At 64.6% G+C, this 96,084-nt stretch carries 60 protein-coding genes, 2 tRNA genes and 2 pseudogenes; 29 read left to right on the top strand and 35 right to left on the bottom strand.

Annotated features, from left to right (window positions below; all coding sequences use genetic code 11):
* The 8 genes from AC0IZJ_RS25645 to AC0IZJ_RS25610 all read left to right on the top strand — a co-directional run.
* A partial coding sequence (locus tag AC0IZJ_RS25645) for a dockerin (protein WP_471854636.1) occupies positions 1–2,244 on the top strand: 2,244 nt, incomplete at its 5' end.
* Between the two features lie 36 nt (positions 2,245–2,280).
* The gene (locus tag AC0IZJ_RS25640) at positions 2,281–3,726 is read left to right on the top strand and encodes a hypothetical protein (RefSeq protein WP_471854634.1); all 1,446 of its coding nucleotides are present in this window, start codon (positions 2,281–2,283) and stop codon (positions 3,724–3,726) included.
* A gap of 3 nt (positions 3,727–3,729) precedes the next feature.
* A complete protein-coding gene (locus AC0IZJ_RS25635; protein ID WP_471854633.1) occupies positions 3,730–5,208 on the top strand; it encodes a DUF1593 domain-containing protein in 1,479 nt (492 codons plus the stop codon).
* 92 nt (positions 5,209–5,300) lie between these two features.
* Positions 5,301–6,509, top strand: a complete 1,209-nt coding sequence (locus tag AC0IZJ_RS25630; protein WP_471854631.1) for a glycoside hydrolase family 27 protein — start codon at positions 5,301–5,303, stop codon at positions 6,507–6,509.
* A gap of 58 nt (positions 6,510–6,567) precedes the next feature.
* Complete coding sequence (locus AC0IZJ_RS25625; RefSeq protein ID WP_471854629.1) at positions 6,568–8,880, top strand: PDZ domain-containing protein; 2,313 nt, start codon at positions 6,568–6,570, stop codon at positions 8,878–8,880.
* A gap of 446 nt (positions 8,881–9,326) precedes the next feature.
* The gene (galA, locus tag AC0IZJ_RS25620; protein WP_471854627.1) at positions 9,327–12,200 is read left to right on the top strand and encodes a beta-galactosidase GalA; all 2,874 of its coding nucleotides are present in this window, start codon (positions 9,327–9,329) and stop codon (positions 12,198–12,200) included.
* Positions 12,201–12,255: 55 nt separating this feature from the next.
* Positions 12,256–16,590, top strand: coding sequence for an Ig-like domain-containing protein (locus tag AC0IZJ_RS25615; protein ID WP_471854625.1), 4,335 nt, complete (start codon positions 12,256–12,258; stop codon positions 16,588–16,590).
* A 190-nt stretch (positions 16,591–16,780) separates the two neighbouring features.
* A complete protein-coding gene (locus tag AC0IZJ_RS25610; RefSeq protein ID WP_471854623.1) occupies positions 16,781–17,623 on the top strand; it encodes a PA14 domain-containing protein in 843 nt (280 codons plus the stop codon).
* A 210-nt stretch (positions 17,624–17,833) separates the two neighbouring features.
* Here AC0IZJ_RS25610 and AC0IZJ_RS25605 read toward each other — a convergent pair whose 3' ends face one another.
* The 3 genes from AC0IZJ_RS25605 to AC0IZJ_RS25595 form a co-directional block, all read right to left on the bottom strand.
* The gene (locus tag AC0IZJ_RS25605) at positions 17,834–19,315 is read right to left on the bottom strand and encodes a tryptophan halogenase family protein (protein WP_471854622.1); all 1,482 of its coding nucleotides are present in this window, start codon (positions 19,313–19,315) and stop codon (positions 17,834–17,836) included.
* 182 nt (positions 19,316–19,497) lie between these two features.
* The gene (locus AC0IZJ_RS25600) at positions 19,498–22,584 is read right to left on the bottom strand and encodes a TonB-dependent receptor (RefSeq protein WP_471854620.1); all 3,087 of its coding nucleotides are present in this window, start codon (positions 22,582–22,584) and stop codon (positions 19,498–19,500) included.
* 43 nt (positions 22,585–22,627) lie between these two features.
* Entirely contained in the window at positions 22,628–24,244 is a 1,617-nt protein-coding gene (locus AC0IZJ_RS25595; protein WP_471854618.1) for a hypothetical protein, read from the bottom strand.
* A 319-nt stretch (positions 24,245–24,563) separates the two neighbouring features.
* Between AC0IZJ_RS25595 and AC0IZJ_RS25590 the strand changes: the two genes are divergently transcribed.
* The 11 genes from AC0IZJ_RS25590 (at position 24,564) to AC0IZJ_RS25540 (ending at position 38,696) form a co-directional block, all read left to right on the top strand.
* Positions 24,564–26,093 carry a tryptophan halogenase family protein gene (locus AC0IZJ_RS25590; RefSeq protein ID WP_471854617.1) on the top strand — a complete coding sequence of 510 codons (1,530 nt, stop codon included), beginning with the start codon at positions 24,564–24,566 and terminating at the stop codon, positions 26,091–26,093.
* 169 nt (positions 26,094–26,262) lie between these two features.
* Positions 26,263–26,937 carry a hypothetical protein gene (locus tag AC0IZJ_RS25585; protein WP_471854616.1) on the top strand — a complete coding sequence of 225 codons (675 nt, stop codon included), beginning with the start codon at positions 26,263–26,265 and terminating at the stop codon, positions 26,935–26,937.
* A gap of 2 nt (positions 26,938–26,939) precedes the next feature.
* Positions 26,940–27,656, top strand: coding sequence for a hypothetical protein (locus tag AC0IZJ_RS25580; protein ID WP_471854614.1), 717 nt, complete (start codon positions 26,940–26,942; stop codon positions 27,654–27,656).
* Complete coding sequence (locus AC0IZJ_RS25575) at positions 27,640–28,662, top strand: sensor histidine kinase (protein ID WP_471854612.1); 1,023 nt, start codon at positions 27,640–27,642, stop codon at positions 28,660–28,662. The genes AC0IZJ_RS25580 and AC0IZJ_RS25575 overlap by 17 nt, the downstream gene beginning before the upstream one ends.
* On the top strand, positions 28,659–29,426 hold the full coding sequence (locus AC0IZJ_RS25570; protein ID WP_471854610.1) for a LytR/AlgR family response regulator transcription factor: 768 nt from the start codon (positions 28,659–28,661) through the stop codon (positions 29,424–29,426). The genes AC0IZJ_RS25575 and AC0IZJ_RS25570 overlap by 4 nt, the downstream gene beginning before the upstream one ends.
* A 40-nt stretch (positions 29,427–29,466) precedes the next feature.
* Complete coding sequence (locus AC0IZJ_RS25565) at positions 29,467–29,616, top strand: hypothetical protein (RefSeq protein WP_471854608.1); 150 nt, start codon at positions 29,467–29,469, stop codon at positions 29,614–29,616.
* Positions 29,617–29,836: 220 nt separating this feature from the next.
* Positions 29,837–30,457 (top strand): guanylate kinase, encoded by a 621-nt coding sequence (gene gmk, locus AC0IZJ_RS25560; RefSeq protein WP_471854607.1) that lies wholly within the window; start codon positions 29,837–29,839, stop codon positions 30,455–30,457.
* Positions 30,458–30,480: 23 nt separating this feature from the next.
* Entirely contained in the window at positions 30,481–30,684 is a 204-nt protein-coding gene (gene rpoZ, locus AC0IZJ_RS25555; protein ID WP_025563690.1) for a DNA-directed RNA polymerase subunit omega, read from the top strand.
* Positions 30,685–30,759: 75 nt separating this feature from the next.
* A complete protein-coding gene (locus tag AC0IZJ_RS25550) occupies positions 30,760–33,018 on the top strand; it encodes a RelA/SpoT family protein (RefSeq protein WP_471854604.1) in 2,259 nt (752 codons plus the stop codon).
* Positions 33,019–33,288: 270 nt separating this feature from the next.
* The gene (locus tag AC0IZJ_RS25545; protein WP_471854602.1) at positions 33,289–37,131 is read left to right on the top strand and encodes a TonB-dependent receptor; all 3,843 of its coding nucleotides are present in this window, start codon (positions 33,289–33,291) and stop codon (positions 37,129–37,131) included.
* A gap of 20 nt (positions 37,132–37,151) precedes the next feature.
* Positions 37,152–38,696, top strand: coding sequence for a tetratricopeptide repeat protein (locus AC0IZJ_RS25540; RefSeq protein ID WP_471854600.1), 1,545 nt, complete (start codon positions 37,152–37,154; stop codon positions 38,694–38,696).
* Here the strand turns inward: AC0IZJ_RS25540 and greB are convergent, their stop codons facing one another.
* The gene (gene greB / locus AC0IZJ_RS25535) at positions 38,697–39,266 is read right to left on the bottom strand and encodes a transcription elongation factor GreB (RefSeq protein ID WP_471854598.1); all 570 of its coding nucleotides are present in this window, start codon (positions 39,264–39,266) and stop codon (positions 38,697–38,699) included.
* Between the two features lie 15 nt (positions 39,267–39,281).
* On the opposite strand from greB, the gene AC0IZJ_RS25530 reads away from it, so the two are divergent.
* A complete protein-coding gene (locus tag AC0IZJ_RS25530) occupies positions 39,282–40,316 on the top strand; it encodes a CaiB/BaiF CoA transferase family protein (protein ID WP_471854596.1) in 1,035 nt (344 codons plus the stop codon).
* 636 nt (positions 40,317–40,952) lie between these two features.
* Here AC0IZJ_RS25530 and AC0IZJ_RS25525 read toward each other — a convergent pair.
* Both AC0IZJ_RS25525 and AC0IZJ_RS25520 read right to left on the bottom strand, forming a co-directional pair.
* Entirely contained in the window at positions 40,953–41,327 is a 375-nt protein-coding gene (locus tag AC0IZJ_RS25525; protein ID WP_471854594.1) for a hypothetical protein, read from the bottom strand.
* Positions 41,328–41,336: 9 nt separating this feature from the next.
* Positions 41,337–41,681, bottom strand: a complete 345-nt coding sequence (locus AC0IZJ_RS25520; protein ID WP_471854592.1) for a hypothetical protein — start codon at positions 41,679–41,681, stop codon at positions 41,337–41,339.
* Between the two features lie 463 nt (positions 41,682–42,144).
* On the opposite strand from AC0IZJ_RS25520, the gene AC0IZJ_RS25515 reads away from it, so the two are divergent.
* Complete coding sequence (locus AC0IZJ_RS25515) at positions 42,145–44,574, top strand: caspase family protein (protein WP_471854591.1); 2,430 nt, start codon at positions 42,145–42,147, stop codon at positions 44,572–44,574.
* 1,195 nt (positions 44,575–45,769) lie between these two features.
* Here AC0IZJ_RS25515 and AC0IZJ_RS25510 read toward each other — a convergent pair.
* The 23 genes and pseudogenes from AC0IZJ_RS25510 to AC0IZJ_RS25400 form a co-directional block, all read right to left on the bottom strand.
* Positions 45,770–46,555 (bottom strand): formylglycine-generating enzyme family protein, encoded by a 786-nt coding sequence (locus AC0IZJ_RS25510; protein WP_471854588.1) that lies wholly within the window; start codon positions 46,553–46,555, stop codon positions 45,770–45,772.
* 309 nt (positions 46,556–46,864) lie between these two features.
* The gene (locus AC0IZJ_RS25505; RefSeq protein ID WP_471854587.1) at positions 46,865–47,674 is read right to left on the bottom strand and encodes a hypothetical protein; all 810 of its coding nucleotides are present in this window, start codon (positions 47,672–47,674) and stop codon (positions 46,865–46,867) included.
* 80 nt (positions 47,675–47,754) lie between these two features.
* Positions 47,755–48,144, bottom strand: coding sequence for a DUF4280 domain-containing protein (locus tag AC0IZJ_RS25500; RefSeq protein WP_471854584.1), 390 nt, complete (start codon positions 48,142–48,144; stop codon positions 47,755–47,757).
* A 29-nt stretch (positions 48,145–48,173) separates the two neighbouring features.
* On the bottom strand, positions 48,174–48,674 hold the full coding sequence (locus AC0IZJ_RS25495; protein WP_471854583.1) for a hypothetical protein: 501 nt from the start codon (positions 48,672–48,674) through the stop codon (positions 48,174–48,176).
* A gap of 351 nt (positions 48,675–49,025) precedes the next feature.
* The gene (locus tag AC0IZJ_RS25490; protein ID WP_471854581.1) at positions 49,026–49,574 is read right to left on the bottom strand and encodes a DUF4123 domain-containing protein; all 549 of its coding nucleotides are present in this window, start codon (positions 49,572–49,574) and stop codon (positions 49,026–49,028) included.
* A gap of 56 nt (positions 49,575–49,630) precedes the next feature.
* Positions 49,631–51,610, bottom strand: a complete 1,980-nt coding sequence (locus AC0IZJ_RS25485; RefSeq protein ID WP_471854579.1) for a type VI secretion system Vgr family protein — start codon at positions 51,608–51,610, stop codon at positions 49,631–49,633.
* Positions 51,611–51,660: 50 nt separating this feature from the next.
* Entirely contained in the window at positions 51,661–52,143 is a 483-nt protein-coding gene (locus AC0IZJ_RS25480; protein WP_471854577.1) for a hypothetical protein, read from the bottom strand.
* Positions 52,144–52,232: 89 nt separating this feature from the next.
* On the bottom strand, positions 52,233–54,863 hold the full coding sequence (gene tssH / locus AC0IZJ_RS25475) for a type VI secretion system ATPase TssH (RefSeq protein ID WP_471854576.1): 2,631 nt from the start codon (positions 54,861–54,863) through the stop codon (positions 52,233–52,235).
* Positions 54,847–55,923, bottom strand: a complete 1,077-nt coding sequence (gene tssG / locus AC0IZJ_RS25470; RefSeq protein WP_471854574.1) for a type VI secretion system baseplate subunit TssG — start codon at positions 55,921–55,923, stop codon at positions 54,847–54,849. Before tssG ends, tssH begins: the two co-directional genes overlap by 17 nt.
* Positions 55,924–55,951: 28 nt before the next feature.
* The gene (tssF, locus tag AC0IZJ_RS25465; RefSeq protein ID WP_471854571.1) at positions 55,952–57,829 is read right to left on the bottom strand and encodes a type VI secretion system baseplate subunit TssF; all 1,878 of its coding nucleotides are present in this window, start codon (positions 57,827–57,829) and stop codon (positions 55,952–55,954) included.
* Positions 57,830–57,835: 6 nt separating this feature from the next.
* Positions 57,836–58,348, bottom strand: coding sequence for a type VI secretion system baseplate subunit TssE (locus AC0IZJ_RS25460; protein ID WP_471854569.1), 513 nt, complete (start codon positions 58,346–58,348; stop codon positions 57,836–57,838).
* 55 nt (positions 58,349–58,403) lie between these two features.
* On the bottom strand, positions 58,404–58,898 hold the full coding sequence (locus AC0IZJ_RS25455) for an Hcp family type VI secretion system effector (RefSeq protein WP_471854567.1): 495 nt from the start codon (positions 58,896–58,898) through the stop codon (positions 58,404–58,406).
* A 33-nt stretch (positions 58,899–58,931) separates the two neighbouring features.
* Entirely contained in the window at positions 58,932–60,410 is a 1,479-nt protein-coding gene (gene tssC / locus AC0IZJ_RS25450) for a type VI secretion system contractile sheath large subunit (RefSeq protein WP_471854565.1), read from the bottom strand.
* 10 nt (positions 60,411–60,420) lie between these two features.
* Positions 60,421–60,930 carry a type VI secretion system contractile sheath small subunit gene (gene tssB, locus AC0IZJ_RS25445; protein WP_471854564.1) on the bottom strand — a complete coding sequence of 170 codons (510 nt, stop codon included), beginning with the start codon at positions 60,928–60,930 and terminating at the stop codon, positions 60,421–60,423.
* A 153-nt stretch (positions 60,931–61,083) separates the two neighbouring features.
* Positions 61,084–62,046: a type VI secretion system protein TssA gene (locus AC0IZJ_RS25440; protein ID WP_471854563.1), complete on the bottom strand. Its 963-nt coding sequence runs from the start codon at positions 62,044–62,046 to the stop codon at positions 61,084–61,086.
* 17 nt (positions 62,047–62,063) lie between these two features.
* Positions 62,064–65,516 (bottom strand): type VI secretion protein IcmF/TssM N-terminal domain-containing protein, encoded by a 3,453-nt coding sequence (locus AC0IZJ_RS25435; RefSeq protein WP_471854560.1) that lies wholly within the window; start codon positions 65,514–65,516, stop codon positions 62,064–62,066.
* Between the two features lie 11 nt (positions 65,517–65,527).
* Positions 65,528–66,895, bottom strand: a complete 1,368-nt coding sequence (locus AC0IZJ_RS25430; RefSeq protein ID WP_471854558.1) for a DotU family type IV/VI secretion system protein — start codon at positions 66,893–66,895, stop codon at positions 65,528–65,530.
* A complete protein-coding gene (tssK, locus tag AC0IZJ_RS25425) occupies positions 66,892–68,343 on the bottom strand; it encodes a type VI secretion system baseplate subunit TssK (protein WP_471854556.1) in 1,452 nt (483 codons plus the stop codon). The genes AC0IZJ_RS25430 and tssK overlap by 4 nt, the downstream gene beginning before the upstream one ends.
* Before the next feature lie 100 nt (positions 68,344–68,443).
* Positions 68,444–71,395, bottom strand: a complete 2,952-nt coding sequence (locus AC0IZJ_RS25420; protein WP_471854554.1) for a hypothetical protein — start codon at positions 71,393–71,395, stop codon at positions 68,444–68,446.
* A 2-nt stretch (positions 71,396–71,397) separates the two neighbouring features.
* Positions 71,398–78,048: a two-partner secretion domain-containing protein gene (locus AC0IZJ_RS25415; protein WP_471854553.1), complete on the bottom strand. Its 6,651-nt coding sequence runs from the start codon at positions 78,046–78,048 to the stop codon at positions 71,398–71,400.
* 35 nt (positions 78,049–78,083) lie between these two features.
* Entirely contained in the window at positions 78,084–79,682 is a 1,599-nt protein-coding gene (locus AC0IZJ_RS25410) for a ShlB/FhaC/HecB family hemolysin secretion/activation protein (protein WP_471854551.1), read from the bottom strand.
* Between the two features lie 238 nt (positions 79,683–79,920).
* Positions 79,921–80,247 (bottom strand): OmpA family protein, encoded by a 327-nt coding sequence (locus tag AC0IZJ_RS25405; protein ID WP_471854550.1) that lies wholly within the window; start codon positions 80,245–80,247, stop codon positions 79,921–79,923.
* Between the two features lie 506 nt (positions 80,248–80,753).
* Positions 80,754–81,039: pseudogene (locus AC0IZJ_RS25400) on the bottom strand (IS5/IS1182 family transposase); the annotation flags it as partial.
* A 120-nt stretch (positions 81,040–81,159) separates the two neighbouring features.
* On the opposite strand from AC0IZJ_RS25400, the gene mltA reads away from it, so the two are divergent.
* Complete coding sequence (mltA, locus tag AC0IZJ_RS25395; RefSeq protein ID WP_471854549.1) at positions 81,160–82,839, top strand: murein transglycosylase A; 1,680 nt, start codon at positions 81,160–81,162, stop codon at positions 82,837–82,839.
* Between the two features lie 65 nt (positions 82,840–82,904).
* Here the strand turns inward: mltA and AC0IZJ_RS25390 are convergent, their stop codons facing one another.
* From AC0IZJ_RS25390 to AC0IZJ_RS25380, 3 genes are all read right to left on the bottom strand, one after another.
* The gene (locus AC0IZJ_RS25390) at positions 82,905–83,606 is read right to left on the bottom strand and encodes a LuxR C-terminal-related transcriptional regulator (protein WP_471854547.1); all 702 of its coding nucleotides are present in this window, start codon (positions 83,604–83,606) and stop codon (positions 82,905–82,907) included.
* 27 nt (positions 83,607–83,633) lie between these two features.
* A tRNA-Val gene (locus AC0IZJ_RS25385) sits at positions 83,634–83,710 on the bottom strand.
* 530 nt (positions 83,711–84,240) lie between these two features.
* A complete protein-coding gene (locus AC0IZJ_RS25380; RefSeq protein WP_471854546.1) occupies positions 84,241–85,074 on the bottom strand; it encodes a BPSL0761 family protein in 834 nt (277 codons plus the stop codon).
* A 174-nt stretch (positions 85,075–85,248) separates the two neighbouring features.
* Here AC0IZJ_RS25380 and AC0IZJ_RS25375 point away from each other — a divergent pair.
* The 7 genes and pseudogenes from AC0IZJ_RS25375 to AC0IZJ_RS25345 form a co-directional block, all read left to right on the top strand.
* A pseudogene (locus AC0IZJ_RS25375) lies at positions 85,249–88,050 on the top strand (type I restriction endonuclease subunit R); the annotation flags it as partial.
* A gap of 204 nt (positions 88,051–88,254) precedes the next feature.
* Positions 88,255–88,782 carry a 7-cyano-7-deazaguanine synthase gene (locus tag AC0IZJ_RS25370; RefSeq protein ID WP_471854544.1) on the top strand — a complete coding sequence of 176 codons (528 nt, stop codon included), beginning with the start codon at positions 88,255–88,257 and terminating at the stop codon, positions 88,780–88,782.
* A complete protein-coding gene (locus AC0IZJ_RS25365) occupies positions 88,776–89,747 on the top strand; it encodes a hypothetical protein (RefSeq protein ID WP_471854542.1) in 972 nt (323 codons plus the stop codon). The genes AC0IZJ_RS25370 and AC0IZJ_RS25365 overlap by 7 nt, the downstream gene beginning before the upstream one ends.
* 2 nt (positions 89,748–89,749) lie before the next feature.
* Positions 89,750–90,691: a CBASS oligonucleotide cyclase gene (locus tag AC0IZJ_RS25360; RefSeq protein ID WP_471854540.1), complete on the top strand. Its 942-nt coding sequence runs from the start codon at positions 89,750–89,752 to the stop codon at positions 90,689–90,691.
* A 14-nt stretch (positions 90,692–90,705) separates the two neighbouring features.
* Complete coding sequence (locus AC0IZJ_RS25355; protein WP_471854538.1) at positions 90,706–91,269, top strand: hypothetical protein; 564 nt, start codon at positions 90,706–90,708, stop codon at positions 91,267–91,269.
* Between the two features lie 31 nt (positions 91,270–91,300).
* The gene (locus tag AC0IZJ_RS25350; protein ID WP_471854536.1) at positions 91,301–91,915 is read left to right on the top strand and encodes a hypothetical protein; all 615 of its coding nucleotides are present in this window, start codon (positions 91,301–91,303) and stop codon (positions 91,913–91,915) included.
* A gap of 448 nt (positions 91,916–92,363) precedes the next feature.
* Complete coding sequence (locus AC0IZJ_RS25345) at positions 92,364–93,485, top strand: tyrosine-type recombinase/integrase (protein ID WP_471854535.1); 1,122 nt, start codon at positions 92,364–92,366, stop codon at positions 93,483–93,485.
* An 88-nt stretch (positions 93,486–93,573) separates the two neighbouring features.
* On the opposite strand, the gene AC0IZJ_RS25340 is transcribed toward AC0IZJ_RS25345, so the two are convergent.
* The 3 genes from AC0IZJ_RS25340 to AC0IZJ_RS25330 all read right to left on the bottom strand — a co-directional run.
* A tRNA-Arg gene (locus tag AC0IZJ_RS25340) sits at positions 93,574–93,650 on the bottom strand.
* Between the two features lie 90 nt (positions 93,651–93,740).
* Positions 93,741–94,988: a heme biosynthesis HemY N-terminal domain-containing protein gene (locus AC0IZJ_RS25335; protein WP_471854533.1), complete on the bottom strand. Its 1,248-nt coding sequence runs from the start codon at positions 94,986–94,988 to the stop codon at positions 93,741–93,743.
* A 2-nt stretch (positions 94,989–94,990) separates the two neighbouring features.
* Positions 94,991–96,084: uroporphyrinogen-III C-methyltransferase (locus AC0IZJ_RS25330; protein WP_471854530.1), on the bottom strand; the 1,094-nt coding region annotated here is incomplete at its 5' end.

The following is a 96,084-nucleotide window of genomic DNA, read 5'->3' as shown; positions in this document are numbered from 1 at the left end:
GCGCCACCGCCACCGCCACCACCGCCGGCGCCGCCTCCTCCCCCGACGACGGGCGGCAGTGGCGCAACGACGTGGACGAGCGTGAAGTGGGGCGGTGGCGGCTACGTCACCGGCCTCGTCTTCCACCCGACCATCGCCAACCTGCTGTACGCGCGCACCGACATCGGTGGCGCCTACCGCTGGCACCACGCCACGTCGTCCTGGACGCCCATCACCGACGGCCTGGGCTTCGGTGCCGCCGAGGCCCGACACCACGGCGTGGAGAGCCTCGCCGTGGATCCCAACAACGACCAGCTCGTCTACATGGCCACCGGCATGTACGTGGCCGATGGCAACGGCCGCCTGTACATCTCCGGCGACCGTGGCGACCACTGGACCCACGTCGCCCTGCCCTTCCCGCTGGGTGGCAACAACCCCGGCCGGGCTATCGGCGAGCGCCTGATGGTCGATCCCAACAAGCCGTCGACGCTGTTCTACGGCTCGCGCACGGCCGGCCTGTGGAAGACCATCGACTCCGGCCTCACCTGGGCCCAGGTCACGTCGCTGTCGACGCTCAGGATGACCCAGGACCAGATCAACGCCAACGGCGGCACGGCGATGGGCGTCGAGATGGTGGTCTACGACACCGGCACCCAGGGCAGCGGCACGGCCACGCAGACGATCTACGCGCCCGTGGCGCCGGACTACGTCAACCTGGCAGGCTTGAGCTCGAACCTGTACAGGTCGACGGACGCCGGCGCGTCCTGGGCCGCGGTGCCGACCCCGGTCTCGGGCCATCACATCCCGCACATGGTTCGCGCTGCGGACGGCCTGTTCTATGTCGTGTTCACCAAGGACCCCGGGCCAGGCGCCGGCGGCCCGGCGCGGCTCTACAAGTTCGACGGCAGCAACTGGACCCTGCTCAACAGCAACGACTCCGCGGGCTACGGCGGCTTGTCGGTCTCCGGCACGGGTGCTGCCACGCGCATTGCGCTGGGTGTGACCAACACCTGGGGCGACTTCAACGGCCAGCAGATCATCCGGCTCTCGGACGACGCCGGTCGCAACTGGCGCGAGATCGCCGCCACCATGCCGCACACGCCGGCCGATGTCGGTTTCTGGGGCTGGCCTGACGATGTCGAGATCGATCCGTTCAACCGGGATCGCGTGCTGTACGTCACCGGCGGCGGCATCTGGGAAACGCGGAACGCCTCCTCGTCCACGCCGAGCTGGACCGAGGCGGTCGACGGCCTGGAGGAGACCGCAGTGCTTGGCTTGGCCACGCCACCGGCCGGCGCAACGTACACCTTGATCAACAGCTCGGGCGACGTCGGCCCCTGGGTCCACACCAATCTCGCGACCAAGCCGACGCTGACGCCGCGCACCGAATGGAGCAATGGCTTCGCCGCCGACATGGCGTGGGCCGACCCGCAGTACATCGTCAGCATCGGCGTCGTCCTCGGCACCAGCACCGGCTTCGGCTACTCGTCCGGCGACGGCGGCAAGACCTGGGCGAAATTCGCCACCTACCCGACGGGCGTCGCGGACAACAAGGGCGGGGAAGCGAGCATCGCCGTCACCGCGCGCAACAAGGCGGTCTGGGCGCCGGGCAACTCGGTGCCGTCGTACACGACCGACAACGGCGCCACCTGGGTCGCGACCAACCTGCCGGCCATCAACAGTGTCTTCCCCCGCGCTTACCGCCTGGTCGCGGATCGCCAGAACCCGAACAAGGTCTATGCCTACGATTCCGGCGGCCACTGGTGGGGCACGCCGGGCAAGGTCTACGTCTCCACGGACGGTGGCCGCACATTCACGCTCAGCGCGGGCTCGGTGGCGGCTGGGCTGGCACCGAACTACTTCGGCAACACCTCGCTGGCGGTCAACCCCAATGTCGAGGGCGACCTCTGGCTGGCCGACGGCAACGCGGTGTACCACTCGACCGATTCCGGCGCGACCTGGGCCAAGCTCAGCAGCTTCGCCTCGATCGTCACCGGCAACCCATGGGCCGAGGTGCAGGGCGCCTCGGTGCTGGCGCTGGGCAAGGCCAAGCCGGGCGCCGCGTACCCGGCAGCGGTCTATGTCGTGGGCGTGGTGGCCGGGGTTTGGGGCGTCTACCGCTCCGACGACGCCGGCGCCACCTGGACGCGCTTCAACGACGACGCCCACCAGTTTGGCGGCATCGGCGTGATCGCGGCGGACCAGAACAGCTATGGCCGGATCTACATCAGCGGCACCGGCCGAGGCCTGCTGTACAGCAACTGAACCGCGTTTCCTTCATCTCTCATTCCCGCATCGCTCATGAACAAGACAACATCGACGGACACCCTGCCCGATGAACCCGCCCGCCGCAGCTTCGTGCGCACCGTGGCAGGCGCCGGGCTGGCCGCCATGACCGGCGGGTCTGCCGCCGCGGCCGCTGCCCCTGCCGCCAACACCTCCGCCACCAGCGCCGCCGAGCCCGGCCTGCCCTTCCACGCCTGGGCACCGACGCCACCCATGGGCTGGAACAGCTGGGACGCCTTTGGCGCCAGCGTCACCGAAGCGGAGTACCTGGACAACGCGCGCATCCTGGCCGAACGCTTCCTGCCCTTCGGCTACGACACCGCCACCGTCGACATCCAGTGGTACGAGCCGGGCGCGACGTCGGGCTGGTACCGGAACTTCGCGCCGCTGGTGCTGGATGGCAACGGCCGCCCGCAGCCGGCGCCCAACCGCTTTCCCAGCGCCGCCGGCGGCCGCGGTTTTGCGCCGCTCGCCGCCCAGGTGCACGCCATGGGCCTGCGCTTCGGCGTGCACATCATGCGCGGCATCCCGCGCCAGGCGGTCGGGCTGGAACTGCCCATCGCCGGCAGCAAATACCGCTGCCACGAGGTGGCCAACGCCGGCTCGACCTGCGCCTGGAACACCGACATGTGCGGCGTGAACCCGGAGCATGCCGGCGCCTTCGACTGGTACCGCGCCTGGTTCGCGCAGCTGGCCGAATGGGGCGTGGACTTCGTCAAGGTCGACGACATCGCCGCCCCCAACTACCAGGCCAAGGAAGTGGAGCTGATCCGCCGCGCCATCGACGCCACCGGCCGCCCCATGGTGCTGAGCCTCTCGCCCGGCCCGTCGCACCTGGATCAGTCCGCCCACCTGCAGGCGCACGCCAACCAATGGCGCGTCTGCAACGACTTCTGGGACACCTGGCCGCAACTGCGCGACAACCTCGTGAACCTCGTGAAGTGGGCACCGCACGCCCGCGCGGGTGCCTGGCCCGATGCCGACATGCTGCCCGTCGGCAAGATCGGCCTGCGCAACTACGACGAGAAAGGCCGCGGCGATCGCGATACCGGCTTCACGCGTGACGAGCAGCTGATGATGCTCACGGCCTGGACCTGCGCGCGCAGCCCCCTCATCCTCGGCAACGACCTGCGCAAGCTGGACGACTGGACGCTGCGCCTGGTGACCAACCCCGAGGTGCTGGCGCTGCTGCGCGTGCCCGGGGCACGCGAGTGGCACTCGGTCGCCCAGGGTCACCGCTTCGTCTGCACCGGCCCGCAAGGCACCTGGGCGGCATGGCTGAACACCGGCGACGCGCCATGGCAGGTGCCGTTGCCGGCATGGCTGCCCGACGCCACCCGCGACTGCTGGGCGCGCGCCGACCTGCCCACGGGCACCCGCATGCTGACCGTGCCGCCTCACGGCGCGCGCCTCGTCCGCTGCGGCGTGGCTGCGGCAGACACCAGGAAAAAGGCAAGCTGACCGGTGTCTCTCACCTCACGCAGACTCGCAGTCATCGCGCTGCTCGGCGCGCTGATGCTGTCGGCCGGCGCTGCGCCCGCTTCTTCCGCTTCTGCCCGGCCCGAAGCGCCGGCCCTCAAGCCACGCCTCGTCGTTCTCACCGACATCGAGAACGAGCCCGACGACACCCAGTCCCTCGTGCGGCTGCTGCTCTACGCCAACGACATCGAGCTGCGCGGCCTGGTGGCCACGACCTCGGTGCACATGAAGCAGGGCGTGCATCCCGAGTCGATCAAGAGTTTGATCCAGCGCTACGCCCAGGTGCTGCCCCGGCTGCGCCAGCATGACCGCACCTACCCCGACGCTGCGCAACTGCTGGCCCGCGTGGCGCCAGGGCAGCCTGGCTATGGCTTGCAGGCCATCGGCGACGGGCGTGACAGCCCTGGCTCACAACTGCTGCTGCGTGAGCTGGAACGCCCCGACCCGCGCCCGCTGTGGGTCAGCGTCTGGGGCGGGGCCAACACACTGGCCCAGGCCCTGCACGACCTGCGCCGCACGCGCCCGAAAGCAGCCGTTGATGCGGCCGTCAGCCGGCTGCGCGTCTACACCATCTCCGACCAGGACGACAGCGGTGCGTGGCTGCGCCGCGAGTTCCCCGGCCTCTTCTACATCGTCAGCCCCGGCAGCTATGCGCGCCCCACCTGGACCGCAATCCACCGCGAGGTCGAGGGCATCGACAACCAGCACGTCAGCAATGCCTGGATAGCCCGAAACATCCAGCAGGGCCACGGCCCGCTGGGCGCCGCCTACCCCGACACCGCCTACGGCATGGAAGGCGACACGCCCTCCTTCCTCGGCCTCATTCCCAACGGCCTGAACGCGCCCGAGCACCCGAACTGGGGCGGCTGGGGCGGGCGCTACGAGCTCTACACGCCGCGCCGTGAGGACACCGACCCGGACGGCTTCACCGGTGGCGTGCCCGTCGAGCAGGAGACGCGCCCGATCTGGACGAATGCCGTGGATCGCTACCGGCCCGCGGTTGCTTCAGCCTACGGCCGCCCGCTCAAGGCCGGGGAGCGCGAGTACAACGACAACGCCGTGACGCTGTGGCGCTGGCGCGAGGCCATCCAGAACGACTTCGCCGCCCGCATGCTGTGGACGACGCACGCGCCCGCCGAGGCCAACCACGCGCCGGTCGTGCGCCTGGCCCATGCCGCCGAGCTGCATGTACGCGGCGGCGACTGGGTCACCCTCGACGCCAGCACCAGCAGCGACCCCGATGGCGACAGCCTGAGCTTCCTGTGGCTTGCGTACCCCGAGGCCGGCACGCTGAAAACGCCGCTGCCGCTGAGCACCGAGGTCCAGTCCCGCATCGCCCTACGGCTACCCGAGGTGGATGCGGCCGCCACCGCCCACGTCATCGTGCAGGTCAGCGACAAGGGCACGCCCGCCCTCACGCGCTATCAGCGCGTGATCCTGCACCTCGAGCCGCGCGCGCGATGAAGTCGAGCCACGGCATGCAAACACCCGCACTTCTTGACGGCGTCCCCAGGTCATCCAACCTTCCACCTCAGTCCATCTTCGAAAGAGCCCTGATGCACCCCCTGATCCAACGCGCGGCGCACGTGCTGGCCCTGCTCGGCGCCCTTGTGGCCCTGCCGGTCCACGCCCACGACACCCTCAAGCTCGACGCGCCCAAGCCCAACCTCGCACCCACGCCGCCCATGGGCTGGAACTCCTGGAACAAGTTCGCCTGCAACGTCAGCGAGCAACTGATCCGCCAGCAGGCCGACGCCATGGTGGCGTCCGGCATGAAGGACGCCGGCTACCAGTACATCGTCATCGACGACTGCTGGCAGAAAAGCCGGGACGCCGACGGCAACATCCAGGCCGACCCCGAGCGCTTCCCGTCCGGCATCAAGGCACTGGCCGACTACGTGCATGGCAAGGGCCTGAAGTTCGGTCTCTACTCCGACGCCGGCTCCCTGACCTGCGGCGGCCGCCCAGGCAGCGCCGGCCATGAGTTCCAGGACGCGCGCCAGTACGCCAAGTGGGGCGTCGACTACCTGAAATACGACTGGTGCTACACCGGCACCCGCAACGCCGAGGCGGCCTACACCATCATGGCCAAGGCCCTGCGCGAGTCGGGCCGCGACATCGTGTTCTCGCTCTGCGATTGGGGCGGCAGCAAGCCTGGCCGCTGGGCCCACCCGGTCGGTCATCTGTGGCGCACCACGGGCGACATCTACGACGCCTGGGAAGGCAAGAGGGAATGGTCACACGGCATGCTCAACATCCTCGACATGAACGCCGAGCTGGCGGGCGAGTCCGCCCCGAACGGCTGGAACGACCCTGACATGCTGGAAGTGGGCAACGGCGGCATGACGACCACCGAGTACGAGTCGCACTTCTCGCTGTGGGCCATGCTGGCCGCGCCGCTGATCGCCGGCAACGACCTGTCGAAGATGGACGCCGACACGCTGCGCATCCTCACCAACAAGGACGTCATCGCCGTCGACCAGGACCCGCTGGGCAAGCAGGGCCGCCGCATGCTGAAGGAAGGCGACCTCGAGGTCTGGGTGCGCCCGCTGGCGGGCGGTGAGCATGCGGTGGTGCTGTTGAACCGCGGCAAGACCCCCGCCGACATCAAGGTCACCTGGGATCAGCTCCAGTTGGGCGCCGACCAGAAGGCCGACGTGAAGGACCTGTGGAGCAAGAAGGTCACGAATGGCGTGCGCGGCCGCTACGTCGGCAAGGTGGCACCGCACGGCGTGAACATGGTTCGCATCAAGGCCGCGCCGTGATGGGCCTGGTGAACGCCTGCCGTCCAATGCGGATGACCGAGCCGCAGCCAGGCCCGCCATGAGGATGAAGTCACTGCTGCTCGCTCTGGCGGTGATGGCCTGCGGCGCGCAGGCCGATTCGCTGATCGTGAAGGACGCGCAGTCTCTGGAGGCGGCCCTGCAGCGGGCGCGTGCCGACAAGCGCATCACGCGCGTTGAACTGGCCACCGGCCGCTACGAACTGGCCGCACCCATCTTCATCGACGAGCGCCTGTCCGGCACGGTCGACAAGCCCTTTGTGCTCGCGGCGGCGCCCGGTGCACAGCCCGTGCTGAGCGGCGCGATGTCGCTGCCAGCGCTGCGTTGGGAGGCCTGGAAGGACGGCCTCTGGCGCGCCCGGTTTGCTGGCGGGTCGTTCCAGCGCCTGTGGTTGGGGCAGCGCATGCTGGTGCGCGCCCGCTACCCCAATGTCGACCCGGCGGGGCCGGGCTTCGGCGGTGCGGCCGATGCCACCTCGCCCGAGCGCGTGGCACGTTGGCGTGACCCGCAAGGCGCCGTGCTGCACGCGCTGCACGGTTACGGCTGGGGCGGCCTTCAGATCGCCATCCTGGGCAAGAAGCCCGACGGCAGCCTGGACTACGGCCCGCAGCTGGCCAACAACCGCGCCATGCCACCGAGCGACAAGGACCGCTATGTCGAGAACGTGCTGGAAGAGCTGGACGCGCCGGGCGAGTGGTTCCACGACCGCCGCGACGGCTGGCTCTACTTCAAGCCGCTCTCCGGCGAGCGGCCGCCGGCACGCGGCTTTCGCGGCAGCACACAGGAAGCCCTGATCCGCATCGAGGGCAGCAAGGCTCCGGTGCAGCACTTGCGGGTCCGCGATCTGGTGTTCCGCGAGACGGAACCCACCTTTCTGAAAGCCACCGAGCCCCTGCTGCGCTCGGACTGGAAGTTCCATCGCTCGGGCGCCGTGACCATCGAGAACGCCGCCGACGTTCGCGTCGAGGGCTCCGAGTTCGTCGACCTCGGCGGCCATGCCGTCGTGGTGAGCGGCCGCGCGCAGCGTGTAGCAATTGCGGGCAACCACATCCACGACATCGGTGGCACGGCCATCGCCTTCGTCGGCCGGCCCGAAGCGGTGCGCTCACCATTGTTCGAGTACCAGGAGCAGCTGGACGTCGCGGCCATCGACCGCACGCCCGGCCCCAAGTCGGACGCCTACCCGAAGGACTCCGAGGCCAGCGACAACCTCATCCACGACATCGGCCAGATCGACCGCCAGGCCACCGGCGTGCAGATCGCGATGGCGGCGCGCATCACGGTTGACCACAACAGCATCTACCGCATGCCGCGCGCCGGCATCAACATCGGCGACGGCAACTGGGGCGGGCATCGCATCACCCACAACGACGTCTTTGACACCGTTCGCCTGACCGGCGACCACGGCAGCTTCAACAGCTGGGGCCGCGACCGCTTCTGGCACCCCGACCGCGCCGAGATGGACCGCCGCGCCGCCGTTCACCCGGAGCTGGCGTTGCTGGATGCCGTCGAGCCCATCGTCATGCATCGCAACCGCTGGCGCTGCGACCACGGCTGGGATGTCGACCTGGACGACGGCGCCTCCAACTACGTCATCGAGCAGAACCTGATGCTGGCCGGCGGGCTGAAGCTGCGCGAGGGCTTCCAGCGCATCGTGCGCAACAACATCCTCGTGGGCGGCAGCTTCCATCCGCATGTGTGGTTCGACAACGGCGGTGATGTCTTCGAGTCCAACGTCGTCATGGGCGCGCACCAGCCGGTCGAGATCAAGCGCTGGGGCCGCAGCGTCAACCGCAACCTCTTCGCGGCCGAGGCCGACCTGAAGGATGCGCAGGCGCGGGGCACCGATGCCGACTCCGTCGCGGGCGATCCGCGTTTCGCCTCGCCGGCCAAGGGCGACTACACCGTCACCAACGCCGCGCTCGCAGCGCGGGTCGGCTTCGTCAACTTCCCGATGGACGACTTCGGCGTGCGACCGGCGCGGCTGAAGGCGCTCGCGCTGCGGCCGGCTTTCCCGGTGCCGGCGTTGCGCGCCCAGGCAGCGCCGAAGGAAGCCGCAGTGACGTTGCAAGGGCTGAAGCTCAAGTCCGTCGAGACGTTGGGGGAGCAGTCCGCCGCCGGCTTGCCTTCCATCGCGGGCGTGCTGGTTCTTGCCGTCGAACCGGCGGGTCCCGGCGAGGCGGCAGGCCTCAGGCCGCGCGACGTGGTCGTGGGCGTTGACAAGGCAGGCGGCATTGCCGACCTGGCACATCTGCGCCAGTTGCTGGCCACAGGGCAGCCGCTCGCCCTTGTCGTCGTGCGCAACCAGACGCGAGTCGTCCTGAGTTGGCCTGGGAGCCAGAACGCGCCGTGAACCCGTCGCCGTCGCGGGCCGTCGCGCCCGGCCGCATGCAGCTCGTCGTCGCCGTCGCGGCGCTGGCGCAGCAGGTTCTCGACGCCTGGCGTCGAACGCGCAAAGGCGGGTGATCGGCTCCTGATTGCAGAGCGGGGCCTCAGCGGGGCGCGTTCTCTACGTTGCCGCCCGCTGTCCGCGGATCAGCGCTGATGCCTCCGCGCTCCGTATCGCTCACCCCAACCCGGTGACAGGGTCTTCGCCAGTTGTATTGGTCTGACCTCTTGCCGCAAAATTCAAAGAAATCCAGGGTATCAGCCCAAATTGGTCATACCGACACAAGAAGGCCACTCTCTTAGGTGCAACTGCGCCCCTCCGCAGTTCATCGGCCGACTGTCCCAAACCTCACAGCGAAGCGTGCGTGATCGCGACGCCGGCGAACAGACAACCTTTCTCGAAAAATCCAGATGAGACGCGATTGCTTCTTCTTCCGAACCGTTTGGCTCTGCTGGGCCTTCGCGCTCGCCCTCGCCGCCGGCAGCGCCAGTGCAGCAGACAGCCCGCGCCAGCGCACCCGCATCGACAACGGCTGGCGTTTCGCGCTGGGCCATGCGCATGACCCGGCGCAGGATTTCAACCACGGCACGGGCTCCTTCTTCTTCGCCAAGGCCGGCTTTGGCGATGGCCCTGCGGCGGCCGACTTCGACGACCGCGCCTGGCGCCGCCTGGACCTGCCGCACGACTGGGCGGTGGAGCTGCCGTTCTCCCAACGCGGCAGTTCGCTGCATGGCTCCAAGGCCATCGGCCGGGCCTTCCCCGAGAACAGCGTCGGCTGGTACCGGCGCGAACTCACCATTCCAGCGTCTGCCCAGGGCAAGCGCATCGCGCTGGAATTCGACGGCGTCTTCCGCGACAGCGTGGTCTGGGTCAATGGCCACTACCTGCATCGCGAGGCCAGCGGCTATTCGAGCTTTCGCGTCGACATCAGCAACTACCTGAACTACGGCGGCCGCAATGTCGTCGCCGTGCGGGTGGACGCCACCACGCAGGAAGGCTGGTGGTACGAAGGCGCCGGCATCTACCGCCATGTCTGGCTGACGCAGATCGAGCCGCTGCGCGTGGACCACTGGGGCACGTTCGTGCGCAGCACGGTCACCGGCGGCCGCGCCGAGGTGGCCGTCGACACGACGGTGCGCAACGACGGCAAGGCAACCGCGGCCTTCAGCCTGGAACACGAGCTGCGCGACCCCGAAGGCCGCGTCGTCGCGCGCGCCAGCGTGCCTGCCAGGCGCGTGGGTGTGGACACCAGCACCGATGTGGCCGCCACGCTGCGCGTGACGGCGCCGCAGCTGTGGTCGCTGGAAACGCCGCAGCGCTACACGCTGACGACGCATGTGAAGAGCGGCGACAAAGCGGTCGACAGCTACGACACGCCCTTCGGCATCCGCACGATCCGCTTCGACGCCAACGCGGGCTTCTTCCTCAACGGCCGCCACGTCAAGCTGCATGGCGTCAACAACCACCAGGACCATGCCGGCATCGGCATCGCCCTGCCCGACGCCATGCATGAGGCGCGGCTGAAGATGCTCAAGGGCATGGGCGTCAACGCCATCCGCTCGGCGCACCATCCGGCCACGCCCGAGCTGCTGGACGCCTGCGACCGGCTGGGCATCCTCGTCATCGACGAGCACCGCATGATGGGCACCGCGCCGCAGATCCGCGACGAGATGGAACGCATGGTGCGGCGCGACCGCAACCACCCGTCCATCATCCTGTGGTCGGTCGGCAACGAGGAATGGGCCATCGAGAACAGCGCCGTCGGTACGCTTTTGGCGCGTGAGATGCAGGCGATCATCAAGCGCATGGACCCGACGCGTCCGGGCACGCTGGCGGCGTCCGGCTCAGGTGGGCCTGAAGGCACCGCAGTCGGCTCGGAGGTGCTCGGCTTCAACTACAAGGCCCAGCACAACATCGATGCGATGCACAAACGCTTCCCCGAGCGCGCAACGGTCGTCACCGAGGAAGGCCTGACCTACGCCACGCGCGGCATCTACGCCGACGATCCGGCCCGCGTGCAGGTCGCTGCCTACGACAAGCGCTCCGGCGGCGCGTCGACCGCGTCCGTCGAAGAGGCCTGGCGCTTCAATGCCGAGCGCAAGTTCATTGCCGGCGTGTTCTTCTGGACCGGCTTCGACTACCGCGGTGAGACCACGCCCTTCGGCTGGCCCGCCGTCTCCTCGCAGTTCGGCATGATGGACACGACCGGCCTGCTGAAGGACAGCGGCCACTATCTCCGCACGGCCTGGACCACCGAGCCCACCGTGCATGTGCTGCCGCACTGGAACTGGCCCGGCCGCGAAGGCCAGCCCATCGATGTGCGCGTCTACGCCAACACCGACGAGGTCGAGCTGCTGCTGAACGGCACGTCGCTGGGCCGCAAGCCGCTGGCGCGCTACGCCCATCTGCCATGGAGCGTGCCCTACGCGCCGGGCAGCCTGGTGGCACGAGGCTATCAAGCCGGCAAGCTGGTCGTCACCGAAACCGTGGCCACCACGGGCAATGGCAGCGCGGTGCGGCTGACGGCCGACCGCGCACGCATCCGCGCCGATGGCGACGACGTGGCGGTGGTGCGGGTCAGCGTGGTCGACCGTGAGGGCCGCGTCGTGCCCACGGCCGGCCAGCGCATCAACTTCGAGGTGTCGGGGCCTGCGCGGCTCATCGGCATGGGCAATGGAGACCCGGGCTCGCACGAGGCCGACAAGCCGGCCGAGTTCCATCGCTACGCGGCGCTCGACCGCTGGCGCCTGCAGGGCGTGGCGCGGCAGGAGGACGCGGCGGCATTGCTGGCCGATGCCGATGCCGCAAAGGCGCGCGACCCATTCGCCTGGCTGCCGCCGGAGAAGCAGCCGGCGGACAGCGCCTGGAACGTCGTGCACGCAAGCTTTGCCCGCCCGGCCGCCGGGGTTGGCCGCGCGGCGCTGTTTGTGGGCGACATCACGCCCGGCCAGCAGGTCTACCTGAACGGCAGGGCCCAGACGCCGCGCCGCGAGGACGGCATCGGCGTGATCGACCTGGACCTTGCCCAGCTGGCCGACGTCAACACGCTGACCCTCGTCTTCGCCACACCGACCGAAGGCATGCGCAAGCTGATCGAGGGCGCCCAGGGCGGCCGGCGCTGGTTGACGCTGCGCACGACCACGGCCACCGCGCCCTGGCAACGCAGCGTGTTCAACGGCCATGCGCAGGTCATCCTGCAGTCCACCGACAGCCCCGGCCGCATCACGCTGCGCGCCACCAGCGACGGTCTGGACCTCGGCACGCTGAGCCTCGAAACCTACTGAACAGAGCGCCGGGCGCCGGGCGCCGGCGAGAAGTATGAGAACAATGAGACAAGCGATGAAGTTCCGAACAGCAGCCGTTGCGCTGCTGAGCCTGGGCGCGGCTTTCCTGGCGCACGCCGCCATCACCGGCGGCAGCGCGCTGACGTTGCTGGCCTCGCTGGCCGCCCTGGTCACTGCCGAGCCCAGACAAGGCCCCGGCCTGGGCAACCTCAGCTACACCGAGGCCGAGCTGTTCAACCCCGTCTCGGTGATCAAGACCGAGACAGCGCCGGGCGCGGGCAACGGCGACATCCCGTTTCGCTACCCGGGGCGGCAGGAGTACGGCACCAACGTCACGCTGATGCTCAACGGCTACCTCGTCGTGATGTTCGCACCGGACAGCGGCCAGTCCACCGGCGGCTTCCTCGTCTACGACGTCTCCAACCCGCGCAGCCTGCGGCTGGTCAAGAAGATCTACGAGCCCGAGGGGCGCACCGCGCAATTCCGCGAGCCGCACGCCATCGGCCACTCGACGATCAACGGCCGGCAATACCTGGTCGTGCCCAGCACCAAGGGCATCGAGTTCTGGGACTTCAGCGACGTCAACGACATCCGCCAGGTCAGCAAGCTATCGCTGCCAACGGTCGACGGCGGCGACTACTCCAAGGTCACCTGGCAGCTGTGGTGGCAGGCGCCGTACGTGTACGTGGCATCGGCCGAGGACGGCATGTACATCGTCGACGCGCGCGACCCGGCCCACCCGGTGCTGGCCAACCGTGGCGGCGGGCGGCCCAACCCGGTGCCCACCGGCGAGCTGGGCAGCTTTCGCATCGGGCCGATCTTCACGATGGGCAACCACCTCGTGCTGAGTTCGATGGACACCTACGCCGGGCTGGCCAGCCTGGACATCTCCGACCCGCTGAACCCCCGCCTGCTGGACAGCGTCGGCAATGTGCCCTTCTTCTATTCGATCTGCTTCGACGGCCGCAACGTCTACGGCTCGGCCCGTGGCCGTGGACCCGACGGGCGCATGTTCTCCTTCGACCTGGAGGACCCGGCCCGCTTCGTGCCCAAGGACGACCGGCTGCTGATGGACGAGCAGCTCTATTGCAGTACGCAGGACCAGTTCGTCTTTCAGGGCGCGCAGGTGCGGATGCACAAGGTCGACGTCAGCGACCCGCTCAACCACCGGCGCGTCGCCAGGGCCGGCCTCTACCCCGAAGGCTCCGACGAGGCCAGCCACTCGGACCACGGCCAGGTCACGCCGATGGGCAACCTGGTCTACGTCGGCAACGACCACGGCCAGGGCAGCGGCTTCATCGTGCACGACCGCAACCCGGACACAACGCCACCCAAGGTGCGCCAGGTCTCGCCCCGGCCCGGGGCCATCAAGCAGGCGACGACCTCGCGCATCGGCATCGCGCTGACCGACAACATCCTGCCGGAGAGCCTCAACGCCACCAGTTTCATCGTGCGCCCGCGCGGCGGCGCGCCGCTGGCCGGCACCTACAGCGTGCAGCTCGGCATCGTCAACTTCGCGCCGGCGCAAGACCTGGCCCCGAACACGACCTATGAAGTGCTGCTTCCGGCCGGTGGCCTGAGGGACTACGCCGGCAACGCCGTCGCCACGGCGTTCAGTGCGCAGTTCACCACCGGCGACCGCAGCCAGCGCGCCGTCGCCGACACGGCAGCGACCACCGGCCTGGCCCACCACTGGCCGCTGGCGCAGAGCCTGGGGGACATCGTTGCCGGCAACGACGGCCAGACGACGCCCAGCGACAGCTTCCGCGACGGCGGCCTGAACTTCGCGAGCCGCAGCGCCGGCGTGGTGCTGGGCAAGCCGGACAGCACCAATCTGGCCGGCGGCACCGCCACGCTGAGCCTGCATATGAAGACCACCCAGCGCGGCCACGCCAACGCGGCGCAGGCGCCCGGCATCTTCGGGCAAGGCCCGGCGGGCATGCTGTGGGGCTGGCTGGACGAGCGGGGCCGGCTGCGGCTGTCCGTCGGCGAGCCCTCCCCTACCAACCCCGGCCTCGCATCGGCCCAGCCGGTCAACGACGGCCGCTGGCATGCCGTCATGCTGACGCGCGACGCGGTCAGCGGCGCGCTGACCCTGCGCGTGGACGGCGTCAAGCGCAGTGGCAAGGGCCCGGCGGGTCAACGGGGTTCACCCGCCCAGCCGCTGCTGCTCGGCCAGATCCAGGGCAGTGCCGACTTCTTCCGCGGCCGCCTGGCGGACGTGCGCCTCTACAACCGTGTGCTGGGCGACGGCGAGGCCGCCACGCTGGACCGCCAGGCCGCCGTGCGCGTTGCCGGCGCGGTGGGCGATGCGACGCTGGTGGTTGGCAGCCGGGCGGACTTCAACCCCACCGTGCTGGCGCGCGCCGGCGCGCAGTACCGCTGGAACTTCGGCGACGGCTCACAGCGCACCGCGTACTCGCGCACGCTGGCGGCATCGCACAAGTTCACGGTCGCCGGCCACTACAACGTGGTGTTGACGGTGCGCACGGCCGATGGCGCGGAGCAGACCCACGCGCTGCACCGCACCGTCATCAACCCGCGCACCGCCAAGGCGCCCGCACAAAGCAGCAACATCGTCGGCAACGCCGCGCAGGTGTTCAGCGTCAACCCCGACAGCGGCACCGTCACGGCGATTGCTGCGGACACGCTGGCCAAGGCCTGGGAGGCCCGCGTCGGCGATGAGCCGCGCACGTTGGCCATCGGGCCGGACGGGCGCGTGTGGGTCACCGTGCAGGGCGAGGACAAGCTCGTCGCGTTGAACCCGCAGGACGGCAGCGTCTCGGCCACCGTGCAGCTGCCCTACGGCAGCGCGCCGCATGGCGTCGTCTTCACGCCGGACCAGCGCATGGGCCTGGTCACGCTGGAGGGCAGCGCCACACTGATGAGCTTCGACCCGGCCAGCGGCGCCGCGCGTACATCGCTCAAGCTGACGGGTGACGTGCGCGGCATCGCCGTCAACGCGGATTCCTCCCAGGCGCTGGTGACACGCTTCCGCTCGCGCATGGACCGCGGCGAGGTGTACCGCGTCGGCCTGGACAAGAAGCTGACCCTGTACCAGACCGTGCCCCTGCGCGTCGACACGACGACGATCGACGCCGAGAACCGCGCGCGCGGCGTGCCCAACTACCTGCACCAGGTGGTCATCTCGCCGGACGGCCTGCGTGCCGCGCTGCCGTCCAAGAAGGACAACATCGTCGGCGGCACCTTCCGCGACGGCCGGCCGCTGGCGCACGAGACGACGGTGCGCTCCATCCTGTCGCAGCTCGCGCTGGTGCCCGACGCAGCCGAGGTGTTCTCCGAGCAGCTCGACTTCAACGACCGCGCGCCGGCCCGTGCCGCGGCCTATTCGCCCAACGGCGACTACCTGTTCGTCGCGCAGATGGAGGGCAACCGCATCGCCGTCGTCGATGCCTACAACCGCTCGGTGCGCGGCGAGATCGAGACCGACCGCGCGCCGCATGGCCTGTACGTCGACGAGCGGCGCCAGCGCCTGTACGTCAACAACTTCCTGGGCCGCTCGGTCGGCGTTTACGACATCGCGCCGGTGCTGTCGGCGGAGTCTTTCTCCGCCCGGCCGCTCGCGACCGTGGCGGCAGTGGCTGTCGAGCCGCTGCCGCAGGCCGTGCTGCGCGGCAAGCGGCTGTTCTACAACGCCGCCGACCGGCGCATGAGCCGCGACAACTACATGTCCTGCGCGAGTTGCCACGCCGATGGCGGCGACGACGGCATGGTCTGGGACTTCACGCAGCGCGGCGAAGGCCTGCGCCGCACCATCAGCCTGAACGGGCGCGCGGGCCTGGGCCAGGGCCGCGTGCACTGGACCGCCAACTTCGACGAGCTGCAGGACTTCGAGAACGACATCCGCGGCGCCTTCGGCGGCACGGGCTTCCTGAGTGACCGCGACTTCTGGGCCACGTCCGACCCGCTCGGCGCACCCAAGAGCGGGCGCAGCCGCGACCTCGACGACCTTGCCGCCTACATGAGCTCGCTGTCGCGGCACGGCCGCAGCCCGGAGCGCCAGGCCGATGGCAGCCTGACCGTGGAGGCGCTGCGCGGCCAGCAGCTGTTCGGCACCATGCAATGCGCGACCTGCCACGCCGGCGCGACACGCAAGGACGGCCTGCGCCACGATGTCGGCACCGTCCAGGCCTCGTCCGGCAAAGGCTCCCGGCAGGCTCTTGCCGGGGTCGGCTTCCACACGCCGCCGCTGCAAGGCCTGTGGGCCGCACCGTCCTTCTTCCACAACGGCCAGGCCGCGACGTTGCAGGACGTGTTGGCGTCCGGGCACGGCGGCACGCAGGCGCTGTCTACCGCCGACCGCGGCGCGTTGGCCAGCTTCCTGCGTTCGCTGGACGCGCGCGGCGCCGGTGAAAGGACGCCTCCGTGAGCCAAACACGCATGCTGCGGCTGCTCCTGCGGCGCACGCCTGGAACCCGTGCGCGTCACTAGAAAACAGACTCACGTCACGAGAAGAACTCATGTCCTCGCTACCGAAAGACCCGGCCCCGGCCACCGCCGAACCTGCACAGCGGCCGCAATGGGGCCGCCGATTCAACGTCTACGCGCTGACGATTGCCGTGGTCTTCCACCTCGTGCTTCTGGTGCTGGTGCTGTCGTGGCGTTCGCGGGTGCCGCCACCAAACAAGCCGCGCATATCGCAGATCAGCATCGTCGAGGTCAAGCAGCCACCCAAGCCCTCCGAACCGCCGCCGCCCCCGCCCAAGCTGCCAGACCCGCCGCCGCCGAACATGCCAGCCATTCCCGAAATTCCGCCCATCGAGGTGCCCAAGGTCGCACCGGTGCCGCCGCCGGTCCAACCTCCGCCGCCGCCGCCACCGCCCGCGCCCACACCCCCGCCGCCTACGGTGACCGCTGCCGCAGCCAGCAGCCCGGTGCCGCCGAAGCTGTTTGAAGAATGCGCGGACGCGCCGGATCGCAAGATGATTGCCGAGGTGTTCCGCCTGCGGCCGGGCTTCACCCAAGTGAAGGACATTCGCCGGCTCAAACCCGTCAAGACCGTCTGCCTGGCCCAACTCGACGTCTCGCCGCGCAAATTCAATGACGGGTTCCCGGGGCTGGACATGAACGAATGGTTCGGGCTGGACATCCGCTTCACCGTCAACATCCCGCAGGACATCACCATGGATCTCATGGTGCTGTCTGACGACGGGGCCATCCTCACCGTGGATGACGTGGAAGTGATCAACAACGACGGCATCCATGCGCCGTCTCCGCTGATGGAGACGGTGAAGCTGGCCAAGGGCCTGCGCAACTTCCGCGTGCGCTATTTCCAGGGGCCAGGCCCGGACCTGGCTCTGGCGCTGGTCTGGAAGAAGCCAGGAGCGCCCGACGCCGACTACCGGTTCATCCCACAACGGCTGCTCGGGCGACCGGCGGCCGCTGCTTCAGCCCCGCAGTAGGCTGGACGACATCGGGGGGACTCGATCGCACGGAGCGCCAAGATGGACAAGACGCCGATGGACCGCAACCGCTGCCGCACGCGGCATCGGCGACGCCCACCGGCCTGTTCCATCCATGCCTCAGAAGGGTTCGGCAGGTACGGCATTGCGCAAGGTTGAGCTGGCGCTGGGCTGCTGCAGCGATCAACCGGACGCAGTGCAGCCGTGCAGTTATCCCAATGTCCTGCGCAGCGTGTGATGGTGCTGCGGCATGCGGACCACCGTTGCCTTGATGGCGTTTCGACGCGCCTGCAGTGCTGCCAGCGCCCGTTCAGGGGGGATCTCGCCGACGACCGGGTCGTGGCGCTCGGGCCAGTGGTCCATGCCGGCGTGGATGGCCAGCCAGCTCGTGGCGTCGAAGCCTTCCTCGTCGCACTCGTGCAGCACGCCGTAGCGGCGCCACAGTTCCAGCCGATACGCCAGCGTGTCGGGCAGCGCCATCGTCGACACATGCCGCCACAGCTCGCTGTCGCGGCGGCGGGTCAGGCAGTAGTGCAGGATGATGAAGTCGCGAATGCGCGTGAAGCGGCGCGCGGAGCCTTCGTTGAACAGCGCCAGGTCTGATTCATCCACCGGAGACCCGGCCAGCAGCGCCGTCATCAGGCGGGCGATGCCGTCCTGCACGAGGTAGATGCTGGTCGATTCCAGCGGCTCCAGGAAGCCGGAGGACAGGCCAATGGCGACGACGTTGTGCACCCACGGGCGCTGGCGGTGGCCGGTGGTGAAGCGGAGCAGGCGCGGCTCGGCCAGCGGCTTGCCGTCCAGCCCCGCCAGCAGTTGCTCACGCGCCCGGTCGGCATCAATGAAGCGGCTGGAGAAAACGTGGCCGTGGCCGGTGCGGCCTTGCAGCGGGATTCGCCAGACCCAGCCTGCTTCCAGGGCGGTGGACTGCGTGTAGGGGGCGAGTTCCTCGCCGACCCGCTCCGTCGGGCAGGCCCAGGCGGCGTCGACCGGCAGCCAGTGGCTGAAGTCGACGAAAGGCTCCGCCAACGTCTTGCCCAGCAGCAGCGAGTGAAAGCCCGAGCAGTCGACGAAGAGGTCGCCCTCGACGCGCCGCCCGTCTTCGAGCGTCAGGGCCGCCACGCCACCATCGGCGCGTCGCGACACCTCGAGGATGCGTCCCTGTGTGTGCCGGACGCCGCGCTGCAACGCGAGCTTGCGCAGGAAGGCCGCGTACTTGACCGCGTCGAAGTGATAGGCGTACTTGAACCCGGCGTCCTCGCCGTCGGGGGCCAGTGCAAACCGGCCCTGCATCGCCATCACCGTCGGCACGCACTGCAGGCCCAGCGGCTCCGCCAACCGCAGGCGCCGGTGCTGGGCCCAGAGGGTCTGCGATCCGAACAGCTTGCCGAAATGACCGAAGGTATGGAAGTAGTCCTTGCCGGCCTCCAGCCAATCGCAGAAGCGAATGCCCAGCTTGTAGGTGCCATCCGTGGCGCGCAGGATCTCCGCCTCGTTGATGCCGACCAGACGGTTGTATTCGCGGATGGAGGGGAAGGTCGCTTCGCCGACGCCGATGATGCCGATCTCCTCGGACTCGACAAGCTCCACGGTGACGCCGCGGCCCTTCAGCCCGGTGACCAGGGCCGTGGCCGTCATCCACCCCGCGCTGCCACCGCCCACGACGACGATGCGGTCAAACTTCTGTGTCATACGGACTCTGCCAGGTTCGCCGGCGGGAACGACCTGCCAACGTTGATCATTCCACGCTCCGCCCGTGAGTCTCAGCGGGTCGTCGCAGCCTTGCCGCCCAGATCGTGCCCTCTGAAACGGGGCATGCCGCCCGGACGGACTGTCCGGGCGGCATGCAGGTTCAGCAGCGTCAGGAGACCGCGTCAGAACTCGTAGCGTGCACTCATGGAGTAGCTGCGGCCCGGGTAGAACCATGCACGCCCCATCGTGCCGATGTGCTGCTGCTGCGTCTGCCGGACGATGACGTTGTTCAGGTTCGTCACGTTGAGCGACACACCGAGCTTGTCGCTGACCTTGTAGTTGACGCCGGCGTCCCACTGGCCGAACGCCTCCTGCCAGGTCGGCAGGCCCCAGCCGACGTCCTGGGCACCCGGGCGCGACGGGTCCGCGCTCGTCGCATCCTCGCCACGCGTGCCATTGGCATCAATCGCCTGCAGGATCCGGCTGTGCCAGTTGTAGGCCAGCCGGGCCGACAGCGGGCCGCGGTCATACATCAAGACGAAGTTGTAGGCGTTCTTGGCCATGTAGGGCAGCGGCAGATCGGTGAACGGCAGGCCGTTCGTGTCGCAACCGAACAAGTGCAGGGTGCCATTCGTCTTTGCCTTGCCCGCATCGCAGTAGGGGTTGTAGATCTGCTTGTACATGCTTTGCTTGGCGTCGATGTACGTGTAGTTGGCCGACACGCCGATGCCTTTGGCCCACTCCGGCAGCACACCGTCCAGGAACGGCAGCTTGTCCAGGTAGGTCATGCCCGCAATTTCGATGCCGCTGACCTTGGCCTTCCCCACGTTATCGGGGCCGGTGATCCCGAAGATCTGCGGATTGCCGGCCAAACTGTTGTAGGAACGGCTGTAGGCCGTGTTCATGATGATGTCTTTGACATCTTTGTGGAACACCGTGCCCGTGATCGATTGGCCGTCACGCGGGTACCACTCCAGCGCCAAGTCATAGCTGTTGGCCATGATTGGCTTGAGCTTGACGTTGCCGGTGTTCTCTCCGACGTAGGAGACGGTGCCCTTGTCTTGGTTGTAGTCCTGTTTCAGCTTGATGTACTCGCCCAGCTGATTGAAGCCGGGTCGGTTCATGCTCTGGGCCATCGCCAGGCGAGCCTGCAACCTGTCGGTGAAGTTCATCTTCAGGTTGAGCGACGGCAGCACCTTGACGAATTGGTTCCGCACGTCGAGAGGGTCGGTGAGGTCGAAGCGCGGCAGGTGGGGCGGCGTGTTCGAGGTGTATTCCGTCTCGAAAACCGAGTAGCCGTGCGAGACGTCGCTGGTCAGCACGGCGCGCACGCCCACATTGCCTTCGATCGGGAACTTCAGGTCGTCGAAACCGAAGCGCAGCGTGGCGTAGAGCGCATTGGTCTGTTCGCTGTGCGTGCTGGTCTTGGACGGGTCGCCGTCGTAAACCAGGGGCTGGAATTTGTTCTCGTAATCCGACAATTTGCACGCCGGCTTGCTCGGGTACAACTTGGTGCCGTCCAGGCATTGCTGGTAGCGGTAGTCGTTGAACAGCGTCTGGTACGTGTTCGGGTAGTCGCGCACGGCGCCGATCGTCGGCATGACGATGTTCGGCATCTTGCCTACCTTGCCGCCATAGAAGTTGCCGAAGTTGAAAGTTTCGACCGGGACGGTTTGGTACTTCGGAACGTTCATGTAGGCGAAGCTTCCGCGCGACTGCCATGAGTTGTCGTCCGGGGGCATCACGCCAGGCGTGATGTTCTGCTTGACGTTCCAGGGTTCCGCAATAGACGTCCAGGTGTTGCCCGTCGCGTCGTAATGGCGCGCCACACGGTAGGTGGTTCTCACGCCGACACGAATGTCACGGAGGACCGGGTTGTCCTCGAACCGGTAACGCGCGTCAACCTTCCAGGCGTAAAGGTCGGCATCGGCCTTGCTCATGCCCGGCATGACCAGGTTCCAGTAATAGTTTTTCGAGTCGGCCAGGAAATCCGTGCTGGTCTGATCAAACCCGATGCGCACCGGGTTCTTTCCCTGTACATCGATGCTCATGCTCGGCACGAAGGTGCCCAGCTGCATGTTGCGGCCGACGGAATCGTTCTTCGCATGAACCCACTGGAGGTCGTTCTGCAGCAGCCACTTGTCGTTGACGGCCCACTTGAAGTTCCACGCCAGTTCACGTGTCTGCGACTTGCTTTGATTCCAGCCGCGCGTGATTTGCAAGCCCAGGCCGCCAAGCGGGGAGGTGTTTGCCCCGGCGCCAGTCAGATAGGTGTACTTGCCAGAGAGCAGCACGTTGTTGGCGTCGTACTTCGCATCGCTGATCGTCGACTTGTATGCATTCTCCGTACCGGTGTAGAAGCCCTGCTCGCTACCCGTCTCACGTGCGCCCGACACGAAATAGGTCAGGGACGAGTCCATGCCGTCCTTCTTCCACTGCAGCGCGCCGTAGAAGCCGGCGCGTTCGTTGTCGCCGGTGTTGTTGCGGAACGAAGCCGACTTCGGCGCCCAGGCCGTCTGGCCAGCGATCAGGTCAGTGCGTGGGTAATAGGCATCCAGCTGGATGCTCTCGTTCTGGAAGCTGGAATGGTTATAGGAGAGGTCGACGAGAACGCCGACACGCCCGATGTCGGTATTCCATTGCGTGGTGTACAGCCCTGACACGTTCGGCGAATTCTTGCCCGAGCGCTGCGTGTAGTTGTTGCCCACCGACAGGTAGGCCTTGGTGCCCTTGAAGTCAAAGGGCATGGCAGTCCGCAGATTCACCGTGCCGCTGACGCCGCCTTCGATGATCTCGCTGGAGGGGTTCTTGTAGACATCCACGCCGGCCATCAGTTCTGGCGGCACGTCGCCCCAGCTCAGCTCGCGGCCCGGCCATCCGGCCGAGAACGACTCACGGCCATTGAGCAGCGACGAGCCCCAGCTGAGGCCGCGCACGCTGATGCCCGAGCCTTCGACGGAGAAGTGCTCCGGGTCGCCACGCGACTTGTTGCGGTCGATGATGACGCCGACGACGCGCTGCAGCACCTCCGTGATCGACTTGTCCGGCAGCTTGCCGGCCTCTTCCGCGACGACCGAGTCAACGATTTCCTCGGCGTTCTGCTTGATCTTCTGTGCCGACTGCAGCGCCGCGCGCTGCCCTGTGACGACAACGGTATCGAGGCTGGCTGGCTTGTCCGCCGCAGTCTGCGCCAAGGCAGCGCCGCCCACGGTGAGCAGCATCATGTGGACCATGCCGCGATGGATGGCGGTCGTTCTGAACTTTCTCATCGACTTGTCTCTCTGAATTGTTTGAAGTGAAGTCACGGTGTGTTCACTGCACGGTGATCTGGCCAAAGACGGTGATCTCGGTGCTCAGCGTGTAGTCGTCGTCCGTCGGCTTCGGCTTCGTACCGTCGGCCCTCGGCGTTGGCTTGGTGGAATTGATCCTGCCGGGCTCAAACACCACCGAGCGGATGCCGTGCGCCCGGATCTCGGCAAGCGCGGCCGCCTTCGATTCGGCAGACAGGCCCCAATCGAACCTCCAACCCTCGGTCTCGGGAAGAGCGGCGATTTCGCACTTGTCAGTGACCACGAAGTCCTTGAACGGAATCACGTAACTGTTGAACCCCGCAAATTTCGGGAGCACGTGCGCCGAGGCGGTCACATAGCAGTCGTCCCCATTGGCCTTCTTGTTGAAGTGATTGGTCTTGATACGCACGTACAAGCCACGTGAAGGTTGATCAGGACCATCAGCCTCAGTGACGAGCGCGGTCGCGTTGATGCCCACCTGCACCATGATCGATTCCTCGGTCTTCACGTCGAAAGGAAGCCATTCGTAGTTGGTGTCGACCTGCTTCCTTGGAGCACCGATCTCGCCCCTGAGGAAACCCCACCAGTTGTTGGAAACACCGTCCCAGTTCGGGTTCAACTTCTTGTTGACGTCCAGACTGAACGTCGCACCAAAGCCCGACGCAAATGTCGTCATGTTGCAATTCGGCGCCCCCGGTCCATCACCACACCAGGAGAGTGGAAAGCCCGCCGAGTATTTGATTTCACCGAACTGCGAAGTGCGCCTCGCCCCTGTGTCGAAGCCGCTCGCAAACGGACGCGGATCAACGATCACTTGGTAGTTCTCGGAAGTGCCGGCCGCGCTGGACAGAGTCACCGCGCAGATGCCCTTGGCATTCAGGCGAAGCTCATTGCCCGCGACCGCACAAACTGCGGGAGTGGTGCTTGCATACGTCAGGGCGTTGCCACCAGCGTCGACCGAACCCAGCGCGACCGTCCGGGTCATGCCCTCCAGCTGAGCCACCATCGGGAAGTCTGGGGTGATTCCAACGAAGACCAGCGGCGCGTTCAGCGCGGCGTAAGAGTCGTTGGCAGGCGCCGTCACCGCAAGCTGGCAACTGCCGACGCTCAAAGCGTTCAGGGTCGTGCCGCTGATCGTGCAGACCTCAGGCGTCGATGACACGTAGGTCGCCGGCAGACCCGCGCTGGTCTTGTCTGGCAGCGTGAAGCTTCCGGTAGTCGCCCGCAACACAACACTCACTGGCGCCATCGAGCGTTGTGGCGCTTTCAACACCACGAACAACTGGCTCGCATCGTCTGCAGCGGCCCATACGGTGCCGTCTGATCCCGCCCCGCCGGGCTGGCTGGCGATGACCTGGCACTCGCCTGCGGCCACCAGCGTCACCTGGTTGTCCGCGACTGTGCAGGTGGTGGGAGTGCCCGCGCGAAAGGTGACCGGCAAGCCGGAAGTAGCGGTGGCCTTCAAAGTCGTCGGGCCGTTGAACAACGTATTGCCGCCCGGATAGCTGAAGTTGATGACCTGGAAGCGGCCCCCAGACCCTCCGCTCCCATCACCACCCCCGCCTCCGCACGAGGCCAGAAAGGCGCAAGCCGCTATGACAGTCAACCTAAGGGCCTGCGGAACCAACTTTTTCGTCACGTTTTGTCTCCTGTTCTGAAATGACTGAGGAGCGGCTGACGGCAGAACTCGATCTGCGACGTCGCTGCTCCCTTTGCTCGGGCTCGCCCTGCTCTACTGACGACGGCTTAGTTCGGCCGGTGCACCAACTATTTTTTGATGACAAGGCCGCCCCGTTATTTCTATGGTCACTGCGCATGAGCGCTGGCGAGCGCAAGTGACCGCGCCGTCTGGAGAAATGCTTTTCCGATGCCGTGCGACAAGCGTACAACTGGTAAGACCAAAGAGACATAGGGCAAACTCCTGGACAGACCAGATCTGTTATTTTTTGGAGACTGTTGTGCGAAATCGTCCGCTTCAGCGCATCGTCATCGTCGGCGGCGGCAGTGCCGGCTGGATCACTGCGGCACCGCTGGCACGCATGCTCTGCCGGCCTGACCAACCGCATCAGCACTGCGAGGTGACGCTGGTGGAGTCGGCGGACATCGGCACCGTCGGTGTCGGCGAAGCCACGTTGCCGACCATCCAGTTCTACAACCAGTTGCTGGGTATCGACGAAGCCGACTTCGTCCGCAAGACGAAGGCGACCTTCAAGCTGGGCATCGAGTTCCAGGACTGGGGTCGGATCGGCAATCGCTTCTTCCACGGTTTTGGCGGCTTCGGCCCGGCGATCCACAACCGGCCGTTGTGGGCGTACTGGCTCAGGATGCGAGAGCAGGACCCCGGGCTGCCGTCGTATGAAGAGTGGTCGACCGCGACGGTGATGGCCCGGCAGCTGCGCTTTGCCACGCCGCAGCCCGGCGAGCCGTCACCGTCCAACGCCTTCAACTATGCGTTTCACTTCGACGCCTCGCTGTACGGCGCCTACCTGCGCGAGCACGCGCTTGGGCACGGCGCCAAGCGGGTCGAAGGAACGATCACCCGGGTCGAGACGCGCCCTGAAGACGGCTTCGTCACCACGCTTCACTTGAGCGACGGCCGTCAGGTCGAAGGCGATCTCTTCATCGACTGCTCGGGCTTTCGCGCCCTGCTCATCGACGGTGCGATGAAGTCGCCCTACGAGGACTGGAGCCGCTGGCTGCCCTGCGACCGCGCCCTGGCCGTGCCCTGCGAGCGCACAACGCCCATGACGCCCTTCACCACGTCGACCGCACGGTCCGCAGGGTGGCAGTGGCGCATTCCGCTGCAGCACCGCACGGGCAACGGGCTGGTCTATTGCAGCAGCTACCTCGACCAGGCCGAGGCAGAAAGGACGCTGCTCGCCCATCTGGACGGCAAGCCGCTGGACGACCCCCGCCCTCAGCGCTTCATCACCGGGCGGCGAAAAAACGCCTGGGTCAAGAACGTGGTCGCCATCGGGCTGTCGTCCGGCTTCCTTGAGCCGCTGGAATCGACCAGCCTTCACCTGATCATGGACGGCGTCAGTCGCCTGACGGCGATGCTGCCTGACCTGTCATTCGAACCCGCGCTGGCGGACGAGTTCAACCGCCAGATGGCCTACCGCTACGAGTCCGTGCGCGACTTCATCATCCTTCACTACAAGCTGGGTGAGCGGCGCGACAGCGAGTTCTGGCGCTATTGCGCGGACATGTCGATACCCGACGAACTCGCGCATCAGATCGAACTCTTCCGCAAGACCGGCCGCGTCGCCGTCATCGAACCGGAAGGCTTCGCCGAGCCATCGTGGGCGTCCATCCTGATGGGCCTGGGCGTCTACCCCGAGCGTTACGACCCCTATGTCGACCTTGTCGACCCGCAGTTGATCCGCAGGCACCTCCACGCCGTGCACAGCTCGATTGCGCGCACGGTGGCGGCCATGCCGTCGCACGCGAGCTTCCTCGACCGGATCACCGCGTCTCCAAGCGCTTGACGGCGCACGAGACGCCCTCGACGAGGGTCCCGCCGGCCCTCATGTCGAAGTCGCTTGTCGGTGCCGGACCTGCCTCGTCGGTGCCGACGCTGGCTCGTCGCTTCGTTGGGGCGGGCTTCGCAGCGCTTGCCCACACTGCGTCTGCCTCCTCAACTCCACGGACAAACACATGGACTATCGAACCCTCCTGACCGTACCGCTGGCGGCGCTGGCCCTGAGCGCAAGCGGCGCCGACACGCTACGCCAGCCCCACGGCTGGACATCGGGCGCCACCTATCGCTGGCCCGACGGCAACACGCATGAAGCCGGCGTCGCCCCCGAGACCGAAGCCAGCGGCCAACGCGCGCTGACCGTCAGATCCATTGGCAAGGGCTCCATCAGCGACATCGGCGGCATCGGCCAGTTCGTCCAGGGCTATGCCGGCCAGCGCGTGCGCTTCACCGGCCAGGTCAAGGCCGCGGGCGTGGACGGCTGGGGCGGCTTGGTCGTGGCCTCCGGCTACAAGCTGCTCTACCTGGCGCACCTCGACCCGGACTTCGACAAGACACCGCCGCTCGGCGCAGCCGCCTGCCCGGACTGGTGCGAGGTCAGCGTGGTGGCCGACATCCCCGCCGACGGCCCTGGTGCGGTCAGCGTGGGCCTGGCCCTGGCCGGCAACGGCCAGGTCTGGGCCAGAAGCGTGCGGCTTGAGAAGGTGGGGCGAGACGTGCCTTTGAGCACGCAACGCTTCGGCGTCGAGGCGGCCGTGGCCGCCAGGGAGCTGCAGCAGAAGGTGCAACAGATGCTGAGGACGCTTCAGCAAGACACGGGGCCCAAGCTGCCGCAAAACCTGTCCCTCCAGTAACCGTGACGACGTCACTCAGGACCTTCCACATGAACTACCGCATCCTCCTGCTCGCGCCGCTGGCCGCCGTCGTGTTCAGCGTCAGCGCCGCCGGCCTGCGCATGCCGCAAGGCTGGTTCGTCTTCCAGATGTCCCACCCCGCCGACACCGCCGCCATGACTCCTGCGGCGGCGCTGAACGGCTATGAAGTGGGCATCGATCCTTCTGCCGGCGGCGCGCCCACCCTGACCATCCGCTCGGTCTCTCGGAAAGCGCCCGGGCCCATCAGCGCCGGCTCGGCCTATCAATCGGTGCTGGGCTACGCCGGCAAGCGGGTTCGCTTCAGCGGCGAACTGAGGGCCGAAGCCGTCCGCGGCTGGGCCGGCCTCTACCTCGGCGAGGGCTTCGGCCAATTGAACGTCGACGTGACTGCGGCAAGGGGCAGCGAGAAGCCGCTGCCCATGGGCGGCGCCGTGCCGGCAGACCGCAGCTGGCATCTCGTGAGCGTCGTGCTGGACCTGCCGGCCGAGGCCACCCACCTCGGCCTGGGTGTGGGCTTGGTGGGCGAAGGGCAGGTGTGGGCGCGCGGCCTGCGCTTCGAGGTCGTCGGCCCCGGAGTGGCGCCAACGACCACGCCCGTCGGCATCGACCTGGAGCAGGCGCGGCGCTTCTACGCGGCGTCCCTGGCTGAAGCGGCAAAGTTGCCACCTTCAACGCTGAAAAATGCCGCTCTGGACTGACGCACTGCGCCGCGCCCTGCTCCCGGCCGTGCTGTTCTGGGCGGCCTGGGCCTTGCTGCGCTGGGCCTGGCCGCAGGCGCGCTGGCTGCCCCTGGCCGCGCAGCTGTGGCTGGCCTGCAGCGCTGCGTGGTTCACGCTCAACTGGCGCTGGTGGCCCCTGGCCGTGCCGCTTGCCGCCGCCCTGGGCGCGGCGGCCGGGACGCTGCTCCTGCCCGGCATCGGCCTGGCGCAATGGCAGAGCCCGCCGGCGCTGTGGCAGCCTTGGCTGCCGGCCTTCGCCTTCGCGCTGCTGATGCATCTGCCGCTGCGCTGGTGGCGCTGGCGAGAAGAGCAGGCCTTGGCGCTGCGCCTGGCGCGCGCCGAGCAGACGGCGGCGATGGCCGAGCTGTCGCGCCAGGTCAGCCTGACGGAACTGAAGGCGCTGCAGGCCCAGGTCGAGCCGCACTTCCTGTTCAACGCGCTGGCCAGCCTGCAGCAGCTCATCCGCAGCGAGCCGGCGACGGCCGAGCGCTTTCTCGGCGAGCTTCACAACTACCTGCGCCTGGCCCTGCCTTCGTTGCGCCAGCCCATGAGCACACTGGACCGCGAGTTTCAACTGGCGAGCGCCTATCTCACCGTGATGGCGACGCGGCTGGGCGCGCGCCTGCGCTTCGGTCTGCAAGTGCAGGCCGGCTGCAACGGCCACAAGCTGCCGCCGCTGATGCTGTTGACGCTGGTGGAGAACGCGGTGCGCCACGGCATCGAGCCCAAGCCGCAGGGCGGACGCATCGATCTTGAGGCGCGACGCGAGGGTGAACGCTTCGTGCTGGAAGTGCGCGACGACGGTGTCGGGCTGCAGGCTGCCGGGGCGTCGGCCACGCAGGGCCAGGGTCTGGGCCTGGCCAACGTTCGCGACCGCCTGGCCGGCCTGTATGGCGAGACCGCACGCCTGAGTGTTCAACAGCGCCCCGCCGGCGGCGTTTGCGCGCGCATCGAGCTGCCCTGGGACAACTCCGACACCCGATGAAAAGCCCCACTGCCCTGCTGATCGAAGACGAAGCCCTGCCGCGCCAGCGCCTGCGCGAGGGGCTCGCCGAGCTGTGGCCGCAACTGCAAGTGCTCGGCGAGGCCGCAGACGGCGAGCAGGGCCTGGCCTTGGTGCTGGAGCTGCGGCCCGACATCGTCTTCGTCGACATCCGCTTGCCAGGGCTGGACGGTCTGCAGCTGGCGCGGCGCATCAAGGGCCTGTGCCACGTCGTCTTCGTCACCGCCTACGACGCACATGCGGTGACCGCCTTCGACCAGGGCGCTGTGGATTACCTCCTCAAGCCGCTGGCCAGCGAACGCCTGCGCGAAACGGTGCAGCGCCTGCAGCAGCGGCTGCAATTGCCGCCGGCCGAGCTGGCGCGCTGGTTGCAACAGTGGACGCCGCCGCCCTTGCCGACCGAGGCACCGGCCGCGCCCAGCGCACCGCTGCGCTGGCTGCAGGCCTCTCAGGGCGAACGCCTGCATCTCGTGATGGTGGCCGACGTGAGCCATTTCCGCAGCGACAACAAATACACCTGCGCCGTCACCTCAGAAGGCGAGTACCTGCTGCGCCTGTCCTTGCGCGAGTTGCTGCTGCAACTCGACCAGGAGCAGTTCTGGCAGATCCACCGCGCCGTCGTCATCAACCTCACCCACGTCGCCCGTGTCGAGCGTGGCCTGGGCAGCATGGAGGTGCTGCTCAAGGATGGGCGGACCAAGCTGCCCGTGAGCCAGAGCTTCCAGCAGCGCTTCAAGCCGATGTAGCCGGCAAAGACATCTCTGCGCATTTCAAAAAGGGAATTCCATGCACAACCGATCCGACAAGGAAAGCGTGATGCAGATGGTGGAGCGCAACTACGGCATCGAGGCTGCGGAGGCCGCGCCAAAGGACCTGGCACGCCCGATTCCGAAGTCGCCTGCCAACAGCCTGAACAACGGTATGGAGAAGCGATAGTCGGGCTGAGTTCACGCGGCGGTGGGCTGCGGTCTTGCGTGGCGCCGACAGCCGGCATGCGGAAGTTAAAATTGCTTCGCTGCATTGCGTCGCGCAAGCCAGCCGTTGCAGCAACATCGCCTTGTGGGGTCACTTGGGACTTGTGGAGCCCGGGCAAGAAAAATCTTCGGACCGACAAGCACTTGGCGGCAAGTCGGGTTCAGCTCCAGAACATCAAAACATGGAATATCCCGGCAATCTCTTCGTCGTCGCCGCGCCCAGTGGGGCGGGCAAGTCCAGCCTCGTCAAGGCGCTGCTGGAACTGGACGCGCGCCTGGCCGTCTCCGTCTCGCACACCTCGCGTGCGCCGCGCGGGCAGGAACAGCATGGCCGCGAGTACTGGTTCATCACGCCGGACGAGTTCCGCGCGATGGCCGAGCATGGCGACTTCTTCGAATGGGCCGAGGTGCACGGCAACCTCTACGGCACCTCGCGTGCCGGCATCGAGACGCGGCTGCAGCAGGGTGAGGACGTGGTTCTCGAGATCGACTTCCAGGGCGCGCTGCAGATCAAACAGCTCTTTCCCTATGCCGTGTTGATCTTCATCCTGCCGCCCAGCTGGGACGAATTGCGCCTGCGCCTGAACCGCCGCGGCGACACCGAACCCGAGGTGATTGCCAAGCGCATGAACAACGCGCGCATCGAGGTGGCGCAGGCCCAGAACTTCGATTTCGTCGTCGTCAATGCGGTGTTCGACACGGCGGTTTTCGACCTCAAGGCCATCGTCCACGCGCAGCGGCTAAAATACGCGGCTCAGCGGCGCAACCGCTCGGCCGTCTTTCAGGCGCTCGATCTGCCCTGATCCGCTTTTCTCCAAGGAACACCATGGCCCGCATCACTGTCGAAGACTGCCTGACCAAGATCCCGAACCGCTTCCAGCTGGTGCTGGCCGCCACCTACCGCGCCCGCATGCTGAGCCAGGGCCACAGCCCGCGCATCGAGAGCAAGAACAAGCCCGGCGTGACCGCCCTGCGCGAAATCGCCGCTGGCGAAGTCGGCATCGAGATGCTGCGCAAGGTGCCGGTCTAACACCGCCTTTTGCTGAACATGAAACGGGCGTCCTCGGACGCCCGTTGGCTTTTTTGCTTAGGCTAAATTCGGCGCATGGCCCAACGCTCCCTCACCGCCTGGTTCACGCTGCCTGGCCTTCGCCAGCCGGCGCCGCCGACTGCGGCCGAGGCGGCCTCCTTCGACGCCCTCCTGCCCAAGCTCGGCTACCTCAGCAAGGCCGAGGTGAAGCGCGTGCGCGAGGCCTACCGCTTCGCTGACGAGGCCCATCTGGGGCAGAAGCGCGCCACGGGCGAGCCCTATATCACCCACCCGATCGCCGTCGCCGGCATCTGCGCCGAATGGCGGCTGGACGCCCAGGCCCTGATGGCGGCGCTGATGCACGACGTGGTCGAGGACTGCGGCGTCTCCAAGACCGAGCTGATCGAGAAGTTCGATGCGACGACCGCCGATCTCGTCGACGGCCTGACCAAGCTGGACAAGCTGCAATTCTCCACCAAGGAGGAGTCGCAGGCCGAGTCCTTCCGCAAGATGCTGCTGGCGATGGCGCGCGACCTGCGCGTCATCCTCATCAAGCTGGCCGACCGCCTGCACAACATGCGCACGATGGGCGCGATGGCGCCGCACAAGGCCCGCCGCATCGCCCGCGAGACCTTCGACATCTACGCGCCCATCGCCCACCGCCTGGGACTGAACCAGACCTTCCGCGAGCTGGAGGACCTGTCTTTCCAGTACTTCCACCCCTGGCGCTACACGGCGCTGTCCAAGGCCGTGGGCAAGGCGCGCGGCAACCGGCGCGACCTGGTGTCGCGCATCGAGGGCGACATCCGCGCCGCCTTCGCCAAGGCCAGCCTGCGTGTGGAGGTGCAGGGGCGCGAGAAGACGGTCTATTCCATCTACAAGAAGATGCGCGAGAAGGGGCTGATGAGTTTCGCCCAGGTCAGCGACATCTTCGGCTTTCGCATCGTCACCGAGGAGCCGCTGCAGTGCTACACCGCTTTAGGCGTGCTGCATGCCCTCTACAAGCCGCAGGCAGGCCGTTTCAAGGACTACATCGCCAACCCCAAGGACAACGGCTACCAGTCCCTGCACACGACCTTGATGGGGCCGCTGTCCACGCCGCTGGAGTTCCAGGTGCGCACCGAGGGCATGCACCAGATCGCCGAACAGGGCGTGGCGGCGCACTGGATCTACAAGAGCCGCGGCAAGCAGGGCTCGGCGCTGGCGGCCCAGCAGGCCAATGCACGCTGGCTGCAAAGCCTGATCGACATCCAGGACGAGACGCGCGACGCCAACGAGTTCCTGGAGCACGTCAAGATCGACCTCTTCCCCGACGCCATCTACGTCTTCACGCCCAAGTCCAAGATCATGGCCCTGCCCAAGGGCGCGACGCCGGTGGACTTCGCCTACGCCATCCACTCCGACGTCGGTGACCACTGCGTGGCCGCCCAGGTCAACGGCGAGGCCGTGCCGCTGCGGGCCGAGCTGCGCAGCGGCGACATCGTCGAGGTCATCACCGCGCCGGGCGCCAGCCCCAACCCGGCCTGGCTGAGCTTCGTGCGCACGGGCCGTGCACGCTCCAAGATCCGCCACTACCTGAAAGACCTGGAGCAGGAGGAGTCGCGCGAGCTGGGCGAGAAGATGCTCTCCCAGGCCATGCGCGTCGAGGGCCTGGGCCTGCCCAGCCTGGAGGCAGACGACCCAGCCGCGCAGATCTGGCACGAGCTGGCCGCCTGGGCCGGCAGCGCCGGCACGGAACAGCTCCTCGTCGACATCGGCGCCGGCCGCAAGATCGCCGCCATCATCGCCAAGAAGATGGCCCGCCTGATGGCCGAGCAAGGCCAGCGGCCCGATGCACTGGCGCTGACACTCGGCCGCTTCACCGAGACGCCGGTGGACCGCGGCAGCGTCACCATCGACGGCGGCGAGGGTGCCTCCGTGCAGCTCGCCACCTGCTGCCGGCCCATCCCCGGCGACGAGGTGCGCGGCTACCTGGGCCGCGGCGAGGGGCTGATCGTGCACACCTGCGAGTGCGCGGTCGGCAAGCGGCTGTTCCAGCGCGACAGCGAGCACTGGATCCGCGTCGAGTGGGCCGAGGAGCTGACACGCAGCTTCGAGGTCGGCGTCACCCTGCTGTTGACCAACGGCAAGGGCGTGCTGGCCCAGGTCGCCCAGGCCGTGGCGCAGGCAGAGGCCGACATCACCCACATCGCGATGGGCGACGAAGCGCCAGCGCTGCAAGAGGTCGAGATGAGCCTGCTGCTGGCCGTGCGCGACCGCCTGCATCTGGCCGATGTGCTGCGCGTGCTGCGCCGCACGCCCGCCGTGCAGCGCGTATCCCGCGTGAAACCCTGACATCGTTGTCATCGCGCGGCTCCTGTTGCGGGGCCGCTCACGCCCTTGAGTGTTTCTGTTTACGTCCCCGGGTTAACCACTGTTTCTGGCCTCGGTATTCCTTGGTGATATAGATAAACCGAGAAATCGTATTTCTCGGCTTGTAACCCCATGTTTAAGGTCCGTTCCGACGCCTCAGTCGGATGGACCTCACCCGTTCTCCGTCCAGGGCAGCGCCCTTTGACAACAACGACGGGCCGGATTCGGACCGGCCTCAGACGGAGACCTCTCGTGACCAAGACCAGCCCCCCTGCCCTGCGCCGCGACCACATCGGCGCTGCCGTTTCCCTGGCCCTCGCCTTGATGGCCCACGAGGCTGCCTTGGCTCAAACGCCGTCCGCGCCGGCTGGTGCAGCCTCCGCCCCGGCCGCAGCCGCCAAGCCGGCTGAAGCCAAGCCCAAGGCGCCGGTCAACGAGCTGGAGACCGTGCTGGTCGTCGGCACGCGCCAGTCGCAGCAGTCCAGCATCAACCGCAAGAAGAACGCGGCGACGGCCCAGGACTCCATCGTCGCCGAGGACGTCGGCGCCTTCCCCGACCGCAACATTGGCGAAGCGATCTCGCGCATCGCTGGCGTGGCCCTGGACCGCGGCGACTACGGCGAAGGCACGACCGTCTCCATCCGCGGCAACAGCTCGGAACTGACCCGCGTGGAACTGGACGGCATGGGCGTGAGCTCCGGCGCCGGTACCAACCTGCTGGGCCGGGGCGCCGAAGGCGGCGACGGCCGCGGCACCGAGTTCCGTGAACTGCCCTCCGACCTCATCAAGAGCGTCGACGTCATCAAGGGCTCCACCGCGGCCATGACCGAAGGCTCGCTGGGCGGCGGCATCATCATCACGACCCGTACGGGCCTGGACTTTGACAAGCCCTTCTACATGATCAAGGCCGAGGCCACGCAGAGCGACCTGGTCAAGAAGACCACGCCTCGCTACAACGTGATCCTGGCCGACAAGTTCTTCGACAAGAAGCTGGGCGTGCTGCTCAACTGGAACAAGTCGCGCACGGTGAGCCAGAACCACGCGATCACGCAGGGCGGCAGCAACAACCAACAGGGTCTCCAGCGTCTGGCCGACTTCGACAACTCGCCCGAGAAGACCTTCACGCACAACCCCAACACGCTGAATCAGGCCGATCCGACGGCGCTGGTGACGACGCTGGCCTCGCCCAAGACAGCCGCCGCTGGCGGCGGCTTCTTCAACGCTGCGACGCCGCTGGAAGTGCTTACCAAGTCGGCCGCGGCCCAGACCAAGGCGGCCTGCTTCACCGCATTTCCCAATCTGACCGCTGGGGAGATCGCGTCCATCGACCCGGGCTCGCGCAATGTGACGATCAACGCGGCCATCACCCGGCGCGGCGAAGAGCAGATGAGCTGCCTGAACCAGTGGAACGACTACACCGTGGCCAACGCGGGTGGCATGCGCTACAACCTGCGCGAGCAGGATGACAGCCGCGACAGCGCCGACATCCGCTTCGACTTCAAGGTCAACGACAAGCTGACCGTCTACACCAAGCTGGGCAGCGCCAAGCGGCATGTGGACGACACGGTGGGCTTCCTGGGCCTGGGCAGCAGCCCGACGTTCAACACCGGCTTCACCGATACCGGCTTTACTGCCAGCGCGGGCGCTGTGCCCGGCAAATCCGGGGTTCGCAACCTGACGGCCGGCGCCAGCGGAAGCCTGCTGCCCACCACCTACTCGTTCCCGGTGACGGCAGCCAACGCGCTCATGCAGAACGGGCTCGTGACGGGCGCCACGACAACCATCCTGCCGGGTTACACGGTTGACTCCACGCACCATGTGACCGGCTACTCGCTCGACAACAGCACCTACGGCACCGACACCATCTTCAGTCAAATCGACACCACGACGAAGACGCTGCTCGCCGGCGGCGAGTACAACGACGGCCGGCTGAAGGCCCAGTTCATGGGAGGCATCGTCAAGTCCACCGCCATGCGCTACGACCGCCGCGCCTCGTTCGGCTACAACTTCGGCGTCGGCAACTTCGCCGTTCAGCCCAACGGCATCTGGGCCTTCACGCTGCCTGCGGGCAGCACGAACGAACAGCTCAACTTCCCCAAGTACGCGACGCTGAACCCGGCTGTTTCCTCTTTGGTCTTCAACGCTTCGGCGACCAATCCAGTCACCGTTCCGGCCTACACGGCCGCCCAGAACGCGCAGTACACCAACAGCACGCTGCTGAACGTCATCCGGTCCTACGACAGCGAGAACTCCGAGAAACAAGGCAAGCTCGACCTGTCCTACAACCTTGTCGACAAGGTGCCCTTCCTGACCTCGCTGAAGGGCGGCGTCCAGATCCGCAAGAACGCCAGCGATTTCTGGACCGGCGCCGGCAGCACCATCAAGGAGGCCATTGGCGCTTACGGCACGGCCGGCTTCGTGCCGGGCGTCTACATGCCGCAGGTCAACACGCGCTTCAACCTCATCGGTTGCGAGAACACGCCCGGCTCCCTGGCCGCCGGCGGCAACCCCTGCGCGCCGAACGGCTACGTGCCCAGCAACCAGCTCAACCGCGGCATCGGCGGCGGCGTGGCAGGCACCACCACGCTGACCCGAGCGCAGTACGAGGAGATCATCCGCCAGACGATGACGCTGGCACCGGCCAGCCAGTTCTACGCCAACGCCAAGGACCGACCCGAGTCGCTGTTGAATGGCTGGAATCAAATCGACATCGACAAGCTGTTCAAGCTGGCTGGTGTCCCCGTGCGCCTGGACTGCTTCCGCCAGTGCACGGCCACCGACGGCAAGGTCTACGACATGCCGGTGAGCCATGCAGTGGAAAAGACAACGGCCGCGTACCTGATGACCGATTTCGAGGTCGACCGCGTGCCGTTCACGGACTGGTCCCTGCCCTTCGGCATGGAATTCGCCGGCAACATCGGCGTGCGTGTTGTGAAGACGGACGTGGAAGGCACGGGCTACGTGACCATCCGCTCGAACCGCATCATCGCGGGCAGCTTCAACCCGGCAAACCCCACCCTCCCCGCCGGCCTGCAGGCCTACTCGCAGACCATGAACACGTCCATCAAGGACAGCACCACCGATGTGATGCCCTCGCTGAACCTGGCGATGTGGGCCATCCCGGACAAGCTGGTGCTGCGCTACAGCATCGGCAAGACGGTCGCGCGCCCGCCGATCTCCAAGTTGCTGCCTGAAGGCACCTGCAACACCTACGAGTTCAACACCGGAACCACGGAAGAAGACGGCTCGGAAACAGACCAGGGCTGCGGCCGTTTCGGCAACCCGGCCCTCAAGCCCCAGACCAACGTCAACCAGAACCTGTCCGTGGAATGGTTTCCCAACCGCGACACGATGTTCTCGGCTGCCCTCTACAAGCAGCGTGGCCTAGTCGGCGCGCCGACGTTGATCGCGTCGCGCAACGACGTCAGGCTGTTCAAGGACAGCAACGCCCTGGACCCCTTCACCGGCAAGCCGCTGGCCGACTCGGAGTTCACGTACACCACCTGGGACAACCAGCCGGCCGCCACGCGCAAGGGCTTTGAAGTCGGCATGAAGACGGCGTTCTCCTTCCTGCCGTCGATCCTGCGCTACACGGGCCTCGACGCCAACTTCACCAAGGCGAAGTCCACTCAGGGCCAACCGGTGCTGGACCTGATCAGCGGTGCCGTGCTGCCGGTTGCCGGCGAGCCCAAGCACTCGTGGAACGCCTCGCTGTGGTACGACGATGGCGGCTTCCAGGCCCGCATCGCGATGCAGGTGGTGGCCACGCGCTACCAGGGCTTCACGCCGGGGGGAACCACCGCCGCCCTTGCCATCAACAACTATCCGTCGATCGGCACCATCAACTGGCGCCAGCCCTACAACCCGGGCGCGCCGATCTTCGCTCCGCGTACTGCCTACGTCGATGCCAAGCTCTCCTACAAGTTCAAGAACGGCCTGGAGATCTTTGCCGACGCGCGCAACCTGACCGGTGAGCGTACGCAGTCGAACACCGGCGGCTACCAGGACTACGCTGATGGCATCCCGAGCATCTACAGCGACAACTACGCTGGCCGCCGCTACACGGTAGGTTTCACGCTCCGCAGCCCGCGCTAAGCAAAGACCAGGGAGACAAGATGACCGGCACCGACCGCCCATTCCTTCAACCGAACTGGGCGGCACGTGCCGTCCTCGCCCTGGCGCTTGCGGCATCGGCCGCTGGAGCTCAGCAGTCCGACGGCGCCAAGCCGGCTACCGCGCCGGCAGTTGCGCCGACACAGACGCTGAACTCGGTCAAGGTGACCGGTCAGCGCAACGGCGGCGTCGATTCTTCGATCATCACCGCCGCCAAGGACAAGGTCCTGGGGCGCCAGTTCGCCTCGTCATGCGGCTTTCTGAGTGGCTACTCAGCCGCCGAAGACGAGGTGACGCTGGCCTATATGCGCGACATGGGCATGCAGGACAGCCCATCCAACGAGGCCGAGCGCTTCAGCGACCTGAGCCCGGCTGGCAATGCCAAGACGGGCCCCGTGACTGGCCCGCTGGACGCCCCCACGACCGACCCCAACGACATCAGCGGCACCTCGCCTGCCGTCGCCTGCGGTGGCGCCGACCGCCGCTTCTCCGCCGGTCGCAACTGGATCGCCCGCAAGGACAAGTCGCTGACCAAGGCCTTCGAAGCCTACGAGGCGGGCAACTACACCGAGGCCCGCGCGAAGTTCGAAGAAGGCTGGAAGAAGCTCGGCTACGAGGAAGCGGCCATGATGCTGGGCCGCATCCACCTGCTCGGCCTGGGCACGCCGGCCAGCACACCCAAGGCCATTGAATGGCTGCGCCAGGTGACGGACGCGCGCTATGACCCCGTCAACGACCGGCTGAAGTTCGATCCGAGGAAGCCGGACAACATCAACACCCGCGTCGAGGCCTCGCTGCTGCTCGCGCGCATCTACCTGAGCGGCCAGGGTGCCAAGCGCGATCCCGCGGAAGCCTACAAGTGGTGGAACAAGGCGCTGGACTACGGTTTCGAGCCGGCCGGCACGTTGCTGGGCCAGGCCAACCTTAGCGGCATCGGCACCGCGCCCGATGCCAAGCGTGCCCTGACCTATCTGCAGAATGCTAGCGAGGCGGGCCATGTGCCGGCCCTCTACATGCTGGGCCAGCTCTACCAGCACCAGTTGCCCAAGCAGCCCGAGGGCATCCCGCTGGACCTGCCGCGCGCGGGCGCCTATTACGGCGCCGCCGCCAAGGCTGGCCACCTGGAGGCCACCTATGCAGCCGCACGCATGATGGACCTCGGCGAAGGCCTGCCCGCCGCGCCCGAGCGGGCCGTCGTGCTCTACAAGGACGCTGCGCTGAAGGGCCACGCCGACGCACAGAACGCGCTGGCCACTTTCTTCTACCGCGGTGAGGTTGTTCCGCAGAACTTCGCCACGGCACGCCAGTTCTTCCAGGCCGCGGCCCAGCGCCGCCAGCCGGACGCGATGTTCAACCTCGCCGTCATGCTGGCCCAGGGCCAGGGCGGCGACAAGGACATGGCCGCCGCCTACGCGTGGTGCACGCTCAGCAAGGGCCTGGGCAACGAGCAGGCCGCCATTGCCCTGCCCGCCATCGCCGCCAGGCTCAGCACGGACGAGAAAGCGCGCGCCGACGCGATGCTCAAGCCGCCGGCCAAGAAGTCCTGATCAGGGCGCTGCAGGCGCCGGATAGACCACCTCGACGACCTCGATCTTCTCGACGCCCACCGGCGTCACGAGATTGAGCTCGTCACCCACGCGTGCCTTCAGCAGCGTGCGCGCGATGGGCGAGACCCAGCTCACCTCGCCGGCCAGGCTGTCCGCCTCGTCGATGCCGATGATGCGGATGGTCTTCTCCTCTCCGCGCGCGTTGACATAGGTCACCGTCGCACCGAAGAAGACCTGATCGCTGCCGTGATGGGCACTCGGGTCGACGACCTCGGCGATGTCCAGCCGCTTGGTCAGGAAGCGCAGGCGGCGGTCGATTTCCCGCAGCCGCTTCTTGCCGTAGAGGTAGTCGCCGTTCTCCGAGCGGTCGCCGTTCTTGGCCGCCCAGGAAACGATCTCGACGATCTTGGGCCGCTCGTTATCCAGCAGTTCCATGAATTCCGCGTGCAGCCGGGCATAGCCGGCCGGCGTCAGGTAATTGCGGGCGCCGGCGGGCAGTGCCGGCAGCGAGGGGCCATCGCCCTCGTCATCGTCGGCCGCATCGCTTTCCTTGGTGAATGCCTTGCTCATGCGAGCATTGTCGCCATGGACTCCTCACCCAGAAGCGGGCCGCTGACCGGCCTCAGGGTCATCGAAATGGCCGGCCTCGGCCCCTGCCCGCTGACGGGCATGCTGTTGGCCGACCACGGTGCCGATGTGCTCGTCATCGAGCGCCCCGGCGGCCAGGCGATAGACACCGGAACGGCGCTGGACCGCGGCAAGCGGCGCCTCTGCCTGGACGTGAAAACGCCCGCAGGCCTGGCCGAAGCGCGCCGATTGATCGACGGTGCTGACGCGCTCATCGAAGGCTTTCGCCCCGGTGTCATGGAGCGCCTCGGTCTTGGCCCCGACAGCTTCACGCCCAGCCATCCGCGCCTCGTCTACGGCCGCCTGACCGGCTGGGGCCAGACCGGCCCGCTGGCCCAGGCGGCGGGCCACGACATCAACTACGTGGCGCTGACCGGCGTGCTGTCCGTTGCCAGCCGCGCGGGCGTGGCACCCAGCCTGCCGGCCACGCTGGTCGGCGACATGGGCGGCGGCGCGATGCTGCTCGCCTTCGGCCTGATGGCCGCACTGTGGGAGGCGCAGCGCAGCGGGCGCGGTCAGGTCGTCGACGCGGCCATGGTCGACGGCGTGGGCCTGCTGTCCAGCCTGCTGCATTCGTTGCGCGCCGCCGGCCGGTGGAGCGACGAGCCGGCGCAGAACTTCTTCCTGCACAACTCGCCTTTCTACGACAGCTTTGCATGCGCTGACGGCCGCTTCGTGTCGCTGGGCGCGCTGGAGCCGCCGTTCTATGCCGAGTTGCTCAGGCGCCTGGGCTTGCACGACATTGACCCGGCCGCTCAGCACGACCACCGCCAATGGCCGGCACTGCGCGAGCGCGTCGCAGCGCGCATCCGCGAGCAGACGCGCGACGAATGGATGGCGCTGCTGGAAGGCAGCGACGTCTGCTTCGCGCCGGTGCTGACCTTGGCCGAGGCGCCGCTGCATCCGCACGCTCAGGCGCGCAGCAGCTTCGTGCAAAGCGCCGACGGCCACTGGCAGCCAGCCAAGGCACCACGTTTCTCCCGAAACGGCTGAGGTTTTCAACCGCACAAGGAAAAACGCCCCGGAGCAAGCTCCGGGGCGTTTCCATTTCTTCTTGTTTTTGGTGCGGCTGGCAGGATTCGAACCCACGACCCCTTGGTTCGTAGCCCCCTAGCCGCTTTATAAATCAACGACTTACGGGTGCCCACAACTCACGCAAGTGCAGAATTCCGCTGGGGGTCGCATGGAGAACTCACGCAAAAGACACGCAAATTAGTTGAGAACAATTCTTGTTTGTCATTAGGGTTCATGTGGCCCGTGATGCCGCCGGCGATGTCTGAGTTGGTCGAGGCCACAACCAGCATGGGCGACGACGACGTCGGGCCTTGTAGAGCACCGCGTTCAAGCGCGACTGTTTAGATCCGCAGCGCAACCATCGTTTGCTGGGTGAAGTCGGCCCTCCAGCCTCAAGCCGACATCGCGTCACCGATCGGCGGCTGTGCAGCGTTCGGGAAAGCTCTCCATAACGCTGCAGAGCCGTCGTCGACTTCAGGGTGTCAGCGGTTCTTCGCCTCGCATTGGTGAAGCGCCATGCACCGACCGACGAGCCGGAAACGGAAGCTTGCCAATACAGCGGAAGCGGTGGAGCGCCTAGCGTTGGCCTTCTTCCCACGGTATGAAGCGTTTGAGCTAGGACGAACCGGCCTGTGCCTCAAGACCAGCGACGGTCCGCTGCCCCAGATTGAAACTGAGTTGTACAGCCTGCCTTGTCCCCGCATCCGCCCTTCCTGCCGCCACATACGCATTGGCCGCGCGAAGGGGTACCAACAGGTTCCGCGCCGCCTGCAGGACGTCCGCGGCGGTTCGGTCCATCACGACCGTCATGCGCCAAACCTGCAGCAGACGGTCGGCGTCAACTAGGTGCAGTCGCAACTGACGTTGCCATGGTTTGCTAGCGGGCAGTGAGCTCAGCAACGCCCGGATCAGCAGGTCAAGGTCGTTGACGGCATTAGCGATGCCATCGAGCTCGGGGGCCGGCGTCGTTGGAGGCGTCGGTGAGTCCATGTCGGTAGGTCAGAACTCGTCCCGGGTGCTGCGCCCGGCGGGTGGCGCTGCCTTCTCGAACAGCCAGTCTGACCCCTCGGTCTTGCCGCGAACGAAGCGGGCCGCAGCGCCGGTGACGATCTTGTCGTCGCAGGCGTGGAAGGCTTCCCACGAGACCGTGTAGTGGACGGTAACTCCGACGTCGGTGACCTCCGCGCCGGCAACCACGATGTCGGTCATGCGGGCCAACTCGTCGAACTCCGCGACGCTGATGTCGAGGGCGAGGCCGAGGTGGTCGTTCTCGACGCTCTCGTCGAAGTTGAGGCGAAGGTCTTGGTCAGCTTTGGGGAACGGGACACGGATCTCCGCGGGCATGCGGCAATTTTGCTGCAAGGCAACGGCACGCGTGACGGATGGCAGCCCGTCAGGGGCGAGACGATGGGCCTTGGCAGCGGCTCCCCGGGCAGCGGGGACACGCCCAGGCGCACAGAACTTGGCATCAGCGGCACGACAGCCTGCGTCGACCTATCCTGCATCAGCCGACACGGCAAAAGCCCTTCAGCTCTGCCTGACGGTCCCAATCTGCACATCAAACCCCGGATACGACGCGCCCTTCACTGGGCACCGACATGTCGGGCTACTCCCAACTACAGCTCACCTTGATCGCCAGACAATTGAACGAGAGGCCGCCCAAGACGCGCGGCTCCCAAACGCCCGCTGAGCGCTTCAGCGAACGTGCCGCGATGACCGTTGAATCCGCCAGTCGAAAGCGCAGCTAGGCGCAATTTCCCCGGCCCTAGGCGGCGCGATAAATTTGGTTGGGCGGTAGGAGATGAAGATGAAAACCGGTGTGGTAAGTGAAAGTGCCTGGGGGCTCGGCTTCGGGACAGTAATACTTGCTCCGCGTTCGAGAATTGCGTTCCTTCGCCGGATGGCCATTTGGTGGATTGTTGCGCTGCTTGCTATGCCGGCAATCGCCCAGCCGGAGCTGGCCAAAGAAATTGGCATACGCGAGGCCAATCCTGGCGCCAAGTTTCTGGCGCTGGTGATTGGCGTCAGCAACTACGGCAACGCGCAGCTGAAGGCTCGTGGCGCTGCGGCGCCGGTGCGTATTCCAAGCCTTGATGGCCCCCGCGAAGACGCTCAGGATATCGCCTCATTAGTAAGGCACATGGGTTTTGTCATCAGCAACGAGAACCAGATGTTCGATCTGGACCGCTCGGCAATGCAGCGCGAGATCAGCCGTTTTTTGGGCCAGCTAGACGAGCAGACTGTGGCATTGGTGTACTACTCTGGTCACGGTTTTGAAAATCTGAACGAGAACTACCTGGTTCCTCGATCAGCCAATCTGGAATCAATCGATGATCTGAAAGGGCAGATGGTGTCGCTGAACGAATTGCTGAGAGACATGGGCAATCGTCGCGCCAAAGCGCGGATCGTCATTCTTGATGCCTGCCGCGACTTCCCGGACCTGGAAGGCGGAACTAAGGGCATTAGTGATACTGGGGGGTTTGGTGAGGTCAAGATCGGCGCGGGCTTGCGATTGGTTTACGCCGCAGAGCCTGGCAGGCAGGCTTTGGCCGCGCATTCCGGTGAGCGCAACAGCGTCTTCACCAGAGCCTTGCTGAGAGCGATGCGTGAGCCGGCGCTGGGTACCTTTGACGAGGTGATCCATCGCGCCGGCGAGATCACCCAGGAGCTCACTCGGCGCGGTGACGGCAGTAGTTTTCAGCAGCCCTGGATCGCGGGTTCTGCAGGAATGACCTTCAGACTCAGGGCGCGACCCGGCCTTGTCGATGACAAGATCGGCTCCGAGGATCTGGCGTGGGCCAAGTGTCGGGACGGTAGTTCAGCGTCGTGCGCGGCCTATCTATCGCGGTGGCCGCAGGGTCAGTTTGTATCACAGGCTTCGGCCAAGCTGCAGCCGCGGATTGGCAAGTCTGGGACTTGTCGGACATACACAGCCAAGCCGGGCGACAACGTGATTCGGATAGGTCTTGATGCAGGCGTGCCATGGCGTGACATCGTACGTTGGAATGGAGAAGAAGTCGCGCGAGCTATTGAGGTCGGCCAAGTACTAAACCTTTCAGCGGATTGCGCGCCCAGATCTCAAACAAGCGAGCAAGGCTTGGCAGGGCCAGCGACTGAGACATCGAACCGACAGCCGATCGGGCCGCTGAGAAAGCTGGGCGATTTTACTATGGATGCGTTTTTGGGCAAAGGCCTTCTGGCTCGTGTCGCATTTGATGCAGCAGGCAAAGAACTCTCGGTGGTGACTTTTTGGCAAGGCATCCCGCAAGATTCTGATCCCGAACCGCGGGACAAAAGTATCCTTGAGACAAAGCGCTTGGACAACGAATTCCAGACAGTCAGGCGACTTACCTTTCCCGCGCACGGTATGAAAGGGCTGAGGATAACGCCGGATGGCCAATGGGCACATTTTTTTGGGGGATTTGTCTCTCGATTTCCGTTAATTGGCGGAACATCAACGGTACCAAGCCCGACTTTTGTTGGGCAGCCCTTATGGGGATATTCAGGGAATGCCATGGACCTTGGTGGGCTACGCCAAGTCGGAGTAGGTGAGTGCCCCCACTCACGTCCGAAGCGGACTGACCAAGGCCTATTCGTTTCCGATGTGGGCGGCAAGCGATGTCAGAACATCCAGGGCGTGTTGCCAAAAGTTTACGGCGTAGGCATCATCGACAGAATCGAGGCAAGTTCCGACCTGGCTGTGATTGCTTACCAAATGCGTTATGGCTCGACAGTACAGGTCGTGCGTGCGTCGCCGACGGGTGCGGCAACAACGATCACGATTCCAGAATCCGAAGCGCCTGTCCAGACCACGTTGGGCCCAAAGCCGACTTTCTCCGACTTCCGCGTTTCGCCCAACGGCTCGAATCTGGTTGCCTGGCCGAATTGCCCAAGCGACGACAATCGCGCCATTGTCGTGATTGATACACGTTCAGGGCAAGCGATCCGCTATTTGGCGTTGAATCGAGGAGGAAGCGGGTGCATTGCATCTGCGGCGATGCTGACAGACCGTCTATTGGTTATTGCCACGAGGGGAGGAACGACGAGACCGGGTGTGCACCTTTACGACCTTTCTTCCGGCGAGTTGCTCGCAACGGACCATTTGGAAGAAGGCTTCGAAACGATTGACCTGGAAGCGCATCACGCAACGCGCACCATCGCAGTTGCTGCCCGTCGGACGGGAGGCAACGAACGGCAGGTGCATGTCAAGGTTTACCGGGCAAGCGCGACGAATTGATTCCAACGCATTATCAGGCACCGCGTTGCTCAACGATATTGGCAGTGCGCACGCGGCACAACACTTACCGATCTGCCGGATAGAAATGGCGCTTTCCCGCACACGACATCATTGCGGGTTTCGGTGTGCACAAAGTTGCCTTGCGTTCATTCGTCGCCACCTGCTTTTTCCGTATCTGACAACGGCACTGCTATTGGTAGTTCATCCAGTTAATGCGGCGCCTTCGCCGAATAGGATGCGACCGTGCGAGCCGCCGAACGCCGTGCTGGCGTGGCAGAGCGCCGTCGAGGACGGTGGCCTGCCATCCATTTCGTGGCAACAAGCAGAATATCAAACGCGCTCTGCGCTGCATGCTGGCCGCGCGGGACATTGGGTTCATCTCAGTGATGCTGGACCTGCCAACGGTGTGCTAGCGTGGTGGCCCTGTGGTACACGCTCGGCGAAATGGTTGACCACCGGGCGCTTTGTTTCTTGGCGCTCCGGCCCAGTAGTACCTGGCCAATCTTCATCGTCACTCTGGCTGCAAACAGAACGGTTTGGCACCGGAGTGCAGACTGTAATTGCTCAATGGGTGTTGCCGCAAACACCGAAGCCACATCTGGTCTGGGAGACTGAAATATATGAGACATTCTCAGGGCAGGATGACATAGAAATCCAACGCGATCTTAAAACAACAAATTTCCGCCGTTGGGTTATAATTGAGAGCAAGATCGTCAATGGTACTAGTGTCGCGGTGAAGCCCGTAGCTCTCTGTTGGCGAAAAGAAAACAAATCCTCTTTGCCACGTCTCCTCGCGTGTCGCGGCTAGGTGACTTCTCTAGCCATATTCCGAAAAGTCCCCCCCCCAGAATATCTGCCGGTCACGCCACTAGTTAACGACACTTATCAAGACTGATGATATGAGCACACTTGGCACAACATCTATGCAAATGGCAGGGAGTACGCACGCTGGCGGAGTAAGCTGATCTCGAGGATGCGGTCGCTAAGCGCCGCGCATCTAATATAGCAATCATGGAGCCAGAGGAACTCAGCAAGACCGAAGACCGCGTCGTACCTGGCAGATTTCTAGATGTCGCTGAGCAGACAATTGCATCTTGGATGCACCGGTAGCGACTCACCGTTCAACCTATTCGCCTGGCTACAGTCCGCCAGTTTCGTGCAAACGGCGCATGACTCCTCTGCCGTTTGCTGAAACTCAGAGTGTCCTGGCGATCCGAAAGCCGACATCGCCACTGCGGCCATCTGTTGCCACCGTGCCACGTGCGGACGACCGCAAGTCCTTAGCGCCACTGAACCAGCAGCCTCCGCGAACTACCTTCTTACCTCCCGTTCGCGGCGAGTCTTGGACCCATTCCCATACGTTGCCCATCATGTCGTGCAGACCAAACGCGTTGGGAGGGAACTGCGCGACGGGCGCAGTCGTATTCATCCAACGGTCGCGTCCACTGGCATGGCCCACACAGCAAGCGTCTTCGCCATAGTTGGCGAACTCGTGGCTAGCCTCGTCGCCCCATGGATAGGCCGTGCTGCTACCAGCACGCGCGGCGTATTCCCACTCTGCCTCGCTGGGTAGGCGATAGCGGCGACCGGTAAGAGCGTTGAGCCTACCGATGAACGACTGCGCATCGTTCCAGTTCACATTCTCGACCGGGCAGTCATCGCCGCATTGCTGGAAATGGCTCGGGTTGCTACCCATAAGTGCCCGCCACTGGCCCTGCGTGACTTCGGTGCGGCTGATTTCAAAACGCTGAACGGTAACCTGACGCTGCTGGCGGTCGGCCAGATCGCGGGGATCTCCGGTAGGCTTGCTGCCCATCCAAAAGCTGCCACCATTCACGCGCACCATCTTTGGGCAGGCATCGCAAGGGAGCGGAGCCGCATGCGCAACCTTGGCTGCGAGCGCGACGGACAAGGTCAGAAATGCGAACATCTTCGCTGGTGAGATAGCCGTTTGACGGCACGGCACGCGAGTCTCTTGCATGCGCTAATTCTGAGGTCTGCGCCCGAATCAGTACCGCTCAGAAGTAGACCTTTCCGGTGTTCACCGTTCGCTTACTGGGCAGGAGCCGTTCGCGCATCTCAAAGACGTGCCGGAGCGGCTGCCGACGCAGCCCAACATCCGGATCGCGGACCTGCTGTCGCATCGCTAGACGCCGAGCCCGGCCTCAATCTGACCGCCAAGTCTCCGGTCAATACGGTTTGCCCGGACGTTTCCCAAGGAACTCAGACGCAAGCACGGCCAGGAGGCTGCGGCTGCCAAGACCGGCATCAGCGTGGCCAGCGCCGACTGCTACTCAAGCAGGTTCACCCCCTCCTTTCTGAACCACCCCCACATCCACTCCTTCACAAGCTCGGAAGCGGCAGCATCTCCTCTGATGTCGGGCCAAGGCACACCGCCAAGCGCACCGTGCGTAGCTTCGAACAGCTGCAACTTGTGCTTGCTCGGATCCGCCATAATGAGACCGCAATTTTCAAAGTCTGTTAAGCCGCTGCTCCGACCTGCCCAAAGTTTTTGGTCCTCAAGCGGTCTTTGCCGAGCAGCATCGTCGATCGTTTCTCTAGCCTTCAGGGTTGATGCGTGATCGGCACCGAACAGCGCTTCCAAGATCGTCCCTGGACGCGCGGGCAGAGAGGCCATCCGCAACGCCCCCCGAGTGTTGGCGAGAGAATTGTTAGCCTTTTGTGAGAACGTCGCGTCACGCTTAGCGTAGTACACGACATCAACGTTGCTGGGGATCGAGGAGCGGCCGCGCTGAAATACGGTTTTGTCAACCGCATCGAACAAAAACATAGCATTCACGCGGGTTGGGTAGATGAGGCTTGCGGCGTGGATGACGGCCGCACCTCCTCTGCTGTAGCCGCAGAGATGCAGGGGCTCGGGCGGATCGATGGCCGGGCAGTTGGCTCTGATGCGGATCTGCAACGCGACCTGCCTCGCTAGGCCCGACGTTTCAATGCCGGAGATGGACGGACCGCGCCAATACATTGAGGCTCCGCTCTGTTTGAGCTTCGCGTGAATGCGATTGCAGAAGCTACTCTGCATTTCTGCCTTGTACTCGCCGTTGTCCCAGGGGCCAGATCCATCCACGAGATACAACACTCAGCGTTCTCCTCGACGCGTCTGTATCGACAACAGATTAGACGCGCGGCCACGGTGTCTTTCAACTGGGGCCAGACGACTCATGGCTCGGTCACGGTGATCGCCACCGGGTTGACGATAGAGATGACCCCTGCCCAGTTGCACATGCACTTGCTCGTACTGTTCAACGCCGGCTCATTACCGATCACCACAGTGGGACTCCCAGTGGTCCACGGCGTGGCAGTGGCCGGGATACAGGGCATCGGCGTGAAGGCACCCATCTTCGCCGCCGTCGCGGCAGCTACGACAGGATTTGCCATCGAGTTGCACAGCCCAAACGAGGCGATGTTGATCATCGGCTTGTGATCCATGATAGTAGCCGCTGGCAGGTTGCAGGCGATGGTCTTGTGCCTTGGCAAGACACTGAGCGTCGATGGCGCCGTGCCCATCGAACACATCAGCGTTGCGGTCATGACGGTCTGATTGGACATGCGTCGACCTGGCGATCACGATCATTCAGTCAGTTCAGCCGTGGGACGATGCATTGGTTACTCATGTCGTAGGCCGAGAACCCTATGGACGCGAGCGCGAACGGAATCGCCCATCCTGTGGGTAAAGAAATGACACCAAGCGCCAAGTCCGCAGCAAGCGATGCAAGCGCTTTTTGGCATGCGCTGAACTCTCGAGTGTCCACTACGCCAGCAGCCTTGATCACCTTGTCAAAGACAATCACTGAAATGAAAAGCCCTGCTTTCCCAGGCGTCATGTTCAGTGCTTTACCCATACTCATCGACTTCGAGAACTCGCCGAAGACGAGGCCGGTCATCTTCAACGTGAGCGCGTCCGCCCCATTCCCTGCGGCGGACGTTGCCCCGCCTAGCGCACCAACTAGATCGCCTTTGGCTACTCCCTTGGATGCGTCTGCAACGCCTTTGAATATTTTCGCAACCTGGCTTCCAGTCTTTGCCGAGGACTTTGCGGTCAGATAGGCCTGTATGTGTGCTGCGCTCGTGTCGCTCATGTCTCAACTCCTTTCGTCATCGATTGACATCGTGTCCTCCCGCGCCAACCTGTCGAAGTGTTGCGCGTTCGCACTCGCTCAGCGGATCTGCCTCCAAGCATTGCCGGACCATCGACATCTTCCCGTCAATCGCCGTCTCTCCCAACAACTCACTCTGTATTAGGTGCGTCGCTAACTCGTGCCAATCGTCCGGCCTCTGTTGGATGGCGCCAGCAATTGCGCGTTCAACCACTGCAAGAAGTACTTCTCGTGGTTGCCATTGACGCGGTGAGAGTATCGCGACCAATGTGTCAACGAAAAGCTCCTGCCAGCATTGCATCTCAATGCGATGGATTTGTTCAGGCGTCAGCATCAAGCATCTCCCAACTGGTAGTGCAGAACGCGCGGTACGTTGGCGGTCTCCCGGCTGTAGTGCATGATCTCTGCGCCCTCCCCTGCCTCAAGCCAGAGAGCCTGGGCAGGGCCGAAGAAGGCGGACATCTGTGCATCGTCGAACGTCGGCAGCGTGTGCCGCAGCACCCTGGGGTCGTAGTAGCGGAAGAACATGAATTGCCCCATCGGACCCTGTACCTTGAGAAATGGCCGGAAGTGCTGCCGCAGATCCAGGAACGTTACCGCTTCCGGCACGTAGCCGTAGATGCCCCAATGATCCTTCCACCCACGCGACAGCGCCTCGCGCAGCAGCGGCGCACTGGATTCGAGCTCCACCAAATAAGGCATCACCGCAGCCAGCTCGGGGTCCAGATCACCCGGAAACAGGCACTCGTGCGGTAGCCCCGAACTCGCAAGGCGAGCCGGTAGATCGTCGACGATGGCGCCATCGAGAATCGCAAAGACGCGTCGTGCATCTCCCTGAAACAGAGTCCGTATGAAGGCATCGACAGACGGGATACGTGACACGCGTGGGCTCTTGTTCTTGATGGGTTCGGACTGCTGGCAACGGCACGGTACGACAGCTACGACATCTTTACGAAGGGCGAGCCACGCGCGGCAGCTTCCTTCATGCGCTTGGCCATCGCACGCTGCTCGGATGAGCTCTCGCCGCCCTTGCCATCACGTGCCTGCATGGGCAGTTTCGCTGCCGCGGGCGATTGAGCACTGCCTGCCGAACCACCACTGTTGATCTTGACCATCGGGCCGTCGATGGTTACGCCTGCAGGCCCGAGAACGATGGTGCTAGCGCCGGCCTTCAGCGAAATCTGCTGCCCGGCTTCGATGACGATCGTGGTGCCCGCCTTCAGCGACACGGTCGTACCTGCAGAGGCAGCGAGGCCAGCGCCGAGTTTGACGTTGGCGTCCTGTTTGACGGACATGGCCAGCATGCCGCCCACGGTGAGGTGGTAGTCGGCCTTGGTCTGCTCGAAGCGGTCCTTCTCCACCAGTTCATGCTGCTCGCCCTGCACCAGCAGCTTCTGGTCGTGCTTGACGCGCAACTCGTGATCGCGCTCGGCGTGCAGGTAGACCAGCTCGGAGCCCTTGCGGTCGTCCAGCCGCAACTCGTTGAACCCGCCGCCGCCCTTGCTGGAGTTGGTTTTGACACCCGTCACCGTGGCATCAGCGGGTAGGTCGTAGGGCGTGCGCTGCGCGGCGTTGTAGACGCCCGCCACCACCACCGGGCGATCCGGATCACCGTACAGGAAGTCGATCAACACCTCCTGGCCGATGCGGGGAGTGGCCAGAAATCCCCAACCCTTGCCAGCCACCGACTGCGCCACGCGCATCCAGTATGAACTGCGTTCGTTGGACGTGCCGCGCCGGTCCCAGTGGAACTGCACACGTACCCGGCCGTACTTGTCGGTGTGGATCTCCTCGCCACTCGGGCCGACCACCACACCCGACTGCAAGCCGCGGATGTTCGGGCGTGGCGTCTGACGCAATGGCCGGAACGGCACGGCCTTGGGCAGGCATTCGAAGGTGTTCTCGTAGCTGTCCTGGGTCTCGTCGTCCAGGTTGTTCATCGCGTGGTGGCGGACACGGCAAATCAGGAACTCGTCGTTGTACGCGCGCACCGGGTGAGCCTGCAGCTTGAACACGGCGCCTGGCGCAAAACCGCGGCAATTGCCACTGCCGGACATGCGCTCGAAGTGCGCCTCCTCGCTTTCCATCCTGACTCGGGCCGCGTCTTCGCCTGCCGAGCGGTCGCCAAACCCGCCCGGGAAGTTGAAATGCTCCAGCTTGTCGTTGGGGCCGGCCTTGGCGACGGTAGCCGTCACCACGCTCATGTCGCTGTCGGGCTTCTCAAAGTTGTAGTCGTCCAGGGCCCATCGGCCGGCACGCATGGCCTGCCGGTGCACCCAGGCAGAGACTGTGTCGGCGTCGTCCGTGGCGCCGCCAATCCTTTGGTACTTCACAGACGAGGGGGTGGTCGGTGGGTGCACCGTCGACGTATCACCGATCACCAGCGTGTGCTTGCCGCGCTTGTGCTCAAAGAAATAGTGAAGGCCCGACTGTTCGAGCAGTCGGCTCACGAACGCGAACGACGACTCCTCGTACTGCACGCAGTATTCGTGCGGCTTGGGCGTGCCCGACAGCCGCATCTCGTAATCCGAGAAGCCCAGATCACCAAAGATCGCATTCAAGATGTCGGGCGTAGACTTGTTTTGAAAGATGCGCGAATCGGTGTTCTGCGTCAGGAACCACAGCCACGGCACGAGTTCGGCGCGGTAGCGATAGCCGGCATCGACAGACGACTCGCGCTCGAAGCGTCGTACGTAGCCCGACCAGAACCTTGCCTTGCCGTTACTCAGTGTGATCTCGAGCGTAGCCTCCTTTCCCAGCAGATCCTTGTGGAAGATGTTGTCGCGCTCGGAGATCAGATCGACCTCGACGCTGTACAGATCAGACAGCGCTTCCTCTGCCACCATGCGCTGCGGGAAAAGGCGATCACCCACTGGGGAGTGGAACTTCAGCAGGCGGTTGTCTTGCTTCAGAAACATATTCTAATGAATCGCGGTGTGGTTTGAATTGGAGGACCCAACCAACTCAATCACCGGCTTCGTAGCTGCGGATACATATTCTCAATTAAGCACTGATTGGTTCCACGGTAGACGCGGATCGCCTTGCGTCGATTTGCCTGAAACTGGGGGCTGGGGTGATAGAAAACGACGAGGGCAAGGCCACTACTACCGACTGGCACATGCTGGACCCAGATTGTTCCGCCGTAGTTTCGTACAAACTTCCAAGAGTTCTCATCCGACCAGTTTCCAACGATTTGCTGCCCCAATAGCTGAATCTTTTGGTCCTTGTACTCGGCGCGCACCTTGTCGAGACCTGTCGCGCGCATCGCCATTACTTCGTGATTGACGAGTCCCCAAAAAGCGGCCAACGTCGCTCCCGCCCAACCTGGCAATCCAAGCAAACGCAAACCGAATCCCAGGACAGTTGACTTTGCTAGGCTGTCAACCTGTTCCTTAACGTAGGCGTCTCGTTTTTGCGAGAGGGCTATATCTTCCTCAGTATCCGTAGACATGAACTTAACTCCTTCGCGATCCGGCAAACAACTCTAAAGCACACTCCACTGTCGGTGGCTAAACGGGCGTCATTGTGTAGACCCTTTAGTCATACAATCTCGTAGTGCAGGGATCGATGGACATCGACCAGCACACGAATCGAATCCAAAGCCTCTCCGTCAGCCATCCGTTGCAGCAAGACTCCACTGAGTTCCGGCAACAGCCCTGCGGCAAGAATGTTGTCGATGTTCCTAGCCCCACTGGCCAACTCATTGCACCGCGCTTTTATCTCATCGACCAGATCGTCCGCATAAACAAACCGCGCGCTGTGGTTCGCCTCGAACCGCTTGCGAATCTTCTCGAGTTTGAGTCGAACTATCTTCTTCAGGTCGTCGTCGCGCAGCGGGTAATATGGGATCACAGCCAACCGTCCGAGGAAAGCAGGCTTGAAGATGTTCTCCAATTCCGGGCGGATGATCTCGTTGAGTGACTCGACGCTCGGCAGTTCGTCGGCCTCAGAGCACACGCGCATCATCGTGTCAGTGGCGGCGTTTGAGGTTAGCAGGATGATCGTGTTCTTGAAGTCGATCTCCCGCCCCTCGCCGTCTTCCAAAACGCCCTTGTCGAACACCTGGAAGAAGAGCTCCAACACATCGGGGTGCGCCTTTTCCACCTCGTCGAGCAGCAGCACGCTGTAGGGCCGGCGCCTGATGGCTTCCGTTAACACCCCACCCTCGCCGTACCCCACATAGCCCGGTGGCGAGCCCTTGAGGCTGGAGACGGTGTGCGCCTCCTGGTACTCGGACATGTTGATGGTGATGATGTTGCGCTCGCCGCCATACAACGCATCCGCCAAGGCCAATCCCGTCTCGGTCTTGCCGACGCCGCTGGTGCCCACCAGCAGGAACACGCCCTTGGGCTTAGACGGGTCCTCCAGGTTGGCGCGCGCCGTGCGGATGCGCTGGGCAATGGCTTCCAGCGCATGCGGCTGGCCGATCACCCGCTGCTCCAGCCGATCCTTGAGCGAAAGCACGGCGCGGATTTCGTCGCCGACCATCTTGCCAACGGGCACACCCGTCCAGGCGGCGATGACCTGTGCCACTGTGTTGCCGTCGACGAAGGCCTGCACGAGCGGCGCGTTGTTCTGAACCTCCCGCAATTGCGCCTTTAGTGCGGAGAGCCCGGCAACGGCTTCTGCCTTCTTGTGCTCGTCAGCCACTGCGTCCACCGCGCGGTCTGCCTCGATGATCTGGTCGACGAGTGCCCTCTCCTTCTCCCAGCGTGCCGTCAAGTCCGCAAGGGTAGTCCGTGCCCCGGCGAGTTCAGCCGTGAGCCGTATGATTTGCTCGGCGTGGTCGGCACCCTTTTCCTGCTCCCTTTGCAGCGAGCCAATCGCGGACTCCAGCCCGTCGATCTGTCGCGTCGTGTCTTCCACCGACGCCGGGGTCGATGTCTGCCCAATCCTGATGCGCGCGCAGGCAGTGTCCAGCACGCTGACCGCTTTGTCCGGCAGTTGGCGGGCGGGGATGTAGCGGTGGCTCAGGTACACGGCCTGCTCGACCGCCTCCTGGAGGATGCTGATTTGGTGGTGCTTCTCCATCGCCGTGACGACGCCGCGGAGCATCAAACGCGCCCGCGCTTCGTCGGGCTCGTCGACCTTGACCACCTGGAAGCGGCGCGCCAGTGCAGCGTCCTTCTCGAAGTACTTCTTGTACTCCGACCACGTCGTGGCTGCGATGGTGCGCATCTCGCCACGCGCCAGCGCTGGCTTGAGAAGGTTGGCGGCGTCGTTCTGGCCGGCGGCGCCGCCCGCGCCGATGAGGGTGTGCGCCTCGTCGATGAAGACGATCATGGGCTTCGGGCTTGACTTCACCTCGTCGATCACGCCCCGAAGGCGGTTCTCGAACTCGCCCTTCACGCTCGCACCCGCCTGCAAGAGGCCCAGATCCAGCGAGACGAGCTCGACGTCGCGCAGGGCAGGTGGCACATCGCCAGCGGCAATCCGCAATGCGAGGCCCTCGACAACTGCCGTCTTGCCCACGCCAGGCTCGCCGGTAAGGATGGGGTTGTTCTGCCGGCGGCGCGTGAGTATGTCGACCATCTGCCGGATCTCGGGATCTCGGCCCAACACCAGATCGAGCTGGCCCTCGCGGGCTCGCGTGGTGAGATTGACGGTGTACTGTTCCAGGATGCTGCCGCCGCGGCCCGTTTTCTTGGCGGCAGGCGACGCAGCCGTGTCGGCGCTCTGCTTGGCCGCCTGCTGCGACTCGGCGCTCGATGCAGTGGCCGCATCCAGGTCGGATCGCAGCTTCTCGACCGACACACCTTCGAACTCGGGCACCATGGCCAACGCCAGGCGTGACAGTTGCGGATCGTCCAGCAGCGCAAGCAGGATGTGACCCGTACGAATGCGGTTGCTGTCGAAGGCAATCGAAGCCTCGAGCCAGGCACGCTCGAGCAGCCGCGGTATCCAGGTCGAGAACGTGGGCCGGCGCGCGCTGCCGGACTCGAGATCGTCCAAGCCCTTGGCTAGACGGCGTTCGACGCGAGATCGATCGATCGCCAGATGCTTCAGCAGTGCCGACCAATCCGTGTTCTCAGCCTCGACGAGTGTCATCAGGAAGTGCTCGATGTCGATCTCAGCATGAGATCGCCCCTGGCATAGCTCGACTGCCTGCTCCAATGCGACGCGGGCCACCGGCGTCATGCGCGCGACGAGCGCCTTAAGGTTGGATGCCATCATTGCTCCCATTGCGTTCTGTGCGCCAGAGAAATCTCAGGTCGTCCGGATCTTCGTCCAGCGGCTTCAGCGCAAGCCAGGCGTTCAGGCCGAGTTGGCGACCCTGCGGCCCCAACACAAACGCGCCCGGGCCAGCGGCGTCATGCACGCCCTGCCGATCACGGACTAGCCGACATTCGATGTCCAGGTTGCCACCAAACAGCAGGCGCGCCAGCGTCTGCAACTGCTGGTGGGCTGGACGGCCCGGCAGGAAGGCTTCGTAGGCATCGGGTGCCAATGGGCCCACACGAATGCCAACACCAGCACTGCGCGAATGCACAGCGGTACCGAGCACGAACTCGCCGCAAAGCCCGTGGTTGCTCTTGCCGAGCCGGGTTTGGTACCGTGCTTCGATTGGTTCCCAGGAGGCCAGACACGGCTCCACTGTTACCTGCGCTCCAACCCATTGTCCGAGCACTTGCCCTGCAGCCAGACAGCTCACCGGTTGCCGACTCAGCAACCCGGCAAAGTGCGCGAGGGTCGTCGTGGCGAAGTCGCTGTCCGGCAACATCTGCGGGTCGACCCCCGCCAGCGCCAACAGGTAGAAGGCCAGTTCGTCGTCGGAGCCCTGCTCGGGACCGAGGCACAGATGGCTCTTGCGCCAGGCCTCCCAGAACAGGGCCACAGCGCGGTCGTTGAAAAGGTCGAGAAACCCTCGCGTGCCCTCTTGCACTTCCGGCTCAGCACTCGCCAGTGCCACCGAGTACGACACCGGCAATACGCCCTGCGGCCCGGTGAGCCCCATGAAGTTGACTACGACGTCATAGGCCGGTTGGCTGCCGTCGTGAACGACGGCGATATCGGCCAACTCGGAAGGCGGAAAACTCAATGAGACCTGGGCGCGAAAATGAATGTCCTGCGGGGCACTTGCATCGTCTGCCCTAGATGGATCGTTGCGGATCGACTGTTTGAGTACGCGTATCGCCTGGAAGAATCCGAACTCGTGCGAATGCGACAACAGCCTGTCCAACAGATCCTTCCGTGACCGGCCGGTCGCGCCGCGGGCCTGCAGCATGTCCATTGCGGGGGAGTCTGTGGTCATGGTCGATCTACACGAGGGTTCGCTCGCCAGCACGAGCCTCGAACCGGCGCGTCACGCGCTGTGAGCGCGCATCGGACACCGCAAACTCGACGTAGGTGTTTGCGGCGGCATGCAGCGCCAGGAAACGGTGCAAAACGGTCGAGAAAAGGTACGTGCCCCGGCCTTGGAACGCATCCTCGTTGAGTTGGACCTCGACGCGCGTGCCGCGCACAAACGCGCTGCGTTGCGGCGGACCGACCCGGACCGAACACGGCTCGGATTCGACGGCCACAATCCCGTCGATCATCGACTGCGCAGAGTCGGACTCGCCGGTGTTGTAGAGCCGGAGGACTTGACGAAGTGCCGGTGCCGTGGCAAGGGCGGTGTGGTTGAGGTTGAGCGCCGTGATCATCTGCCACAACTGTCGGCCGTCATTGGACGGCGCAGCGTTGTGCGTTGGCCCAACAACAAATCGAATCGCGCTGACGAAGACGCCGCCTTCCGCGAGCTTCAGGTCGCCCCGTCCGCTTATGTCGGCCCGGATGTAGCTTGGCAGGTCGCGATTGGTGCACCACATGTCGATACTCAACGTCTCCTTTGCCAATGACGCAGGCATCAAATCGCGATCGATCAATCTCAAGAACAGCGTCGTGGCGCCCTGCTCGGACGCAAGGTCCGGGCGCCTGTTGGTCGCCCAGTACACCTGGTCGCGCGCGTCGCGACCTGCACGCAGAGAGAACAGGGGCAGGTACTCGCGGGTCTTGTGTACGTCGGATCGCGCCTCCTCACGAATGCCCACCACGCTCTTGATGGCATACGGTTCGAGCCAGCGGCTTTCAGTGCGACGATCCGGATGAATGGCGTACTCAAACTGCTGCCCACCGATGCGAAGCCCGTCGACATGCCGCTCAAAAACATTGACCACGGGCGTGCAGCCAGTCAGCAGCGAGGACGCAGACACACTGGCTGCAAAGCGCCGGATGGACTCCTGAGTACCTTCCAACTGCAGCCCGACCACCAGCTCGAATGATCGAGCACTCTCGTCGAGCATGGGAATGCCGGTGACGTCAACAAAGAGAAACTTTTCTGGCAGAGCAAAGTAGTCCAGCAAGGTCTGATGGCCCAGCGAGACCCGCGCGTCCACCGGCACCAACGATTCGTCAGCGTCGAAACCCACGGGAACGATGCAATTGGGACTTCGCTCGACGACGCGCTGGCCGATGCCGGCGACGTGCCAGCGCACACTCGTGACTGCCGAGCAAAGCAACTCGTGCAGCCTGTATCTCGACTCGCCAGCAACATGAAGCCGCATCCGCTTGAGCGGCAGCGTTTGCGGCGCAACGCCGTCTATCAAAGCGAAGCGCATCCGCAGCACGGCCGTTGTCGAGGCTCCCAAGCCGCTGATGGAGCTTTCAGTGGCAGGTTCGCAACTGACATCCTTAACGACGACAGGCCATAGATCAACCGGGTACACGGTGCGGAACTCGCACACTTGGTCATCGATACGCTGCGTTGTAAGGAGGTGGGCTCCGCGTTCGATGGTCTGGCCTGTCGTGAGCCCAGCCTTGGGGTCCAGTTCAAAACACGCAATGCCCAGAGAGGGCATTGGCCGAAGAAAGTTTGGGTAGAGGCACCCAAGCAGGGTCTGCGTGAACTCGGGGAAGTCATCCTCGATGCGCTTGCGCGTTCTCGCGGCAATAAACGCAAACGACTCGAGCAGGCGCTCGATGTGAGGGTCGTCGCAAACATCGTCACGAAACCCCAGCCGCGCAGCCAGGTGCGGCTGCTGGCGCGCGAACGCCTTGCCCCGTTGCCGCAGAAAGGTGAGTTCCTCCTCGTAGAACGGCAACAAGCTGGCCAGCAAGCGGTCGGGCTGCGCGCGGTCGTCGTCGTCGGCGTGCGACATGTGGTCCTAGCCCTTCGAACTGATGCGGTGCTGCAGGTCGGTGGACTGCACTTCGGCATCGAACTCGACGTCGAGAGTGCGGTCGGGCGGCAAGCGCAGATCAGCTGCGATTCGCAGGTGCATCGAATGCGAGCCAAGCGGCGCAGCCTTGCCGCCAGGGCCGGCTGCCCAACGAGGGTCGATATCGAGTTCGACTCGCACATTGGTCATACGCCGATCGAACTCCTCGATAACCGTTTCGTACCAGGTCTGAAGCGCCACGATTCGCTCGCGGTTGGCCAGGTCACCTACTGGGAGACCAGGGTGACCGAAGCAGACGACCGACTGGGCCGCCTGCGGATATCCCATGTCTCTTACGGTTTCACCGGTCGCGCAGGAGGTGTTCAGCAGCATCTCCAGGTCGCGCGCAACGGACCGTCGGTAGGTGTCCACGTCATAGCGGCTGGACACGCGCAAATCCCCATAAGGATCAAAAAGCCTGTCCCACAGACTTGGGACGTACTCCTGCGCGCCGGCCATGTTGGATCTACCCTAAGAAACAGTCGAGAATGTCGGGACACCGAGGTCACGACTGCTACTTGGCCATCTTGTTGGCCAGACGATCCCAGCCAAAGTCAACCGTGCCAGAACCCGAGGCACCCTTGCGCTTCTGCACGGAGTAAACCATCTTGATCTTGGCGTAGTTGAGCGCGATTGACTCGATGGGGTACTCCTCGGACTGCTTGGCGTCGCCGCCGCGGCCGACGGATGTGACCATCACGTCCTCCAGCGTGTACTCCATGTACTTGCTCTTCTCACCACCCGAGCGGCAGATCTCCATGGTCACCTTGTCGAAATGCTTGCCGGTGCACACGGCTTCAAACAGCTTTGGGCTTGCGCGATCGAGGAAATGCGTGAAGTGGAAGTCTTGCAGGTTCGGGCGCCCTGCCGATGCTCCCCCTGGCGCCATGTTGACCGAGGACATCGAGACACCGATGCCGTAGTTCAACACGGTGATCCAGTCCTTGTGTTTGTCGTCCGGACTCTCGCCATCGATTCCTTCGAACTTGATGTAGGCGTCAAAAGACATTTGCAATTCCTCCGGTGTGGTTGAAGAGGCTGGTTAGGGCTTGGTAGCCGGGGTTTCTGCGACGAGGCTGAGGTCTGCTGTCAACTCGTCCAACTGATAGTGGGGCCTGAGAAAAACTTTCGCTTGATACGCGCCAGGGCGCCCGGGAACCTCGGTCACGATGACCTCGGTCTTGCGGAAGGGCTTCTCCGCCTTTCGCTCGTGCGGGGCGCTGTCGTCGAGAAGCGTGTAGTTGGCGAGCCAGTCGGTCAGCCGATCGGCAACCTGCTTGGCCGAGGCGAACTGGCCGATTGACTGCCGCATCGTCACCCCCATCAGGTGCGCCACCCGCGACATGGCGAGGGTGTACTGCAGCTGAGCCGACAAGTAGGCATTCGCGTTGGCGTCGTCTTTCGTGTACTTCGGCGGTTTGAACACGGACTGCGTCGAGAAGAACGCTGCAAAGTCGCTGCCCTTTGAAAAGATGAGAGGGATGAACCCAAGTTTGCTCAATTCAACGTCGCGCGAGTCATTGATTGGAATCTCGGTGGGGCACTTCTGCACCGTGTCGCCCTTGTCCGTCTTGAACACGTGGGACGGCAAGTTCTCCACCTTGCCGCCACCCTTTGGGCCACGGATCGCCGCGCACCATCCGTGCTGCGCGAAGGCGTCCGTGATGCGGCCTGCCATCGAGTACGCACTGTTGACCCACAGGTAGCGGCTGTGATCTTTGCCCGTCACCGCCTCGGTAAAGCGAAACGATTGAGCGCCAAGGCTATCCTGGTCATACGGAAGCCGCCCAAGAACTCGGGGCAAGGTCAAGCCGACATAGCGTGCGTCGTCACTCTGCCGGAAACTGCGCCACGTCGCGAATTGCTCGCTTTCCTGCAAAACCGTTAGATCTGGCGGATCGAGAAGCTCTGTATAGGACTTGAGTCCGACCAGCGTAGGCGCCGCCGCCGAGATAAAGGGTGCATGGGCGATTGAAGCCACCGATGCAATGCCTTTCAGCAAAGACATGTCGTTGGCAGTCCTGCCGAATTCGTAGTCGCCCACGATCAAGCCATAGGGCTCTGCGCCGAACTGACCGATGCCGTCGTTGACGACCTTCTTGTACAACGCCGTCTGATTGAGATAGCCCGCGTTGTCAGCGAAGTCGGCTTGAAGTTCCTGCTTGGTGCAAGTGAGAACCTTGATCTTGAGAGACTCGCCAACCTCGGATCCCGTGACAAGTTGATGGAGCCCTCTCCAACGTCCTTCTAGTTCCTGGAACTCTGGCGCATGCAGAACCTCGGACAACTGGGCAGACAACTGCTCATCCAGGTCCGCAATCAGCCGGTCAATCTCATGGATCGCGGTGCCGTCGATCTTGTTGCCCAATCGATCGACAAACTCGTCGATCAACTCCGCGACGCCCGAGCGCTCCTTCGAGTCAGTTGCCCCGTAAGCATCGAGCAGCCTATCGAGCACGTTGTCCTGCTCCAGCTCTTTGGCCGGCGCAGGTGAGGAAGATTTGTCTTGCGGTTGATTCATGATCGCCCCCCTACTTCTGACCAGACTCGAGTTCGCGCTTGAGCTGTTGGATGCCCCTTTCATCCTTCAGCACCTCCTGCAGGAGCTTTCGCCAGTCGCTGTTACCCGACAAGCGGCTGCGCAGCTCTTTCAGTCTCGCGCGAGCCTTGTGCAACTCGTTGAGCTCGGGAACTTTTGTCACCACCTCGTCAGGAGTAAGGTCACTGAACCTCTCGAACGTCAACTTCACCTTAAGCTTGGAGCCGTCGTCTTGCAGTCGGTTGGGCACCTCGGCCTCGATCGCGGGCTGCATCCCTCTCATCACATCGTCAAACGTATCTGGCCTGACGTTGACGAACGCGCGATCGGCCACGCTGTCCGACATGGTGCTGGCATTGCCACGGAAGTTTCCCACGACACCGACGACGAAGGGGACTTCCTCCTCGGTGTATGCGTCACCTTCATAGACACGACTCACTAGATTCACTCGGCCCGGTCTGTTGCGAAGGTTCTTGGCTTGCGACGAATCACTTGACGCCATGTTGATCTCCTAGTTGATGGCACGAAACTTGTGGCTTGCCGCACTGACTTGAAACATCGTTGTTCCCAGAAGTGAGGCAATGCTAGGTGTCAACCCAGCCGCGGTACATATGCTGTTGGTGCAGTCTTTCGATATCGCTAACGCCATATATGGCTACTCCTCGCTCGGCACCGCAGGTGCGGGGATGCCTAGCCGCTCACGCAGGCGACTGAGCACATCTGCGTCTGGAATGACCTCGGCAAGCCACTGCTCGAGAGGTTGATTCGCCCACCGAATCGCCTGCTCTACGAGCGGGGCAACCGGGCTGTGTGGTTCGATACGACGAAACAAGAGCGCAACCTCGCGCAACTGATGAATTGCCGTCTCTCGGTCGAAGGTCGCATTGCTCATGTTGGTCAGTGCCTCCGGGAGCCTGGGCGAGTCGGATGGCCGACCCGTCGGGGCGGCTGCCAGCATTGAGGACGAAGGCGCCCGACCATCACCACGAGCGCTACCGGGGCCATCGGCAGCGGTGGCTGCGCGCAACGCGAAAATCGGTGCGAGCGCCTCTTTGCATTTGGTAAGAGCAAGCGGGTGGTCCTGCAATACCCAGCAATCGACAGCCGTGCGTTGCAGTTCATCAATGCGCAAGCTCAGAAGGGTTGACGTTGCTCCGTCGCCGCCTACGACCGCCGCACCTGCCGTGCGGATAAGCGCCTCAACACATTCGCCCAACTTCTTGTCTAGGTTCGCCAGGGCCAACAGGCGTGGCCGAACGTCGCCCGTTCGCGTCCTTGGATGAAGATCGGCCCCGAAAGTCTTGACCAATCCCGCCGCCAACTCTGCGACCCAGGCAAGCCCACTGAGTCCATCGAGCTCCGCTTCGATCCGCGCGAGAACGTTCAGTAGCCTTAAGTCCTTCGACTCCTCCTTGAGCATCCCCACTGCCAGCGCCTGGGCCTTCCTCCAATCGGCCTGCTTGCGGTCGGCGCGCGTCCAGACCCGATCGTCGCGTGAGGGGTCGTCCGCCCGCAGGGCTTCCTCGACATGGAGAAACGTCTCGGACTCTGTATACGTGACTCCGCACCCGTCCGCATGTTTCGTGACGGGTTTGAGCAGTGAGTGCACTTCGATCATCTGTACGCGCCTGTACCTTAAAGACTCAGAATCTGCGTGGGAATCTGATCTGCTGCCCTGCTTGATGACAAGTAGGCTGCGAAATCAGCTGTCGGTGACACAGACAGATGGATTCGAACGGTCTCCGCATCCAAGAGCTTGAGGCGGCCGTCCAGCGTCTGCCATTGCTCGGGCGTGTAGAACCGCCGGAAATCACTCACTGCAAACGTATGGCTGCCATCCTTGAACTCTTGAACGAGGGCCTGAAAGCCCTCCTTCCCGGCGTAAACACGTGTAAGCCGAGCAGGGTCACCAGGTTGAGTTGAACTCCGATCCCGATCTGGAAGAGAAACCCTCAGTCTTGCCTCGGGGCACAGGGCGGCCGACCATTGCACCAACACGCGCGCCTCGGACGCAGTCTCTGCGTTTGATCGAACACTCCACTGCCGGTCTCGGCAATCGATCTCCAGCGTCGAACCCCCAGCCCCCTCGGGCAACGAGCCCACGGAACTCGGATGCATGAACTGGAACGCCCCTACGCTGACCGCCTGATCGCCTGCGGCCAGCGAGCTCGAACTGACCTGCGAGATCAACGCCTGGAAAGCGCTCGACAACGGCAACGACACGCCGGCAAGGGCTACAGGCTGCCCATCTGTCTCAGATACGAATGGCTTGAGATACTCGGCGCGGAACGAGGCGAGTCGGCCCTGCGGCCCACCCAATCTGGCCCCACGTTCCTCAGGCTGCAAGTTGCTCAAAGGAAGCACGACTGAGTCTGACCAACGTCGCTGGATGAATTCCGCAGCACGGGTGACGGTCACGTGAAGGAGGAGTTGCACAGGACCACGGACAATCGACCATGCCTCAATGTCCTGCGCAGTCATCATCGGGGCAGATGACTCCGGCGCATTGCTCGTGGCGGCCAGGGCCTCTACCCAGTCACGCGCGATCGGAATGGTTGCCTGACCTTTCGTCCGGAAGAGTTCTGAGGCCACTTCATAGGCTTCCGCGTAACCCTTGTCACCCTTCAATCTAAGGATGGCCCCATGAACTCTTGTCTTGACCTGCGCAGACACGCCGTCACGCGACTCGTGCAGTGCCACCAGCCACAAAGGGGCGGGCGCAGATTTATACAGGCTTGCGCTGGAGGCCAACCTCACCTGGCTCCACACCGTGCTTGGAGCGCGCATTGGGGCGTTGCGCACTTGTTCGATGGCAGCGATGGCACGCGTGCGCCAGGGTAGAACGACGGGCAAGTCATATAAGTGTAGGCTGATGACGCGGTCAAGCTTGTCGTACGGTTGCTGCTCAATGGCAGACTGCAACATGCCGTCCGACGAGCCCCGCCAGTAGCGCACACCGTCACGCTGAAAGCGTCCCAGGAAACGCGCCCACGCGTCGAAGTAATCCCTGCGATATTCGGCAAAGAACTTGTCCGCCAACACTCGTTCGCCATCGCCCAAGGCCGAGGCCTGGCCGTGCAGCGCTCGCACAGCATGCAGCCATACAGGTGCGGTGTAAGTCACCGCAATGGACGATTGATCGCCCTGCTCGGCGGCGCTCGAGCCTGCAGCCGGGCTTGACCAGAAATCGCCAAGCGCATAAGCCGGCTGCAAGCTCTCGCCCCATCGGCGTAGGTCCGCCGCCGTGGGCAGGCCGCGTCGCACCATCTGAGCGAGCAAGCTACGCAAGCGGTTTGCCTCCGCCTCATGCGCTGCGGGATTGAGCCAGCGCGCCTGGCCCGCCAGTGCAAACACGAGGTCGTCGTCGGACGCGACCGTGTGGCGCGCGTCAACGCCGACGCTCCGCAATGCCTTGCCAATGCCCAGCTTCAAGCTGGCAAGGATCTGATCTTCGCAATCGGCGGAGGCCACGCGACACATGTCCAACAACAACAGTCGCTGAGACACCGCGAAGACCGACTGCACGTCCGTTTTTCCAGTGGCCAGCAGGTGTTCAACATGTCGGTCGTGGGGTGCCAGCACACCCAGAGACACCGATGCGGCAAGACGTTCAACTAGGTGCTCGTGGCCCCGCGCGAGCACGAACTTCAGTGAGGCGCCAAGTCGGGTGTCCATCGATTCGACCTTGGCGAGAGCGCGTCCGCACTGAACGCCCCACGCAAGAGTGACTTGGCCCGCGGCTGCCTCCGCACAGGCTCCTGCAACGGCGGACTCAACCTGTCGGTTCGCCTGCACCAACTCGGCTGCTGCGTGACCAACGCCAAGTGACGCCGCCACCACCACAAGCAGTCCGGTAGAAGCCCCCAGCATGGTGCGCTGAAGGCTACCGCGACCCCGCCTCGCAGCCGGCTGGTCCGCCGGCAGCAGACGCTCCATCAGCGTCTCGATGAATGCGACGCGCTCACCCGTGGCGACGAAGTAGACCCCCCCGATTCTTGGCACGTATTGGCCTGGCGCAGGCGCAACCAGTGCTCTGGCCACCGACATCAGCCCCGCCTCGCACCGCGCCATGGCGTTGCCGAACGCATATACGCCTGCGCGAGACGGTAGCGGCAGCGCGGTCTCCAGGAGAGCGGCCACGGCGGCGCGCGTCTGCGTTGCCACACTCCGCACCGCGTCAGCAACTTCTGGGAGGCCTGCCCTGAGAGTGCCCTCGTCGTTCAAGGTGAACCGCTGACCCAACGGTCCCGCACGCCAATGATCGGGAATCGCGTCGAGAAACGAGCCTGCACCGTCAGCGCCCTCAACGCCGGGAATCACAAGGTAGACCGGTAGATCCGCGTCGAGGTGCCGCGTTGCCTCGTCCACCAGCCTGCGCAGGCGGATGCCCGCTTCAGCAGCTTGCGACTCAGAGGCCGAAACGATGGCCCACGGCAGTACCAACACGATCCCATTGAGGGGCATCAGCGGTCGATGCTCTCGCAACAAAAACAATGCGCGATGCCAAAGTCGGCGTGGTGTCAGCGCCTCGGGCCCACAAACAGCATCTGCCTTCATCTCCACGAGCACCGTGCGCCGTGCCGACCACCATTGCCACCATGTCTGAGGTTGCGTCTTCAGGGATGGAGGGGCCTGGGTCTGCGCCGCCTTTCCGACGGCCCGCAGGAAGGCGTCATTCGCCGAGGCGTCGGGGCCAACAACCAGCAACCATGGCACGCGATACAAGTCAGACGTAGGCGTCGAGCCGAGCTGCACACAAGCGCTCTCGATTGACCCTCCAAGCCGCTCCGAAGGGACGGCCTCCAGCGTTGGATCTGCCGCTCCAAGCTCCCCGGGGAGCGCAGCGCGGGCGCGCCCGCGGCCGGCTCTGGCGGCCCCGCGCATGAACCACCAAACCGCGACGCCGATCAGGGCTGCTGCAGCCAACAGGCGCCACAAGACGTCCGAGACCGCTCCCAACGAGAACCGGACCAACTCGATAAACAACCATGCCAGCACGACCGCGACGATCACGGCAAAGATGAGCCGCCAGCGCGGCCCCGACGGGTCAAACAACGTCTTCAGCTTTGAGCGCAGACCGAGGGTCACGTCATGCCCGCCTATTGCTGCGAGTCCTGGGTCCGGATGCGGACCAGGGTTGCCGAGAACTTGTCGCCAGAGGGCTGCTGCGCCACCGCCTGCCTCAACTGACCCAGGTAGTCCGGGACGCGCTGCGATTCGCTCAAGCGAGAAGCAAACAGGGGCTGTGACGATGCCATGACAACCACGAGCTCCTCACCGAAGGGCGGCTGGATCCTCCAGTCTTTTGCAGTTCCGGTGTCGACACGCGTACCCGCGCGAACCGCGGCGTAGGTCCTCGGGTCCCACTTGCCCGGGTACAGGTGCGTCACCGTTCCATCCAGCGAGTAGTAGTCCACCTGCAAATGGCCATCGAACGCGGGTTGCACGATTTCCAAGCGCATCGGGTCACCATTGACCAACGGCTCCGGCGTGCGTCCCGCCGGCAAGAGAAAGCGCACGGCCGGACGATCTTCTGAGCCGGTGCGGGAGCGGGAAAACTCGCTGATGAGTTCTTCGACGTCGCAGTAGCGGCGCGGCCGCAGCTGCACATCGGCAGCCACGCGCTTAACACCCGGGATCGCAGATAAACGGGACTTCAGACTGTCTACATCCGCAGCGGCCGAAACGGTCCCCATCAGCGCGACGCTAGCGTCGGCTCCGACGCGGAACTCCAGTTCGGCGCACCTCACGGCAGCTACGGCCTCCGCTACTTGCGGGCCAGGATCAACCGAGGCCTTGCCTGGGCCACGCAGCAACGGATACAGCGCCATCAGCCCGGGCGCGATGATTGCTATGGCTAGCGCTGGCTTGAACCACGAGCCCGCGCTTTCGGCAGGAATCCGTGGCCCAGGCAAGTCGGGCACGCCCAGGGGTTGGTTGCAGATCGGCGCGGCCAATGCCGGTGCGAGGTCCAACGGGGGTACCGGCAGGCTGGGACTCAGCTTCGCACGGAGCTTCGAGAGCGGGCCGCCGGCTTCGTTTTCAAGGAAATACCTTCCCTCAAAGCCCAACCCCAACAGCGTGTGGAAGACCTCTCGAACCTCCTTTTGCTGAGGTTCAGTCGACGCTAGCCTCGAGAAGAATTCTTCGCCTCCATTGGCCGTGCCGAACAGCTTGGCCTGCAGCGACTGCGATGCATGTTTGGGCGAGCCCGACTTCGAGGCAACCTCGTCGAACCAGCAGACCACGCCGAAAACAGCAAGTTCCACCTCGGCGGTCGGCTTGCCCGCCGCCACAGCTGCCTTGCGGCACTGCCCGAGCCGTTCCTCAAACTGGTGGGCAAGTTCGTCGATGTCGCAAGCGGCCTGCTCCTCCTCAGGCAGGCGCAGGAGACCCACCCCCACCAGAATGGCCGGATCGAGCAGCTCGATCAAGCGTGCGTCGCCCGAGCTGACCACTTGGCTCATGGCCGGCCGCCAGTCACCGGGTACAAGGTCAGCGACACAGCGGTCGATCCCAGCGGCGTGTCGACGGCGAGGATGCGAGTCTGCACAACCTTGGCCCAGACCGGCCCCTCGGCGACCACCTCGAAGACATTCAGCGTTGCAGACGCCCTCGGCAGCTCTTGCGGAAACTCAGCCGGCGTTCTGAGCGCCAAGCCAGGCGTCTTGGAGGCTGCAAGCGCCTTCATGATGTCCTTGGCTCCGATCTTTCCCAAACTCTGCAGCTTGTCCAGCAGTTCCTGGCGCGCAAAGGGCCCAGACACCAGAAGAAAGTAGCGCGTTCCAGGGGCGGCAAGCACGTCGGCGGGCACCTGCGTGACGAAGTGCGCGCCATCGTGGGTGAACCGGTATCCGGCCACGGGTCCTGCGGCCAAACGTTCCAGGGCGCGGTCCACAACATCCACGAGCGGCCGCAGGCAACCTCGCAGATCGTCCTGATCGAAGGCAGGGAATGGTCGGCAGCCCCCTTCGTCGTCGCCGGTGGCATCGAACCCCTCGGAAAGCGCGGCGAGGTCTGCCACCAGTTCACGCAGCTTCAGGTAAAGCGCCTCTGGATGCGCATTGCGGTGGTGAAGCGCATGCTCAAACCAAGGCAGCGATCGCCCCAGCGTCTGCAACAGAGTTATGCGGGCCACGTCGGCCGCAGTCACCGCTCCGCCCGCCGGCTGGACCTGTTTGCGCGCGCCCGCGAGTTGCCCGACCTTGCTGTGCAGGTGATCGTGCACACGCGCTACCAACTCAACCAACGCACTGGCGGCGCCCAGGCACAAAGCCGGCGGCAGGTAGTCCCTGACCGGCGCAAAGACCCTTGGCCTTGGACAGGTCAGCTCGCAAAACTTGATGAGTTCCGCTCCCTGCTTGACGACGGCGAACGCCGCATCGCAATCCGCAATGATCGACACCACCACCTGCACACCGACAACGTCCGAACGGGGCATCTGCGAGTCATACAGATCGGCGAGTTCCTCGCGGTTCAACCAAAAGCGGGGTGGAAGCGCACCAGAACCGGAAAACGCCAACGGCTCGGCGCCGGGGTCCTTGGGCAGGTCAGTAGCATGAGGAATTGCAAAGTAGAGGGAGACACGATCTGCGCCACTGACGGTTGCGTCGGCCATCGAACGCACGATAAAGCGCGCATTGCCCTCAGGACGCTCAGCCCCACCAACCAACAGCGTGCCGTCTCGCGCAAGCGCTTCACAGCGCAGAACCTCCACTTGGCCTCGCGCAAGGCCCGATTCGCTGAGAACCAAACTCCTAATCCCCCAGCCATGAGGATTGGAGGTCTCCCATAGGAACTGTTGTCCCTCGAGACGGGACCGGTCGACCGCTTGCAGGTGCTGGGGCGTCACGAACGTTCCCTGCCCCCAATAGACACCCCGCAAGTGGCCCACCGGCTTACCTCCCAATTTCATCTTCAAACCAGTATACGGAGAACATCTTGGTCGCCCATGCACATGAAAACACTCTCTTGCGATCGATGCTTGGCCATTTCCGAGACACGCGCCGCACCGGCTAGTGAATCGCAATCACCGTTGACTCAAGAACTGGCAACGCCGACAAAACCGGTGTCTGCTGTAGCGTCGGATCTCGAGCCATCGTTCGCAGCCGCGGCAGCAGTGCTTGAACGCTGGGCACCGCGGCATCAAAAGCCGCGCGTAGCGTTACGGGACCGCGTCCCTTGTTTTCGGGTGTTGAACGCAAGGCCTTGATCATCTCCATTGTGAACAGGCTGTGGTCCAAGTCGACGGGCGATTGCCAGGACAACTCATCGCCCTTGGCGGCAGACAGCAGCGCGACTTGTGCAGACGCACTGCGCTTGAACAGCGCGTATGGGTTTGCGGCGCCCCCCGCTGAGCCCGAGTGACAGGTATCGAGCATCAGGATTCGGCGCCCAGGCAACCGCCGTAGCAATTGGGAAAGCTCTGTGCCGCTGAGCAATGAGCTTGCATCTCCCTCCGAGAGCCGAGTGCCAGCCTTCTGTGCACGCAAGACCTTGTTCACGTCTTCGAGCTTGCTGTCCTTGGCCACAAGGTAGTACTCAGCGGCGTCAGTGATCCCATGCGATGACATGAATACGACGATGGTGTCGTCCGGTGATGCCTGCTCCAGCACCTTTAGCCCGCGTATCAAGTTGGTCTTGGTAGGCTTGCCATCGAGCGATGTTTCAGTCAGCACCACCGATTGCACGTCGGCATAGGCCTGCCCCGGGCCCTTGCTTTGGCCAGTCAAGGCCGCTGCCAAGTCTCGTGCGTCGTTGGTGGCGAAGGGAAGAGGAGCTAGCAGGGCGGCAGGCATGTTGTCGAACTGCTGAACGCCGGCGGATACGACCCATAGCTTGCCTGCGGTGGGCCGCGCAAGCGCCAAGTCCTGGGCAGGATAGGTCTCAGCAATGCCAATTGCGAACTCCGATTCGGCCTCCACACGCACTTTGCTTTCGGCGCCGACGGCAACAAGTACCGACCGAACCAGCCGTGTCCTTTCCGCTGAGGAGATGCCCCGCTCGTCGGTGCGCAAGACCGGGAGGCCATCCACGTAGATTCCAAGCTCCTGTAGCGGCCGTCCGGTGGACTCGACCGAGAAGGTCACGCGCTGACGACCAGACTTACGCACAGGTTCGATCGACTCGATCCTGACTCTGGGCACCGCCAGATCCTTCAGCACGTCCGCAATCGTCTGTATCGGACCTTTCGACGCCGCGCCTTCAAAAAGGGCCGCTCGCACCAGATCGGGCCGGTACAGCGTGCGCTCGAATTGCACGGCTTTAAGAAAATCGGGCTCGCGGTCGGGGCCGCGGTTGACGACCCATCCAAAGTGCTCGTCACCCCGAGGCGAGGACATGTAGTAACCGTCGGCGCGCCATGCCACCCACTCACCATTGAGCGGATGCATGAACAACACAAGCTTCTCTCGGCCATCACGGGCACTGAACCAGCGCAGGGTGCCGTCGCCCAGCGCCGCCACCACCCATCGACCATCTTCACTCAAATGGATGCCGTAGGCCGGGGCGGGTACAGGCGTGCTCCAAAGGGCCTGCCCAGCAGCGGTGGCCAATCGCACAGCCCAGCCGGTCCCGAGTGCCACGCGCCCTGTCGGTTCGTGGGCTGCCCAGGAATAGGTTGATTCTGAGGCTTCCAAGGGCGCCAGGACGGTGCCGATGCGCAGAGGCGTCCGGTAGCTGAAGCGGCCTAGCTCGCCCACCACCTGCACGGATCCCTCGCGCCCGGGACTGAGCAGAGGCGGGTCACCGACCACAGCCAACCGGGCCGCTTCGTGCGGCGGTGCATCCAGTGAAAAGCTTGCCATTGCCCCACCTGGGCGCAGCAGCCACTCCACCTTCCGTGCATCTGGACTTAGGCGTAGCGCGGTGCCAATGTTGCGGAAGTCACCCACCGAGGGATCGACACGGGCACGTTCGCGCCCCGCGGCGTCGATGCGAAGCAGCAGTGGCGAGTCCGTTGCCACCACCAACCCCTCGTCGGGAAGACCCAAGCTGTTGGTGTAGCTGTGCAGGCCGATGTCCCAGCGCCGCATGTTGCCCATGCCAGCCAAATCCACGCGGTACAGCGGTGTGCGCCGGGTCAGAGCATGTTCGCCATAGACGGTCAGTGTGTCGCCGCTTTTGGACCAAGAGATGCAGCACAAGCCGAGTTGCTGCGGGTCGCCATTGCGCAACACTCGCAGAGCCTGCAGCGTGGCCACATCTATCAGCACCGCCTCGGGTCGGTCGATGACCCCGAAGGCGAGGCGGCGCCCATCCGGGGAAAAGCGCACACCACCCAGTTCCGATCCGCGACAGACAGGTCCTGGGTCCGAACGCGGCGGGTAGTTGGCACGGAATCGCATGCGCTGGTCGGGGCCATAGATGCGCAGGCAACCATCCGCCGAGGTGGTGGCTAGGGAGCCGTCGGCGCTGTAATCGGCGAAGACCACATGGCCGTCGTACTCTGCGTCGCGGAACAGCAGCTTGCCGTCGTCTACGCCTACCACGCGCAGTTCACTCTCCAGGCCGATAGCTAGGCGCTGCCCGTCTGCAGAGAGGGCCAGCGACAGTACCGCACCAGGGTGGCCTCGGCTCACCACACGCAGGCGGCCCGATTCGAGGTCGACAGCATAGACCTGGGCGAGCCCAGCAGTCCAGGACAGACCGGTCCAGCCAGCGACATAAGCGGTGCGCCCGTCCGGCGCAACGGCGAGGCCGCGAGGCTGGCCCTCGTTGCCCACTTCGCCCGGCAGGTCCACGGTCCGCAGCGGTGCCAAGTCGGCCATGCGCCAGATCCGCAGGGTCTTGTCGGCGCCGATACTCACCAGCAGTCGCCCGTCTGGTGTGGCGCGCATCTGGTACACAGCCCCGCCGTGCATGTCCCCGCTCACACGCGGGCGCGGCTGGCTGCTCTGCGCTTGCACAGCGCCTGCAGCGACCAGCCCGACGACCAGCGCCGCTGCCCAGGTGCGCAGCCGCCGCATGCTCAAGGGGCCGGCTTGCAGATCTTCTCTGCCTCGCCTACCGGTTGCAGGTCCGCCGGTGCGCAGACCTTGGGGTCGCTGGACCTACCCAGCAGGTAGCGGCGGCTGAACACCCCCTGCGACGCGCCTTCACGGGCGCCGCCGCGCCCCATATCAGCCTGCGCCGCCGGCGTGGCGCCCAGCAACTGTGCCGACGTGTCCAAGTCAACGCGCCGTAGTGTGTCGCCGCCGGTACCGGGTGCCGGCTCGGGTGGGGGCGCCGACAAGGGCGGGGGCAGGCTGCCCACCGTGCCCTGGTTGGCGCGCGCCGGGTCCGTGGGCGTGTTGGGCACCACCACGACGGTGTTGTCCACCGTAAAGCCAGTGTAGGACCCCGCAGCGCCACCGCTGCCCGCGGCGCTGCCGTTGGACGCTGCCGGGGGCGCGGAGGTGGATACCGACCCGACCGTAGTGCCGTTGCCGGTCACCACGCTGCCGAAGCCACCCACCGCGGAGAATCCGGTGCCCGAGTTGTTCATGCCCTGCGTGCCGCTGGAGTTCACGTTTGACGAGCCGTTGGAGCCTTGGTAGCGCAGGTTCACGTCCACGCTGATGGGCAGCGAGGTGTTGGTGCCCAGGGCTGTCAGGCTGGAAATGTAGGTGGACCCCGTGTCGAAATACCAAGTGGTGGGCCCGAACACCAACCGGGTGCCCATGGCGCTGCCTGTTGTGCTGACGGTGGCCACCGCGCCGCCTATGAACGCCCAGCCCGTGGCACCGGACTGGGTGGACGTGGGCGGCTTGATCTGCGTGCCGCTGTTGTCGTCGACGTCACCGTTGATCAGGATGCCTTGAGTCGAATAGGGATAACCGAACGGGGTCAGCAGGTTGACGGACACCACGTTGGCCAGCGTGCCCATCGGGGCGTAGAGGCCGGTGGACTCGGAGTCGATCGGTGTGCTTCGGTCGTCAGCCGGTATGGGTGTTGACTGGTCGCCCAACCCATTGAAAGTCAGCACCTTCAGGAGCAGGCCGCCGCCTGCGGCGCGGCGGGCAGAAGCGTTGTTGGGGTCCACTGAGACGCTGCCCACCTCATAGAGCCTGTCGGCGATCTGGTAGAGCCCCGGGAAAGCGCCGATGCCGGTCACCACTGACAGGCTGTCAGTGAGATGCAACGCGCCCACGCGGTCCGGCGAAGTGTCGCTGAGCGCCGCCACCCGCAGGCCCGACAGCTTGCCAGCAACCGTGACCACCGGCACCGGCGTGCCAGCGCTCAAAGGCACCAGCACGTCGGTCTGGTCGCTGTAGTTGGCCGGGTTGTTGCCCACGATGACCTTGGCCACGCGCCGGGCGCTGACGTGGGCATACTCGTCATTTGGTGGCGTGTTCCCTGGGGTGACGTAGGTATTGACGTTCTGCACGTCCGCGTACTCGGTGGTGTTGTCAAACAGCACCAGCCACTCCCCCTGCACCGTCACGTTGTAGCCGCGCCGTGAACGCGAAGGCCCGCTCACCAAGTCTAGACCCCTGGAATACACGTTGTGCCCAAGAAAGATGCCGTCGGTGGCATTCGCTTGCGCGCCCGTGGGCGTGGCTTGCACCAGGCTCACGCCACCCTTGTTGACCCCAATGGCATCGTTGGAGATCAGCCGCTGACCGGCTTGCACCGCCAGCCCGGCGCCGCCGCTGGCGCCGTCGGCGTTGCCGTCCAGATTCAGCCCATTGAGTTCCACTGAGCCCTGCAGTGCGCTGATGGCCATCGCGCCCATCGTGGGCCGGTTATCGAACTGGTAGCCTTCGGCATAGCGGTCATAGCCTGTGCTCGCACCGCCTAGCGGCACCGCCAACATGATGTTGCCGCTGTCGGACTGCAATGTCGTCAGGCCGTTGGTGGCGTAGGTGCCCGGTGCCACGGTCTGTAGGCTGGCCAAGCGGACGCTCGCGCCGCTACCGCTGCTGCGCACGGACAGGTCACCGCCTTCGGTGCGCAAGGAGCCGTCGGCCTGCAGCGCGGCGCGGCCGCTGGGGTTGCTGCCGTCGGCCTGCAGCGTCATGGGTGTGGACGGGCCGCGCACCCGCAGCCCGGCCGACTCGGCAACCACGCCACTGCCGGTGCCTGGCGCCACGTAGACCGTCGCCGCCGTGACTGACAGGGCACCGGCCGAATCCACTTGCACGTTGTCTGCGGTGCTGAAGGCACCCGTGGCACCCAGCGTGGTGATGCCGCCCGAGGCCACGTCGCCATTGAGCCGTAGCTGGCCGCCCGCGCGGCCGGTGCCGCCCCGCACATCGGCCACGCGCAGTGATGCCGCTTGCACCGGACCCAGGCTCACGTCGCTGCGGCTGGTGAACACGGCTGCACCGCCCGCCACCAGGCCGGCCGCCACGTCGATGGCGCTGCGCGCGTCCACGTCCACCGCGCCCGTCACACGGGCACCCCCTTGCAGCTGCGCGCCACCGTCACCGGCCGTCACGGTAAGGCTGGCCACACTGGCGCTGGCCGAGCCGGGGCCCACGATGGCCTGGGATACGCGCACCGTGTCTGCCGACAACGACACCGCGCCCGTGCTGGAGAGGGTGGAGGCCAGCAACTGGCTGGTGCTGCCAGTGAGCTGAATGGACGTGCCGCCTGCGCCACTTTCCATGGTCGCACCCGCCCGTTCGTCAAGCCCGGCAGCGCTGATCTCCAACGCACCCGTGCCGGCCGCCTTGACCAGCGCGGCGGAGCCGGCACTGTCACCGACGGTGACAGTGCCGGTGGCGGTCAGGCGGGTGGCCGTGGCGCCACCAGCCTGCAGTGCACCCGCCAGCGTCATGCTACCCGCCGTGAGCGTGGCCGGCCCGGCCGACACTAGGCGCGATCCCGCCGCGCTGCCTATCGCACCACCCGCGTCCAGAACCAGTCCGGCGGCCGAGCCGATCTGGGCCGTGGACGCCAGCGTGATGTCGCGCACCGCGTAGGCCTGCACGTCGGCATTCAGGCTGCTCAGCGTGCCAGCCACGGACACGCTGCCGGCACGGCGCCCATCACTGCCCTGGGTGCCGCCCAGCTGGATGCTGGTGGCGGAAATGGATTCCAGTTCCGCCGTTCCAGCGGCCGACGCCGTGACAACGCCCTGCGCGTCCAGCACGCCGGTCTGGCGCAAAAGGCCGCTAGTGGAAGTGCTGGTCAAAGTGGCCGAAGCCACACGGCCACCTTGCATCGACACACCGGCACCGGTGATGGTGAGCGCCCCAGCGCGGCCGTTTGCGCCCGGGCCCAGGATGGGCGCTGACACGGTCACGTCGCCATCGCTGCGAAGCGACACAGCACCCGCGGACACGAGTTCGGCCGCACCCAATGCGCCGCGGGCTGCGATGTCGATTCCACCCGCGGCGGACACCAGCGGGCGAGCGGACGAGCCCATGGTGAAAGCACCAGCGCTGCTGACATCGGCGCGGCCCGTGAGCACGGCTTCGCCGGTGAGCGCGATGCCGCTGCCGGCGGCCGAAGTGGTCAGGCTCAGGTCACCGCCATACGCGCGTCCGAGCTCGACTGTGCCCAGCGTGGCCGTGACCGCAGCCCGGCCCGTGGTGCCGCTGCCGAAGCCGTTCAACGTGGACGCGCGTACGTTGCCGCTTTCCGCGGTGATCGTCAGGCCGCCCCCTGCCGTGCGCACGCCGCTCTGCAGGTCGATGCTGCTGGTACGCCCCGACAGGCCAGCGGCACGCAGCTCAATCGTCCCGGTGCCCGTAGTGCGCAAGCCGCTGTCGTCAGGGTTGGCCGGGTCTGCGGCCGCGCCCAGGCTGATCGCGCCGGCCTGGAAAACGATGATGCCGCCGGCGCTCACCTTGGAGCCCGTGGCAGCGTCGAGCAGCCCGTTGGCACGCAGCGTAACGGCCCCAGTGGTGGTCACCTTGCCGGCCAAGGTGACGCCGGCACCTGCGGCGCCACTGCCACCCCAGCTGTCGGTCAGACTCAGACTGGACGCGCCTACGTCACCCAGGGTGACGGCAGCCGTGGACGCCACTTCAACGGCGCCTCCCGCCTCCAGTGCACCCACCACGCTCGTCGTTCCCGCCGTGGACGCCACGCGCACACCAGCCGTAAAACGGCCGCCGTTGAGGGAGACGTTGCGGCCCTGGGCTTCGAGCGAGGCCGCATCGACCTGGCGGGTCGGGTCGCTGGCCGGCGCGGGCCCGACGATGGCCTCGGCCACGGAGAGGTCGCCAGCGTCGGCACGCAAGGTGACCGCTCCGGAGGCCGCCAAGCGTTGCAGGGACAGGTTGCCGGCTGCCGCCGTCATGGTCAGCGCGCCGTTGCCGGCGGACACGGTCTGGCTGCCAGTCTGGGTGATCCTGGCACCACGCACCTCCAGGCCGCCCGCGCCTTCCACCACCAGACGGCCACCCAGCGTCACGGCAGCGCTGCCGGTGATGCTGCTGGCGGCGCCAGCTTTCAGGTCGCCACGCAGGTCTAAGTCTGAACCGTTGACCGTCATGGCACCTCCGGCCACCAGCGTGGAAGCTGCTGCCGTGCCCTGGGCGGCAGCCGTGCTGACGCGCCCCTGTGCGTTGATGCTGAGCGCCTGTCCGGCAGCCAGGCCCGCACCCGCGGCCAGATCAACGCCTTGCGAAGAGGCGATGTTCAGGTTGCCAGTACTCGCGGCCACGCCAGTCAGCGTTACCGCGCCCGCGCGGCTGCCGGCGCCTGCCAGGCCGGTGACGTCCAGCGTGGCGGCATTAACCCCCGCCAGACTCACTGCCCCGGCGCTGCGCAGGTCGGCGGCTGCCGTGGCATCCAGCGCCGCAACCACGCGTAGGCCACCCGCGCCATTGGCGGTGAGAGCGGCAGAAGCCACACGGCCGCCGGCTAGGTCCACCGACTGTGCGTTCACGGTCAGCGCGCCAGTGCGCCCCATCGACCCCTGGCCCACGATGGGTGCGGCCACCGAGACGGCGCCATTGGTCGATCGCAGCGTGACTGTGGCACCGTCGGACACCAGTTGCTGCAGTTGCAAGCCAGCTGCACCGCGCAGATCCAAGGCGCCACGTCCACCCGACAGCGTGGTGCCAGCCGACTGCGTCAGCGTACCGCCGGCATTGAGGGTCAGCGCCGCGTCATTGAGTATGACGTTGGCGTTGAGCGTAAGGTCGCCCCCGGCGTCCAGCGTGAGGCCGCCACCCGCCACCCCACCGCTGGCTGAACGGCCGTCGACCGCGGCATCGACACGGATGTCATTGCTGGCCACGATCTGCACGCTGGTGCCTGCGACGAGCGAACGGCGCACCGCATCCACGCTGACCGACACATCGCCCGTGCCCGATGACGAAGCCAGGCCGCCGCCGGTGCTGCCGATGACCACATTGGTTGGGTCCAGCAGCAGCAGACCGCCGGGGCCGGATGCATCCACGTCGCCGGTGAGACCGATCTGCCCGTGGCTGGAAACCTCGACCTGGCCGCCCCGCCCCAATGCGGCGCCCCGCGCACGTATTGCGCCATCCAGCGTGGTCCGCTGATTCGACCATAGAACCACTGTGCCGCCGTCACCCGATTGCTCCGCGCTAACATCAATCACCGCGCCACGTGCGACGCTAACGTCCCGAGCCTGCATTAACGGGCCTTGGCCCTGCCAGCCCCCGCCGACGTTGACTTTTCCGCCACCCAGGGCTCCGCTGGCGTTGATCCTCGCGGCATCAGTCAACACGAGGTCGCGCGCTGTTACCTCGACCCGCCCGCCGCGGACTCCCGAGGCATCCAATGTGCCGCTGAGCGCGAGTTGCGTGCTCACGTCCCCGCGCAGCGATATCAGCCCGGGTGCTGCGGTGTCGTATGACGTGGCCCGGATGACGCCGCTGATGTTGATGATGTTGTCCACCAGTTGCTTAACGGTGGCGGCGGTGAGTTGCACACGTCCCCCGTCGGCCGTGATCTGGCCGCTGTGGTCCACGCGTGCGGCCAGGGCCAACCCGCTGGCGTCGGTCACGGCATGCATGGCCGCGGGATCAACCACCAGATTCACCAGTTGGTCACCGTAGAGGTCGAGCACAAATGCATCGCCCGCGGCCAAGGCCACCTTGCCCAGCCGCGCATTGATGACCCCGCTGTTGGCCACCTGGCGGCCCACCAGCGCCGCCAAGCCACCGTCTGCAATCGTGATCGTGCCCTGGTTCTCGACCTTCGCACCCGTCTTGCCAGGTTCGTTGAACTCCAGGCGCCCTGCCATGAAGTTGGCGTTCGTGATGTTGGCCGTGGAAGCCACCAACCCACCCACGTCAACCTGGGCCGTGCGGCCAAACAGGATGCCGTTTGCGTTGAGCAGGTACACCTGCCCATTTGCCGTGATGCGCCCGAAGATGGCCGATGGGTTGCTCCCCAGCACGCGGTTGAGCGTGGCCGAACTGGCATTGGGCTGCAGGAAGTTGACGGACTCGGTGGCGCCCACGTTGAACGAGCGCCAGTCGATCACCGCGCGCTGAGAACTCTGTGTGATGGTGGTCTTCTGGCCGCTTTGCTGGATGTTCGCCTGCCCGGCCGACACATTGCCGCCTTGCGGGCCGGCCAGCGCTGTAGCCGGCGCCAAAAGTGCCGCAGACATGACAGCGCGCGCGCCGATCGATTGGAAGAGCCGCGAGATCTCGAGTGCCAGCGGGTTGATGGCGAATCGCCGGCTGGCGTGAAGGCGCTTGTTCATCGCGTGTCTCCCAAAGACTGCTTCTACAGTGAGTTCTAGAAATCGATCCCGAGGCCGGCAAACACCCGCACGTCGTTGTCGCCCTTGCTCGCTACGGGCCGCCCACGAGGCTTGGCGATTTCTATATACCCCTTGGTGCGTGCGGGCCCGCTGAACCGCAAGCCCAAGCCGGCTGACTCGAGCGACGTCGTGGCGTCTGCGGCACCCGCTTGCTTGCGCTTGACGCGCCCTGAATCCACGTACGCGTACACGGTTGACGCAAAGCCCCCCAGCGAGGTGTTAAAGCGCAGCTCAATCTTGCCGGCCACGCCGTTTTCACCGATCACCTCAGAAGGGTCATAAGCGCGCAGGAAAAGTTCGCCGCCCAGACCCAACTGCTCGGCAGTGGTTAACTGGTTTGAGGAGCCTTGCCCCGTGACGGCCGCCAGCAGCGACCAGTTGCCGCCCAGGTTCTGCAACCTAGCCGCATAGACGGTGGTCTTGGTGAAGTCGGGTACAGCGCCGTTCAGGTCTGCCTGGGTCGAAGCGCCCATGCCCGTGAGCCCCTTGGAAACTTCCACATCCAGCAACGAAATGCCCCCCACGCTGTCGGCATAGTCGGCAGTGAACCCGACTCGCAGGGCGCGGATGCGGTCGTCGGACACTTGCAGGCCCAACGTGTTTGAACTCGAGTTGGAGCCGGTGAGTGAGCCTCGAACCGCAAAGTTGGTCTGCCTGCTGCGCAGCACCGGGTAGCTCAGGCCCAAAGACAGGTTGTCGCTGCGCGAATCAACGTTGGCCACGGCGACCTCGGGCTCCGAAAGTGAGGACGACGCGCCCAGTTGCGCCTTCAGGCCGCTGGCGCCCAACGGGAACTCGGCGCTGTAGGAAAGCAGGTTGAGCTTCTTGTCACCCGATGTGATGAGGCGCAGGCTGTGTCTGTCAAAGGCGCCGAGCACGCCACGCAGATCGGCACTGGCCTCCAACCGCACTTCGCCTTGCGATGGATTGCTGCGGTTGTGGGCAGCTAGCGAGAACTCGCGCGGATCTTGTGACACCACGAGTTCGAGGTCCGAGGCGTTGGGCGCTGAACCGGCGCGCAGCGAGGCTTGCGCACTGACACCGGCCAACTCGTTGATGAGCAGCAGGCTGCGCTCGAGGGTGGCCAGCGTCAAGGGCCGCTCTGCGCGGATGGGCGCCAGGTAGGCCTGCAGGCGCGCCGCGTCGAGGCCGCTGACGGTGACCTTGTCGATGTAGCCCTCGAGCACTTCGATGCGCAGGTCGGCGCCCTTCTCAGCCAGGTCTTGCTGGGGGATCAGCGCTTGCGACAACACGTAGCCTCGGTCGCGGTAGTAGGCCGAGATGCGCCCGGCGATGGCGAACACGTCGTTCAGCGTGATCTCTCGGCCAAGATCCGAGGCCCACAAAGGCTCGAGCTGAGCGGGCTTGAACACGGTGCTGCCCTGCAGGATGACGGAGCGCAGGGTCAGCTTGACTTGGGACGCCCCAGTGGGCGCCTGCTCTGCAAACCGGCTGCGGTCGATCTGGATCAGACCGTCCCGCCTAAGCGGTAGCGGCTCCCTGGCGGTATCGCGCTCGATCCGGCCGGGCAGTGTGCCTGGGGGGACCGTCTGCGCATGCACCTGCGCGGCCATCACAGCAGCGGTCAACGAAAAAAACACACGCCTGCTACCGAGCATGGACCCTCCTGATTCTTCTTGGGGCCCGCGCTCGGGCGACTACTCAAAACTGCGCAACTGCATCTGCATGTTGCAGCCAGTTCGCCTGCTGTCAATACCCGTCCGCCTCAAAGTTCATCCGCGCCATTCCGATTGAGGATGCAAGGCCGACGTGCCGCCACGCCTTTGCCATCAAACCGATGTGCGCCGGCTCTCAATTGGTGCGCAACGCAACTTCGACACGGCGCTGACTAGGTGAATCTGCCGGGTACTTTGGCAACAGTTCGGATGGGCCCTTGCCCTGAGCAATCAACCTGCTCGGGGAAACGCCCCGTTCGACGAGAAACGAAACCACCGCATCCGCTCTCTGGCGCGACAAGCGTGTGTTCAGAGCCAGCGAGCCCGTCACATCGGTATGGCCGAAGACGGCGAAGGGCAATGCCGCCAGGCTGCCGTCGTTCAACGCGGTCGCGACATTGGCAAGTTTTTGCACCGAATCTTCGCGGATTTTGTGCGAGCCGATGTCGAACTGGATACGCATCACGGCATTGGATGGCGCCGAAGGAGCGCTCGCCGAGCTTGACCCGACGCCTTTACTGAGCAATTTAGGCTGCAGCGCATCTACAAGTTCGCTAACCGACGGGGTTCGCTCTCCGAAGTCCGTTGCTATGGACGGCGTGCAGCACATGACGGAAACACAGGACAGAAGAGCTATGCAGCAGCGATTCATAGAACATCTCCTAGACTGACAAGTGGGATGCAATGGGGCGGTTTATTGGCCAGCAGTTTGCGATGCAATTGTGGCTTCGTCCATATGCTGATCGCAATACGGCATATGCCGTCGGTCGTGCCTGTTGGTCACTTTGGAGTAGCGCTTGTAGTTAGGGATGATGAAAACCCTAACAGGCCGTTGACGCACCGCCCATGCACGCGAGTTCAGCCAGGGCAAATCGGCGATTCGAGCGCATCAAACCTTCCGGCGTCGTCAGCTCTCGCGTGATTGAACCCTTTTCGGGGCATTCCAGCCCTCGCGGAGTGCCATTTCGACTCGATGCGCCTTCTCTTGCGCTGGCTGCCCTCGTAGCCCGGGTGGCGCGTGGTGAGACTGTCGATGGCGCTGCCGCCGACGCGTATCGTGTTTAGTGCCACATGCGGCGTCACGTTGATCTCTCAGCATGCCTTGACGAAGCGCGTGGTGTCGTACGCCTTGTCCGCCCCCGACCGTCACGCGCTCGGCTGGCCCCGCAACACCGACCAGCATCTGTGCAGCGATAGCGCGCTCGGCCGTGCCACCCGACGTGCTGGCCTGCACGTTGACCACAAGGCTGTGGCGGGCGGCATCCAATGCCAACTCGGCATCGGGGTCACGGATTCAGGATGTTGATAGCAATAGGACGTATGCCGTTCGTCAGGGCCGGCTATCTAGTGAGGGATGCGCTCGTAGACTCAGACCGTGAAAGCCCGTTTCGCCACCCCTCACCTTGCGCCACGCTGGCACGCGCTTGCGATTCACTGTATTCGCTGGAAAGTTCAGCTTCTTGGGTTGCTCGATGCCTGTTTTGGTTCTTCCAGTCGGTACTCGCTGGGTCTGGCCGTTATCTGCTCAGCCATATGTACAGTCGCTGCCGCACAGCCTTGGCCCAAGCAAGTGGCCGCCTCGACGATCACCGCTCGGCCGGCGGAGATGTTGACAAAGCATGCGCGCTATGTGGCGGCGGAGTGGTCCTCTCTGTCCGGCTGGGCCGCCGACGCGTCGGACGAAGCCTTGACTGCCTTCTTGCGTGGTTGTCGGTCGCTGGGGTCTAAGGCGTCCTGGACATTGGTGTGCGATGAAGGGCGACGACACGCCGGAAGATCCCGGCACGATGCCAGGGAGTTCTTCGAAACCCACTTCGATGCTTATCAGCTCAGATCTGCAACCGAGAACAGCGACACGGGATTGCTTACGGGCTATTTCGAGCCAACGATCCGCGGCAGTCGAACGCGACAAGCTGGCTTGGACGTCCCCGTCTACGCATCGCCCCGCGACTTGTTGCTGCTCGATCGCAAACAGCTCGCTGGCACGCGCTTCGGCGACACAGCCGCAGCGGTCGTGAACAATGGCGTGCTCACGCTGATGCGTGCCGACGCGCTCGGTCAAACCGCTGCAGATTCCCCCAGAACTGTTCGACTGCTTGTATCGACCGACGCGCCCGTCACGCCCGACAGGAAGCTTCGTGTCCGTATAGATGGCAATACTGTCGTCCCGTATCCGTCGCGGCAGGAGTTGCAAGCTGACCGCGACAATCTGGAGGCAGACGTTCTCGCTTGGGTCGAGTCCGAGGACGCTGTGTACATGATGCAAATGCAAGGGTGCGGCCGCATCGTCTTTCAGGACGGAACGCACCTGCGTGTCGGCTACGCTGAACAGAATGGCCACGTCTTTGCCCCACAAGGCCGCGAGGCCCTAGCGTCAAAGGGCGTCGGCACTCGGGTCCCGTCGCCATCGCCTTCCGTGCCGGGCTCGCAAACACTTGAGGTGCAACGCATCATCGAGATGTTCAGATCGGGCGCTGCAACTGCCCCAAAACAGTCCGATAGAAGTGCGCCGCCGAGTCGACCGCAGAGCGGCAAGGGCCAATCTGCGGCGACATTGGCCTCTAGCCCGGGCACATCCGGGTCGCGGGTGAGTGAAGTCCCTGTGGGGTTGTTCACGTCCGCGATCAAGTCCGACCCATCGTATGTATTCTTCCGGCGCATCGGGTCGGCCGAGCCCGGCCCTGTCGGCGCGCTCGGAGTGGGGCTAACGCCCGAGCGGTCGATCGCTGTCGACCCTCGGACGACACCCCTTGGGGCACCCGTGTTCCTTTCCGCGGATGGCGAGGTCAGCAACAAGCTCAATCGGCTCGTCATCGCGCAAGACACCGGAGGTGCGATTCGCGGACCCGTCCGTGCAGACTTCTATTGGGGGCCAGGCGGCACGGCCGGTGCCCGCGCGCTGCGGACCCGAGATCCACTTCGGTTGTGGGTGCTGCTACCAAAGTCGATGCGTGGCTCCCTGCAGCACCTCGGCGCGCTGACGTCGAAGGGCGTGACAAGCCAGTCGTCGCCACGCGAATGCCTGGTCGAAGACGAGGAGTTCTGTTTTGAGTAACAGGACACTGCTGGGGCAGCCCGCAACAAACCGGATCGAAGCAAAGCGCCCGGGGCTGGCTGGGCCTAGAAGTTCGCCTCGCGTTCCTTTTGTGCCTTCGTAGCGGTCAGAACAGCCTCAGTACGATTTCGCACCTTTAGCGCCCGGTAGATTGCGGCGAGGTGCAGTTTGACTGTGCCTTCGGTGATGCCCAAGCTTCGGGCAATTCGCTTGTTGGACTTTCCTGTCGTCAGCTCGCGCACGACCTGCGCCTGCCGCGCGGTAAGACCTTCGACACCCAGGTCGGATAGCACGGCACTGCCGTCGACGTGAGTGCCTCGACTGCGCCTGAGGGTCCCGTCAAGCAGTTCTCCAAGTACCTGTGATGGAACGAAGACACCCCCGGCCAGAACCACGGAAACTGCGCCGCACAACACTGCTGCCGACGAAGTGCGCGGCACATATCCAGAGACACTCAGGCGAAACGCGTTCTTGATGTCCTCAACGCTCTCCGACGCACCTAGCACGAGCAATGGCACCAACGGGTTTGCAGCACGGAGCCGCGCGATGCCTTCGAAACGCCGCATCGCGCGCAGTTCCCAGTCAATTAACACCAGAGAACACAGAGGCTGATCCGCCAGACGCACCATCAGCGACGGGAAGTCAGCTGCTTGGTGCATCAATGTGCCAGGCCCCATCAATTCTCGGATGGCGTTGACAAGCCCGAGTCGGTACATCTCATGGCTGTCGGCGACGATTACGTGGGAGACACGGCGTGCTTCCTTCATCGATGTCGATGATAACTGGTCCACGGATGGTAGGCGCAATTGGACTCGAACCAAAGACCTCCACCATGTCAAGGTGGCAATCCGTACCGGGGAACGCTCCGCTTTGAGGATCGTGCTGCGGGGATTTCGCCGCAACGCGTTCAACGTCCTTGTACGTCGGGAGCTCCGGGACATCCGCCTGCGGCCGCTTGCGAGACACAACGAAACTGATCTCGCCGCCGACCAGTGAGCGGCGGACTTCACGACCAACGAACGCAGTGAAAGCGTTATCGCCATCGACGGTCCCTCCTCTCCACTGCACCAATGCGGCGTACCCACCGCTCCCGCAGGACGCTACGGCGATCCGACTGGCCAGTAACTCCGCAGCATCTTGGACGGTTTGCGCTCGCACCGACTCGCCCCGGGAAAAGAACATTGGCATGACGACTCCTCTTGATTCTTGGGCTGTTCACTGCTGCCGTCGCACCAACACGAGACGGCACCAGAGCACGGCACGTCTAATCATGAGAAAAGTCAACGGAGCCGCAAACGCCAAGAGATTGTGCTCAGCGAGCGTCGCCAAGTGTTGATCGCAAAGGAGCGGTTTTCCACTGTATTGAGCAGCCGTGGCCCGTGCTTCTGGGTTGGACACCGCTCAGTCACATAAGAACCACCCTCTCGGCCCGGTCCAGATCACTTCAGGCCGGAAGCCCCCGGGCGCCAATCCCGGGGACCGAACGAAGAACGCGCGAGTGATCGACACCTTCATGCGCGAGTCGGTGAAGTCCTCGACAAAGCCCCTGTAGCGCACGCCCTCGCGATCCTGGCACACCGTGCGTCCCCGCTCGCGCATGAGCGGCCACGCCGCTTGCGCCCGCAGTTCTTCCGTTTCGGCTTGAGTAGCGGCGGCGATTCTTCGCTCCTGAAGGACTCGGCTCGGCACAAAGCCGGCACGCTGCAACACGAGTTGATAGTCGGCGCTCGGCGGCTGGACGGTCGGCTCGACAAAGATGATCTCCGTCGACGCCGAACCGTCGTAGACCCAGGTTTTCAGAGCAACCGCGAAGAGGATCTTGTCCGGATCCTCGCGGTCGTGGCAGAGCTTGTTGGCGTCAAAATCGCCCTTCACGTGAAAGCAGGCCCGCCGGAATCCTTCAATGAACCGACTTTCTCTGGTCGCACCACCAGGCTTGCTGAAGATGGTCAACATCCGAACGCCGTTGCCGAGCTTGACCGCAGGCGTCGGCAGGTACTTTGCGGTGTCGATATTGACGGGCTCCGCCCCGCCGGCCCATGCATATGCCCAGTTCAGGGGGTGGTAGCCGCCGCGCGCTTCGAGCCGCGCGTCGATCTCAGTGGCCGGCGGATAGATCGACAGCAACTGCGCTGCGGGCACCCGTCCCACGGTGGGCTCTTCGGCCGCTGCAAGCTCCTCCAGCAGCTCCCGGCCCCAGCAGAGTGCACGCAGTCGTTCATGAAAGGTGGTCATGCCTTCCCCTCAGTGCGACACGACCGGCCGCACGAAGCCTCCCAGGATCTCCAGGTAGAGCTCCGGTTTGATGAGGCCCAGTCGATGCAGCAGGGTCAACCCGATCACGGACGGCTCCAGCGGCATTAACCGCAGGTAGCCCTCCGACAGCGGAGCCGGTAGGTCCTGGTCGGACACCACACGCGCCGGCCAGACATCGTGCTCTTCGTCAACGGCCTGCCGCTGGTGCTGATCGAGCTGAAGAACCCGGCCGACACGCATGCCGACATCTGGAAGGCCTTCGACCAGATCCAGACCTACAAGGCACAGGTCCCCGACCTGTGCCAGTACAACGAGGTGCTGGTCATCTCGGACGGCAGCGAGGCGCGCATGGGCTCTTTGTCGGCTGATGAGGAGCGTTTCCAGCAGTGGCGCACGATCAACGGCACGGACCTGGACCCGCTGGGCGAGTTCAACGAGCTGGAAACGCTGGTGCGCGGCGCGCTGGCGCCGGCCATGCTGCTCGACTACCTGCGCTACTTCGTGCTGTTTGAGGACGACGGGCGGCTGATTAAGAAGGTGGCCGGCTATCACCAGTTCCACGCGGTGCGCGCTGCCATCGAGCAGGTGGTGGCGGCATCCCGCCCCGACAGCAGCGCCACGCAGCGCGGCAAGGGCGGCGTGGTGTGGCACACGCAGGGCAGCGGGAAGAGCATCACCATGACCTGCTTTGCAGCCCGGGTGATGCAGGAGCCGGCGATGGAGAACCCGACCATCGTCGTCATCACCGACCGCAACGACCTGGACGGCCAGCTGTTCGGCGTGTTCAGCCTAGCGCAGGACCTGCTGCGCGAGCAGCCGGTGCAGGCGACCACGCGGCAGGAGCTGCGCACCCTGTTGAGCAATCGGCCTTCGGGCGGCATCGTCTTCGCGACGATCCAGAAATTCATGCCCGGGGAGGACGAGGACCTGTTCCCCATGCTCTCGGACAGGCGCAACATCGTCGTTATCGCCGACGAGGCCCACCGCACCCAGTACGGTTTTGAGGCCAGACTGAAGCAGGTCAAGGTGCGCGGTGATCGTGCATCGTCTGCGTTGACCACTGACGGCCAAGAGCCAGCGCACACGGCGGAGGATTTTGAGTCCCCCGCGTACAAGACCAAGTACCAGGTCGGCTACGCCCAGCACCTGCGTGACGCGCTGCCGCACGCCACCTTCGTGGCATTTACGGGCACGCCGGTGTCAGCGGCTGACCGCGATACGCGGGCGGTGTTCGGCGACTACATCCATGTCTATGACATGCAGCAGGCCAAGGAGGATGGCGCCACCGTCGCCATCTACTACGAGAGCCGCCTGGCCAAGCTGCGCCTGAAGGATGAAGAGCTGCCCACCATCGACGACGAGGTGGACGAGCTGGCCGAGGACGAAGAGGAAAGCACGCAGGCCAAACTCAAGAGCCGTTGGGCGGCGCTGGAGAAGGTGGTGGGCGCTGGCCCGCGCGTGGCCAGTGTGGCGGCCGACCTGGTGGTCCACTTCGACGCCCGTGATGCCGCGCAGCGCGGCAAGGCCATGGTCGTGGCGATGAGCCGCGACATTTGCGTCCACCTCTACGACGAGATCGTCAAGCTGAGGCCGGACTGGCACGACGCTGATCCCGAGAAGGGGGTCGTCAAGATCATCATGACCGGCTCGGCCAGTGACAAAGCGCTGCTGCGGCCTCACATCTACAGCGGCCAAGTTAAGAAGCGACTGGAGAAGCGCTTCAAGGACCCGACCGACCCGCTCAAGCTCGTGATCGTGCGCGACATGTGGCTCACCGGCTTCGACGCGCCCTGCGTGCACACCATGTACGTGGACAAGCCGATGAAGGGCCACAACCTCATGCAGGCCATCGCCCGCGTGAACCGCGTGTTCAAGGACAAACAGGGCGGGCTGGTGGTGGACTACATCGGCATCGGCAACGAGCTGAAGGCGGCCATGCGCGAGTACACGGCCAGCCAGGGCCGCGGCCGGCCGACCGTCGACGCGCACGAGGCCTATGCGGTGTTGGCGGAGAAGCTGGACGTGCTGCGGGCCATGCTGCACGGCTACGACTGGAGCAGCTTCCTAACCGGCGGGCACAAGACCTTGGCCGGCGCGGCAAACCATGTGCTCGGCTTGAAGGCCGAAGGCAACCGTGACGGCAAGAAGCGCTTTGCCGACACCGCGCTGGCCATGAGCAAGGCCTTCACCTTGTGCTGCACGCTGGACGAGGCCAAGGCCGTGCGCGAGGAAGTGGCCTTCCTGCAGGCGGTCAAGGTGATCCTGACCAAGCGCGACATCTCTCAGCAGAAGAAAACTGACGAGCAGCGCGAGCAGGCAATTCGCCAGATCATCAACCAAGCCGTGGTCTCCGACGCCGTCGTGGACATCTTCGATGCGGTTGGTCTCGACAAGCCCAACATCGGCCTGCTGGATGACGAGTTCCTGGCACAGGTGAGGAACCTGCCCGAGCGCAATCTGGCGGTGGAGCTGCTGGAGCGACTGCTGGAGGGCGAGATCAAGTCCAAGTTCGCCAGCAATGTCGTGCAGCAGAAGAAGTTCTCCGAGCTGCTGGGCAACGTCATCACCCGATACCAGAACCGCTCGATCGAGACCGCGCAGGTTATGGAAGAGCTGGTCGAGATGGCCAAGAAGTTCCGCGAAGCGGCATCACGCGGCGAGGCGCTGGGGCTGACCGACGATGAGGTGCGCTTCTATGACGCCTTGGCCAACAACGAGTCGGCCGTCAAGGAACTGACCGACGAGACCTTGAAGAAGATCGCCCACGAGTTGACCGAGAACCTGCGCAAAAACCTGAGCGTGGACTGGTCCGAGCGCGAGAGCGTGCGCGCCAGCCTGCGACTGATGGTCAAGCGCATCCTGCGCAAGTACAAGTACCCGCCGGACATGCAGGATGCGGCGGTCGAACTGGTGCTTCAGCAGGCGCAGGCGTTGGGGGAGAGCTGGGGCGCATAGCGAACTCGCCGCTCGCTCCTATGCCCGGAGTCACCTGCAAATCAGGGTTAGCCCCACGAGGGAGCCTGCGGTTCACCCGAGCCCTTATGTCATAGTCCCTGCACAAATAACGTGCAGACGCTGCACGTAGGCAGCCGTAAGGCCTGCCATAGCCCAAACGAGAGGCTTTCAGGGATGGAAAGAAGCAGACACGCGACTGTGTTGATGAGTGGCGGAATTGATTCCGCCGCCTGTGCGGCGTTCCTCGTCGACCAAGGCCTCGAGGTATCCGCCGTCTTCGTGGACCATGGCCAAGCCGCCGCTGAGCATGAGCGAGTGGCCGTGAGGTTACTTGCTGCAGCGTTACAGATCCAAGTTCAAGAACTGGCCCTGACTGGCGCCGCGCCATTCGGCTCCGGCGAACTTGTCGGCCGCAACGCTTTCCTCGTCTTTTCAGCGTTGTTTGCCACCCGCACGCGATCGAGCCGAATTGCTCTGGGGCTACACGCTGGAACGCCGTACTACGACTGCTCGCCGGCTTTCGTCGACACGATCAATCGCGCCGTCGCCGAACACACCGACAACGGCGTCCGCGTAGTCGCGCCATTCATTGAATGGACGAAACGAGAGGTGTACGACTATTTCATCCACGTAGGCTTGCCCATCGAGCTGACCTATAGCTGCGAGTCTGGCGGCCTGCCTACGTGCGGCAAGTGTGCATCGTGCCTAGACCGAAAGGCGCTGCAATGCTAGCGAAACGCCGATCAATAAAGCTGAATGGCGTTGAAGTCGAGCGCACTCCGCTGCTCGTGCCATCGTTTTCCAGCAAGGGGTTCCCCGACGTCAACAAGATCATCGAGTCTTGTTCGGAATTGATTGAAGGCGTCACCCTTGTCAGCGCGTACGACCTGCACTACGGCAAGGTGCGTCCGCCTTTCGACTTTCCCAAGTTGCTCTTCCTCGACAGCGGCGGGTACGAAGCATCGAAGGATGCTGAGCTCTCCGACCTTGGCGACCGAGATCATCACCCGAAGGAGTGGACGCAAGAGATGCATGAAGCCGTCCTTGCGAAGTGGCAGCCATCGGTGCCCAGCGTGCTGATTAGCTACGACCATCCCAAGGCGCGCGTGGGGTTCGCCGAACAAATTGAACGTGCGCGTGCGATGGCGCCGGGCCGCACCGGATTTTTGCGAGAGCTGCTTCTCAAGCCGGAGAAGGAGTCACAGACCCGGCTCCATCTCGACGACTTGCTGCGGCATGTACACCGTCTTGCTGACTTCGACATCATTGGCGTCACCGAGAAAGAGATCGGCAACTCTCTCGTTGACCGAATGAAGAACATCGCCAAGCTACGGCGGGCGCTGACCGCTACGGGAATCGATGCTCCAATCCACGTCTTCGGCAGTCTGGATACGATTTCCACACCGATGTACTTTCTCGCTGGAGCCGACATCTTTGATGGATTGACGTGGCTTCGTTTCGCTTTCCATAAAGGTCTGACGATTTACAAGCACAACTTCGGCGCACTGCATTTGGGCGTCACGACCAATTCTCAAATTGTCGACGCTCGCTGTTGGTATCAGAACTATTACTACATGAATGATCTCGAATTGGAGATGCGGCGATTCTTGGCATCCCAGGATTTCGGATCATTCAAGTATCACGGCGACTTGTTCAAGACCGCATTGGAAAGCGCGCTTGAAGCATTGGGAGATTAGCAATGGGCGGCAGCGGTGGCGGATCTACCTTCAAGTACAGAAGCCCGGAGGAATTGAGAAACGCAGTTCGAAAGGCCGAGGACGACTCATCGGTAAAGCAATTCGAAGTCGAACTCGCGGGCACGCTGTCGGACCTACTGGGTGGGTACAACAGCAGGGATAAGGAGGCGGTCGAAGAACGTCTCAATACCATTCGCGCCGCATTGCAGGACGAAATTGAGGGGACGTTCGACTCTCTATTCGGCGGCTCAGTCGCCAAGCACACATACGTTGACGGATTGAGCGACATTGACTCGCTGATTCTTCTCAACGACTCAGACCTTGAAAACCATAGCCCCCAAAAGGCGCTTGAGAAAATGGCCTCAATTATCAAGGCGGCCATGCCTACTTCCGCGACGGTAACGCACGGACAAATGGCAGTGACTGTGGGCTACGGCGATGGAATGGTTGTTCAGCTCCTGCCGGCTATCAAGGGCGCTGACGGACATGTTCATGTCCCTTCGTCGCGGCGCGACGCTTGGTCTGAAATCAATCCGATGGCCTTCAGGGAAGTCCTGAGCGCCCGCAACGCCACCTGCGGCGGCAAGCTGGTGCCGACGATCAAGCTCGCCAAAGCCATCAACGGCGAACTGCCTGAGGGTCAGCGACTGAGTGGTTATCACATGGAAAGTCTGGCGATTGCAGCGTTTCGGAACTATGCAGGGGACAAGACAACGTCCGCGATGCTGCCGACCTTCTTCGACCGTGCTCGTGAGCTGGTCCTCACGCCGATGAAAGACAGCACTGGCCAGTCCGTGCATGTGGATAGCTATCTAGGCCAGGCCAACAGCCCTGAACGCCAAGCGGCGAGCCACTTGCTTGGACGCCTGGCCCGCCGCATGCGAAACGCAACTGCGGCGGGATCCGTGGCGCAGTGGAAAGCCCTATTCGGGTTGGAGCCATGAGTGCTGAAGGTGCGATGAAAGACGAACTGACTCGAATCTGTCGGGTCTCAGACATGCTGTGTACCGGGCACGCAGCCCTGCGGGACCGATACGCGAGGCTGGCTTTTTTGCTCGACCTTTTGACACTTGGGGTATCCACCTGGCTCGTGGCGCTAGCCTTTGTCGAGCCGAAACTCAACGTGACGTTGACGCCCTTCGGTTGGGATAGCCAAATCTGGGTCGGCGCGCTTGGCACGGGCGTCTTCTTCCTGACGCTGATTCAAATCAAGACTGACTGGAAGGGTCGATCGGACGCGCACAAGAGGACTTTGGATGTTTACGCCGAGGTAAAGCGCGAGGCAGGCTACCTGCTGTCGGCCGGCGAGTATGATCGCGACGCTTGCCAGCGCGTCTTCTCAAGGTATGACATGGCAGCCTCTGTGGGAGTCCCAATTCCCGAATCAGAGTTTCTAAGACAGAAGCAGCGGCATCTTGTGAAGGTAGCCCTGAGTAAGGCACTGGATGGTCGCCCGGCTACGTCGCTGATGTGGCTGCGAGTGCGCCTCTGGTACCGCGACACCTTCAAAGCCGATGACTAGCTGATTTATGACAGCCGACTTGACTGCAGCCATGCGCTTCTTTTCCAGGGCATGCAGCTATGTGGAGCATGCAGGACTGCTAGGTGAAGTAGCTTGGCAGCGCGAAGCGGACTTCACTGAATTCACCGAAAGCGAGTTGCTACGAGAGCATGCCTGGGTTGCGCTTTGCTCCGGCTTTCGAGAGTCGGCAGTTCGCCGGGCCTTCGATCACATATCGCTTTGCTTCTGCGATTGGGAGTCCGCTGAAGCCATCGTCTCCGCTGGCGAAATTTGCTGCGCTACAGCAGCATCGGCGTTCGGCAACCGGCTCAAGTTGCGGGGTATATTTTCCACCGCAAGGTACATCAACGACATCGGCTTCGACGAGTTCAAGCAGTCCGTTCTAGCTGATCCGATCAGCCGACTTCAAGTGTTGCCGTTCATTGGGCCGGTTACCAGCCGGCATCTCGCAAAGAATCTTGGCCTCGATGTTGCGAAGCCTGATCGACACCTGGTGCGCGTGTCGGAGCATCTCGGCTATCGAAGCGCAGATGACCTCTGCCGGGAGCTTGCTGCCACGACCGGCGAGCAAGCAAAGGTCGTCGACCTCATCGTCTGGCGCTACATCGCTGATAACCCTGAGCAATTGCGTGCGTCGTTCGCGTAGCGCGGGCGATTTCGAGCTGACGGGCACATCCCAGCGCCCGGCGGCTGCCTGCACATGATTCGCTGAGACCAAATAGCGTACTCCGGCTCATGCTTTGAGATGGCAAACGCCCTGGCGCTCGCTGGCATGCTGGCCTCACGATGCCAGCGCCCGCAATTTCACTGCCCAGCCACGCCCAGCCGGCTGAACTGGCCGCCAACTCTGCGCAACCCGGCTCGCTCCGATCGACATCGCTCAGAGTACAGCCCCGCATCATTCGACAGCGGGATGCGCCTGGCTACCTTGGCATGGACCGAAATAGATTCGATCAAGAGGTACGCCCCCAACTCACCGAGGTACCGCTCGGCGCGAGAGGCGTTGCCTACGACAGATATGAACTGGATGCATGGGCAGACGAGTACATTGAGACCCGTGGGCGCCCTGGTCGCACGAGGAAAGGAGGCGCAAATTGCGCACCAGGACCAAAGGAATCCGCTCCACGCCCAGCGGGGAACGGATCGTCGACAAGCAGTACGGAGGACAGCGGATCTTTGAACGGCTCGGCCGAGTCTCCCAAGAGGAAGCCGAAAGCTGGCTCCGCCAACGGCAAGCTGACATCGACGCCCAACGCGAGAACGAACTTCGACGAGGCGATGCGCGCCTGTTTGCAGCTGGCGCCGCAAAGTACCTGAAGGAGTGCAAGGCGAAGGAGGTCAAGACCCTTGACACCATCGCCTACCACGTCAAGCTGCTGCTGCCCTACATCGGGCGGCTGCCGATGGCAGATGTCTGCAACGACTCCCTGGAGACGTTCAAGGCCGATCGCATCGACGATGACGAGGTCACGCCGACAACGGTAAATCGCACCATCGAAGTCGCCCGGACCATCTGCAACCGGGCCGCTCGTGTTTGGCGCGACAGCGGCATGCCCTGGCTGGCGACGGCGCCTCTACTGGAGAAGCTGACCGAGCACCGCCGCAAGCCCCGGCCCATCACCTGGGCCGAACAGGCGGCACTGATGCCAGTGTTGCCGGCCCATCTGCAGCGCATGGTGCTTTTCATGGTCAACACCGGCGCCCGTGACGACAACGTCTGCGGGCTTCGATGGGACTGGGAGAGGCCCGTGCCCGAACTGGAACGTAGCGTCTTCGTGATCCCGCCCGAACACTTCAAGAGCGACCGCCACCACGTGGTGATCCTCAACGATGTGGCCTGGCGGGTTGTGCAAGAGTGCCGCGGTATGCATGACGACTTCGTGTTCGTCTGGCGACGCGAGCGGGTCAAGAACTTTGACAAGCCGCCGGAGATGGAATTTGGTCCGATCCAGACCATCAACAACACCGGCTACCAAACCGCTCGCTCCGCCGTCGGCCTGGAAGGCGTCCGCGTGCACGACTTGCGCCACACCTTCGGGCAACGCCTTCGGGCAGCCCGGGTGTCAAAGGAGGATCGGGAATTGCTGCTGGGCCACGCATCGCTGGACATGAGCCAGCACTACGCCACTGCCACCGTCGCGCACTTGGTAGAGGCGGCCAACTTGGCCAACACAACGCGCGACCAGACCACTCTTCTGCAGGTGGTCAATGGATGAGAACTTAGTGAACTCACGCAAAAGTCACGCAGAAAGGAAAACGGGCTAGACGCCTAAACGTCTAACCCGTTGATTCTCTTATTATTTTTGGTGCGGCTGGCAGGATTCGAACCCACGACCCCTTGGTTCGTAGCCAAGTACTCTATCCAACTGAGCTACAGCCGCTGAAGCCTCACAGTATAGCCAGATTTACGGCGGCCCATCAAGAGTTGGGCGATTTTCAAGAAAATAGTTCCGGCAGGCCCGGCCCGGGATTCAGGGCAGGCGCGCAGCCGCCTCGAAGCAGCGGGCGCGGCGGCTGTCGTCGCCCTCCTGCTCGGCCATCGCCGCGAGCGCGAGCCAGCTGCGCCGACGCGCGGCGCTGGGCATGGCGGCATCCTCGGCGACGGAGTCGAGCATCATGCGGGCCTTGCCCCAGAGCTGGCGCTCGGCCAGCGCATGGCCCAGCGCATACGACAAAGCGCGTTCGCGCGGGAAGCGGGTCTGGGCCGCCTCCAGCCGCTGCAGCCAGTCCGGCCCGCAACCCGCCAGCACCGGCACCAGCGCAAGGGCAAGTTCGGCACGATCGTCGGCATTGACGTCGCCCAGGTCGTCGAAAAAGGGCCGCAGCCAGCCACGGCCGTCATCCGGTGCGCCGAGCTGGCCGGCGCACTGCGCCGCGCGGGCGGCAACGAGGGGGTCGCGGCGGTCGGCCGGGTCAAGCTGGAGCCAAATGCTGCGCAACTGGTCGACATCACGGGTGCCGTCCAGCGCCTCGAAGGCCAGCGAGCGCAGCAGGCCTTGCGCGGCGACCTTGGAGAAGGCCTGGTGCTTGGCGAGCAGGCGGGCGGTGCGCAGCGCGTCCAGCGGCTGGCGGGCCAGGCGCGAGGCCTGCAGGCGCAGGCGCAGCGCCTGGGTGCGGCGGGCGACGCCGGGCGGCAGCTCGCCCAGCACGGCCAGCGCGCGCGCGGCATCGCGGTCGTCCAGCGCCCATTCGGCGGCCAGGAGGCGGGCGCCGTCTTCATGCGCGCGGGCGCCGCCGCTGCGGCGGGCGAGCTCCAGTGCGCGGTTGAGCTGTTCGTCGCGGTGGCGGCGGTCCTGCAGGCGGTGGGCGCTGGCGGCGGCCAGCAGGTGAGCCAGGGCCATGAAGGACTGATCGGCCGCCAGTTCGGGCGTGGCAGACTGGATGCTGAGCGCCTTCTGCGCCGCCTTCTGCGCGCGACTGAAGCGGGCGCCGAATAGTTCAACGAGAGACTCGCGCAGTGCGAGCTGGGCATTGCGCTCGCGTTGCGCCAGGCGCCACTCGCGGGCGCGCTTGGGCAGCGTCGTCAGTGCCTCGACGGCCTGAATAGCGGTCACAAGGGCGAAGCAGCTGCCAACCAGCAGCAGCAGGAACAGGTTCAACGACATGTCCAAGCGCCATTCGCCCCGGTAGAAGCTGACGAGGCCCATGTTGGAACCCAGCATCAGCGCCGCGACGACGGCCGCAACAAAGAGCAGGACCAGCCAGATGACGAGGCGCATCTTCAGCGCCCCGCTGCGGCAGCGGTCAGGGCAGCCAGGGTGTCATCAGGGCGCGGGACGCTGACCTGACGAGACTGGCCGGCGACCTGGCGCAGCAGTTCGGCCACGCTCGTCACCTTGCGCGAGCGCGTGTCGAAGTAGCGGCTGAGCATCTCCTGGCTGTCGCGCAGGTCGGACTGGGCGGTGTCGAACTGGCGGCTCAGCAGGGCCAGGCGGGCGTTCAGCAAGCGCAGCTTGAGGTTCTCGCGCAGGAAGAAGCTCTGGTCCGGCGAGACCAGCGCGGCCTCCGGGTGGGCGATGCGGGTCACGCGGAGCAGCGTGCGGGCCTCGCCCCAGGCCACGCCGGTCCAGCTGGACAGCTGCTGGGTGGCCTGCCACCACCACAGCGACAGCCGGCCTTCGGCGGCGGCAGCAGCCTGTTCGCGCTGCAGCCTGAGCACGCGCTCGCGGTCCTTGGCGGCGGCATCGGCGCGGCGTTCTTCACGCGGGCTGACACCCGCCTCGCCGCCTGAAATCAACGGCAGCTCGTCGGCCATGCGCACGACCTCGTCAAGCTTGATGGTCAAGGTGGACACATCGACGACGGCCACCGACTTGACCCGGTCCAGGTCGCGCGCGACGGCGCGGCGCACGCCTTCCATGCGCGGCTGCTTGTAGCGCAGCAGGCGTTCATCGGCCTGCTTCAGCGTGGCGACGAGGGGCTCGGCGCTGCCGGTGATCTGGGTCTGCTGCAGAGCGACGCGGATGGCGGCCTCGATGTCGCCGATGACGTTCTCGTCACGCGAGCGGGACATGGACTGAATCAGCTCTTCCAGTTGGCCGCGCTGCAGGGCCACCTCGGCCAGGCGGGCTTCCAGCAGCGAGACCTTGGCGGCGGTGTCGCGCACCAGCTCGCCCGACTGCTTGGCGGCCAGGCGCGCCTCGGTGGCCTCGGCCTGGCTGGCTTCCTGGCGGCGCACCAGCTCCTGCTCCAACGACTGCTGGCGCGACAGGCTCTGCCAGGCCAGCACGACGCACAGCAGCACGGCGGCGCCCAGCAGCGCAAGCAGCCAAGGCAGCCAAGCTGGCAGATGGGGGGTGGGCGCCGCCGTGCTGC

It is taken from the genome of Roseateles sp. AC306, assembly GCF_979253795.1.
Note: the sequence above shows the minus strand (reverse complement) of the source record. Positions and strands in the feature narration are given on the sequence as shown.

Excerpts from the sequence above, each read along its gene's own strand:
- AC0IZJ_RS25455 (WP_471854567.1), bottom strand. The coding sequence starts at position 58,898 with ATGTCTTTTGACGCCTACATCAAGTTCGAAGGAATCGATGGCGAGAGT.
- AC0IZJ_RS25335 (WP_471854533.1), bottom strand. The coding sequence starts at position 94,988 with ATGCGCCTCGTCATCTGGCTGGTCCTGCTCTTTGTTGCGGCCGTCGTC.
- AC0IZJ_RS25530 (WP_471854596.1), top strand. The coding sequence starts at position 39,282 with ATGGACTCCTCACCCAGAAGCGGGCCGCTGACCGGCCTCAGGGTCATC.
- AC0IZJ_RS25350 (WP_471854536.1), top strand. The coding sequence starts at position 91,301 with ATGCGCTTCTTTTCCAGGGCATGCAGCTATGTGGAGCATGCAGGACTG.
- AC0IZJ_RS25515 (WP_471854591.1), top strand. The coding sequence starts at position 42,145 with ATGAAAACCGGTGTGGTAAGTGAAAGTGCCTGGGGGCTCGGCTTCGGG.
- AC0IZJ_RS25355 (WP_471854538.1), top strand. The coding sequence starts at position 90,706 with ATGAAAGACGAACTGACTCGAATCTGTCGGGTCTCAGACATGCTGTGT.
- AC0IZJ_RS25575 (WP_471854612.1), top strand. The coding sequence starts at position 27,640 with ATGCCGCTCTGGACTGACGCACTGCGCCGCGCCCTGCTCCCGGCCGTG.
- AC0IZJ_RS25625 (WP_471854629.1), top strand. The coding sequence starts at position 6,568 with ATGAGGATGAAGTCACTGCTGCTCGCTCTGGCGGTGATGGCCTGCGGC.
- AC0IZJ_RS25500 (WP_471854584.1), bottom strand. The coding sequence starts at position 48,144 with ATGTCCAATCAGACCGTCATGACCGCAACGCTGATGTGTTCGATGGGC.
- AC0IZJ_RS25510 (WP_471854588.1), bottom strand. The coding sequence starts at position 46,555 with ATGCAAGAGACTCGCGTGCCGTGCCGTCAAACGGCTATCTCACCAGCG.
- AC0IZJ_RS25415 (WP_471854553.1), bottom strand. The coding sequence starts at position 78,048 with ATGAACAAGCGCCTTCACGCCAGCCGGCGATTCGCCATCAACCCGCTG.
- AC0IZJ_RS25410 (WP_471854551.1), bottom strand. The coding sequence starts at position 79,682 with ATGGCCGCGCAGGTGCATGCGCAGACGGTCCCCCCAGGCACACTGCCC.
- AC0IZJ_RS25615 (WP_471854625.1), top strand. The coding sequence starts at position 12,256 with ATGAAGTTCCGAACAGCAGCCGTTGCGCTGCTGAGCCTGGGCGCGGCT.
- AC0IZJ_RS25405 (WP_471854550.1), bottom strand. The coding sequence starts at position 80,247 with ATGCGTATCCAGTTCGACATCGGCTCGCACAAAATCCGCGAAGATTCG.
- AC0IZJ_RS25390 (WP_471854547.1), bottom strand. The coding sequence starts at position 83,606 with ATGAAGGAAGCACGCCGTGTCTCCCACGTAATCGTCGCCGACAGCCAT.
- tssF (WP_471854571.1), bottom strand. The coding sequence starts at position 57,829 with ATGTCGCACGCCGACGACGACGACCGCGCGCAGCCCGACCGCTTGCTG.
- tssG (WP_471854574.1), bottom strand. The coding sequence starts at position 55,923 with ATGGACATGCTGCAGGCCCGCGGCGCGACCGGCCGGTCACGGAAGGAT.
- AC0IZJ_RS25585 (WP_471854616.1), top strand. The coding sequence starts at position 26,263 with ATGGACTATCGAACCCTCCTGACCGTACCGCTGGCGGCGCTGGCCCTG.
- AC0IZJ_RS25550 (WP_471854604.1), top strand. The coding sequence starts at position 30,760 with ATGGCCCAACGCTCCCTCACCGCCTGGTTCACGCTGCCTGGCCTTCGC.
- AC0IZJ_RS25420 (WP_471854554.1), bottom strand. The coding sequence starts at position 71,395 with ATGCGGCGGCTGCGCACCTGGGCAGCGGCGCTGGTCGTCGGGCTGGTC.
- AC0IZJ_RS25480 (WP_471854577.1), bottom strand. The coding sequence starts at position 52,143 with ATGTCTACGGATACTGAGGAAGATATAGCCCTCTCGCAAAAACGAGAC.
- greB (WP_471854598.1), bottom strand. The coding sequence starts at position 39,266 with ATGAGCAAGGCATTCACCAAGGAAAGCGATGCGGCCGACGATGACGAG.
- AC0IZJ_RS25495 (WP_471854583.1), bottom strand. The coding sequence starts at position 48,674 with ATGAGCGACACGAGCGCAGCACACATACAGGCCTATCTGACCGCAAAG.
- tssK (WP_471854556.1), bottom strand. The coding sequence starts at position 68,343 with ATGAAATTGGGAGGTAAGCCGGTGGGCCACTTGCGGGGTGTCTATTGG.
- AC0IZJ_RS25600 (WP_471854620.1), bottom strand. The coding sequence starts at position 22,584 with ATGAGAAAGTTCAGAACGACCGCCATCCATCGCGGCATGGTCCACATG.
- AC0IZJ_RS25540 (WP_471854600.1), top strand. The coding sequence starts at position 37,152 with ATGACCGGCACCGACCGCCCATTCCTTCAACCGAACTGGGCGGCACGT.
- AC0IZJ_RS25380 (WP_471854546.1), bottom strand. The coding sequence starts at position 85,074 with ATGACCACCTTTCATGAACGACTGCGTGCACTCTGCTGGGGCCGGGAG.
- AC0IZJ_RS25605 (WP_471854622.1), bottom strand. The coding sequence starts at position 19,315 with ATGACACAGAAGTTTGACCGCATCGTCGTCGTGGGCGGTGGCAGCGCG.
- rpoZ (WP_025563690.1), top strand. The coding sequence starts at position 30,481 with ATGGCCCGCATCACTGTCGAAGACTGCCTGACCAAGATCCCGAACCGC.
- AC0IZJ_RS25565 (WP_471854608.1), top strand. The coding sequence starts at position 29,467 with ATGCACAACCGATCCGACAAGGAAAGCGTGATGCAGATGGTGGAGCGC.
- AC0IZJ_RS25525 (WP_471854594.1), bottom strand. The coding sequence starts at position 41,327 with ATGGACTCACCGACGCCTCCAACGACGCCGGCCCCCGAGCTCGATGGC.
- AC0IZJ_RS25640 (WP_471854634.1), top strand. The coding sequence starts at position 2,281 with ATGAACAAGACAACATCGACGGACACCCTGCCCGATGAACCCGCCCGC.
- AC0IZJ_RS25365 (WP_471854542.1), top strand. The coding sequence starts at position 88,776 with ATGCTAGCGAAACGCCGATCAATAAAGCTGAATGGCGTTGAAGTCGAG.
- tssC (WP_471854565.1), bottom strand. The coding sequence starts at position 60,410 with ATGAATCAACCGCAAGACAAATCTTCCTCACCTGCGCCGGCCAAAGAG.
- AC0IZJ_RS25520 (WP_471854592.1), bottom strand. The coding sequence starts at position 41,681 with ATGCCCGCGGAGATCCGTGTCCCGTTCCCCAAAGCTGACCAAGACCTT.
- AC0IZJ_RS25460 (WP_471854569.1), bottom strand. The coding sequence starts at position 58,348 with ATGGCCGGCGCGCAGGAGTACGTCCCAAGTCTGTGGGACAGGCTTTTT.
- AC0IZJ_RS25430 (WP_471854558.1), bottom strand. The coding sequence starts at position 66,895 with ATGAGCCAAGTGGTCAGCTCGGGCGACGCACGCTTGATCGAGCTGCTC.
- AC0IZJ_RS25360 (WP_471854540.1), top strand. The coding sequence starts at position 89,750 with ATGGGCGGCAGCGGTGGCGGATCTACCTTCAAGTACAGAAGCCCGGAG.
- AC0IZJ_RS25485 (WP_471854579.1), bottom strand. The coding sequence starts at position 51,610 with ATGTTTCTGAAGCAAGACAACCGCCTGCTGAAGTTCCACTCCCCAGTG.
- AC0IZJ_RS25570 (WP_471854610.1), top strand. The coding sequence starts at position 28,659 with ATGAAAAGCCCCACTGCCCTGCTGATCGAAGACGAAGCCCTGCCGCGC.
- AC0IZJ_RS25630 (WP_471854631.1), top strand. The coding sequence starts at position 5,301 with ATGCACCCCCTGATCCAACGCGCGGCGCACGTGCTGGCCCTGCTCGGC.
- tssB (WP_471854564.1), bottom strand. The coding sequence starts at position 60,930 with ATGGCGTCAAGTGATTCGTCGCAAGCCAAGAACCTTCGCAACAGACCG.
- galA (WP_471854627.1), top strand. The coding sequence starts at position 9,327 with ATGAGACGCGATTGCTTCTTCTTCCGAACCGTTTGGCTCTGCTGGGCC.
- AC0IZJ_RS25370 (WP_471854544.1), top strand. The coding sequence starts at position 88,255 with ATGAGTGGCGGAATTGATTCCGCCGCCTGTGCGGCGTTCCTCGTCGAC.
- gmk (WP_471854607.1), top strand. The coding sequence starts at position 29,837 with ATGGAATATCCCGGCAATCTCTTCGTCGTCGCCGCGCCCAGTGGGGCG.
- tssH (WP_471854576.1), bottom strand. The coding sequence starts at position 54,863 with ATGGCATCCAACCTTAAGGCGCTCGTCGCGCGCATGACGCCGGTGGCC.
- AC0IZJ_RS25440 (WP_471854563.1), bottom strand. The coding sequence starts at position 62,046 with ATGATCGAAGTGCACTCACTGCTCAAACCCGTCACGAAACATGCGGAC.